Source organism: Lewinella cohaerens DSM 23179 (assembly GCF_000379805.1).
Taxonomy (GTDB): Bacteria; Bacteroidota; Bacteroidia; order Chitinophagales; family Saprospiraceae; genus Lewinella; species Lewinella cohaerens.
This window is the reverse complement of record NZ_KB903532.1, coordinates 230,687-346,029: the sequence shown is the minus strand read 5'-3', so window position 1 is coordinate 346,029 and position 115,343 is coordinate 230,687. Positions and strand designations below refer to the sequence as shown.

Below are 115,343 nucleotides of genomic sequence, written 5' to 3'. Positions count from 1 at the left end.
TGATGGCCAAAGGCGACCATTTCGCAACAGGACGAAGCATAATTAGGTTATTTAGCGGCGCTTGCTGGTGAATGCTTGGTGATCGTTTCAGGCAGCAGTGTCATGGAAGACAACAGTATATCGTGGGGATAAGCCTTTAGTGCTTCCTCGGTATGTGTACCATTGGTAACCGCCAGGTTGAGGCCCACGCCAGCAGCAGCACCCGCTTGTAAGTCTGCCGGCGTATCGCCGATTTTCACCACCCGTTTGGGATCAGTAATGCCAAAGGTTTCCATGGCGTACAAAATCATTGCAGGATGCGGACGACCAGTGCCGGTCTCATCAGGTGTCAGCGAGAAATCGATGATCGCATCGGTGCTTATAGCCCTAAAATTTTCGTCTAGTTCCGTATTCCAGCCTAGGCGATCAAGGATGATATTAGCCACCTTGCGGTAAAACCCGGTGGTAAGGACAATCTTAATGTTTCGCTCCCTTAGCCAAGCAAAGGTTGCGAGTGCCCCCTCTGTGGGTACGACTTCCGCCGTTTGGTAATGCGTCTCTAAAACGTGCCGAAAGTGATCGTAGGTGGTGGTTACTTTTTCCTGGTAAGCGGTGGTGGTCGCATCCATTTTTTCGGCCCACAAGGTTTGGACAACTTCCAACTTAGGGAGGCCCTGCATGGCTTTGATCTGGTCTTTATCAGCATCTAGGCCAGTCTCTACAGCTGCTTGGTAAAAACAATGTTCTACTTCAGATTGGTCGCGTACGGTCGTTCCCGCCATATCGAAAACGACCATCTCAATTTCATTTGTCAACATGTGATTAAAAGATTATTTATTATTGGATAGGTTATTTATTAATCCGTTGTTTTATCATACAAATAGAGCACCAGCATTTTTGCAGTTTCCTTTCCTTCGTTGCGGGGCACGTGAAGTCGACGGCCATCATAGAGCAGGGCATCTCCTTTTTTCAAAGGAATAATTTCCTCTTCGATCTGGTACTGTAATTCTCCTTGGAGCACAAATTTGAATTCCCAGGCGTCCGTACTTACCATGGCGCGTTTGGCACCAGGCTCAATATCTAACATCACCGCCTCTAGGGTGAAATCACTGAAACTTCGTTCCACCATTCGCTCATAGCGAAACCCCACAGCCTCTTCTTCTTTCTCTATTTTTTGGCGCTCTGCTGCCGTACGGTGAATGTATTTCTGTGGAGCTTCGAACGACAGGCCTTGAAAAAAAACTTCCGGCAACAAATTCAGCGCCTTGATGAGATTCAAGAGCACCGGTAAAGAAGGTACCGTACGGCCATTTTCAATCTTAGACAGGAGGCTTTTACTTACTCCTGCTTGCTCCGCTAACCCAGCAACAGTCATTTCCTGTTCCTTGCGTAATTGGCGAATTCGGTGGCCTATATCTGACAGTAAATGTTCACTCATTGTTATAATATCTTGGTTACAAATGTAAAAGCATAGTTGATAAATAATCAACAATAGATAAGCAAATAATTCCTTTTACAAAAACTTAAACATCAATTAACGCAACAAAAACAGCACCTCTTTTACATTGTCATTAATTTCACCGCCGGAAAGAAAAGTTTCTTATTTGTAAACACATTTCTTCTAAATGTCAACATCACATTACGACCTCGCCGTTATTGGAGGCGGTATAATAGGTACTGCTCATGCCTATCACGCTGCTAAAGCCAATCAGAAAGTAGCCCTCTTCGAGCGCAACGATCGTCCTGTAGGAGCAACCATTCGCAACTTTGGAATGGTATGGCCCATCGGGCAAGCTCCCAACCGTCTGGAACGGGCCTTGCGCAGCCGCCGACATTGGCTAGACCTCGCTGAAAAGAGTAAATTTTGGGCACCAGCAGCAGGGTCTTTACATCTCGCTTACCAGCAAGACGAGATGGAGGTACTCACGGAATTTACAGACTTGGCTGGTGCACAAGGCTACCAAATTGAAATACTTTCGCCAGAAAAAACAACCGCCTACAGTCCTGGAGTAAAAACGGAAGGCCTACTAGGCGCAATGTACAGTGATACAGAAGTCAACGTCGACCCTCGACAGGCCATCACCCAAATCCACGCTTACCTAGCCGAACAACTTGGCGTAGACCTCTACTACCGGCACACCATAAAGGAAATCAACTACCCGAAACTACAAACTGCCAAAAAATCATGGACGGCTGATCGCATCATCGTTGCCGGAGGAGATGACCTTTCTACTCTCTATCCAGAACTTCTGGCTCAAGCACCATTGCAACGTTGCAAACTTCAGATGATGCGAACAGCTCCACAGCCCAACAATTGGCAACTAGGCGCAAATTTAGCTGCCGGACTAACGCTCCAACACTATGCTGCTTTTGCTCAATGCAAACACCTACCGGCACTTAAAGCACGGATTGCCAACGAACTGCCTGCTTACAATCAGTATGGTATTCATGTAATGGTATCACAAACAGCCTTGGGGGAGCTCACCATTGGTGATAGCCATGAATACGATTACACCCCTAACCCTTTCGACAAACAAGAGATCAATCAACTCATCCTCGATTACCTCCACCGTTTTGCCAAAGCACCCGATCTACATATTGCCGAATACTGGCACGGTGTTTATGCCAAAATGATGAATGGCGCAACCGAGCTGATCCTCCACCCCGAACCAGGTGTCACCATTGTAACGGGCCTTGGTGGAGCGGGCATGACCCTTTCCTTCGGGCTTGCTGAAGAAGTTATTCTTGAAGAAAAACGCCTAACAGGCGCTTAACTTACCTTTCTACGTTTTGCCGAAAGGCAGCTTAAAACCAGTATTCATGAAATCTTCCACTCTACTCCTTCTTTACCTTTGCTACCTCAGTACCAGCTTTGCGCAATCTACCGCCGACCATGCCCATCAGCGGGCCATTCATTTTCCGGATGTACCAGGCTATCTGACCATCGTTTCCGACTTCCACCAGCACACCGTATTTTCAGATGGTAGCGTATGGCCTGACATCCGCATCCAGGAAGCACTCCGCGATAGTGTCGACGTTATTTCTTTAACAGAACACCTTGAATACCAACCTCACAGCGAAGACCTCCCTCACCCTGATCGCAATCGGGCTTACGAACTAGCAGAGCAATATGCGCGACCTTATAATTTACTGGTTATTCCCGGTGCCGAGATCACTCGCAAGATGCCGCCGGGGCATACCAACGCCATTTTTATCGAAGATGCCAATAAACTCTTGATCGAAGATTCCCTTGAGGTCTTTATCGAAGCCAACCGCCAGGGGGCATTTGTCTTTTCCAACCACCCCAATTGGATTGCTCAACGAAGAGACGGCGTAGCTTTTCTCAATGATTTTCACCGCTATTTGATTGACCAAAAACTACTCCATGGAATAGAAGTCGTAAACGATCTCACCTTTAGCGACGAAGCATTGCAGATCGCTATCGATCATGGCCTGACCATCATGGGCACTTCAGACATTCACGGACTAGTAGACTGGCAATACGAAATTCCCCACGGAGGCCACCGCCCTGTCACTTTGATCTTTGCCCCGGAACGCACCCCGGAAGCACTGAAAGAGGCCTTGTTTGCCGGTCGAACTGTGGTTTGGTTCAGGAATACTCTCATTGGTTATCGTGAACATCTTCTACCCTTAATCAATAGTAGCCTTCGTGTTTCTAAAGCCGCTTATCAGGGAATCTCCTCGGTGCTGGATGTCACTATTTACAACGACAGTGATGTGGAATACCTGCTGGCTACCCAGGACTTCTACAACTTTCACGACAATGCCGGCCTCATCACCCTGCACCCCAATACTACTACGACCTTTTCTGTAAAAACCCTGGAGCAACTCAAACAACTAGAGCTCCATTTTGAAGTGATGAATGCCATAACTGCTCCCAGAGTACATCCGTCTATAACCATTCCGGTAACGGTAGACTAACTTCCCCTCATTTAATCAGCATCCGGTCATGACTATCGAAGAAAAAAGAGACCTTATTCTAGAGCTGTTTCAACAACATGGTGAAGCTGCTTATGGTGAACAAATCACGCAAAATTCACACGCTATCCAAGCTGGATTAATCGCACAAGCGCAAGGATTGGATGAGGAACTTATTTTGGCGGCATTTTTGCACGACATCGGACACCTGCTAACGGCTACCGAGGAGCAAAAAAATCGGAGCATGGGTGACTTTGGTGCCGAAGCCCACGACCGAATCGGGGAGGAATTCCTTCGTCAACTAGGCTTCCGTGAGCGGCTGCTGACGACTATCCGAAATCACGTAGATGCCAAACGCTACCTCTGCTTCGCGGATACTGCTTATTACGATACCCTTTCCGAAGCCAGCAAAGAAACCCTTCGCTATCAGGGTGGCCCGATGCAAATACGGGAAGCAAAAGACTTTGAAGCCTCTCCTTTTTTTGCGGATTCAATTGTTCTTCGGAAAATTGATGAACAAGCCAAGGACACCACTTTTACGATCAAGCCAGCAGACTGGGACTATCTGGCGACACTCTTGCTTGACGCTAAACGCTATCAATAAAGGCCAAGCTACAGGTACCACTAATTGGTAACACATACCAATAAAAAAGTTTCTTATTTGTCAACATAAGAAGCCTCTATAGGTCATGCAACTATTTGAAAATCAGAAGTTAACTGTTTTTACACTGACCTAAGGATTTCTTAACTCATACTTAATTGTAAACTTTTGCAGGAGCCTTAGTTTGTTAGCAACTTTGCTAAATCTTAATCGAAAGACTAGGAAACAAAAAAGAGCCTGGGTGACGGCCATCACCCAAAGCTCTCCACATTTTTACATGCTTAAACCACTAAATTATGAAACTTGCTCTACATGTGCAAGCGTGTCACTTCTATTCCCGGAAGTGGCAGCCACTCGCCTTTTTTGTTTTTTTTAGCCTATTTTCAGTTGCCCTTATCGGGCAGACTACCGTTAGCGGAACGGTACTGGAAGAAGGCACTGAAACTCCTTTAATCGGTGTCAACATCATCGTCAAAGGAGCTCCTACAGGAACCATTACAGACTTTGACGGAAAGTATGAAATAGAAGTACCAGCAGAAGACGCAGTACTTCTTTTTTCTTTCGTGGGTTATGCTACTCAGGAAATTGCCGTTAATGGTCAGAAAGAAATCAATCTAAGCCTTAGTGAAGGTATTGGCTTGGACGAGGTGACCGTTACTGCACTGGGTATTGCCCGAGAAGAAAAGTCACTCGGTTACGCCGTACAAGAAGTTAATGGAGAAGACATTAGCGCAGCCAATGGGGCCAACCTCGTGAGCACCTTGTCAGGTCGTGCAGCAGGAGTACAAGTTGTGACCAACGGAACCGGTGCCGGACAATCGGCCAGTGTAGTAATCCGTGGTTATTCCTCTTTGGGTGGAGACAACCAACCGCTTTTTGTGGTAGACGGTACCCCGATTAACAATACAACTGACACCAGAACCAACACCAGTGGTATTGCCTCCAATATGAACATTGACTATGGTAATGGTGCAGGTGAAATCAACCCTGATGATATTGAGTCAATTTCTGTATTAAAGGGAGCAAACGCCACTGCACTTTATGGCTCACGTGCAGCTAACGGAGCTATTATTATCACCACTAAATCTGGTAAAAATCGTAAAGGAATAGGTGTTTCTGTTAATTCAAAAACCACCTTCGAAACCATGCTTGCCGGCCCGGAATACCAACGTGTATACGGCCAGGGTAAAAACTTCGACTTCGCATTTGTTGACGGTTACGGCAACGGTACTTTTGATGGTGTAGACGAAAGCTGGGGCCCACGCCTAGATGGAACCCTTCGTCCACAGCACGACTCGCCTACGGCAAATGGCCTACGCGGTGGAGACGTTCATGGACTCGACTTCGTATTGGGTGCCAGTGGCCTTGACCTTGACCGTCGCGGTGCAATCACCCCTACACCTTTCACCGATCCAGGTGACCCAGTAGAGAATTTCTTGGAAACAGGCCATACAACGATCAACAATTTCTCGTTTTTCGGCTCTAATGATCGCGGCAACTTCCGTGTATCTTACACCAACCTGGATAACAAAGGAATGCTTCCTAATACGGACTTGCGCCGTAATACTGTATCCTTCTCGGCGGATTACAACTTGTCGGATCGCTTGACGGTTTCCGCCAATACTAACTACATCCGTACAGACAGTGACAACCGTGCAGTAAACGGTTATGGTACTGAATCCGTAATGTACCTCTTCATTTGGTGGGGACAGCAAGTAGACGTAAACGGCCTACGCGATTACTGGCAGGACGGCCTTGAAGGCTTTCAGCAGTATAACTACAACTACAATTACCACGACANCCCTTACTTCACCATGTATGAAAATACCAATGGTGTAGCCAAGGATCGACTAATTGGTAACATTTCTGCGAAGTACAAAATCACTGACGATCTGAATTTTATGGTTCGTGGCGGTCGTGACTTTTTCTCTGAGTACCGCTTTATCAAGCGTGCTTATTCTACGCAGCGTTTCCCGAACGGGCAATACCGTGAAGACAAGATCAACTTCAACGAGACCAACATCGACTTCTTGCTGAACTACAGCAAAAGCTTAAACGAAGATTGGGACATCAGCCTCAATGCTGGTGGCAACCGGATGGTCCAGCGCAATCATTTTAGCGCAATTGCCGCTAACGCGCTTTTGATCCCTGGTGTATACTCGCTATCTAACGCAGACGGCCCACTCATCCAGGCGATTGATCGCCCTGAGCGTCAGATCAACTCGCTTTACGCTTTCGGCCAAGTGGGTTGGAGAAACCGTCTTTACCTTGATGTTACTGGTCGTAATGACTGGTCGTCTACGCTCCCACAAAGCAACAACTCTTACTTCTACCCATCTGTATCGCTGAGCGCAGTGATCAGTGAGATGTTGGACCTGCCTTCAGCAAGTGCTTTGTCTTTTGCCAAGCTGCGTCTTGGTTGGGCGCAAGTAGGTAGCGACACCGATCCTTACCGCCTGAATGACTTTTTTGTATTCAGTGACACCCCTTGGGGCAGCAATGCTATTGCTTCGCCAACGAACGTATTGCCTCCTACTGACCTGAAGCCAGAGCAGCAGACCTCTTACGAAGTCGGTGCTGACGTCCGCTTCTTCCGTAGCCGCTTGGGTGTTGATGTTACTTACTACAACAGTATTTCTGAAAACCAGATTTTGGCTATCGAATTGCCTGCTTCTTCGGGTAAAACTTCTCGCGTCATTAACGCTGGTAAGATCGAAAACCGAGGAATTGAAGTATTGATCAGCGCTACTCCAGTAAAGTCTAAAAACGGCCTTAACTGGAACACCTTCTTTAACTTTTCACGTAACACCAACGAAGTATTGGAACTCCCTAACGGCGTTGACCAGTACGTATACGGCGGTAACGGCATTACACTTATTGCTGAAAAAGGAGGCTCTTTAGGCGACATGTGGGGCACCGGCCTCAAGACGGTAGATGACCCTAATAGCCCATTCTTCGGCGAAGTGATCTTCAACAACGGCTTGGTACAACAAGACAATACGCTACGCAAAGTAGGCAATTTCAACCCAGATTTCAACCTAGGGTGGTCGAATGAATTTTCTTACAAAGGATTTTCACTCAACTTCCTCTTTGACTGGCGCCAGGGTGGCGAGCTACTTTCTCGTACACGCCTGATCGCTGCAACTTCTGGTAATGTTGTTGAGACCCTATGGGGACGTGATGCTGAGTTTGGTGGTGCTCATGATGGCATTTATGATTCAGGCCTTACCTACATCGACGAGTCTACTGGTGAAACCCGTACAGATGGTATCATTGGACAAGGCGTAAGAGCAGTTACTGATGACAACGGCAACGTAAGCTACGTAGCTAATGACGTAATCGTTCCTGCTAACGCTTACCACAACAACCGCTACCGTCGTGACAATGATACGGAAGGTATCTACGATGCTACCTTCATCAAGTTACGCCAGGCCAGCCTAAGCTATAGCCTACCCACCAGCTTGCTGGACAACACCTTCATTCGCAAAGCAAAGATTTCTTTGATTGGCAATAACATTTGGCTGTGGGCTAAAGATTACAATCATGGTGACCCTGAGCTATTGTCTTTTGGAGGTGGTAGTTATGTGCCTGGTGTTGAAAATGCTACAGTGCCTTCTACTCGTAGTCTTGGCTTCTCTTTAGACATCGAATTCTAAACTTCTTTCGCTTTTCACATCCTGCTGGTCAGTCAGTATTAACGCTATTGCCCAGCAGGATGTACAAAATACAACATCATGAAAAATACGTTTTTCATTCTATTTGCTGCCTTGCTGTTTTTATTTACAGCCTGTGACAGCTTTGAAGTAAGCAACGTTAATCCAGACGTAGCCTCTTCTATCAACAACAACCCGGAACTATTATTAACAGGCGTACAACGTGACGCTGTTAATAGAATGGTAGGTGCTGCCTGGAGTGAAGGTAACCTAATGGCCCAGTACGGTGCCCGTATCGTTTTCACTTCTTTTGATCTTTTCGACTGGGGTGACCAGTCTGGTGAATGGGATCGCCTTTACCTTTCTGTACGTGACGCTAAAGCTTTGGAACAGATTGCTATAGAAAGCAACCTTCCTAGTTATGAAGCAGTATCATTGATTATGCAATCGTGGATGTGTCACATCCTTACTGATATGTGGGGAGATATTCCTTACACTGAAGCTACCCGTGCTTTCGACGAGGAGGCGATTTACACGCCAGCTTACGACAGCCAGGAAGAAGTTTACAATGGCCTACTAGCAACTTTGGAGGAAGCCAATACACTTCTTAGTGCAGACAACCTTCCTGCTATCAAAGGTGACATCGTTTTTGATGGAGACCTTGAGAAGTGGCGAAAATTTGCGAATGCATTACACCTGCGTGTAGCTCTTCGCTTGAGCAATGTAGACGAAAACCAGAGCCGCACAGAGATCAGCAAGATCTATACGGATTCTGAAAAGTACCCCGTTATGACTTCTAACGAGGATAATGCTGTACTCGAGTACTTAGGAGCCTACCCTAACGCCCACCCTATCTCTGAGGAAGCGCGTTACCGAGTAGGTTCTTTTAACGAATACCGGATTTCTGAGACCTTGGAAGGTGTATTGAGAGATTACGATGACCCTCGCTTGGAGTTCTTTGCCGACCCTACAGCCAACTCTGTAACCCTTGGCACACCAGAAATTTCCGGGATGCAGAACGGTATCGTTGACGGTCCTGCTTACGAATATAAAGGAGGCGATGCATTTTTATCAAAATTCAGTATCGACTTCTTTCACTTCCAAGCCAATGCTAACCAAGGCCGCTTGATGACCTTCTCTGAAGTAGCGTTCATCTTTGCTGAGGCTGCTCAACGCGGCTGGATCAGTGCTGATGCACAAGGCTTTTACGACCAGGGTGTAAGTAGTAATTTCGAATACTGGAACGTAACGATGCCAAGCGACTACCTAACCAACTTAGGTGCTTACGATGACCAACTAGAGACCATTGCTAAGCAAAAATATGTTGCTCTATTTTATATCGACTACCAAGGATTTATCGAATTTAAGCGTACTGGCTTCCCTACGACCATCCAGCCGGGGCCAGATGCTTTCTACAATGAATACCCTAGTCGTTTTGAATATCCTTCTAAGGAGCAAGCACTGAATGCTGCTAGCTACCAAGCGGCTATTAGTAACCAGGGAGCTGACGAAATCACTACCCCGGTTTGGTGGGAGAACAACTAAGAGCAAGTATGTAGTTTGAAATAATCAAAACAAAACAATTACCATGTGGTCGGAGACAATGTCTTCGGCCACTTTTTTATCGTATCAAAGTAATATCTCCACTCAAAAAGAAGCGCTCGCCGTCCTGTCCTTCCAGTTCGGCCTGCCAGACGAAAACTCCTGCCCCTAAAGAGCGTCCATTTGCTGTTCCATCCCAGCCTATTAAAGCTTGATTACTAAGAATACCCACTTGTTCGTACTGCATCCCTCCCCAGCGATCAAAGATTTGTAGGCGGCGAATTTTATAATCCTGCGGGCTTTGTAAGTAAAAATAATCATTGATTCCGTCCCTGTTAGGGCTGAAAATATTCGGTGCATAAACCTGCGGCCCAAGAATCTTCACCTGAGCATCGGCCATTGCTATACAGCCATTGGCATTTTCTACCAACAATTTATAGTGGCTATCAACCAACGGCCTACTTAAAGGCATTTCACAGGTGATACAACTCAACGTAGAAACAGGAGCTTCATGCCAAAGGTAAAGCTGAATAGGAACCAAGCTATTTATCGTTGGTGTCCAGGTAATTTCTTCGCCGCGCTCGATCGTACGATCATTTCCAATCGTTACACTTAGGTCATCTTGAACGATCACAATGGCAGCATTGACTTCAGCACAAGGCGTCTGCACCGTCACAGCGTAAGTACCTGGTTGGGTTACAATAATATCAGGGCCGGTTACTCCTGTACTCCATTGATAAAAAGAGGCATTGTCAATACCGGTGCTGAGTAAGAGCGTATCTTCAAAACACAAGTAAGGGTTGATTTTGGCAAAATCAATAGCTAGCTCTTTGATTTCAAAAGCCGTCGGATCATCATTAGCTGGTGTTTCCGGATCATCAGAAAAAACAAGGGTCGTACTTATCGCATTATCAATAATCACATTATCCAGGTAAGCATAATTGAAGACAAGTTGGGGAGCAGCTGTTTCCAGAATGGCGAGATCTAACATAAAAGAATAGGCCCCCAATGGCAAACGTATATTCTCAATAGCGAGGATATTACTACCTACCCCGCTGACAACATTCCCCGCAAAGGGTAAAGCACCTATAGATTGAATTAACGTCCCTTCCGGAAAGGTATCTCGAAAACTCAAGCCCTCTTGCTCGCGATCCGTTCGATTGAGCAGGGTGAATTCAAATTCCAAGCGCGTACAGGGATAAGCTTGCCGGTTGGATACTCGATTGAGCACCTCTACTTTAAAAGGACAGGAACAGGCATCCTGGTTGCGTTCAAACCCTAATTCATCAAAAAGAACGGCACTGCCATCAACCGTATTAAAGTGATAAAGGTTTCGGTTGGTAAAAACGTCCAGCGCAGCACCTATACCAAATAGTTCTCCGTAGGCATTAAAAAACAACGAGGGCATATTGCCTTGGATTTCCGGGACAACAGGATAACTAGTATTATCAACCAGGCCGTTGGCCAAATCAATGGTAATAAGCCGGCCTTCACTGTGCTCGAAGCCAAAAAGAAGATCCAATGTTGGATGAAAAGCTATATCGGCACAATACAAGGCCGCTGTCGGGTTGTTTTTAGCCAAAGGAATAATGGTCATCGGATAATCAGGCCGTGAAAGATCAATCAGCGCCAGAAGATTATCATTGTTTTCGGGCCTGAACCCAAGGAGCACTAAGTAGCGCTCATCGGGAGAAACATCGCCGGAAACAAAGAGCATATCAGCAGGCAAATCCAATGCTCGCAAACTCTCCAACTGAAAATCAGCATCAATACGGCAAAGCACATAAGGATCGCCCAGCAACACCCCGTAAATAAGGTTGTCGGCAGGTCGATAGGCGATACCGTTAATTCGGGAGCCACCAAAAAAATGGCGATCCGTAAAAGTGCTTGTTCCCGCCACTAGATCAATCGTGATCTCTTGAAACGTAGAACCACCCTGCTCCTCAACGACCCGATACATCCGTCCGTCGCAGGTAAAGGGCGTCTGTGCAGGTAGTGAAGCAGCAAACAATAATAAAAAGTAAAAAAATGGTCGTAATAGCATTGTGATCAGGCCTAAGTTCTATTTGGGGGTTTATCCAAATATAACCTGAATCCAACACTATTACTGTTCTTTACCCGACTTATACCTTCAATACAATTTAGTGACTCAATTGCCCAGGATGGAAAGGTACTTTTCCTAAAACGGGATCGACTAAACCAGCCCGTAGCATTTGCGAACCGCTTCCTTCGAAATATTCAATTCTCAGCTTGTGCTTCCCTGCGGCTAAAATCGTGGTTCCATAGCGATAAAAGGCGCCGTGATTACCGTCATTGTTTACGACCAATTGATCATCAATGTACAATTTCGAGCCGTCATCTGAACGAGTAAAAAAGGTATAGGTTGTCCCTTCTGGCAAATCAACATAACCATTGAGTACCAAGGCGAAGTGATCTTTACGAGGAGAAGCATTCTCTTCATTCACCGAAGACATAACACCAGAACGAATAGGCGACAGTTCAGAAAAATCTGGTAAATAATCCCAGGCTCCTTCGTAGTAATCGTAGTTCAGCCCTGGTGCTATTTTTCTAACCTTTACTGCCGGCCAAGGTGTCATCTGCTGAAACGTCCGTTCTACAACCCGGCTAGCGTGGCCACCCATAGTATAAGCACGAACCTTTAGCGTAAGACTATTTTCTATTTTCAACGGGCTTGTGTAAACTGTTGATTGTAGGCTTGGTTCACTGCCATCTGTCGTGTAAACAATTTTGTGATCCGGCTGCAAAGCTTCCAGCCCCACGGTGGTATTTTCCTCAAAAATGAGACGATCTATCGTAAAATGAGGAGCAGGCGGTTGTTGCATCATTCCTACGCCTTGGCCTTCCTCCTTTTTTGTCATCTGAAAAGTATCAAAAAGACGACCTTTTTCGTCGATTGCTTTAAAAATCAACGTTCCCTCATGGATAGCAAAAGTGCAGTAATGGTGCTGTACCTGTAGCTCTTGGGTAAACCAGGAACGCACAGGATCAAAATCTTCGAGCCCTCCACCAGCTCCTCCGGAATTGATATAAACCACGCCATTTTCCTGATTGACCGCATTCTTGAGGATCGGCCAGGTACGCTCATAGAGGTGGGTGTGCCCAAAAAGACAAAAATCTACCCCATAAGCTTCGTAAAGAGGCACCAAATTTCGAGACTGTGTTTGGAAAGTAGACGCACCGATAGAAGTATCTCCATGATCATTCTCTTCAGAAGAATAGGGCGGGTGGTGATGTACTACAAATTTCCACTTTGCATCAGATTGTGCCAATTCCCATTCCAACCAATCATACTGTTCTGATCCTTCAAAAACATCCCGGTTGGTATCAATCATAAAAAACTGTGCATTGCCATAGCGGAAAGTGTAATAGTATTCCGGCGCAGGATTGACCATATAGTCGTAATACAATTGAGCATCTTGTTCGTGGTTACCCAAAACAGTATACATTGGAAAACGACTCATGATAATATGCCCGTTTGGAAAGAAATGCTCTGTCCAGTCCGTTTTTTTGGTACCAATATCCACCAAATCACCAGCATGAAGGATAAAATGGGGGCGATCTTCCCATACGCGTTGAGCAACTTCACCCCAAGCTTGGGGCGTCTTGGTATTAAACTGTGAATCACCAATCAAGGCAAAAAAGAAGGCAGCATCCTCATCAACCGCCGTATTAAAGGTATATACCGGACTAACAATTTCTTGTCCCGCCAGCGTGATTGTTCTGACCCGATACAAGTACTTCGTTCCTAACGCTAAACCTTGCAAAGCGACCTCATGTAAAAAGCGCGTTCCTTCCAAACTTACTTTTTGTGACAGGTTCGGTTCTTTTGCATTTTCTAATGCCTTTCCATATTCCACTACCGAGGTAGCTTCTGCCGTTGTTTCCCATAAAACATTGATGCTTGTTTGAGTAGCAAACTGCAAATAGGGCTTTACCAAAAAGGAATCTTGTTGGGCTTGCAAAGTGCAACAAAAAATTACGGAAAGTGCAAGAAAGACAAATAGGCAACGCATAAGTAAGATGGTTTGGTTTTTCGCTAAATTTCCCAAAAGTACCACACCGCCCTAAAGACAAAGTAAACAAAAAATGAAGCTTGTGTAAAGCATCGATAAGTTTGTATTAAATCTCTTCACGTATTCATTTGTCAAAGTTTTAACTTTTATTTTCAGCCAATGAACTACCTCCTAAAATCATGCGATTAGTTGTTTTCCTTACCCTATTTATCATTGGCGCGAGTTGCGAAAAGGAACGCCAACCTTTTGAGGTCTATACACCAGCCGTTTTTCTTTCAGAAAGCCAAAAAGCAGTACTCCAAAAATGGCAAGGAGAACAGCCACCTATAGCCGAACCGTTAATAACATGGCAGTTTTCACTTGGTCAGCTACCAGAATATTTTCTTGCTACAGCTAAGGATTTTCCTAGCCAGGATAGCCTTGTAAACCTCCCCCATCGCATCAGCTACCCCAATCGCTCAATGTGGTATAAAACCCGCATCTTGCTTGACTCTGCAATACTCCTCGTTGTGAATGCCGATGATGGTGCTCAGGTATTTTACCAAGGCGTACAAGTCCCACAATCTCTTCCCAATGCCTTTACCCTCTCAGCAACTAGCGACTCTACTGACCTCATCATCCGGGTACTCAATAATGCACTCGAAGGTGGATTACGAAAAGCGGAATTATTCCCATTAAACGAAGGGCTTACTTATTTTGGACACAAAGATTATGCTGCGCCAGATGCCAGCTATCCGCTATTCAACAACGCGGCAAAACCAATGCTCTTGGCGAAGCCCTATCTTCAAGAACAAGTCCCCGGAGAATATCTTCTAAAGGTTGTTTCCACCTCTTCTGCCCCTCCCTCACTTGTTTTTGGGCTCCATAGGGAAGCTCTAGACAACCGTCTCACGGTAGATACACAAACAGGCCGGATATTCAACTTTCAACTTAAGAGCCTTCTTCCTGCAACGACTTACTATTATCAATTCCGACAAGGAAATTTCCAGAGTGTGATATACCAGTTACAAACAGCTCCACAAAAAGAAACTTTCTCCTTTACCGCTTGGGGGGATAGCCAAGGCGGGTGGCCAATTTTTAAACAACTAACCCAAAGCATGCAAACCACAGCTGCTGATTTCAGTATTGGCCTGGGAGACCTCGTTGCCGATGGTTCACAACATATACAATGGCTGAATTTCCTCCATGCCCTACACCCTGTTGCTGAGCAACACCCCGTATTCCCCGTCATTGGCAACCACGATTATGACGGGCAATACGACGACTTACGCCCCGTGCTGTATCAACAGTATATCCGAGAGGATACTTACTTTTCCTGGGCTTATAAAAACTGTTATTTCATAGCACTTGATCCCAACGAGAGCTTCCCACTGGGAATCAATGGCAAACAGCTGCGTTGGCTGGAAGAGCAACTTACATCTCCTGCATGGCAAGCTGCCGATTGGCGATTCTTACTACTTCATCAACCGCCTTACTCACAAGGGTGGCCAGGCTATCACGGTGATGAATTCATAAGGGACTTGATCGAAGAAAAGGCTGCTACTGCTAAAATCGACTTTGTACTTTCCGGCCATAGCCATTGTTATGAGCGTTTATCGAAAAATTTCGATAAACAAACTACCCACTTCCTCATCATGGGTGGTGCAGGAGGAGGGCTAGAACCTCCTCAATCTTCCGATTACCCGCAGATGGACACCATCATCAAAGCACATCACTACGGCCTTTTCGAGATAGATGGACAAAAGATAAACTTCCAGGCAATCGGCCTGAATAACAACATCTTAGACGAACACATTTTTATAAAAAACTAATTCGCCTGAATCAGCCACACCCCACCTACAATTAGGCTGATACCGAGGATACGCCACCAATTGATTTCCTGAACAGGAACCCCCAACCAACCGTAGTGGTCCATCACCAGCGAGAAAGCCATCTGTCCTGCGACGGTGAGCCCAAGGGTTACAGCCACACCTAAACGCGGCGTTAAAATAATCAGTGATGCAACGTAGAAAGCACCTAGTAGCCCCCCGACCCAAATCGACCAGTGCTCGGATTGGGTATTTTGAATCTGGGCAAAATCTACCCGCCCAACAATAAGATATAGGAATAATCCAGCCATACCCACAATGAAGGAGAGGAAAGTACCATAAAGGGGGTCTCCAACGGATTTGCCCAGCTTGGTATTAATGGCGGCTTGTATGGGTAAAACTACACCGGCAAGTACAGCCAGAACAATAAACAGTGCTGCTTTCATGAAGGCAAAGATAGCAAACACCTAATAGGAAGAGCCTCTAGGATTAGTCTTCTTCATTTTATAACTTCGTTGCTTTTTCAGCCCATGTAGTTTGCAAATAACTTCCCCATGATGACCATTCATTTCCGCATACAGCTATCCCTATTTGCCCTTGTATTTAGCTCGCTCCTCTTTGGTCAAAACTTCTCGAATGGCTTTCCTTTTGCATTGCCTGTCGATGACAATACCTCTTCTGTATTTCTACCGGCATTCCCTGCCAGCCCTATAACAGAAGCGAAAAGAGTAGTACCTGAGGGTAGGCAATTCGTGCGCCAAGGTGAAGCCATCCGTTTTTGGGGTGTCAATATCACGTCTTCAGCTTGTTTCCCTACCCATACCGAGGCAGAAACCATCGCTCGACGCCTTAGAAAGATGGGGATCAACCTTGTCCGTTTTCATCACCTTGACAACCCCGCATGGGCAGGTAATGAGGGTACAATCTTCCTCAATAGCCAAGACAATACCCTCCAAATTGACCCTGTAAGCATGGATCGCCTCAACTATTTCATTTCTCGCCTCAAACAAGAAGGCGTCTATGTCAATTTAAACCTCCATGTTACGCGTACTTTTCGGTTAAACGACGGTGTCCCCCTCGCTGATTCAATCGCTGACTTTGGTAAAGTAGTCACGCTATACGACCCTCAGCTACAAGCTCTACAAAAAGAATATGCTAATGAATTACTGGCCCAAGTCAACCCCTACACTGGAATAACACTTGCACTAGATCCTGTCGTAGTAATGGTAGAGATGAACAACGAAAATAGCATCTACGGCTGGTGGAAAAGCAACGCCTTGCGCCCTTTTAACCAAGGAGGCCGACTGACGGTCTATCATCATGAAATGCTCAATGACCGTTGGCATACCTTCTTAGGACAAGAATATGCCGATGATGAAAGCCTAGCAGCCAGTTGGAACAACGGAACCATCCCCGCTGGCACCGAGGAAAACCTCACCAACCCCGACCTCGAAGAGGGACTATTACAAGCCCCTTGGTTATTGGAAACCCATGACATTGCACAAGCTAATATTACTCTCGACAATACCAATCCTCAATCAGGTAATCAATGTGTTGCTTTACAGGTTACACAGGCGACGGGAACAGAATGGCATATACAGTTCAAGCAAAACGACCTCAACTTCCAACGCGACTCTACCTATGAATTGCGGTTTTGGGCACGGACTGACACCGAACGGGATTTTTCCATTTCCTTCCTTCGTGATGATGCCCCCTATACCTGGTACAGTGGTCGAACATTTACGGCCAACACTCAGTGGCAGGAATTCCGCTTACTGTTTACAGCTTCTGAAAGTACTACCGCTGGCCGACTCAGTATCAGCCCACTTGGTGGCAATGGCACCTATTGGTTTGATAACTTCTCATTATCTAATCCAGCGGTGGATGGCCTGCTACCAGGCGAAAGCCTCAATACCGCCAGCATCAAACGTATCCCTTGGAGCCAACGCCTAAGTTACACCCCTGCCAGGGTAGCTGACCTAAGCCGCTTTTACGTAGCTCTTCAAGCGGAGCACTTCCGTGAAATGAAAGAATACCTCACGGATCAGTTGCTTGTGAGTGCTGCTATTACCGGCACCAATGCGCTAGTTGGTCCTGCCGATGTGGTACATCAATTGGATCTCGACTATTTGGATGATCATAGCTACTGGGATCATCCTCACTTTCCTAATACTGCCTGGGATAGCTACGACTGGCTCATTAACAACCAACCGCAGGTGCTAGACCCTAACTTTGAAGCCATCACCCATGCTTTTTCTGGACTGGCACGCACCGATCAACCTTTCACACTTTCCGAATACAACCACGGTGCTCCTAATCGCTACCGCGTTGAGATGCCCCATAGCATATTGGCCTATGCTGCCTTTCAGGGGGCAGATGGCATCATGTTTTATACTTACGCCGGAGAGCGCAATCAAGACAACGATCTTGTTAATAATTTCTTTGACTTGCACCGTGACCATTCCATAATGGCCCAATTTCCAGGGGTCGCGATGGCTTACCGACGAGGGTACCTTCAGGAAGCACAACAACCCTTAATGGCCAATTACAAAGAAGAAGATATCCATAGGTTTCCTATCGTAGACAATCAAGGCCGCTGGGGGCGTTATACACCTTATGACAAAAGGTTAATTTTGACAACAGGCGTACAGACGGGTAGTTACGACGCTCCACAAACCAGTAATTTTACGGAGTGGCCTTCTCCTCCAGAAGAGGTATTTACAACATTCAATGGAGAAACAACGCTGAACACTACTGAAGGGCTATTAACCACCAATACCGATAAATTTTGTAGTNTTACAGGTTTCTTTTCTACCGCCACAGATATGACATTGGATGCCTTGACCATAAATTCTGGCAATGACTTTGGGACTTTGCAATGGATCAGTCTTGATGATCAACCACTACCTGAAGCTAAAAAATCTTTAATCACCTTAACTGCTGCCCAGCAAAACACAAACATGACTTGGAATGGCACCAATACCATTCACAACAATTGGGGTAACGCACCGACGGAACAAAAACCACTACAGGTGGCAATAGAGATGGCATTAAATGCCGATTATATAAAACTTTACCCTTTAGATGTTTATGCCACACCTACGGACTCTATCCTAGTATTACCAAATAGTCAAGGCCATTTTCCTATTCTCTTAGATCAATACCAATACGAAACCCTATGGTTTGGCATTAATACTTTTATTGGCCCAGTCAGCACTCTTGAAAGCGACCAGCCAACTCCATTTCACTTCTACCCTAATCCGGTATTAAGTGGACAACCTGTGCAAATTACAGGACCAGAAAAAAGCACTATACTGCTTTTCAACATCTTAGGGCAGTTGGTTAATCAACAAGAAATCAATACCCCTTTTTATCGCTTAGATACCACTGGCTTAACAGCTGGCACTTACCAATTAGTGTTCCTAAACGAAAATAGGCAACGACTAAATAATACCCTATTGATCATCAAATAACTTCGGGAATTTAAAACGATATTACAAAGGCTTGTCAAATAGCTAAGCCTACCGATATTGTGTTCCGAGCATAAATCCACGACGGCCACAAGCTCCTTTGGCAACGCCGCCCACACCAAAAGAGAGCTCCAAGCCAAAGCTGATGCGATAAGGAACAGTATTCCCTTGGTCGGCAAGGTTGCTATCAATCGAAGGGTAACCATTTGTCATGCCTTGTGGCGTTACAAAATCAGTCAGGCCATACTCTACACGTAGACCAGCTTTGAATACCATTGCCTCTGATCCAGAAAGGAAAGCCCCAAGGCCCAAGACACCTGAGATGTAACTGTCTTCATATTTCCCTTCTACGGACACAGGTTTGATGCCCGAAGTTTGGGTGAGTTCTGTTATAGAAGTATACTTGGCACCACCTTCTATATACACACCTGATTGGGGGTAAAAGCGATAAAGGCCATAGTAATCGTACACTTCCCACTCTAGATTGTTACGAAAAGATTCGTCTGTACTCGGGCGATAAGTAATATTTTGAAAAAATGTTGCTCTCATTATTTCAAAATTTAACCCGTGATGATCTCCAATGTTTAGCCCGACAGTACCTCCGTAGCTATAGGCTAAATTAAGACTATAGTCATGTTGATTATCACTGGCTAAAGTAGAGTTGTAGTAGCCAGCTGGGCCAAAACTCGCCTTAGGGCCCAGTTCCAACCATATTTGTGCAGAAGCGATGGTCGTAAAAAACAGAAAAAGGAAAGTGGGAAGAATAGCTTTTCTCATAATGCTGATTAATCGTTACAATTAAGGTGTGTAATTATAGCAGTAAGATACGGTAAAGCCGCAAAATGTTACCCTCATTAACGTTTTTAGAAAAAAAAGGTCAAAAGTCTTTCATCTTCTGATGAATAATATTACCTTTGCCAACCGAAAAAATAAAAGCATAGACTAAAATTCGCAATTAAGCGTATGGCACATCATAAATCAGCTAAGAAACGTATCCGTCAAGACGCAAAGAAGCGTTTGGAAAATCGTTACTACAAAAAATCTGCACGTTCAGCAATTTCCAAGCTACGTGAGATGGAAGATTCAACCGAAGCAAGCACCTTCCTCCCCAAGGTTGTGAGCATGATCGACCGTCTGGCAAAACGTAACACTTGGCATGCGAACAAAGCATCCAACCTGAAAAGCAGCTTAACAAAGCATGTTAATAGCCTGGGCTAAGCCTTAGGCATTCAGTGCTTTTCTTTTTAGGCATGCCTTGCATCTTTTTTAAAAGGTGCAAGGCATTTTTTTATTACCTTTACGAACGAACGTTCATTCGTAAAGACAGCACTCGATTTATTTTTTGCGCAATACAATTGTATGACTAGATTCTATCCGCTTACCGTCAAAGACATTCGCCGCGAAACCGTTGATTGTGTTTCTGTAGCATTTACTGTCCCTGAGTCTTTAGCAGAGACCTTTGCTTTTAAGCAAGGGCAGTACATCACGCTCCGTGCGCAATTGGCGGGAGAAGAAGTACGTCGCTCTTACTCTATTTGTGTAAGTCCTTTAGACAACGAGTTGCGAGTAGCGGTTAAGGAAGTCCCTGGTGGTCGATTTTCTACTTTTGCTAACCAGCAACTACAAGTTGGAGATGTTTTAGAAGTAATGCCTCCCGAAGGGCGCTTTTTTACGCCCCTGCACTCCGAGCAAACTAAACACTACGCTGCCTTCGCCGCTGGTAGTGGTATCACACCGGTTTTTTCCATCATGAAAACCATTCTGGAAACAGAGCCCAATAGTCGCTTCACCCTTTTTTACGGCAACCAACGCACGGAGACCATCATTTTCCGCGAAGCCATCGAAGCACTTAAAAACATATACCTCCAGCGCCTTAGCGTTTATTACCTACTAAGCAAAGAACATACGGGCAGCGACCTCTTCAGTGGACGTATTGATCGTGATCGTTGCCGGACCTTCACCGAGAAGCTTATTCCTGTTGGTGATGTCGACGAGTTTTTCTTGTGTGGGCCTGAAGAAATGACGCTTGGTGTTCGAGATGAATTGCGTGAGCAAGGCGTCGCCCGAGAAAACATCCACTTGGAGTTATTCGGCACCAACACCGGCAAGCGTAAGAAAAAAGAACGAACTGCTGTCAGCGGTGAATACGCTGTCGAAGTAAGTATCCAGCTGGATGGCAATGCCTTTACTTTTGTTATGAATGATCAGAATGAGAGTGTCCTGGATGCAGCACTCCGCAATGGCGCCGACCTGCCCTTTGCCTGCAAAGGCGGAGTATGTTGTACCTGTCGAGCCAAAGTAGAAGAAGGAAAAGTAGAGATGGATGTCAATTACGCCCTTGAACCCGACGAAGTCGCCGCTGGATTTATCCTCACCTGTCAGTCACACCCTACCACTGATAAAGTCGTCGTTAATTTTGACGCCTGATAAAATTCCTTACCTTTCCTATCTAATCTTCACTTCTGCGACCCTATGGCGACCATTGAGACATCAAAGAAACAACGTATCATGGAAGCAGCCGCTAAGCTGTTTCGCGATAGAGGCTACTCCGCTACATCAATGCGCGACTTGGCCAAGGCTGTCCATTTACAAGCTTCCAGCCTCTATAGCCATATCAACAGCAAGCAAGAAATCCTAAAAGATATTTGCTTCCAAAATGCACATCGCTTCCTGGCAGGCATTGAACAAATAGAGCAAACAGGGCAACCACCACGTGAACAAATCCGCCAGTTAATCTTTCTTCACCTCAACGTAGCTACCAGCGACGCCACCTCTATTACTGCCTTCAACGACGAGTGGCGCCACCTTGAAGAGCCCGACCTCGGGCAGTTTATCAAATTACGTAAACGTTACGAAAATCGCTTTCTGGCCATCATTCAACAAGGTATTACCGAAGGTACTTTCAAAGAAATAGATCCAACGATTAGCATGTACACCATTCTATCTTCTTTGCGCTGGGTCTATGATTGGTACCAAGCCGGAAAAACTACCTCCATCCAAGATGTCGGTGATCAGATTACACTGATTGTTCTTGCGGGGATAGAGAAGTAGGGGTGTTCGTTTCATTCACGGAAGTGTTCTTCCGCTGCGCGGCTTCACGGAGGTGCTCGCGGTTTTTGTTTCCGCTATAGAGGTTAGTTCACCTTTTTACTGTTCCAGAAAACCACGAACGAAGTGAGTACAACCGCAATCCCGATTTATCGGGTGAGCACAACCACTCATCCCGAAACTTCGGGATGAGTCCCAACGCGAGCGCAGCGACCACCTCATCACAAAGATATTTCCACTGTAGCGCGCGATAATCCATTTATGTAAAGCGATTTTGTTAATTTTGCAGCCGGTAAATAACTATTCAACAACCAACGTATGGCTCTGGACCAGGTAGACATTGAAGAATACGAATGGCACGACGGTGAGCTTCAACCACGAGAAGACAAGGAGATGTCTTTTATGGATCATCTCGAAGAGCTACGCTGGCACATTATTCGGTCTTTAATAGCCATCTTAGCAGGTGGCATTGTGCTTTTTATTTTCCACGATTGGTACTTCAATAAAGTTATTCTTGGCCCTGCTTCCAATGATTTTGCTTCTTACAAATGGTTTTGCGACCTCTCTCACAAGATTGGTGCGGGAGAGGCCCTTTGTATGACGCTACCTGATTTCAAAATCCAGGCGGTTGCATTTGCCGAACAGTTTATTACTACCATCAAACTGTGTTTTATTGGCGGTTTTGTCATTTCCTTCCCTTTTGTTTTTTACGAAATTTGGAAGTTTGTTGCGCCTGGTTTGTACCCCACGGAGAGATCAGCAACCAAAGGAGTGGTCTTCATTTGTTCCCTGCTTTTCCTGATGGGCGTACTATTTGGCTTCTTCATTGTTGCTCCCTTTGCGGTCAACTTTCTTATGGGCTTTACCGCCTCTGATGCCGTGGCCAATAACCCTACGCTTAGCTCTTTTGTACTTTATATGGTCATGTTTACACTGCCGGCTGGTCTCATTTTCGAGTTACCCATCGTCGTGTATTTTCTGGCCAAAATGGGCATCGTGACTCCAGCGGGCATGCGCAAATACCGCCGTCATTCTGTGATTGGAATACTGTTATTGTCAGCGATCCTTACGCCACCCGATGTAATTACGCAGTTTCTCATTGGCATTCCGCTTTACATCCTTTATGAAATCAGTATTTTAGTTGCCACACGTATGGCCAAAAAGTACGAACAAGAACTCCAGTAGTTAACACCAGATATGCAAAGAATTAGCACCAACGCGACCATCTTCTTCAAGTTTTTTATCCCCGTTTTCTGGCTCGTATTTTTCGGGGCATTTCTTGCTGCCGTATTTGCCTACGGTGCCGAAATGGCGAGTGGTTTTGCTAGTACGGGCTTCCGTATTGGGGCCGTATTGTTCTACTTCAGTGGCTTGGCACTGTTTTACTTCACCCTTTTCCCGCTCAAGCGCGTCGAAGCCGATAATGACTTCCTCTACGTCACCAATTATTTCAAGACCTTTCGCTACCCCTGGCACAATATTGAAAGTATCTCTGATAGCACTTTTCTCTTCTTTACCATTGCCCGTGTCGAACTAAAAGAGAAAGGGAACTTTGGAAAAAAAATGTCTTTCATGGCCAGTCGGCGCCTTTACCAGGATTTCTGGAAAGAACACTCCGAACTAGCTGGTTTGCGCAAAGTATAATTAGGAGAAAAATACAAGAGCGCGAGGTGCTTTTTAAAAAAAGCATCATGAAAAACGTTCGTAAGGAGGGCGGGGTTTTCGTCAAATGACTGACTAAGAGATTGTTTGGGCGAACCCCAATGAGGTGTTTTTACTATAAAAACCTGAACAAGCTCTTAAACCTGAAACTATTGACTGTCCTTGTACAATTTTGGAATTATCCAGTTGTAACGAACTGCTAATACCCTTAGCACAACGACCATTGTACTGGTTAGCACATAGGCCCAGTTGGAAGGTAAGGCGGTTTTCTGTAAAAGAAGATAGGTTATGCCGCCAAGGATACTTAGCGATGCGTAAACCTCTTTGTGGAAAATGAGCGGGACCTCATTGGAAAGAATATCCCGAATAACGCCACCAAAGGACGCACTCAGGGTGCCTAAGAGGATGCATATGACGGGATGTAAACCTGCTGCTACACCTATTTCTACGCCAATAATGGTGAATAAACCCAGTCCGATAGCATCAAAAAGGAACATGGTTCGGCGAACGTAGATCAGGTATTTTCTGAAGAGGATCGCAATAAGTGCTCCGGTGATAATAAGATAAGCATAATTGATATCCTGCATCCAGCCCACTGGGGTACGGCCAATAAGGACATCCCTAAGGCTACCGCCACCTACAGCAGTGACTGCTGCTAAGATGAGTACTCCGAAGGGATCGAAGCGATGGCGCATCCCTGCCAGTGCTCCAGAGATAGCAAAAACACAGGTGCCGATATAGTCAAGTAGAAGGATGATCGTCATTCTGTCTATCTCATCTTCGGCCTTCTGCGCTTACCTTTGCCGCCTGACATGCCGTGGCCAGCGCGTCCTTGGCGCATAGCTGCTTTCATTTGGCCACTCTGGTTGATCGCCTGCTCTAATTGACGGAATTGATCCTTGAGTGGGCCTTCAGAAATTTTCAGTCCTTTTGCTTTCTTGTAGTGTATTTTAGCTTCCTGGAATCGTTGCTTGCTTAGCGCTATTTGTGCCAACTGGATTTGCAACATGGCCCGCTCGTTGTCCGAAGGAACTTCAACAGCTTCAGCCATTTTGAGGTAACGCTCTCCCTCGTTTACATCTTTCCGTGCAATGGCGATAGAACCTTTGAGCATATAGAAATAGGCCTTGTTGGTAGAATAGAGCCACTTGGGGTTAGGGGTAAGGTTGAGCATTTTTTCGGCCTTGTCAAAATCAGAGTCTTGCAATGCCTGAGCAGCTGGCCCTACAGTACCCAAAAAGATAAGTCCTAATAATAGGATGACCCCCGTAAGTACGAAGAAGAAGCCGTACCAGAAACCAAAGGCAGCCCAGAGGGCAATACCACCAACAATACCCAATACAATAAGGGCAATGCGGATATAAGGAGGAATGATGAACATAGCGTACTATTTAATTTGCCGCAAAAATAACTAAAAAACTATGAGATTTACCCTTGCTGAACATATTCGTGTTGGGTATAGTTTTTCAAATACCAAAAAAACGAGGCGAGCAGTTGGATAACTACTCGCCTCGGGCTCAAATGGTAATTTGGGGTATTAATATCGTTTCGTCAGTTTTCTATTGGAGGACAATGTCCTTTTCCTCAACCATCTTGCGGATGTTGATCAAGGCGTAGCGCATCCGCCCAAGGGCTGTATTGATGCTAACGCGGGTGAGCTGTGCAATTTCTTTGAAGCTCATATCTGCATAATGACGGAGGATAACCACTTCGCGTTGCTCTGGTGGCAACTGATCTACCAGGTGGCGAACCTTCTGGTGTGTTTGGCTGCGGATGATATCCTGCTCAGCATTCAAATCGTTGGACTTGAGCACATCAAAGATGTCAAATGTTTCCGTTGGAGATAGTTGTGGACGACGCTTATTGCGGCGGAAGTGATCTACACACATATTGTAAGCAATGCGCATGGCCCACTGCAAGAACTTGCCTTCGTGGTTGTATTTACCCTTGCGCAGCGTATCAATGATCTTTATGAAGACCTCCTGAAAAATATCCTCAGCTAAAGATTGCTCTTTGACGAAGAGATAGATCGAGGTATAAATCTTTTGTTGGTGACGATTGAGCAGTTCTTCGAAGGCTCTTTCATTTCCATCTAGGTAACAAGCAATGAGTTGCTGGTCGTTTAATGCTGTAACTTGCATGACGTAACGATTTAGCTTTAAAAAAGGGATTACAACAATTTTACATTGTTGCTAAACGTTAAGTGTAGAAGTTACGAGCTATAGAAGATAGATTAAGTGAAAGATTGAAACTGCTCCGTTAGTGAAGCTGGGTCAAATATAAGCGCATCTTATGTAAAGAACCAAGGATCGCGTGTTTTTTTTTATGGCCTTAACGCTTTTTTAACGTCTCTCTACCTAATATTAAGCGGCTATTTTGTTGTTTTTGTAGTCGTTTCTTTTCCCTTCCAGGTCCCATACTTATTGATAATTTGGTTGATTTTTGATACGCTGCGAGATGAGAATAAATTTCAGTATTTTTTTCCTGATCTCTCCGGTGATTATTCAGTAATCTACGTGTCAATGCGATAATCCTTTGAACGCTGAGGGGTTCAGAGGACAGCAGTGACGATCATTGTAGGTCATTCGGAAAGCATAAAGAAGGAAGGATTAAATGCTATTTACCCTTTAATCATGGTATGGTTAGTTTTCCGTAAATGAAATTTCCCAAGAGGCTCTACTATTATTCTTTGCCTGTATGCGCATTTTGTCTACCTTTGCAACGTCAAAAAACAACCTGCCTCAAATATGAATTTGCACGAATACCAAGGGAAAGAAATTCTAACCAAATATAATGTACCTATTCAGCGCGGCAAAGTAGCGGAAACTGTAGAAAAAGCAGTAGAAGCTTTCCATGAGCTACGTGAAGAAACGGGTAGTGATATCTCTATCATTAAAGCCCAAATCCACGCTGGTGGCCGGGGTAAAGGTGGTGGTGTGAAACTCGCTAAGAACCTGGAGGGTGTGAAAGAACATGCCGGCAATATTCTGGGCATGATGTTGAAAACGCCACAGACTCCTGGAGGATTGAATGGTCCAGGTAAGCTGGTTCGCAAAGTATTGGTAGCAGAAGATGCTTATGCACCTGATTTCGATGCCTGTCGTGAATTCTATGTTTCCATATTGATGGATCGTGGCCGCAAGTGCAACGTTATTGTCTACAGTACCGAAGGCGGTATGGATATCGAAGAAGTTGCAGAGAACACCCCTGATAAGGTGTTGAAAGAATATATTGATCCCGAGCTGGGACTGCAAGGTTTTCAGGCCCGCAAAGTGGCTTTCAACCTAGGCATGAGCGGACAGGGTTTCAAAAACATGGTGAAATTTATCAGCAACCTGTACAAAGCTTTTGTAGGGTCTGATGCAAGCATGATCGAAATCAATCCTTGTATGTACAATCCTGGTGATGAGCGAGTGATTGCGGTAGATTGTAAGTTCACCTTGGACGAAAACGCTTTGTATCGCCACAAAGACTTGGCCGAATACCGCGACGTACACGAAGAAGATCCTACCGAAGTAGAAGCGAAAGCTTTTGGTCTAAACTATGTACAGTTGGATGGCAACGTAGGTTGTATGGTCAACGGTGCCGGACTAGCTATGGCTACCATGGATATTATCAAGTTGAGTGGTGGCGAACCTGCTAACTTCCTTGACGTTGGTGGTACTGCTGATGCCAAGCGCGTAGAGAATGCCTTCCGTATCATCTTACGTGATGATCGCGTAAAAGCAATCCTGATCAATATCTTCGGTGGTATTGTTCGTTGCGATCGTGTGGCGCAAGGAGTCGTTGATGCCTATAAGAACATCGGAGACATCAAAGTGCCGATCATCGTTCGCTTACAGGGTACCAATGCTGAAATTGCTAAAGAAATTATCGATAAGAGTGGACTTAATGTGCGCTCGGCTATTGCTTTGCAGGACGCTGCCGATGCAGTGAAAGCTGTAATGGGGTAAGTCTGAAGCAGATAAAAAGCTTATAAAAGGTCAAGACGGTTAACGTCTTGGCCTTTTGTTTTTTTACTGCCTTTCGCAACTTAAGTCTTATCTTGGTTTAAATTTTTAAACCTGAATATGCGTAGCTCACTCTACTATACGTTCCTCCTCGTTTTGTTGATCGCTTTTAGCTGTGAAAAGGAAAATGTCCTTGACTGCCCTGGTCAGGGGGACCGGGCAATAGATGTGATAACTGGCCCTAATTTAGGGATTCAGACAGTTGCTTATTTGACGAATGAATATGGTGGCTTACGCGATGTACAAGATGTGAGTACTTATCCTTTGTTTTTAAATTGGCTAGGTGGTTGTCAAGAGGAGTATACTGTTAATTTATTGAAAAGGAGTTATTTCCTCTTCCCAGGAGGCCCTGCTTACGAGCGTTTTTCCTTGTTCTCTTACTTTGGAGTCAGTTATGGGGAGGCCGTAAACCTGGATATAGAAATGCCCAATGAAAGTAATCCTACTATTGCAACTGAGTCTTTTATACTTACTATTTCAGAGGTTCCTTCTGTTGAGGAGGTTGTCATTTTACCTTCGATGTCTTTTTCATCGTCATCTGACCTTGGCGAGCAGACGTTAAGTATCAATTTCTCGGAGTCTGGGATCAACGAAAATCAACCTTGGCGTTATGTAGGGTTGCGACTTGCTGGATCTTCCGAGCTGGTCGCTGTTTGTATAAATATGCTGGAAGGTCAAAACAGAACCATCAATTTTAGTGAGTTTGATCAAGTGCTTACAGCGCAAGAAGTTTCATTTTCTGGAGAAGAAGTAAGATTTGCCGAAGTTAAAATTGTACTAGATATTGCCGAAGAAAAAATGGTAAAGCTAGGAGTACAGACCCTTGACGAACAAAAAATAAGCACGTGGATGCCCACCGATTCTGAAGGAGTAATGTTGGAGTTTTATGGTCCATATTCAAACTCGAAATCATGGAGAAAACAGGCGTATTATGAGGAGTTACCTACGGAGGTCTCACTTCAGCCTGATATGATAGCATCCATTGAAATAGACTATGGTTTTGTTAATGTTCAGTTGAATAAATCTGGTTATGTACATTTTTCAAAACCAACCTTCCCTATTGGCGTAACAGATATTGAACGTTCTCTGAAAGGGCTTGTACCTGCGGGGAAGTCCCGTGTACGCATACCAAAAGTTGCTGATGAGTTTGTAGAGGAATTTCCAGAAGCAGCATCTTTAGATAGTATCTGGGAGGTAAGAGGTTTTGAAGCGACACTTTACCATTACCCTGCAGTCCAGTCGCTAGATCAATACAAAAGGTTAACGGAACTTTCTTGGCTGGATCGCCAGCAGTACCAATGGTATAGAATGGAGGTTGAATGAATTTCTATATCGGTAGAAACGTGACTTGGATCTGATCAAAATTACCTTTTTTTGAGGTAAAGTCATTAAAGCTTATTTGCAATGCGTATTTTCTTTCTCTCAATGATTTTTTGCGTGATATTCTTTACTTGTGAAGAAGAAGAACAGGTAGTAATAGAGGATTGTAATGCTATTTACGGTATTGATATAACTTTCGCCGTTATTTTAGACCCAGTGATCTGGCTCAATGATGCAGCAGATAACGTTATCTTTCAGGATGGAGAAACAGGTGTAAGAGGAACAACTTATTTCCTTAATACGATAGCCTGTGAGGAAGAATATACCCTGAGTATTGCTGGTAGAGATCGGGTTGAACTTCTTGAAGAAGGCGAAACAAATCGGATTGTAACACGGCAAATAGCACAAGTCGGACAAGGCAGTGGGATACGATTAGCTGCTATTCAGGAGGTTTTTCTGACTTCAGTGGTCCCCATTTCTCCTTCAGACTTGGTTGTGTTTAGGAATTCGCCGGAGGTTGATTCTGTTATCTTTATGGGGCTGGCGGGCGAACGAGATGTAACAGGCCCACGGCCACCTGTGAGTTATTCTTATGAAGAGGAGGAGCAGGAGTTAAGGGTTTATTTCAATGGGTTTGCATCAGATAATACCAAGGGGTTGTTAGCGGTTAGGTTAGCGGCTAGCGGAGCTTGGGTAGGCCAGGAGGTTGACTTCTTATCTAGAGCAACTTTTGGGCCATTTGTTGGCTTTGAACCTCTGGAATATAAAACCTTGACTTTGAATATACCGGCAGGTGTTGAGGCACATCAGTTCCGTGTAAGCTGGTTGAACGATAATATATCGATCTCTGCTGCAGTATTAGGGGATTTCGAAAATACTTCTTCGGTGAGCTTGCTTGTACCTAGCGATGGAAATGGTTTTTTGATACGTACTATCGTTCCCGGCGAAGCGACCTACTTGAACCAACAGTATTTTGAGCAATGGCCTACTGAAGTGAATGTGACGCCTCGTTATTTTCTTGAAGAAGCCCGATTAAGTTACCCCAAGGTATCGATCTACTCGAATGATGGTGATGTCGTTTTTTTAGAGAATGATTATGTTTCTCCAGGAAATAATGGAAGGTATTGGAAAAGACAATATGTTGCTCCACTTGATCCTAATTTTACAGCAGTTCAAATGCCAATGGCTGGAAGCTCTTTGTTTTTAGGTAGTTATAGCTTGGGGTGGAGTTACATTGATTATGAAAATAGCTTTGAAGAACAAGTGAATGTTAGTATTTATGATTACCCACTGCTGTCAGGTGGCTACCAGGGGTTTCTGCGTGATGCTTTTCGTATTTCCAATAGCCAGGAAGGATGGTTGAGGACGCAGGTGTATGAGGCGGTTAGCCAGCAGATAATAGATTAAGCTTTTGTTCGCAAAATTTCGAGACAAGTTCTTAATCGTCATAGAGGGATTTAATTTTATCTTTGGTAGCTAACCAACTACAAAACAAACGACCATGACTTTCTCCGAATACCGCCAATACGATGCGCTGGGCCTTGCGGAACTTGTGCGAAGCGGGCAAATTACGGCTACTGAATTATTGAATATAGCGATCACTCGCGCGGAGGAGGTAAACCCGCAACTCAACGCGATCAATCACCCCCTTTTCGACCATGCGCGGGAACAACTCGCTAACCACCCACCTACGGCAACACAACTGTTTGGTGGTGTACCTTTTCTCATCAAGGATTTGGGTTTGGCGCTAAAGGGGACTCCCTTGCGGATAGGCTCTCGTTCGACAGAAGGGATGGTGTCGGAGGTGGATAGTCATTTGGTACAGTTGTTTCAAAAAGCAGGCTTGTTGATTTTGGGTAAAACCAATACCCCGGAATTTGGCTTGACACCCTTCACGGAGCCCGAAGCCTTTGGGGCTACACGAAATCCCTGGCATACCGATTACACCTCTGGAGGTAGTTCAGGGGGGAGTGCAGCAGCAATAGCAGCAGGTATAGTGCCGATAGCTACGGCAAGTGATGGCGGTGGGTCTATCCGGATGCCAGCTTCGTGCTGTGGATTGTTTGGCATTAAACCCTCAAGAGGTAGATTGAGCCTGGGGCCTGGCGCTGGCGAGAGCTGGAATGGCGCTGTGGTAGAAGGTTGTAACAGCCGGAGTGTGAGAGACAGTGCTGCCTTCTTGGATGCCTTCTCCCAGCCAGGGGTTGGAGAGCTACATTATGCACCCAAACCGGCAGTGTCCTATACCGATTTATTGGCCACTAAGTCCGATAAGTTGCGAATTGGCTTTTCTACGGAGCACCCTCTGGGATTACCAGTAGACAAAGATTGCAAGCAAGCTGTAGAGGAAACGGCCCATTTGTTGGCCGATATGGGCCACGAAGTGGAAGCTATCCCCTTGCCTTATCAACGGGAAGACCTGACCAAGACCTTCCTGCACCTGATAATGGGGGAAGTAAGTGCAGAACTTAAGAGAATAAGCAAGACACGAGGTAGCAAGGTCGGCAGAAGCGAGGTGGAAGCCAATACTTATGCTTTGAGTTTGTTGGGGGACGCTATTTCTGCTGGCGATTACGCTTATTATCGGAGTCTTTGGAATGGCTTGGCTCGCAGGCAGGGGAATTTTCATCAAACCTACCATTGTTTATTGACACCAACTGTAGCTACAGCCCCCTTTCCAGTAGGTAGTTTACAGTCGAGCCCGGCAGAGAAACTATTGGTAAATGTCCTTACACGTTTGCGTCTCGGAAGCTTGATGAAGGCCAATATTGAACCATTGGCGGAAAAAATATTTGCTTTTATGCCTTATACGCCTATTGCGAATATGACAGGGCAGCCCGCTATGTCGATGCCGCTGCACTGGAATGCGAAGGGGCTGCCTGTTGGGGTAATGTTTACGGCAGGTATTTATCGAGAGGATATCCTCTTCAAACTGGCTGCTCAACTGGAGAAAGCCAAGCCGTGGATGGAGCGGGTGGCAGAGGTGTAGGATCGAATTTTAGACAGCTTTGGATAACAAAAAAACTACATCTCCTTTCTATATTGATCCAGCAACTCTCTTTCTTTAGCCGTAAGGCTATCAATGCCCTGATGTTTAATTTTATCAAGCAGGTAATCTAGGCTTACTTTATTATTAGAGCGAGGGAATTTTGGCTTACGAGAAACGTTAAGCCCTTCTCCCCAGTAGTTGTCAATCAACAATATGGCGGGATTACGGACAATGAGTACAAGGAAAATCGTGGCAGGTACAAGGATGAGTAAGATCAACCACCAGCTGGTTTGTAAAATAGAAGGCTTCATGATGATGGTGAGCAAGACGCCAACAATAGCGCCTCCAAGGTGAGCATCGTGACCGATGTTGTCAGATTGAGATTTTATGCCAAAAATGGAGATTACGACGAAACAAAGTCCAAACACCCAGGTGCTGATTTCAAAAGGGAGTAAAATAAGAGAGATTTTGACCTCAGGAAAGAGGACGACGGATGCGAAAATGACACCGCTGATAGCCCCTGAAGCGCCTACGGCCTTATAATCGGGATGATTACGGTGGAGGTAGAGTGCCAAGAGATTCCCGCCTAGTAGTGCACCCACATATATCAAAAGGTATTTCGGGACTCCCAGTACAAACTCCAATGACCAACTAAAAGAAAGCAAGGCTACCATATTGAAGCCAAAGTGCATCCAGTTGGCATGTAGGAATCCTGATGAAAAAAGCCGGTCGTACTGCCTATCGATCAAAATAGGATCGGTATGGAACAGATGGCGTTCGAAATACTGCCGATCAAGGAAGCCTTTGTAGGTCGCCAAGCCAGTAAATAGTAAGATGATGGTGCCAATTACACTGGACATAGGCGTGGATTAATTAATGATTATTTCCCCAACGTAAGTCTGTTCTCCACTCCGTAAACGGTAAGCATAGACGCCAGCGGGAAGTTGATTGATCAGTATTTCTCGTTGCCATTCTTCTCCCGACGTAGCGGGGAAGGTGATTTGTCGAAGGCGTTGCCCCAAAAGGCTAAAGAGCTCAAGTTCGACGGTTGCTGAAGAAGCTTCCTGAAGGTAGAAAGATAGCTGATGATCGGCGGGATTTGGGAAAACTCGCCAAGCTTTAGGGGCCGGATAACTGAAAGGAACGAGGTTTGAATAGGTGAAAGCACCGTCGGTAGTGGTGACTTTAACACGGTAGATATTGGCACCACGGAGAGGGCTTTCGTCGATGTATTGATAGTGCTGTAGATCAGTATGGTTACCAGTTGTAGGTATCGTTGCTAATACTTCATAAGAGAAATAGTCATTGCCACGCTGGAGCTCCATACTGGTGATGTTGTCTTCGAATTGGGTACTCCATTGCAGTGGGATACTGGATTCCTGCACTTCACCTGTAAGGTTGACCCATTCGACGTAGGGATCACCGCAGTAGGGGTAAATTCGTTGAGAAACTGTTGTGGATAATCCTCCGGGGTCGGTGACGGTTAACTCGATGCGGTAGAAATAAATTTCCTGTTCACAGCCTAAGGGGCTGATGAGAAAGTGACTCTCACGGTCGAAGATGACGGGGTCGGGGTGGAAGTGGTCATTGTGATGAAGGAATGTTCGCCATTGATACATCAGTGTTTCATCAGCATGTTCGGCATCGGTCACGTTGGCGGCTAGCCGAAGAAGAGAGGTGAAATCAAGGGGGTATTGGTCACCGTCGTTGAAGGAGGATATCTCTACTTGGGGAGGCGTATTGTTGAGCGAGACTATTCGCTCTGCCGCATTGCTGGCTCCTTCCTCATCCGTGACGGTGAGCCGGACAGTGTAGCTAGTGGGGGCGTTGCTGGTACTTGTAAAGGTATGACTGGGTTCGGGGAGTGTACTCGTTTCGCCATCGCCAAATTCCCAAAGGTAGGTGAGTGTGGTATTGTTGGGGTCAAAGGAGCTGCTGGCCGTAAACTGTACTGCTAGCGGCCCGGGCCCAAAGTACTTATCTGCATTGATGACGGCTACGGGGGCAGGGTTGCCACCGTAAGTGATTTTATGAACTTCCCCGGCAAGATTGGTGTAGTACAACGATCCGTTGGCTAAATTTTGGGCAAGGTAAATAATGTCTTGGCTGTACTCATGGAAGAGATCGACGGCGCTGAGTTCGTTGTTGTCATCGATGGTAAGGGTACGAATCCATCCGCTGAAATCGACGTGGAAGTATTTGCCACGGTAGGCTTCGGGGAATTGATCACCTTGATAGACAATGCCCGCCAAGCTAGAGTAGCCGTCAAACATCTCGCCGGTGACAGGGCTATCGTCATCGACAAGATAAATACTGCTGGGGTCTCCGGTATCGGTCCAGCCGGGTACAGCCGTTCGGGTAGGAGGGTTCCAGCGGGAGTTGCTCCAGGTAATGAGCGGTTGCTGGGCATAGGTGGGGAATGCTTCTTGTGGAATGGGCTGGGTAGCATCACAAGGGTTACCCGGTACATAGGGGCCACTTTCTAACGGGCGAGCAAGCAAGTCGCGAAAGTTGAAGAAAGGCTGGTCACAATTGCTTAGCGGGTTTGGAGCTAAGGGGTTGATGGGAGCCTCTATGATCCAGTATTTCCAGGCGAGGGCATTGCCTTCCATGATTGGCCAGCCAAAATTTTGGCCACCATGCTCAATGACATTGAGTTCTTCCCAGCCGCCATTGCCGACGTCTCCGAGAAAGATAGTTCCGGGATTACCCTGGTCGGGGTAATGACTGCCGGTATTGGGTTTTAGCATCATGCGGAAAGGGTTACGAAAGCCCATTGCCCAGGTACGCGACTGTGCAGAACGTGGAGCCTCGGGATCGTAAAAGGGATTGGAGGCTAGGCCGTCGCCGGTGTTGGGATCAATGCGGAGTACTTTGCCATTGAGGGTGCCGAGGTATTGTGATTTATACGACCCGAGGTCTTGGTCGGGGGTAATGATTCCCCATTCGATAGCTTGGGGGGCATACTCGTCGCCGGGTTCATTGCCAATGCCAATATGGAGTCCTCCTGTGGTTTCGCCTGCCGAGAAGAGTAGGGTGCCATCTAGCCCTTGAATGAGGGTGCCTGCGCCGTGGAATTCGTAAAGGATAGGTACGCCGGTACTGATATCCTCTCCGAGGAGGATTTTTTCAGAACCCGGAACGACGGTTGTAAAGTTGGTTGCCTGATCAGCTTGATAGCGAACTATCCGCGCGAAGCTAGGCTTGTAGGTGACGGTGGTGTCTGGGTGGTATTCGGGAGTGCCGTAGTGCCAGTAGTGATGAAGGTCGACGACGTAATAGAGGTAGAAGTAGCCATTGGTAGTGAAATCATTGTCGAGGCAGAAGCCATTTAGGCCGTGGTCTTTCCAGCTGGCCACTTTTTCGCTAATGTCGATTAATGGCTCGGGAAGCAGTTGCTCTGAGGTGTCCATGACGTATACTTGGCCTGCTTTTTCCCATAGGTAGCCCTGGCCGTTTTGGTCGAAGGTGATGCCAAGGGGGAGTTCAAGGCCATCTATGATTTTGGTATCGTAAAAGTCGTCGGGGAGTTGACTCCAGAGTGGTGTGCAAAAACAGAGGAAGCTGAAAGTAGCGATTAAGAAAAATCGGAAATTGGGGAGATGCACTGTGGACATGATAGCGAGAAATTAGTCGTTTGTGCAAAAATAAGGCATTGTGGTGAGAATAGCGGTAGAGTGCGATTATACGTTTGGAGCTGACGGTTGCGAAGCGAATAGCTGAGCTCGGGGGGCGGAGCCCGCAAGGACCAGCGGTGGTAGCCTGGCAGCGAAGCGCTGGGCGGACGACGCGGCACCAAGCCCCAAAGGGCGATGGTGGGGCCCAAAATAAGATCTAATAACTAGCTGCCGAAACGTGAAGCGGTGCTTTTTTGATTTGCCTTGCTTTTGCCTTTTTCGATGGCGTTGGGGTCGTAATGAACATGCATGTTGATGTACAGGGCGCGAGCCAGGCGGAAAATATAAACAAAGAAGATGCCTAAAACGGCCAATAGGGCAGTGAAGCTGGCGGTGGTACTCCACTTAAGGACCCAGTGTAAAAACAAGACGAAACCGATGGAGAAAAAGGCTGTGAAAATGTAGGACAAGAACATGGCACCGTAGTAATAGCCGGGCTCGGGGAAGAAATCTTCGTAGCATTTGTCGCAGCGCTCTTTCATTTCGAAAGGTTCTTTGAAACTGAGGCTCCCGGTAGGGAACATGTCACTCTCGTGGCACTTTGGACATTTGATGTTGAAGATGCTGTAAGCTTTGTTGCCTTTGCGAAAAATACCCATGTTGCGCTTCGATTTTGTTCGAAATGCAAAGATGGGAAAAATAGAGATATTAGTGAGTGATAATGATCACATATGTATTGCGCAAACATGAGTCATCCCAAATTTTGATTGTCATCAAAATCCGTGCTGACCAACCGCAAAACCTATAGTTAAAGAAAAAAACCCACGATTTCTATTAGTGAAATCATGGGGTTTTCTACAAAAGTCAGATAAATCAATCATTTCAGCTATTTAATGACTCATGTTGTGCTGTTCTTTATTTTAAGCTAAAAAAGCCAGCCTACTCAAGTAAGAGTAGACTGGGGGTACGTAAATTACTGAACTTAAATTTTACAAGAGGGAAATGCCTATCTGTTCAGTAAAATCGTTTTCAAACGGGGGAGAGGGCGTTTTTAAAGTTTAATTACCCGTTGGATATGAGGCGTTTTTCCATCATCATAACGTAGAATATAGGTGCCAGTAGGCCAGTTGTTCATATCTACCGTCAAGCGTAAGTCTTGGGTGTTTACCTGATGCCATACCTTGCCGTTGATGTCCATGATTTGCAGATTTCCACCTTTGGAGGGAAGCTCAATGGTGAGGCGATCAGCGACGGGGTTGGGGTAGGCGGCAGGGGAAGAAACGGTAGAGGACTGCTTAGTCATTGTAACCGTTGAATGCTCACCGGGGGTGGCCGTTGATGTTGGCTGAGCCACAAGGTGTTGACCAGTCGGGATATGTATTGAATAGTCGACACAATTTTCAAAATCTGTAATAACGTCCATGCCCCAGCCTACCTCGACCATGTTAGTACTAGCATTAAGTATATCGTTTACCCTACAGACAAAATACCATTGGTTTGGATTGTTTGGATTATTGATAAAAATAGAATTGCTTTGTTGATCGACTGCAATTCGATGCATATAATATTGTAAAATGGCAATGGATAAATTACCTGGCATTGAGGGGGAATTGTTTTCAAAAACCACTACTTCAAAAAAATCATTAAGAAACATAGAAGGGGCATTTCCAGTAATCTTAATTTTGAGTAGAATACCTCTTCCGGAGAGGAGTGGCACAAGGGGATCGTAGTTTACGGAAGCCTGAAAGCTTTTACCAGATGCAGTAACGCCGCCTTCACATTCTTCCTCAATTCTTAGATCATCAACTATAATAACTAAACCATTCCTGGTGTAAGCTTTGGGTTTTTCCTGTGTTTCGGGCCCGTAAGTATCTAAGGTGCAACCAGATTGACTACCGATTTCATAAAATGTATCGGGAGATAAGTCATTGAAGGTGTAGGAAGTCTCCTCTGTCTGGATTTGCTGTATGAGTTCCTGACTTCCATACAAATAGAGGTTGAGTTGATAAGCAACTGCTCCATCAATGGGTTCCCATTCTACAGATATGGATGTTTCAGTGGTTTCAATAATGTTTATTGTAGGGCTGGGAAGCATACAGTCTTGCCCAAAGGAGCTGGTTAGAAAGCTCATTATAAAAATAGTCAGTAAGAGTACTTTTGTGGGGACGTAATTCATAGTTCAGTTTATTTAAATTAAGTATGTTTACTTGTCTGGAAGCAAAGATGAGAAAGGTGTGAAGAAAAAAAAACTACACTTTTTTCCGATTTTCTGTAATGACCCCTAAAGTATGATTAATCAGAAGCTAATTGAAGTCTTACAATGCTTAGACGAAGCGCATTTGCAAAAGTTATTATTGTTCTTGCAATCACCCTATTTTAACAATGCTTATAATGCAGAGCAGATCGTTGACTTGTACGAATATTTAAGTACACCAGAACAATTGTTGAGACTTGAATTGATCGAAAAGAAGGTGCTTCATGAGCGATATTTTCCTCAGCATAGCTATCAACCCAAACAAAAAAATCCGATTGATGCGCTGACTTCTGACTTATTCAGACTAGTCAAAGAGTTTATCCATGTAGAAATGGCAAGGGAGGATAATTACGAGTCGAAACACCATTTATATCTAGCAAGATTTTACCTGCAAAATAACTTGCCCGACCGTTTTCAGCAAACAATCAATCAATTTAGTAAATACCAAGCAGCAAGGAAGGATATTGGGCCTTGGTATTATTTAGATAATTTTTTGGTAGAGTTAGAGGTAGCACTCTTCAGGAGTATTTTCAATACGTATACCAATGATATCAACCTAGTCTCTACCCATAAAAGTTTGGACCAATACTATAGAGTATCCAAGTTAAGTTTGACTACAGCTTTGAAACATCAAAAAACATTAGGATTAATTGATGATGCCGGAGTTTTGGAAGAAACAGATTGCTTGCTGAAGTCTTTTAATAGCATTGATGCGAAAACGGAGCCTCTTAACCGATTCTACAACATCATTATAGAATGGTTAGATAATCCCCCCGACCTCGAAGACGTAAGAAAGTATGAAGCGGAGGTTTTGGCTATTCGCGATCAGATTGAAGACCATACGTTAAGGAACTTAATGGCATTTCATCGTAATTTTTATTTCCAAGCCTTTCGGAAAGCACCTAATTCATCAACTTTGGCCGTAGAGCTTATTGATATTCATAAAAGACACTTGAAAGAGGGCTTTTTTGAGGTGTACGGAAAGATATTACCTGTTTCTCTTAATGCGATCATTGCTGTTGCTTTAAGAACAGGAGATATTGCTTTCGCAAAACAAGTATTAGTCGATTATCCTCCAGGAAAAATAACAGGGACTAATTATGCAGAAGAAGCACACAGCCTATGTGAAGCTGAGGTGTTATTTAAAAACAAGGAATACGATCTAGCCCTTGAAAAGTTGGTGTACCGAAACTTTGAGAACATCAACTATAGTATTCTAGTAGATACCTTGATGGTGAGAATTTATTACATTATTGATAATGAGTTAATTTACAATAGAATTAGAGCTTTAGAGCAAAAAATAAGGAGGTCCAAAGTTTCTATTACCCGACAAGCGTCTTTTTTGAATTTTTTAAAAATATTAAACCAAATACTGAAGTACCAACACGATAAATCTTCTGGTAAGTGGTTGAAAATAAAGACGAAACTGGAAAAAATGGAGATAGTAGCCTATCGAACTTGGCTCCAACAAATCATCAGCGAATAAAAATAGCCTCACCAAAAAATGGCAAGGCTGCACTAGATTATCAAAACAAGTAATAAACAAATTATTCTAATTTTACTGTTTAATCACAGGTTTACTTAGCAGCTCTTTGCCGTCCAAAAGCCGTATTAGGTATGTACTGGAATAGGAGCTTCCCGTTGAAGTGATCGACACCCATACTTAGGCCAATATCAGTGGTGAGGCATTCGGGGTTATCGCAATTTTCCTGAGCACTAGCCCAGAAGAATGCACTGCTAAATAGGAGCAATAAGATTGCTTTTGTTACAGCTTTCATAGTGATTAAGAATTAGGTTAATAAAATTCAGCCACATTAGAGGTTGCACTTAAAGCACGAGTAAAAACATTTTGATCAAAAGCCCCCTGCAACGGATGCTACAGAGGGCTATTCATCCAAAAAACATTTATTTGTTAAGGACGAGTGTCGAAAGGTGGGTCGTACCACGCTCCGAAAGGAGGCGTACGAAGTAGGTGCCGCTACTATGCTTGCTGAGATCTAGGGAGAGGGAAGTATTCTGACTTTCGTCGATTTCTTCCTGCCACACCACTTGCCCGAGAATATTCACGACCTCCAAGTTGGCCAGTGTGCCTGTTTCTTTGGCTGGTATTTCAATGTTGACGATGCCTTTGCTGGGGTTGGGATATACACTGGTTGAAGCAGAAGCTTTTTTGGTACGTTCCTGGGTGGAGTGCGTGTCACCTTGCTGGCCTTGTAGCCACTGTCCTGGGGCATTGGGGTCATCACCGCCACCACCGCCAGGGTTGCCATCACCGCCTACACAAATGGGTAAGCAAACGATATTGGAAGCGGTACCTGTGTCATTGTCGAGGTAAGAGATGTCAACCTCTTCACAGAAGACCTTGGCACGGAAGCAGAACTCAAAATTCTCATTCAGCATACAGGGCACTAATTGTTGCGTGATCCAACTTGGTACTTGGTAGCTGTTGAACTGGTCGGCAGGCCCCATTTCCATCGGCAGCCAATAGGAAGCACCTGAACAGTCATTGAACAAAAATTCGTAACTGACAAAACTATTGTGTGGGTTGGTCAAGTTCAAGTTGAAAGGATCGCCAGGGCTAATACTGGTGCTGGTCGTCGTAAGTTCACCTGCGTCGTCGGGAGAAAGGGTAACGCTCAGATAGTAAAAGTAAGGGCAGACGCTTTGCTGATCTACCAAGAGTAAGGTGTAGTTTCCGCTCTCGGTAAAAGAGAAACAAGGGTTGGGCCCTGGCTCGAGTTGATCGATCAAGTCACCCTGCTCGTTATAGATGCGCATGGCGATAAAGTCGCTCAGGTTTAAAAAACAAATCGTTTGCTGATCACAGTTGCTTTCCGCAACTTCGTAAACCAAGTCTGCCAAATTAACAGAAGGTTCGTAAGTCAGGGCGAATTGCTCTAGTGTATTACAGTGGTTAAGTGCGACGATGAACGGCTGATTTTTAGCAGTGACGTCAATGAGGAAAGAGGGATTTGGGTTCGCGGATGGTGACCAAGTGTAAGTATGGGAAAAGGTGCGGCTATTTGATCCTATCGCATTGACAATCCCATGTTCATTCTGGCCATCGCCCCAATCAACCGTGATAAAGATACCCATGAAAAATCCGGAAAAATCCGTGTTTACCGTTGGGGTAATTTCAATAGTACGGCTGTATTCGTCGCGCACAGGATCGTAGCTGCATGTTGTTTCCGTGATGGTAAAGTCTGGAACTTTAGTACCAAACACTTCAACGGATGCCGTAAGGCAAACTGGCCCCCCAGTGCAAGGCGTAGCGATGATTTGCCCACTTACGTTATCCCTTACGTTTACTTTAAATTGTAGCACGCCCGTTTCATTACAGGTGTAATTAAGAGAAGGCAGTGTGGTGGAGATAGGAGTAGGGGTAAGGATGGTAACGTTATTACAATCCGTTGTTAGTGTAGCTGGATCGAAAAAACACTTTTCTACGGTCCATTCATAAGTTACGTTTTGCCAATCGACACATTCAAAAAGCATGATGTCAGCAACATTGCCCAGGCAGAGTTGGTCAGGACCGTTATTAGCGGTTCTGGTGATGTCGCATTCCTGTGCGTTTAGGGTACTGAAAAGAGAGAGGAAGAGAAAGAGCACTGAGAAGATAGTCCTTGGAGTATGGATCTTGATTGAATAGTTCATTTTGAGAAGTATTGTACCCTCATCACGAGGATGAGGGCCTGTTTTTAGAAAAAAAGAGAATTAAACAGCTGAATTGTCCAGCAGAAGAGGAGCACAGTGCAGAGAGGCAGCTGTAAAGCAGATCAGCGTATTTGTAGTACATGTTAGCTTTCCCAGAAAGTCATCGTTGAGTTCATTGAGTGCACAACCTACACATGACCCAAAGGAGCTTGAGGATGCTCTGCAAGTAGGTTTGTATATACCGCCCACACTGCCTGGATCAACGGAGGTAACAGTGATTTCGCCAAGGTGTTCCAGGGTAGTGAAATCAATGGCTACAACGGTAGAGTTTTGCTCGTCGATTGGGAATTCCTCTACCATTAATGGGTACAGTCTTCCATCTCGAGGGTATAATGCTAAATTGATGATACGACCTTCAAGGTGGTAGAAGTCAATAGAATAAAAGACTTCGTCGGTATCAGTGAAAACCTGGTAATACTGGGCTGGAGAGAGCATGTTTTCTGCTAAAAAGTTTTGGTATATTTCGGATTCTGCTAAACCATCGATTTCAGCAAAGGAAATTTCTACAATATCAGTAGGACGGGGGTACTGAGCAAGCTCGTCAGAACGGAACTCTACGTTTTCATTCAACAGAACGGGGGCGTTGTCTTCTTGTTGAGGTTGGCAACTAAAACCAGTACCAATAATTAAAAGAAAGAGAAAGAGATACAGTGAATTTTGCATGATAAATAGTGATTTGAATGAATAATTGAACAGCTTATCTGTGTTCTTTTGACATTACAAATCTCTACCATCTTGGGCGCTGATAAAATCTCAGTATTTGGATGTTTTAAAGTCGATTTTTAAGGAGTGTTGTTGCTTTTGAAAGAGTCTATGTTTTATAATCTATTGATTTTAAGTTATTTGTGTGTTTTGTTTTTCCTATGGATTTTCCTTGTTTTCCTTGGGGCCTAGTGTTTTGCAGAGGGGAAAGATGAAATAACCGCTGTTTTTTGCTGTTTTTATTAAAAAACAATCATCTCTGCTCGTCTTGAACAAGAAAAGTGCTATCCAGCTCCTTCTACTGCAAATTCATCCCGATTCAAATCATCAGGTAGGAGGGCATAAACTCAATGTTCACTTTTGTGTTTCTTTAGCTTAAATGCTCATAACCATGAAACGATTTTACCAACGTACGCTACTCTTTAGCGCTTTTCTCCTTTTAGGTACCCTCTTAATGGCGCAGCCACCCTGGGGTGGGGGAGGTGGTAAAAAAGGCCCAACCATCAAAGGCCGGATTACAGGCACCTTGGTGGATACCCTCAGTGGGCAGCCGGTAGAGTTTGCTACCCTGGTACTCATTCAATCTTCTGATGGAAAGCAACTGGATGGCGGGATTACTGAAGCAGACGGCAGTTTCAAAATCATTGAAGTAGAAAATGGTGCTTACGAATTGAACATCAGTTTTATGGGCTATGAAAGCCGTGTGGTAAAAGGCGTGGAAACAACGCTGGAGAAACCCGACCTCGATTTGGGAACTGTTTACCTTATTCCTACAGGTGTTAATCTCGACGAAATTGTAGTCACCGAACAGGCCGCACTGGTAGAGAACAGGATTGATAAACTGGTCTACAATGCCGATAAAGATGCTACCACTACCGGTGGCGATGCTGCCGATGTGCTACGAAACGTACCTTTATTATCTGTAGACTTGGATGGTAATGTAAGCTTGCGAGGATCTTCCAATATTCAGATTTTGATCAATGGCCGACCTTCTACCATGTTTGCCGCCAACCCCGCGGATGCCCTCAAAACGATTCCGGCCAATCAAATCAAGACGGTAGAGGTCATTACCACTCCTTCGGCAAAATACGATGGGGAAGGCAGTTCAGGGATCATCAACATTATTACTAAAAAACGAAACGCAGAAGGCTTTACGGGGTCTGCCAATACTTCTATTGGTACGCGCCAAAACAACGGTGGCCTCAACCTGAATTGGGTACGCGGCCGTTTTGGGCTTAATGGTGGAGCCAACAGCTTCTGGTCGTGGCGACGGGAAGGTAATATTGAATTCTTACGGGAAGAATATGATGGTGACTTAACGACTTCTGTCTTTGAGCAAAAAGGGCCTAATAGCAGCCAGGTGTTGGGCTTTAACGGTAATTTTGGCGCCTTTTATGATTTCAACGCCTATAATAGTATCAACTCCTCCATCCGTTTCAATGGTTTTAACAACTGGAGAGATGGTACGCTTAACGGGCTAATTTCGCCAACAGGCGCTACAGAATCTACCACTTTTGCAAGAGCCAACGATAACCAGGGTTTCCGTAACGGCTTCGACTGGACTACCGACTATAAGCGTACTTTCCCCGATTCTGAACGCGAGTTTTCCGTAGCTTTTCAAATGAGTTCTACGGCCAGCGATCAGGAAAATATTACAGACCAGACTGGTACCTCTGACGTTTACGAAGAAGACATTCGCAACTTCAATAATGGCCTCAACCAGGAATATACGATGCAGGCCGATTACGTCCATCCTTTTGGCGAAAAGCTAAAGTTGGAAACGGGTGTCAAGAGTGTTATTCGCCGTATTGATAGTGATTACGAAACCCTGACGCGCGCTACCAATGGAGATCCATTTACGCAAGTCAGCCAGTTGACAGACAATTTCCTTTACGATCAAGATGTCTATGCTGGTTATGTTTCGTTCAATATCAAAATTGGTAAAAGCATAGGGCTTATCGCTGGTGCCCGCTACGAGCGTACAACCATTGGCGGAGCATACCAAGAACTGGAGGTAGAACCATTCACGCAGGAATACGACAACCTGCTACCCAGCTTTATTCTGAGCAAGCAATTCGAAAATTTTAGCAACCTGAAAGTTAGCTACTCGCAGCGTATTCAGCGCCCCAGCTTGTTTTATATCAACCCTTTTACGCAGCTTAACGACCCTAATAATGTCGTTTTTGGTAACCCAACCCTTGATCCGGAAGTTGTTGAGCAGTACGAGCTTAGTTATGGTACTTTCGTGAAGGGCGTTTCTGTAAATGCATCGGTTTATTACCGTAAAACGACGGATGTTATCGAGAGCTTTGTACAAGTTGAGCCCTCTTCGGAAGTTTCCAATACCAGTTACCTTAATATAGGAGTAAACAACAGTGTGGGCGTCAATATCTTCACGTCGATCAACGTCAAGAAGGTGGGAACCTTCCGGTTGGGCTTCAATATCTACACCTATAATGCGGAATCTACCATCGACTCGATTGATTTGAGCCGCGATGCGATTGTTTGGAGTACCAATGCAGGTGCCAATATTAACCTACCTCGCGACTGGAAATTTGACCTCTTTGGCTTTGCGCGTTCTCCCAACCAGACGCTACAAGGACAGAACCCTAGCTTCTGGATATACGGTATGGGCTTGCGCAAAGAATTCAACAAGCGCTTCAGCCTGGGCGTGCGTGCCATTGAGCCATTCAACAGGAACAAAAGCTTCCCTTCTGAAATTCGTGGAGAGAACTTTTACCAGCGCTCCGATTTTAGCATTCCTTTCCGTTCGGTTGGGGTGAGTTTGAGCTATAATTTCGGGCAATTGGATTTCGAGGGCAACGGCCGCAGTCGTCGTTCTAAAATTAATAACGACGACCAGAAGGGGGGAGGTAGTGATAACTTTTAGACTATTCTCTGCTTTTCGGCATTCGCCGAAGGTCGTAGAGGGATAGCTGACCCCTTAGGTCTACTATCCCTCTACTTTCTACCCAAAGGGCGCGAAGCAGCCCGCGTCTTTCTACGGTATTTAGCAAGGCCGGAGTTTAGCCTACTCCAAATCCCCCCTCCGTGCTGCTTTCTGCAATTTTTTATTCGCATAAATAGCAATTTCTACCCGTCGATTTTGCTGGCGGCCCGAAGCGCTGTCATTGTCAGCAAGGGGTAAGCTTTCGCCGAATCCCTGGACGGTAAATCGGGGAGCCGCCACGCCTTGGCCGGTAAGGTGATTGCGGACGGCCTTAGCGCGATTTTCGGAGAGTTCCATGTTCAGTTCGTCAGAACCTGTACTGTCGGTATGGCCCTGGACAAGGATATCCGTGTCTTCGTATTTGTTGAGGGTGGTTGATAATTCATTAAGATTGGCCTTGGTCGTCGAGCGGAGGGAAAACTTACCTACGTCGAATAGTAAGCCAGAGTCGAAGGTGATGAGGATCCCTTCTCCAACTCGTTCTACTTTTGCTCCTTCGAGGTCGCGCTGAATCTCGGCGGCCTGTTTGTCCATGTAGCGACCAATAATGGCGCCGGTAGCCCCTCCAACGGTAGCTCCAATAAGAATGCCTGCTGCTGTATTACCGGAACGCTCTCCGATGACACCACCAATAATTCCTCCGGCACCTGCACCAATGGCACCGCCTTTAGTCGTGCGACTGGCCTGGCAAGCACTGCCGAAAAAGATGACGAGGAAAGTCAGGAAAATTAAAAAAGCTGATTTCGTTTTCATAAGTGTAGATTTTATACTGAAACCTGATTTTTAGTACTCGTGTTCAATAGTTGCTGGACAGCCGTAATAGCCGCTGCTGCTCTTGCCTCCCCTTGGCCTTTGACGGTGAGATAAGGAGTGCCCAGTTGTTGTAAAATGCGCTGATACTCTTCGAAGTGTTGTGTTCGGTCTGCTTGCTGGGGCGCTTCCCGCAGCGGGTCGGGTTCCCATGCTAAATCTGGTGTGCACAGGAAGGTAAGTGGGTATTGATACTTGCGTAAACTGGCCTCAATGAAGGGGTCTACTCTACCGAATTTCACTTTACTCCATACGTAGATGACCTCTGGGCCAGTATCGCAGAAAAGCAAAGGGCTTTGATGATGCTGGTGTTGTAGACGGAGTTGCCCATTGAGGATTTTAAGGAGGTCTTCTTCTTCATAATCCTGCTCCAGCGCATTGAGGTAGGTACGTGCAAACTCAGGCACCCAGGGACTTTGGAACCTGCGAGCAAGGGTTTGTGCCAATTGTGTCTTACCGCTGGATTCCGGTCCGGTGATCAGTATTTTTAGCATGAAAAGAAGTTTAGCTGGCGTTTCTGAAAAATGATGAAAGTCCAGTTTAGAAAGAACTCAACCTTAGGATAAAAATAGTGTTTCGTAGTTATATCATTGAGGAAAAAAAGATATGCAAGACCTTGAACCTTTCTTTCGCTGGCGTGATGAATACAGTGCTGCCAATGACGAACGCTCTCCCTTTTACGGTAGAACTTATAGTGAATTTGAATTCACCGACACCATTTATAATTACTATATCCACCCGCAGTGGGATAATATCGGTTCGTCAACGCTGTATTTAAAGGTTCTGTTTGCCGATTATCATCAACATTTTGCCATCATTGAATTGATCGGCGAATGGAACGATGCCGTACACAATGATATCATGTTTCTCAAACGAGAGCTCATTGACGAAATGATTCCAGCGGGTATTTACCATTACATCTTGATCGGAGAGAATATCCTCAACTATCACGGCGATGATGATAGCTATTACGAAGAATGGAAGGATGACCTAGAGGAATACAATGGCTGGGTTGTGCTACTGAACATGCAAGATCATGTGCTGGATGAAATGCGTGAAACCCAACTAGACAATTACCTCCATTTCGGAGAACTCTTCAACGATATCAACTGGCGCCCTCATAAACCCCGCCGTATTTTTGCTGCCATCGAAGGCGTGCTGTCGCAAGAGGAAAAGCGTTTGTATTAATAATAAGGTGTAAAAGTTGGGTGAGTGTAAGGGGGTAAAGGTCCAGATTGGACCATCAACCATCTAACCATCAACCATCTAACCCTTAATAAAACAACGTAAACCCAAAGCGACCATTGATCAGGTTGTTTCTAAAAATAGCTTGTAAGTTGAGGTCGTAAGCCAGCATCAGCTCAAAGGTAGGGTTGCTGCCTCCACTATTCATACCGACACCAATGTAGGCATTCATACCATTGTAGGTGATTTTTTCACCATTACCAATTGGAACTTGGACATTCTCGTACATCAGTTCGACTTGGGCAAAGTATTGCCGGTACACTTGCCCTCTGATAAATGCTCCAATACCAGTATCTACGATATTAACTTTCTCGAAGACATTCCCAAAATCATCTCTAAAGCGATAGTGGTTGTAAAGGATACTTGCCCTTGGGCCAATACTTACTTGAGGGATAATTCGATAACCGTACATGGGGGCAAGCCCAAGCGTGTAATTGATAAGTCTAGTACTAGCACCAAAGCCTAAGGCTGTGTGAGCTCCTACCCACCAACGCTGGCCTTGGGGTTCTCCCCTTTGGGCTTGAACTGCAAGCGTGCAGCAGAGTACTATCGCGATCAGAAGTGAAAAACGTTTCATATTATCAGGTAATTTTGCTTTCAGAAGGAGCAATACAGTAATAAATTGAGCACTAACTTAGGGACTTATCACTAATTGAGCGTACAATAGCCGACAAAATAAGTTATTTGTAACATCCATTACCTTCCCGCGTATAGGTAATCAGAAAAAAAAATGAAAGGATATTATATTTGCATGCCCACGCCAAGAATCCACTTGAAGACTGTTTGAATCCGTGCTTTACCGCCTCACCTTATCAACCCGGATTAATTAATTGCCTAAAGAACATCTTCTAGGTCGAAAACACAACTACTTTTCATGATGAAGTTAGCAGCTTTTTTCCCGCTATGGCTATGCCTATTGACGGGCACGCTCTTTGCTCAAACAACGGTGGATTTATTGCCTTTGCCGCAGGCAGATGCACCGATTCTTTCGGAACAATTTAAAGACTATCAAACAGTGTCGCTGGATTACCAGGCGCTCTACGAAATGTATCTGATGTCTGCCAATGACGTAAAATTTTCGTTGAGGGCGGCTGGAAGGCAACCACTCAAATTTAGCCTTACGGGCTATGATCTACGTTCGGCTGGTTATGAACTTCAAACAATGGTCGATGGTCGTATGAGAGGCGAGGCACCTACGCGCACCGCAACTTTCCGGGGTACCGTTGGTGAAACCAACCCTCAGGAAGCACTCTTTACATTTGACGAAAACTACGTACTGGGGCGCTGGGAAGAGAATGGTGACGTCTATTATGTAGAGCCCTTATGGCGCTTTGTTCCAGATGCAGATCCTAGTCATTACCTGGTGTACCAAGAACAGGATGCTATTATCCCGGAGGAGTACTGTGCTACGCACATTCCTGCACAGGTAGAAAGATTACAAGACAGATCTTCTGGCCCTAGTAGAATAGCAGGAGAATGTTTGTTGGTAGAAATAGCATTGGCTTCGGATTTTGAGCTGTACCAGGATTTTGGGAGCAACGAAACCAGCGTGGAGAACTTTATGCTCAATAGCTTGGCAAACGTCCAAACCAATTATGACGATGAGTTTGCGGATGAAATCCAGTTTGAGGTAGTTACCACCTTCATTGCTACTTGTAGCGCTACCAGTTGTGACCCTTGGACCAATAATACAAATGCAGGAACCCTACTGGACGACTTTACCGATTGGGGTAATGGTGGTGGTTTTGGTGTAACCTTCGATGTTGCCACTTTATGGACAGGCAGAAACTTCAATGGTGGTACTATTGGGGTTGCTTGGTTGAGTGGTGTCTGTAACAACTTACGCTACAATACTTGTGAGAACTTTAGCAGTAATGCCAGCCTAATTAGGGTTGTGTGGGCACACGAACTTGGGCATAACTTCAGTTCAGGTCACGATGCCGGAGGTAGCGGCTTTATTATGGCTCCTTCTGTAAATAATACCAATACTTGGTCTCCTGCGTCGATCAATACGATTAACAATTTTGTATCTAACGCCAATTGTTTGGGTGATTGTGAATCTTCCCTGGATCCTCCGCTTGCGTTTATCGAAGTGTCTCGTGACGAAGCGTGTACAGAAAGTTACGTAGGTTTCTTTGACGAATCTGAAGGTGTTGTATTGACCCGCACCTGGGACTTTCCTGGTGGGACACCAAGTTTTTCAACCGACCCTCATCCTGTTGTCTACTATGACGAGCCTGGAACTTATCAGGCTTTCTTAAGCGTAGAAAACAACGTAGGTGATGACTTTACCTCTTTTACTATTGAGGTAGGTTTGGATGAAGAGTACCGCAAAGTCATTCACTTTGAAAACTTTGAAGACGGCTTTGGTGGCTGGGGTGTTGAAAATCCGGACAATGATGAGACTTGGGAAATCACAGGTGTAGATGGTAACTTTGGTGACAATGCTGCCTTTGTTAATAACTTTGATTACGATGCAGATGGTGAAACGGATGGGCTTATGAGCCCCGGGTTCAATCTGTCTGCTGAAGGTGACGTAAGGCTTTCTTTGGAATATGCTTACGCTCGCTTCAATAACAACTTACGTGACCAGTTGCGTATCTATGTTTCTACAGATGGTGGCGAAACCTTCCCGGATTTACTCTTTGAAGGTGACGAAACTGGCGGTGGAAACTTTGCAACCGCAGGCGACAGTAATAATGCCTTTACTCCTGAGGATGAATTCGAATGGTGTACCAACAGCCCGGGATGTATAGACCTGGATCTTTCCGCATACGACGGGCAGAGTGATGTTGTGATAATGATTGAGAATGTCAACGGTTTTGGTAACAATATGTATGTTGACAACATCTCTTTGACGTCCTTTTGTGGAGCACTGGACCCTCCTGTGGCTGACTTTGAACTGAACCCAACTATTGGTTGTGCACCGTTACTGGTGTCTTTCGATGATCTATCAACGGGTGTTGTAGAATTCTGGGACTGGTCTTTTCCAGGTGGCGATCCTAGTTTTAGTAATGATCAGTTTCCTTTCACTGAGTATAACACGCCTGGTGTTTACGATGTTAGCCTAACGGTAGAAAATAACGTAGGTACTGATACGCATACCGAAATCGGAGCGGTGACGGTATTAGGTTTACCTACACCTGGCTTTACTTTTGTACAGGTGTCTGGCTATGATTACCAATTCACAAATACCTCTTCCTCTGATGTTGAGGATTTTGCCTGGGATTTTGACGATGGTTCCTTCTCTCAACAGGAGAATCCAGCGCACACCTTCCCTGGTCCTGGTAGCTATGAGGTAGAATTGGAAGTGTTTAACGAATGTGGTAGTGATCTCATCATTCAAACAGTCGTTGTAGAGCCAGGCCTGGTTGCTGACTTTACCAGTGATGTAACCAGCGGTTGTGCTGACCTTACGGTGCAGTTTACCGATTTATCTGAAGGTGAGCCCGAGGCTTGGTCGTGGGAGTTTCCCGGCGGCCTTCCTGCCACTTCTAGTGACCCCAACCCTGAGGTGATATATTCTACACCCGGTGTTTACGATGTAATATTGACGGTAGAGGCTGATGGTTTATTTGAAACCATTACACTCTCCAACTACATTACCGTTCTGGGGCTACCCAACGTAAGCTTTACAGCTACATTGGCACCTGGTGAAGCCACACCTGTTATTGTAAACAATACTACCAATGCAGACAGCTACACCTGGACTTTCGGTAATGGGGAAACTTCAACAGAGGAAAACCCTACTGTTACTTACACCGAGCCAGGAACTTATATTATCACATTAAGTGCGCTTAACGAATGTGGCCAGGTAGAAGCAACTCAAACAGTAGAAGTTATCTTTCCTGTAGATCCTTCTTTTGCCAGTACAGCTGCGACGGGGTGTGCGCCATTAAGCGTAGACTTTACTGCACAACCTCAAGAAGATGGCCTGGTTTATGAATGGGATTTCCCAGGTGGCGATCCTGCTACCTCAGCAGATCCTAACCCTACTGTAAACTATCTTTCGGCTGGGGTATACGATGTAATCCTGACGATCACCAATGCGGCTGGTTCTGCATCGGTAACAGAAACGGGATACGTTGTTGTTAACGAAGGCCCTACGGCAGGTTTCACCGCAACGGCTACACCTGGTAGTCTTACTGTAGACTTGGTCGACATGAGCAGTAATGCAACCAGTGTAAGCTGGGACTTTGGCAATGGTGACAGCACGACTGACACGCCATCTTCTTATACTTATGATCAAGAAGGTACTTATACCATTACCCAAACGGTAGAAAACGAGTGTGGTACAGATGTAGCTACCCAAACCGTAACCTTGGTGTTGCCAGTATCTCCGGTGATTACCTCTTCTGTGACGAGTGGCTGTGCCCCGTTGACAGTCAGCTTTACAGCTAGCCCTCAGGCGGATGGGTATACCTATGAGTGGAGCTTCCCTGGTGGAGCACCGATGATGACAGATACACCTGAAGCCACAGTGATTTACAATAGCCCCGGCACTTATTCTGTTTCCCTGACGATCACCAATGCTGCCGGAGCCAGTACGGTTACCGAAACAGATTTGATCGTAGTAGGAGAAGGCCCCACTGCTGATTTCTCCTTTACGAATACGCTGGGAAGTGCTGTTGTGAACTTTACGGACAATAGCTCTTTAGCTGATGATCTACAGTGGTTTTTTGGAGACGGAATGATGTCTGTTGAAACGAACCCTGAGTATACTTACGCTGCTGAAGGCAGCTATGAAGTGGCACTGGTCGCGAGCAACGAATGTGGTACCGATACCAGCCGGCAAACCATCGACATTATTTTTGTTCCTGAACCTACGATTTCGGCTTCCGTAAGCAGTGGTTGTGCGCCGCTGACGGTTACTTACACTGCTCAGCCCCAGGGTGCAGGCTATACCTACCTTTGGGATATTCCTGGAGGAGTGCCTGCCGCCAGTACAGACCCTGTCATTACGGTGGTTTATAACGAACCGGGTAATTACACGGCAAGTGTAAGTGTTACCAACGCAGCAGGAACCGGCACTACACAGACGACCAACTCTGTAATGGTACTGCCAGAGCCGATGGTGACCTTCAACATTGACTACGTGTTAGGCGACTACTCCGCTACCTTTACCAGTACCAGCCAGGGAGTTGATAACCTGATCTGGAACTTTGGTGATGGCAATATGGATGAAGGAGCCGTGGTTACGCATACGTATGCCGCCGCAGGAAACTACGAGGTAAGCTTGACGGGAACTGGCCCTTGTGGTTCAGAAACGATCACGCAGACCATTATGATTGTTGTAGCACCTACAGGTGGGTTTACGAGTACAGGGCAAAGCGGTTGTGCACCATTTACAACTTCATTTGCTGCCAATGACCAAGATGGTACCTATACTTATGCCTGGACCTTTATTGGTGGTTCCCCTGAATTTAGTGATGAAGCCAACCCAACGGTGACGTATAATGCAGCCGGTACTTATTCGGTAAGCTTGGTAGTTATGAATGCAGCAGGCACAGCTAGTGAAAACCTGGAAGAGTACATTGTAGTAGGTGAGGCTCCATCAGCTGACTTTACACTGGATTCAACCTTGGGTAGCCTTACTATTGGTGCTACTGGGCCTGCAGATGCAGGAATTACCAATTGGGCTTGGGACTTTGGTGATGACACCCAAGGCAGTGGCATGAGTGTCATGCATACCTACGAAACTTCAGGTACTTACACCGTACAGCTTACAACTACGAATGAATGTGGTAGTACAACGACAGAACAAACCGTAACCGTACTCACAGCACCAACAGCAGCCTTTACTGCTAGTAGCCTAAACACTTGTGTAAATGAGCTGATCACCCTTACGGCTGATGAGCAAGGGCCTGGTTACACTTACAGCTGGACCATCGATGGTGGTATGCCAGCTATGAGTACCGATGCCACAGTGGTGACTTCCTTTGTTGTAGCAGGTACCTATCAGGTAAGCTTGAGTGTGACGAATGCCGCAGGAACTACCACTACGGAGCAGACGGTGACGGTGACAGGCCTGCCTACGTCTTCTTTCACTTATACCTTGAATGGTTTAACGGCTACCTTCGATAATTTGAGTACAAACGCTATCGCTTATACCTGGTTATTCCCTGGTGGCACGACGAGCAATGAGGAATTCCCCATGTTTACTTTCCCTGGGGTAGGTACCTATATCGTTCAATTAAGTGTTGACGGTGAATGTGGTACCGTACAATCAGAAATGAGTATCGTTGTAGAAGGCGCTATTCCTGATATTGACTTTACATTGGAAAACAATGCAGGATGTGCTCCATTAACAGTTTCCTTCTTTAGTACGACGGAAAATGCAGATGAACTCTTGTGGAGCTTCCCTGGAGGTACCCCAGCGACTTCAACGGAAGTAAACCCTGTTGTTTCTTATCCGGTGGCTGGCAGCTACAATGTTACTTTATCAGCTACCAATGCTTTTGGTACCAATTCGGTAACTATGCAGGATGCTGTAACGGTTAACCCTGCGACTACTGCCGGGTTTGATTATACCCTTGATGGAACAACGGCTACCTTTAATAATACCTCTACCGGAGAAACAGGTATCGTTTGGACGTTCTCTGACGAATCTACGTCAACGATGGATAATCCAACCTTTACCTTCCCAGGTAATGGTACTTACGAGGTGAGCTTGTTCGCAACTGGCTTATGTAATGACGAAGAGACCACTCAGACAATCGTTATTGATGGACCGCTTCCAGAAGTAGTGTTCAGCACTAATACGGATGAAGGTTGTGCACCACTGATGGTTACCTTTACGGATGATTCGGAAAATACGCCGACCAGTTGGTCTTGGTCGCTTCCTGGTGCGACACCTGCTACAGGTGATGAGGCAGAAGTGACGGTTACTTATGAAACAGCTGGCACCTACGGGGTAAGCTTGGAAGTAAGTAATATTTACGGCACCGCTATGGTTGAGGTGATGGACTTAATCACTGTACTAGCAGCACCTGAGTCACCGGAGTTTACAATCGTTACAGACGACGAGATGACCTACAACTTTACGGTTGACTCTCCTGTTGCCGGGTTGACTTACTCTTGGACTTTTGGCGATGGTGAGGCTGCTATGGGCGAGAATGTGGAGTATACCTATCTGGAAAACGGACCATTTGAAGTGACCTTGGTTGCTATCAATGACTGTGGTTCAGCTACCGCAGCAAAGACGGTTAACCCGATTATTTCAAGCGTTGATACTCCAGCATGGGCGTTCGACCTGACTTTGTCACCTAACCCCACCAGCGATCAGTTGTACCTACGGGCAACCAACTGGCCTACTCAGGGGGCGTTGTCGTTCCGATTGATAAATGCATTAGGGCAGCACCTAGGACAGGAAGTTCGCGATGTAAATGTGGGTAACTGGCAGCAGCAACTGGATATGAGTAAGCTTCCAAGTGGAACTTACTGGATTCAGATCAGCTGGGCCAATGAAGTATGGTCACAAAAAGTGATCAAACTTTAGGAAACGTTTGAAAAAGGTGTCATCCCGAATTTTGGCTTAGGCCAAAAAACAGGATGACCAAACTTTAAGCATGGTTTAATTTATATTTGGTAATCCCAGGTTTTGATGACAATCAGAATCTGGGATTACTCATTTTAGCCCCTGGTTGCTAAATAAAAAAACGGATTACCTTTGTTTCCTTAACCATCACTGAATAGATGACTCGTTTAAGTGTAAATATAAATAAGGTGGCGACTCTGCGTAATTCTCGTGGAGGTAATTTGCCCAACCTGATACAGGTAGCCAAAGATTGTGAAGCATTCGGTGCTGAGGGAATTACGGTACATCCGCGCCCGGATGAGCGCCATATCCGCTACAGCGATGTTCCTTTGTTGAAAAACATCGTTACGACCGAATACAATATTGAAGGTTATCCCAATCGTCCTTTTCTAGATTTGGTTTTGGCCAACCGGCCTGATCAATGTACGTTGGTTCCTGATGGACCAGGAGTACTTACTTCGGATCAAGGGTGGGATACGATAGGGCAGGCAGCCTTTCTGAAAGAGGTTGTGGCAGAACTGCAAGCTGCTAATATCCGGGTGTCCTTATTTGTTGATGCAGAAGAACGCTTTATTGAAGGAGCTAAGGACGTTGGTGCCGAACGTATTGAATTTTATACCGGGCATTATGCTAAACAGTTTTTAAATGATCCGGAGAAAGCGGTTGCACCCCATGCCCGTTGTGGGGCCTTGGCCAACCAGATTGGTTTGGGAATTAACGCCGGGCACGATCTTAATTTAGAGAACCTCTCCTATTACCGGAAAAACGTGCCGGAATTGCTAGAAGTGTCGATTGGGCACGCTCTGATAAGTGATGCTTTATACTTTGGTTTACAGAATGTTATCCAAATGTACCTGCGTCAATTAAAGTAGGGTGGTGAGATTTATTTTGGCGATAAGCAGCGTTTGCAAAGAAATATGCGTTGTTAAGAGTGTGTTAAAGTCGAAAATATTTCTCACCTTAGCCCCGCCAATAGAAAAACAGTTTTGCGTTTTATGACTTTTTAGTTTAGCATTAGCAAAAAAACAAAGTTCCCTACTGCTCAATATGGGAACTTACCCCTCCAAGAAACCAAATTGAAGAAATCACCGATGCCTTTGGGATCGGTTAAAGAAGTACATCTGTCATGTGGACAGGTGTTGTTTAGACTAGTATTACTTATTTAAAACGCCATTAGTATGAAAAAACTCTCACTAGTATTATCGCTAGTGCTGTTTGCCGTGAGCTTTGCAATAGCTCAGCGGACAGTATCGGGTACCATTACCGATGACGGCGGCGAGCCGTTAATTGGTGCGAGTATCCTCGTAAAAGGCACTTCTTCCGGTACAGTAACCGATATCGACGGTTCTTATTCCTTAGAAGTTCCTGACGGATCTACCACATTGGTAGTTAGTTACACGGGATTTGAGACCCGTGAAGTAGCAGTAGGTGCCAGCAATTTGCTGGATATTACCATGAGTGAAGGGGTAGCCCTTGACGAAGTGGTAGTAACTGGTTTGGGTATTCGACGGGACAAGAAAGCCCTCGGATATGCGGTAACCACACTTGGTAATGATCAACTCGAGCTTCGACCAGAGGCGGATGTTGCGCGTGTATTACGCGGTAAGGTACCAGGTGTAGATATCTCTCAAACTTCCGGTCTTGCCGGTTCTGGTACTAACGTAATTATCCGTGGTTATTCCTCTATCACTGGTTCAAATCAGCCATTGTTCGTTGTTGACGGAGTTCCTTTTAACTCTGATACGAACAATGACCGTGGTTTTGACGAAGGTGGTTCTTCGGCTTCCAGCCGTTTCTTGGACATTGACCCCAACAACATTGCAGAAGTTTCTGTACTGAAAGGTCTTTCTGCTACCGTACTATACGGTGAAGCGGGCCGTAACGGGGTTATCCTGGTTACCACTAAGAATGGTAATATCGGAGACTTGAACAAGAAGTTTGAAGTAACGGTTGACCAGTCGTTCTTTGCGAATGACATTGCCTCTTTGCCTGATGATCAGGACAGCTGGGGTAATGGTTTCCACAACTTTGCTTCTGCTGCCTTCTCTAACTGGGGTGCAAATTTCAATGAGCGTACCGCTAATGACGGTGTTGCTGCTGACGGAACGATAGCACACCCTTATGACCGTGCCGCTTTGAACGGTGTTTTACCTCAGTACGCAGGTGCACGGTACAACTACCAGGCATATGACAACCTACAGAACTTCTTCCAGACAGGATTGATTGCGAGCACTTCGGTGAACATCGCTAATCGTTTGTCAGAAGGAACTTCTTTAAACTTCAGCTACGGTTACCGTTCTGAGGAAGGTTTCATTCCGCTGAGTACATTTGACAAGCATAACCTTGGCTTGGGTATCAATACTAAACTAGCAAATGGTTTAGAATTGGTAAGTACGTTTAACTACGTTACTTCTGAGCGCCAGGCACCTCCTACGGGGGTAAGTTTTTCTTCGAACCCTACTGGTGCTTCTTTGTTCTCCAACATTTTCTACACACCTCGTTCTGTTGACTTAACAGGCTTGGAGTACGAAAACCCTCAGGATTTCTCGAGCATTGGCTACCGTGGTGGTAACGATATTCAGAACCCTTATTGGACATTGAATAACTCTTCTGACAACGAGCGCGTTAATCGCTTCTTCGGTACGATTGCACTGAAGTACAAGTTAACAGATTGGTTGTCTGCTATGTACCGCGTTGGTTATGATGGCTTTACGCAAACACAGCGTTACTCGATCAACAAGGGGGGTACTCAGGAGGCTTTAGGTCTTTTGGAGACTTCAGAGCGTAACAATACGATTATTGACCACAACTTGAACCTTCAGTACAATGCTCGCATTAGCGATGACTTGACGCTGGATGGTGTTGTAGGGGTGAATGTTCGTCGTGATACGCGTTTGCAAACCTTTGCAAACAGTTCTCAACAGTTTGTTTATAATCTGTTGACCCACGATAACTTCATCAACCACCTCAACGAGTCAGACTCTCGTGCTGAGAACTTGATCGGTGCTTATGCTACTGCTTCTTTAGGTTTCAAGAACTTCTTGTACTTGAATGTACAGGCGCGTAATGACTATACGTCTACGCTTGAGAAGGAGAACCGTTCTATTCTGTATCCATCTGTTTCTGCATCTTTCATTGCTACAGAAGCATTTGCTGGTTTGCAGAACAACACTACTTTGAATTACTTGAAGCTTCGTTTAGGTTACGGTACTTCTGCCGGTTATCCTAACCCTTACCAGACGCGTAACATCCTGGGTGTTTCTACACGTGACTTTGTCACCAATGGTGGTACAGTTGTAAACACCAATACAGTAGACAACCGTTTTGGTAACCCTGATCTTAAGCCAGAATTACACTCAGAATTAGAGTTTGGTGTGGAGGCACGCTTGTTTAATAACCGTTTCGGTATTGATTTATCGTTGTATAACAAGGAGTCTACGGACTTGATCATCGATTTGGATCTTGATCCATCTACTGGTTACGAAAATACGACTATCAATGCGGCTGCAATTACCAATAAAGGTATTGAGTTAGGCCTTGACCTAGCGGTTGTTCAGACGAGTAACCTTCGTGTTGCTTTGAATGCGAATTACACTAGAAACGTTTCTAATGTAGATGAGCTTGCTGAAGGTATCGATCAGTTGGTTTTCGCCGGCTACTCTAACTTAGGTAACTTCGCTATCGTTGATCAGCCTTACGGTGTGATCCAGGGAGAGGTTATTGCTCGTGATGAAAACGGAAATCGTATTGTTCAGAGCAATGGTACTTACCTTACTGCGCCAGATTTGGGTATCCTCGGTGATCCTAACCCTGCTTACGTTTTGAACTATGGCCTTAATGTTAACTTCAAGGGAATTGCTTTGAATGCATTGATGACCTATTCTGATGGTGGTATTATTTACTCTACCCTGCCTTCTACCCTGATGGCTCGTGGTATTCTTGCAGAAACGGACTTTGATCGGTACGTGCCTGTAGTTGCCCCTGGTGTTAAAGAAGATGGTACGCCTAATGATATTCAGATTACTTCTACCCAGCACTACTGGCAGAACGGTGGTGTATTCCAGGATGAGATGCGCGTTTACGATGCTTCTTACCTGAAATTACGTGAAGTTTCTATCTCTTACAGCCTACCTGGTAACTTGATTGATAATTCACCATTTGGTACGGTGACCATGACGCTGTCTGGTCAGAACCTGTGGTTCAAAGCACTTGGTTTCCCTGCGGGAGCAAACTTTGACCCTGAAGTACTTTCATTGGGTGTAGGTAACGGCCGTGGCTTTGAGCTTATGAACGTTCCTACTTCTCGTCAAATTGGTGGTAGCGTACGCGTCACCTTCTAAACAACCAAAAGTGAATAACAATATGAAAAATATTTTAAAATATAGTTTTCTTGCATTGGTAGCCCTCGCAATCGTGGGATGTCAAAGCTTGGAGCTTGATGAGTTGTTGGATAACCCCAACTCTGTTTCGCCAGAAAAGGCGGAATTGGATCTGGTGTTCAATGCCGTAATGCTGGACTTCAAAGACTTCGTTGACGAAGTAAGTGATGAAACCATGCCTTATGTACGGATGGCAGCGATGGCCGATGGTTATTTTTATAATAACCAGGATGGTCCTACCAGCTTCGATTTTATGTGGGAAACTGCTTATTTCGATTTGCTACCGGATCTTAACCTAATCATTGACAATGCTACCGAGCGTGATCTTACGACCTACGCTGGTATTGCAAAGACGATGAAGGCTTATATTCTCTTCACATTGGTAGATTTGTACGGAGATATTCCTTACAGCGAAGCTTTTCAGGGGGTAGTAGTACCTAGCCCGAAGGCGGATACCGATGCGGCGGTTTACGGTGATGCGGCGGATTTGTTGACTTCTGCACTTGCAGATTTTTCTAATCCTAAGGGTTCACTTGGTGGTGATCTTTACTATGATGGTGAAGGAGCATCTTGGGCAACTTTAGCCAACACACTTCTTATTCGTTACCACGTAATGACTCGCCAAGCGGGAGGAAGTGGTGCTGCTATTGATGCTATCCTTGGAGGTGGCGATATTATCGATGAGGTCGGTGAAGATTTCCAGTTCCAATATGGCACCAATCGTGCTGCTCCAGATTCTCGTCACCCTTATTATACTGATGGTTACGAAAATGGTGGCCCAAGCTGGTACATGAGTAACTACATGATGTGGCAAATGTTTGGTGTAAAGGACAACGAGGACCCACGTCTACGTTACTACTTCCGCCGCCAGGATGGATTTGAGGACAATGAAAACCAGTTTACCCTGGATTGTACTACAGCTCCTTACCCTACGCACTGGGAAGACGGTTATCCTTGGTGTACTGCATCAGGTGACTTTGGTGACCCTGATGGTATTCGCGGAGGATACTGGGGCCGTAGCCACGGTAATGCAGACGGTATTCCGCCTGATGATTTGAAGCGTACCGCTTGGGGCTTATACCCTGCTGGTGGTGCATTTGATGATCTGCCAATGATCATTGTAGACGAAGATACCGGTGATGACACTTGGCAAGTATCTAACGGTGGCACCGATGGTGCACGTGGTGCTGGTATTCAGCCTATCTTCTTATCTAGCTGGACGCACTTCCTTTTAGCAGAAGCAGCTTTAACCATGGGGGTTAATGCCGATGCTCGCGCATTGTTGGAGACAGGGCTACGTCAGTCTATTAGTAAAGTAATGAACTTCAATACTACTGTAGTAGATGCAACGCTTGTACCTACTGACGAGGCAGTTGATGCTTACGTAGCTGAAGTACTTGACTTGTATGATGCTGCTGCTGATGACGAAGAGCGCTTGGATCTCATTATGAATGAGTACCGCTTGGCTTGTCACGGTATGGGCTTGGAGCCATTTAATAGCTACCGTCGTACAGGATATCCTTCTTTGATGGAGCCTACTCGGGAGTCTACTTCTACTAGTTTCTTCCCACGTACCTTCTGGTACCCTGCAGTATACGTTAACTTCAATGCTACCGCTTCTCAGCGTCAGGATTTGAGTGGCCGTGTATTCTGGGATACGAAGCCTGGTGATTTACGTTAATTTTGTCTAACCGATTCCGGTGGTTTTCTGTACAACAGAGAATCACCGGATTTGAAAATAATTTTGCGATGAAAAAACTTTTTTATTCGCTTTTCACCCTTTCCATCTTGCTGGCATTTACTGCCTGTGAAGAAAAGGAGCGTGCCTTTCCCGAATATAATGACTTAGAGCACGGAGCTTATGCTCGCCAGTTGACTAAGGACGGGAATTTCTTTTTAACTGATGTTGATAACTCAGCCATTGATATCTCAGTAGAATTCTACGATGAGAACGACGGTAAGGACGTAGCTTCTTACTCTTGGGTGGTAGAGTACATCGACAAAGCTAATGGCGGTGCTACTAGCGTTGCTCCTGTTAATATCTTGACGATTGATGCTGGAGCTTTCAGCACCAATCCTGATACAGGGCTTCCTTTCACCAGCTTCGGCTTTACTTTGCCAGACGTACTTTCTACCTTGGGGCTTACGGCTGCTGATGTAGATGGTGGTAGCACTTTCCGCTTCAATGCAACGCTAACCCTGAATGACGGACGTACTTTTACGGCTGCCAACACAGGGTCTAACGTTATTTCTTCTGCACCATTTAGAGGTTTGTTCAGCTTTGATGCTGACTTGCTTTGTACTTCTGATCTAGAAGGCATTTACGAAGCGACGACTGTTGGCTGGTGTGGAGATACGGGACCAACGATTATGTCTCAGTGGATTTCTGTAGGCCCTGGTGTTTACCAGATTGTAGACCCTGCTGATCCTACCAACGTCGATGCTGAAGACTTCTCTTTTGGTGCTTACGATGCTTGTTACGGGCCAGGTTCTACCCTCCCTGGAGGTGACCTACGTATCAAGGATGCTTGTAATATCATAGCTCCTACTGGCGTTAGCCGTTGGGGTGAGGTTTACACGTTCGAAAGTGTAACTACTAGCGGTTCTACTTTGACAATCGTTTGGACCAATGATTATGCCGAAGGTGGTACGACTACACTCGTTCGTACGGATGGTACTGACTGGCCTCCATTGACTAACTAAGATGATTAAATAATTTACCTCGCGTAAATTTATTAATCGCTTTATATTATTAAGCCACCTGGACAACGAAAGTTATCCAGGTGGCTTTTGTATTTTAGCTGCACTTAAAAAATCAGGTATGCGAAAATGCTTTTCTAAAAACGCTTTGTGGAAAATATTTGCAGTTCTAATAATCGTGACGCCTTCTGTCAGTTTTGCACAAAACACAGTTGGGTTATTAACCTATAATTCGGAATCACCCATTGAAGATTACCTGCTTATCTACCCTGAACAGCAGTCTACTACATTCCTGTTGGATGCTTGCGGGCAAATTGTGCATCGTTGGGAGGACGGTGATTTTGGGGCACGACCTGGTGCTGTAGCTTACCTTTTACCTGATGGACGCTTGCTGCGGGCCAAACGTTTTGCACCACTTTTTGAGGGGCCTACCTTTGGCTCAGGTGGCGCGGGCGGTGTCGTTGAATTAGTAAGCTGGGACAATGAAGTATTGTGGACTTATGTCGTTGCGGATAGTCAAGAACGGCAACACCACGATGTGCATTACCTGCCCAATGGGCACATATTGATACTGGCCTATGACTTTATTGAACGTGAGGAAATCATTGCCAATGGCTTTGATACGCTTTCGTATCCACAGGAAAGTATTTGGTCGGAAAAAATTATAGAGGTAGATCCGTTGACGGATAGCATTCACTGGGAATGGAGAGCTTGGGATCACTTGGTTCAGGATTTTGATGATACTGCTGAGAATTTCGGAGAGATTAGTGCTCACCCTGAACGTATTAACCTTAATTATCAAGAATTTTCTGAAGGTAGAGATGATTGGATCCATGCCAATGCGATTGACTACAACGAGGAGCTGGACCAAATCATGATTAGTGCTCGGAATTTCAATGAAATATGGATCATTGACCATAGCACCACCACCAGTGAAGCTGCAACAACCAGTGGCGGTAACAGTAATCGTGGAGGCGACTTGTTGTGGAGATGGGGTTCGCCACATGCTTACCAGCAGGGAACATTAGAAGATGAAAAATTATTTTCGCAGCATGATGCCCAGTGGATTGACGATTTTGTAGCGGAGCATTACGAGCATTATGGTGCCATTGCCGTCTTTAATAATTTTGTCAATTTTTCTGTGGAAGAGGGTTTGTCCAGAGGGCAGATTATTACACCCGTTTGGGAAGAAAGCACCCAGTCTTATTCCCAGGGAAGTGGTAGTTTTTTACCTGAAGCGTTCAGTGCGGCTTTTGTCCATCCAGATACTGCCAAAACCTTTTCTACCAATGCATCTAGCATCCAGATATTGGGTGATGGGCACGTTGTGATTTGTGTTGCTCGTCAAGGGCGTATTTTTGAGCTTGATGAAGAAGGGGAACTTGTTTGGGAGTACCTTACTCCTCTGCGTTTTGGGCAAAATTTCCCCCAAGGAGGAGATTTGAATATAGGGGATAATTTTACATTCCAGGCAGAAAAATACCCCGCCGATTATACGGCCTTTGTGGGCAAAGATTTAAGCCCGCAAGGCTATTTAGAACTTGATCCAAATGAGGATTTTTGTAGCGTAGTAGCTATTGATGAATTGAGCGAAGAGCAATCGTCGTTAACGGTTTTTCCAAACCCTTCTACAGGCCAATTTTCGGTCAACGTAAATACAGCAACAATTGGTGAAACGCTGACGGTAAGGGACATGCGAGGTGTTGTAGTTTTAGAGCAATCATTACAAGCTAATCGTGTCGTATTAGACATGCATAGCTACCCTGCGGGTATGTATTTATTACAAGTCTCGGGAAAAGAGGAAGTACAGAAATTAATTATAAAGTAAAACGGGCTTTAGCCCGTTCGTAAAGTAACAAAGTGTGTAGGATAAACCCCAGGCTACATTGTAAAACGGGCTTTAGCCCGTAATAAAAACCAAGAAAAATGCCTTCTCCGAAAAAGATATACTACAAAAGAAACCTACCTCATTACCAACCACCTGGCGGCACGTTCTTTGTTACTTTCAGACTGAAAAATTCAGCGCCTATGGTAACGTTGAGAAATCAGAAACGCAGCCAGGAAGAAGAAATCATTGCTAAGAGAGACCTCTCTCAAGAGGAAAGGGATGAGTATCATTTACAGCATGTTTTTGCTAATGATGAATTGCTTGATAAAATAAAAAGTGGACCTTTTTTCTTGCAAGAAAAAGCTATTGCTCAATTGGTAATAGAAAGGATCGAAGAATATGATACACAGCTATACGATTTGTTGAGTTATTGTATAATGCCTAATCATGTTCATCTCTTGATTGATACCCAAATACAGTTGGCTGATGATGGTAGTGTCCCCGGAGATTATGTCCAATTACAAGACATAATGCGACTGATTAAGGGTGGGACAGCTATAGCAGCAAATCGTTTATTGAATAGGAGTGGGCCATTTTGGGAAAGTGAAAGTTATGATCATTGGGTAAGAAACGAGGATAGCCTTTTTCGTATTATAGCTTATATTATGGAAAATCCCTGCAAAGCAAATTTCGTAAAGAGGTGGCAAGACTGGCCTTATTCTTATGCCAAAGGCTACATGTAAAACGGGCTTTAGCTTGTTTGTAGAGTAACTAAGTGTTGTAGGATATACGCCCAGGATAAATCCCAGGCTACATTGTAAAACGGGCTTTAGCCCGTTCGTAAAGTAGCCATGCGTTGTAGGATATACACCCGGGATAAATCCCAGGCTACATTGTAAAACGGGCTTCAGCCCGTTCGTACGGCTTATCCTTTATACCACGCTACCACTTGCGTTGCTTGTTTTTCTGACCCAAGTAGCAAATAATAAATACCAGCAGGCAACTGGTGAATATCAATAGGAGAAGTACCACCAGGGGCGGTCTTTCCACGATAAACCAGTTGGCCCGCACTATTTATAATGCGAAACTGCGTAGGAGAGGCTAATTCCTGAACAATAAAGAGCTCTTCTTGNGCAGGATTCGGATAGACTTTTAGTAATGGATTGTCAGTAGGGGCGGAGGTGCTAACCAAAAGAGCATCAAGACCTGTATCCGGATCTGGTAGGATGTCTCCTCCGGTGCTTCCTCCCTCCTGTAGGTGGAATTGCTCACCCGCAGGGAGGTTGTAGTAGCGATCAGTATGTCCGCTGGGCCAAGTGACAATTAAAGAATCTACCGCTTGGGCATCACCTAGGCCAAAGATACTGGTGCCTGAGTTTTGTCCTAGAAAACCGTTTCCGCATTGCGTATAAAGTTGTTGGTATTTATCATTGGCGTAACATTCCAAGCGGGTGCCGATGCCATTACGATTGCTGATTACCCCCTGCAAGCTTACTTTCATCCAATGGTGCTCCAGCGGTGGGCTAGACCAAAGTTGAGCGTAAAAAGGATAGAGGTTGATGACCATAATGTCGGGGTAGCCATCCTGGTTGTAGTCGCCAATGGCATTGTTGTACGATTGGGTTGTATCACCGATAAAACCGAGGTCGGGCTCGCTAAAAGTACCGTCATCTTCATTTTGATAAAAAGCCGCCGAAGTTACATCACTACCTGCCACGGAACCGCTCACATAGAGGTCGAGGTCGCAATCGTTATCTGCATCCAGAAAGACGGCGCCCCAGGAATCCTGATAAAATCCAACACCAGAAGCAGCTGCTACCTCTGAAAAAGTATACTGCCCATCTTCATTAGGACCATTGTTATGCAGTAGGTTGTTGCCGTTAACGATATTGGTAACATAGATGTCTATCAGCGTGTCGTTGTTGTAGTCGCCGATGGTTACAGACATGGCATCAATGGCGATATCTGCACCAGCTGCAGCGCCTGTGTTGAGAAAAGTACCGTCGCCTTGGTTTTCTAACAAGGTGTTTTTATTGCCCATTCTGTCGTGGGCAGTATAGATGTCGGGCCATCCATCCTGGTTGTAGTCCAGAAAACCAGAGCAAAAGGGCCGCCCGCCTGTATCAGCAGTTTGAGTGCTTTCTGTAACGTTGGTGAAGGTTTGGTCTCCATTATTGCGGAAAAAAAGATGCTCATCATCAGCTCCGTTATTACGCACACTAAAGTACAGGTCAACCCAGCCATCACGATCATAATCACCAAAGCAGGCGCCAAAAGTTTGGGTGTTGAACGTAGGTAAGCCAGCGGCAAGCGTGATATCTATCATCTGAAGGTCGCCGGTGTTTTCATACAAACGATTTAAACCATAGTAGGTAGCGAGAAACAAATCCTGATCACCATCATTGTCAAAATCTACCCAGAGGAGTTGCTTTACTTCGTCCTCATTATCTACCAGTGGTGATAAGAGCATGAAATGCCCACCCATATTTTGGTAAAACTGTACGGGGTCTCCCTGCGCATTTGCCAAGCTGATATCATCGAGCCCATCTTGATTAAAGTCGTAGAAGCTGACTCCACCCCCAAGAAGACTTGACAAGTACCTATGGTTGATTCCACATTGTCCTGCCCTATCCGAGAAGTTTAGCTGAGCCTCTACCGAAGTTCCTGCCAGGAGTATTCCGACCAGTAATAAAAAATTCTTCATTGCTTGAGCGTTCATCTATCGATCATACTAGTATTCAAAAATACGATCATTTTTCATTCCGCTGATACTTCACTTCGCCATTTACAATGGTCGTGAGTACTTTGGTTTCCATGATTTCAGCTTCGCTGCAACTTAGGAGGTTATTGCTTAACACGACAATATCCGCCAGTTTTCCAGGGCTAAGGCTTCCTTTGTCGTTTTCTTCAAACGCGGCATAAGCATTGGCCATGGTGTAGGAATAAATGCCTTCCTCTCTGGTCATGGCTTGCTCCGGGAAGAATTCCATGCCGGAATCGGGGCGCTTGCGGGTAACGGTAGCATAATAGCTGGCCAAGGGGTCTACATCCTCTACGGGCACATCGGTGCCATTGGTTACTATAGCACCAGCGTCCAGTAAGCTTCGCCAGGGGTAGGCTCCGGTGCGGGCACGTTCTGTGCCCAAGCGCTTCTCTACAAACGGCGCATCTGAAGTACAGTGAATGGCCTGCATAGACGCAATAACGCCCAGTTCTGCAAATCGCGGAATATCTTCTACTGCCAAATGCTGACTGTGTTCAATTCGCCAACGATAATCCTGTTCGCCGTTTTCAGCAAAGCGTTTTTCAAAGAGGTTAAGCACCTCTTGATTGGCACGGTCGCCAATAGCGTGTACACATAGTTGCATTTTTTTGTCAATGGCCAAGCCTGCAATACTGTCGACGGTCTCCAGTAGGGTCGTGTTTTGCCCAATAAAGTCGGGTTTGTCATCATAAGGCTCCAGCAGCCAGGCTCCGAAGGCACCCAAGGCACCATCTACTTCGGATTTTATGGCCCGACAAGTAAAGAAGTGATCACCAGCATCTACTACTGGAAATTGGTTGCCTAAGCCAGCAGCCAATTTATTATAAGATAGTCGAGCCATCACCCAAAGGCGTAAATCAAGCTCTCCGGCTTCGGCCAGTTTTTGGTAGTCTTCAATTTCTTGAAAAGAAGAACCTGCATCCTGGAAAGAGGTAACTCCTTTAGCCAAACATTCTTTTTGTGCTAGTTCAATGCCTTCTTGCCATTCGCCTACCAAAGCTTGTGGCGAAAGGCCATCGCGATAAGCAGCATAGGCTTCGTTGATGAGGCTCATCGCCCGTTCTTCGAAGACACCGATGGGTTGGCCTTGGTTATCTTTGAGGATGTGCCCGCCCCTGGGGTCAGGCGTTTCTGCGGTGACACCCGCTAGTTTCATGGCGGCTTCGTTCGCAAAAAGAGAGTGGCCGCTGGCATGGCGTAGTACGACGGGGTGGTCTTTGGTAAGTACGCTGAGGGTATGATGAGAAGGGTAGCCGTGTTGTGCCAGCTCAGGGGCTGTTGTCCATTTTTCCTGGTGCCATCCTCTGCCCGTAATCCATTCGCCATCAGGTGTTTCTGCGGCTTTTTCGGCGACCATCTGCACGATTTCATCCCAGCTTTTTGCTTGTAGGAAGTTGAGATTCATCAGTCCGTAGCCGAGGCCAGAAAAGTGACCATGCCCTTCAATAAATCCAGGCATCACAAATTTTCCGTCAAGATCCATGACCTCTGTAGCTTCTGAGCGGTATTCCTCTATAGTGGCCTCGTCGCCAATGGCTAATATGCGCCCGTCTTTGATTGCCAGCGCCGTAGCAGTGGGTTGGTCAGGGTCAACGGTATAAATGTCAGCGTTGGTGAGGATCAAATCTGCGGCGACTTGTTCCTGTTTACAAGCAGTTACGAATAGTAAAAGACTTGCAAAGAGGAAAAGTAGGCGATGATTGGTAAGCAGCATGTTGTATTGTTTTTCCAGCAGAAGCTCAAAGATTGAACTTTAGAGAACTTCCCTAACTTAGCGATTAGATTATTCGACAAAATACGAAAACCTTATGTCCAGTATCCATATCCGTAGAGGAAATACCGCAGACTTAGCTGCGGTTCACAATTTAGTACGGGAATTAGCTATTTATGAGAAAGCAGAAGACGCATTGACAGCGACTGTAGAAGATTACAAACGCGATTTTGATGCGGGTGTATTTGAATGTATAGTTGCCGAAGACAAAGGCCAAGTTATAGGTGTGTGCTTGTATTATCTGACCTATTCAACCTGGAAAGGACGGATGCTTTACCTGGAAGATTTTGTGGTAAATGAATCCTATCGGCGCACAGGGCTGGGGCAACGATTATTTGATGCACTGAAGATTCGAGCAGTAGAGATGGAGTGCCGGTTGATGAAGTGGCAGGTGCTAGACTGGAATGAACCAGCAGTTCGATTTTATGAAAAGAACCATGCCATTATTGAGAAAGAGTGGTGGAATGGTAAGCTGTTTTTATAAGGAGTTTGCCAAAAATGGTCTACACCTTTTGTAGAGGTTGTTAATTTCCTTATCTCTAAACAAATAAATAAAAATATTATTTGATTTATTTAAATAAGTGAATATCTTTATTGCGTAAAATAATGATATTCGACCACTTACGGTGTTTTTGCTACCGGTTCTGTGATTAGCGAGGTGGTGCAGATCATTGGAAAATACAGTATTTAATTTTCTATTCTCTTGTGGTTTTACCTATTTGAAGGGGTACACATGAATTAGAAATCAAGATTTATAGTGTTTCATAGTGTAGGGGGTGGCCGCTAAGGTTACCTCCTTTTTTTTGCCCTTAGTATTGCGCAGAAAATAAAGTGCGATTTTTCTCAAGTTTTTCAAATAGCTAAAACGCTTAAAATGAAGCGCTTATTTAACTATTGTGAAAAACAAAATCGCTTTTTATTTTCGTGCTGTTCCTTAGAGTTCTCTTACAAGTAAAGATTCTGCCAGACCAAAGAGTATATCCTTTTTTTCTTTAGGAGCATTTACCTGTTCAAGGTGTTCGTAAGCGCGTTTTTGGTAATCATTACGTAGGTTTCGAAGGAATTCTGGGATGCCTAACTCTATAAAGATATTGGTGACGGTAGTTACTTTTTCTTGCTCATTACTTGTTTGCTGGGCGTACAGGTGTAATAGCCGTTCTCGTACTTCTGGAGTGGCGAGTTCTAATGCTTTAATAATGAGGCAGGTTTTTTTGTTTTGCACAATATCTCCACCTACTCGTTTTCCTACTTTTTGTGGATCACCAAAAGTGTCGAGGAAGTCATCTTGTATTTGAAAGGCAATTCCTGTGAGTCGACCAAATTCACTCAGGTGCTTTTGATCTTCGGGATTTGCGCCTGCTGCTATAGCTCCCATTTTTAGGCTCCCTGCAAGCAATGCGGCAGTTTTCATTTCAATCATTTGGAGGTATTCCTCAAGGCGGACATCATCTCTTTGTTCAAAATCAATGTCATACTGCTGGCCTTCACACACTTGGATAGCAACCTCGGAAAGGGTTTGGTATAGCTGGCCGATGGCTTGCTGGCGGGGGCTATGCCGCAGGTAGTCATAAGCGAAAATAAGCATGACATCGCCGGAAAGTATTCCGCTGTTGAGGCCATATTTACTGTGAACAGTAGGTTGGCCACGGCGCAAGGGCGCTTCGTCCATAATATCATCATGAACAAGACTGAAATTATGAAAAACCTCCACGCTTAATGCTACAGGAAGTGCCTTTTCGACATCTTCTTCAAAAAGGTAGCATGCCAGTAAAGCCATGACTGGCCGCATTCTTTTACCTCCTATGTTCATGATGTAATTGAAGGGCTCGTAGAGGGCCTTAGGTTCTTTGTCTATGTGATTGTCGAGTAAGTATTGATTGAAAAGCTGTTGGAGGGTGTTGATATTTTGCATGGAAGTCTTCTTGATAAATTGGCGGTAATTTACCCGTTATTATAAGCAACATTTTGCAACTTTTCAGGGTATAAGTCAATCGTCAGGTAATTATTCGATAAAAAGAGAATCCGAACTGCTTTAGTGCTGTTCTTTGCCCGTAGAAAGCGTTTTTTTACACTAGCTAAACGAACTATTAATGATGGAATGGAGAAATTGTTTGTCCTCTGTACAGAAAAAAAATAAAAACTATACGCTCGATTATACTAAACTGGGGCGGATAGTCCTATTTTTGTAATAATTTTAGGCTCTTAAGAGCATGTTTAGTTAGGGTCATTTATTGATACCTGAACAATAATCAACACATGAATAAAAAATCACGGCGTTACTGTATTCTTTTGATTGAAGACAATCCGGGGGATGTACGTCTTACCAAGGAAGCGTTTCGAGAGACAGGTGCAGATATTGACTTGCAGGTGGTTATGGACGGTGTTGAGGCTGTAGCTTATCTGCAGCAAGAGCGTGAATACGCAGAGAAGCCAATACCTGACTTAATACTGTTGGACTTGAATCTTCCTAAATGGGGGGGGGAAGCAAGTGCTTGAAAGAATTAAGAAGGATGAACGGTTTTTACGTATACCTGTTGTTGTTTTGACCACTTCTAATGCGTCAGCAGATGTATTGGCCAGTTATGATTTACATGCGAATTGTTTTATCAATAAACCAGTAGATTTTGATAACTTTTTTCAGATTATCAACTACATTCAGCAGTTTTGGTTAGAAACAGCTACTTTACCAGGTAGTGTTTCCTAGATTGATTTATAGTCTGTAAACCCGTCCCCATATTTACTAATGATAATTTTTTTCTATGGCGGGGTCATTAAAAGAAATGTTGAGAATACTTGTAATTGAAGATACCAAGGAGGATACGGAAATGATCCGTGTTTACTTGGCGGAAGCAAAAAACAAGTACCAATTGCGATGCGCAGAGTCGTTATCGGAAGGTTTTTATATTATTGATGAGCATCCAGTAGACTTGGTGCTACTAGACCTTAATTTACCTGACAGTAATGGTTTCAATACGCTAAGGCGTTATTTGGATAAAGCATCCCATGTGCCTGTTGTTGTGATGACAGGCGTCACTGATCAACGCAAGGGAACAGAGTCGGTTAGGGCTGGTGCTCAGGATTTTTTGGTCAAGGGTGAATTCGAATCCCGGCAGCTGGTTAAAGCTATCCGTTATTCGTTGGAGCGGTTTCGTTTGCATGCTGATGCGGAAGAAAGAGCAACAAAAGCCTCGGATGAGAAGAGCCGTTTAGAAGCATTGCAAAAGATGGCTTCTTTAGGGGATTGGGAAATGGATATTGTAAGTAATACAATGACTTGGTCAGAGGAGCTGTTTCAAATCTTTCAGCTTACGCCTCACAGCTTATCTCCTTCGCTGTCGGATTATCTACGCTATGTTCACCGTGATGATAGAGATCAGGTAGAAGCGTTTTTTGAAAAAGCCGTCCGTTATGAAGAGTACGGGCCTTTGGAACATCGAATTCTGATCGATAACCGGATCATTAAAATCCTTAGCCTCAGAACCCGTATAAGGTTTGACGAAAAGACAAATAAGGTATTGCTTTTAGGGAGTGTTCAGGATATTACTCCTTCGGAAAGTGCAGGAGTACCAGATGCTTCGAAAACGCCAGAGCCGGAAGCGGCTAAGCCCAATCCTTATTATTCCAGAGAGCTTTTTAATCAGATCAGCTTTAATATTCGTACGCCTTTGAGCACCGTGGTGCATCTGTTTTATCTATTGGAGCAAACCAACCTTAATAAGCAGCAATCGAAGTTGGTGCAGGATTTAAAAACTACGATTAATGACCTGAGTTTTACGTTGAGTAACTTGGTGAATTTATCGATTTTGTCGAACGATAATCTTCCGCTCACTCTTGAGCACTTCCGTATACTGGATATTCTGGAATCGATCCAACGAGTGATGTCTTTTAAAGGACAGCAACACAATAGGGAAGTAGATATTTATATCGACCCCCGCTTGTTAGTTACCGTCAAAGGTGATTCTAACAAGCTGGCCCAACTGTTTTTCTGTCTTATTGAATTAGCATTTGCTTACAGCGTTTTCGAATCATTTGTTAAGTTGCGTTGTACGCTAGATGATGATGAAGAAAATGGCCGCGTCTTGCATGTACAGATGGAGTATACTGGCGAGTTGCCTATCTGGCCAGATACTGAAACAGAAGCCACTGCAGAAGAAATTCTTTCCTTGTTGCAACCGTCATCAGTCGATGATGGAAGAGATCAATTGCTGGCGGTCGTCTTTCTTCGCTTGTGTGAGCAACTTAAAGTAGGGCAGCAAGTAAGTAGCCAAAAGGGAGAAGTGACCATTGACTTAACGATTCCTTTGCAGGTTAGTAACCAGCAATCAGCGAATATTCCGAAAGCCCCTCAAAAAGACATCCAGATACTTTTAGTCGAAGATCATCCGATGCAGCAAATTGCGACCAAACAAATCCTAACCACTTGGTCGGATAAGGTATCAGTGGTTGTAGCTGATGATGGAAAAGCAGCTTTGGCCCAAGCCAAGGATATGGCCTTTAGTATCATTCTGATGGATTTGCAAATGCCAGTGATGGACGGTTGGGAAGCCACCACGCAGCTCCGCCAATTTTCCACTGTACCCGTTATTGCGCTTTCTGCCAGCAATAGCAAACAGGAAGAAGATCGCTGCTATCAAGTAGGGTTTAATGACTATATCGCAAAGCCATTTCAGCCAGAAGAACTTTATCACCGCATTATGCTGCTGATTCATGAGGATAATACAAATAGTGTAGATTAAGCTGAACTTTCTGCAAAAAAAGCTGAAACTCTAGCTAATTACAGCGACGACAAAACCAAGGTAGACTTGCTTTTGTTGGAGAAGGATACGCGAAGATCAAGAATATGTACGATTTGGTTATTATTGGCGGTGGCCCTACGGGGCTCAATGTCGCATTAGCTGCTGAAAAAGCAGGTATCGAATATTTGGTACTGGAAAAAGGGGTGTTGGTAAATTCTATCTACCATTTTCCGGTTAATATGACCTTTTTCTCTACGTCTCAGAAATTGGAAATTGGAGAAACGCCTTTTATATCCCATACTGATAAACCTACCCGGAAAGAGGCGCTCGAATATTATCGCAGATTGCAACAAGCTTACGAACTAAAGGTGAAGCTTTACGAACCTGTTACTCGTATGGAAAGGGTAGGGGAGGAGGAAGCTTACGAAATTACGACGAGTAAGGCCGTCTACCAAGCGGCACATGTAGTCGTTGCTACAGGCTTTTATGACACCCCCCGCATGCTCAATGTCCCCGGAGAGGACTTACCGAAAGTGAAACATTACTATGATGATGTGCATCCTTACGTGGGGCAGCGTGTGTTGGTTGTAGGAGCTGCCAATTCTGCTTGTGATGTCGCTTTGGAAACCTATCAAAAGGGGGCAACGGTAACCATGGCCATCCGGCAGCACGAATTGTACCCTAAAGTAAAGTACTGGATCAAACCCAATGTTGAAAATCGTATTACAGAGGGAAGTATCAAGGCGCACTTTAATACAGAAGTAAAAGCTATTTATCCTGACCGTGTAGACCTTGAAGGGCCTGATGGCGTGTTTACAATCCCCAATGACTTTGTGTTGGCAATGACGGGATATGAGCCCAATTATGCCCTTTTAGCGGCTTTAGGCTTACCCATCTCTGAAGATGCTGCTGCAATGCCGCTGCACAATGAAGAAACGTTGGAGACTCCTTTACCAGGTGTTTACCTTGCAGGTGTGGTTTGCGCGGGAAGAAGAACGAGTAAGCTGTTTATCGAGAATACGCGCGATCATGGAGATATTATTATCCAGCAAATTCTGGCTAGGAAAGGAACTTCTGCTAAATAAATTTTCTTATAGGAATAGCAGTATTTCAAAGAAGAATGTATATTTGCCTCCCATCAAACCAATTGTCAAGAAAGTATTGATGATTTGATGGAACACCTGGGGGATTAGCTCAGCTGGCTAGAGCGCTTGCATGGCATGCAAGAGGTCACCGGTTCGACTCCGGTATTCTCCACCAAGCCGATCATGAAAATGGTCGGCTTTTTTATTTGCAATAGCCCTCTCTAAAATGCTTCACCACGTTTATATTCTCTATTCCCCAAGTAAAGATCGCTATTACACTGGTTACAGTAGTAATGTGAATGATCGGTTAGAACGACATAATGGTGGGCGTTCTAAAAGCACTCGATCTGGCCAGTTTTTTTTAGTTTAGAAGCTTTCTGCGGAATAGGAAAAAACCGCTTATTAAGATGTTTCAGCATTAGATAGTGAGTAGAATTTCTATCAATAGATCATTGCTGATAACCATTTTTTAGCGCAAACTTGATCAATGCGGCCGTATTACTACAATCCGTTTTTTCACGCAAGTTTTTCAAATGAAAATCTACCGTTTTGATAGAGATGAAAAGGCGCTCGGCTATTTCTCTACGGTTGCCCTGGCCGATGATTTCTAGCACTTCTATTTCTCTTTGGGAAAAATTATTAGTCTGCTGAGCTTGGCGGCGACTGTTATTGGTCGTTTTAGCTGCTCTCAAGTGACTCAGAATTGCTTTTGAGACATAATCGGAATAGTATTGCCCATCTTCATGTACGGTTTTGATGGCAGAGATAACCACTTCCGATTCTTCGTCTTTTAGCAAGTAACCGTGTACGCCTTTTTCCATCAAAAACACCATCAATGATTCATCATAGTGCATGGTTAGGATCAGGACTTTGATTAAAGGGTATTGCTGCTGGATAACTTGGAACGTTTCAAAACCATCCAATTCGGGCATGGTGTAATCCAGGAGGATAACATCAGGTTGTAGTGTAGGCAATTTATCTAATAAATCCCTTCCATTGACAGCTTCTCCGATGATGTCAATTTCGGGGTCTTTGGCCAGAATCATGCTCAAACCTTCCCGAAAGAGATTTTGATCATCGGTGATGATAATTTTGATTGGTTTATTCATAATGAGGGGGGCTTAGAGCTGTGGTGTTTTCAGATCAAGTGTAAATTTCACGGTCACACCTTCTGCCGGAGCAGTGTCATATTTCCATTTGGCATCCAAAAAAGCAATTCTGCTTTCAATACCCTTGAGGCCCAAGCCACTGCTTGCTTTATGGGTACGGTCGGGGTTCATGTGAAAACCCTGGCCGTTTTCGGAAAATTGCACTGCTAAACTTGTTTCTGAAAAACTAAAATGAAGCTTAACATGAGTTGCCTTAGAGTGTTTGAGTGTATTATTGGTCAGTTCTTGAATGATCCTAAAGACGGCTTTCTCCCGGTTTTGGTCAAACCGTTGTTCGGTATTGGCCTGAAAGTCAACGTCAATGGCTTTTACTTCAGCCAGTTTATTGCACAAGCCTTTGCTGGCCGCCACTAGTCCCACTCGTTCAAGACTTTGAGGAAGTAGGTTATTGGTCACTGTCCTGATTTCCAGAATATTTTCGGTGATAGCATTCAGCGCACGTTCCTTCATTAAAGAGAATTCTTCGGAGGGCATATCGAGTTGCAGGCGCTGGACATAGAGTTTGATGGCCGATAGGACACCGCCAACACCATCGTGTAGGTCTACGGCATAACGTTTTCTTTCTTCTTCCTGAGCCAGGATACCTGCGGTTAAAAGGCTTTTCTGGTATTCTATTTCGATTTTGTTCACTTTTTCTTGTTCATTTAATAATCGTTTTTGATAAACGATAAAAAAAACGATTAAGAAAACCGTCAGTAAGATCATACCGGCGACGCCAAAAAATAATTGAAAGGGTAAGTTGCTTATTTCTCCGGTTGAACCCATAGTGCTACGCTGTAAAATAGATAGAGTAAAATAGTAAAAAATGCGTGGACGCCCCAATAGGTAAACCAAAGATCGTCGTAAGGCAGGAGGTCGGTACTAAATAAGAAGATGAAGAAGCCCGCTGCATAATACAGCAGAGCACCACAACTGATCCAGAAGATGGGTTGTTGTTCCAGGCGTTTGATTTTCATCTCTTTCAGTGTAAACCAAAAATAGCGCATCACGTAGCACATTACGATAAAGGCCTCTACAGAGCGTGCCAGTACATTGAAAGTGTTCAATTGCTCAATGAAAATACTATGCAGAAGTGCAGCACAAGAAAATACGATGATACTCCACTTGACAAAAGCACGCGGGAGGTAGGTTTGAAAAATGAGCGTCATCATGATAAAGTCAAATACCGTGTAAAAGTGTAGCAGGAAGAGGTTGTTGACTTGATATACTTGCGCTAAAGTATGGGCTGCAATACCTACCGTGGTTGCCCCTAAAACTAATACTCCTAACTGTCGATGTGTCTTTACACCACTATTCCACTGGAATAAGGCAATGATACTGGGGAGAATGCAAATAAAGGTTGCTATCTGCCCCAACTGTAATGTGAGTTCAGCTGACATACATCCTAGGGTGTAAGTTTAGGAGGAGAAAATTTCTAAACAAGCTCTAATCTTTACCGCATAATTTGGGGCAAGGCACTGCGAATTCAAATAATGGGGGATTGTTTGGGTCAATGGTGATGGGGCTAACAAACCGCTTTGGATTATCAATATGTATGATTGTACGAAGGGGGATGGAATCTGGTTCATTAAATACACCTAAATGGAGGTACATTATGTCGGTGGTGTCTTCGCTTAGGGCCTTGATAATTGGTTTAGTGTCTCCGAGGAAAGTGTAAAATTTTACGCGGCCAGTATCGGAGGGAATCGCATTTTCATAGAACGTGTTGTAAACGGCCTCCTGAGAAAGCGTATCCCAGTGGGTAATGAATTCCAGGGCTTCAACGGAAGGTACAGCTTTGCCAATTGTATCTGATGAATTGTTATTAAGCTTCTTGAGGTAAGGAATGATATTGATATCAACATAATTCATTGGAAAGGCGGTGCTGCTCTCAAGGGCATCTTTCTGGGTGTTTACCAAATAAAGGATCGGCCTAAAAGTGGGTTCGTTATTTGCAGTGGAATCCAAAGTAGCTAGCGGATCTAAGGACATATATACCCTAAAAAGGATGGAATCCTCAGCAGCTTTACTTAACTGTAAAATAGTATCCACATCAGAGCGATTGATCTGAAAACTAAGCACTCTTGGGCTGTCCGGATGAATAGAAAAGTAAGTGATAATATCATTCGAGTCAGCAGTTAACCAGAGTGCATTGGGTTGGCAGATTTCTTCTTTCAAAAAACAATCTTCGTAGATAGGCGATTGGGTAGCCTGCTTATCTGGAGCAGTACAAGAATAAAATAACAAACTACCAAGGCCTACGAGTATTCCAAATAGTAACAAGGTTTGTAAAAGATTAAATAGGGAAGAGGACAAGGGTTTCATTATATGGGTTTTATTTGAAATTGAATATTTCTAAAAGTAAGTATTATCCCGAATAAATAGGCAGCGGGGATTCCTTTTTAGTACATTTCCTAGTAAAACTAGGGACTATCCTAGGTTGTGATTAGACCGTCTTCTGTAGGATGCTAGGGTGGTTTCTAAGTATTTGAAAACCAGGGTGAAATAACTATGCTTCTCCCTTGGGCAGGTTGATCTTTATGTCATTCTAAAGAGGCTCTTCTTTAACACCGAAGAAGAGAAATAACCCATGTACAATGACAGTTTACCAAAAAATCCAGCAGTCGCGAATTCCACTTTATCAGAAAATGTGGATATCTGAAGTATACCAGTACGTTTTGGAAAAAGTAACCGACACCAATTTATCAGTAAGTGATATGGCTTACGATTTTTCGCTGAGCGAACGCCAATTGCAAAGGCACATCCGGTCCAGAATCGGTTTGTCACCAATTGAATTTATCCGAGCAGTAAAATTAGAGCAGGCCAAAGTACTACTGGAAAACGGGCAGTGCCAAACGGTGCAGGAAACGGCCTATGCAGTAGGCTTCAATCGGTCGGATTATTTCTCTGGGTTATTTAAAAACCGCTTTGGTAAGAAGCCTATTGCTTATTTGAAGTTCGCTAACAATAGCTCAATGGCCGATTTGTGAGGTTTGTTGTCCGATTAGGCGGATATGTAGTCGGGTATGTGAGCCTCACAGGGCGGCATCTTTGTGAAAGAAGCACTTATAATAATCATTTAATATTTCTCAATCATTAAAAACTGCTATTATGGCAAATGACACTAAAATTAGCGCAAGCACTGTTTCCTTAAGAAATTGTGGAGAATTTAGAGCTAAATTCCGGGCAATATGGGAAGAAGAGAGAGCAGGGACGGAATGGACCAAGTTTTTTGGATCTTCAGGGGATGAAGGTCAAATAAGAACACTTGACCTTAAAAAATTTGGAATTCCTGAAGGTACTGATGTCGCTATTCAAGTACATGTAGAGGGGGGAGGGCATGATTCTTCCAATTCGTTCACTTATAACAGTAGTGGAGGCGGAGCCTATTTCCTGGTAAGTGGCCTTACTATTAGCTGGAAACCTATTATTGGACCTCGTGACAAAGATAATGGTTGTGGCTAAAAACGATTGATGATGGTAGCGCCTGGGCATTTTTTATGTAAAAAGCCTAGGCGTACTCCATTTTAGGTCAGCTTAAGATTATTATTAGATTGACCTTTTTCAAATAGCAGGTAAAACCTTGTGTTCTGTTAGCAGTATTCCCGTAATTTAGCCCGAAACACATAGAAATGAATAAACTAATCGGACTAATCCTACTACTCGCAGGCATCGCTGCTGGCGTCTACGGTTTTCAACTCTATCAAGATGCTACTGCGGATATCAGTATCCTGGGGCTGGACATTTCGGCCAGTGATAAGGAGGCTACCCAGCAAGCTTACATCTTTTTTGGGTTAGGAGTGGTCGGCGTGATCGCTGGATTGATCTTTTGGAAGAAGACTGATTAACACTTTTAATCAAGTGCTTTTACAGATTTGGATATGCTGAAAAAGAAGGTACTTCCGTGGTGAAGTTTTGATTCTACCCAGATTTTTCCTCCGTGTAGGTCTACAATTTTGTGGCAATGCGCCAGCCCTATGCCTGTACCTTCATATTTTTCGATGCCATGTAGCCGCTGAAATAGAGAGAATATCTGTTCCTTATACACGGGGTCGATTCCGATACCTTGGTCAGTGACAGTAAACTGCCAATGACTCTTTTTGTCTTTTACGCCTAAATGAATAATGGGAGATTGATCTGCTTTCCGGAACTTGAGGGCATTAGATATAAGGTTTTGGAACAACAATCTGAGCTCCGTTTCATAGCCCATGATTTTGGGCATAGGGTTAATAGAAATATTAGCTTGGGTCTGGTTGATTTGTGCAGACAAATCATCGAGAATGTTTTGAATCAAATCACTAATGTCCACCTGAGAAAGTTGACGGTTGGTGCCGATTCGGGAGTATTCCAATAAGCCCTTGATGAGTTGGCTCATCCGAGCGGATGCATCAACGATAAACTTGAGGTACTCATGGCCCCGTTCATCAAATTTATCTTGATAGCCACGTTTGAGCAAGCCAACAAAACTGATTACAGTTCGCAGGGGTTCCTGCAGGTCGTGAGATGCCACGTAGGCAAACTGCTCCAGTTCTTTGTTGCGGGCTTCTAATTGACGAGATCGAATTCGTTCTTGTTCAGCTTCCTTTTCTTGGGTAATATCCCAGTTTGTGCCGATAATTCGGACGACCTGCCCTTGGTCATCACGTTGTATACTACCAACAGCTTTGATATTGCGAATGACTCCATCGTCTCGTTGAATCCGGAATTCAGTATTGACCAATGCTTTTTCCCCTATTGAGCGCCAACGGATCATTTCCCGGAAAATAGCTACATCATCAGGGTATACATAGCCTTGCCAACTTTCTATTTGGACAGAAAACTGATCGCAGGAAATGTCGTAAATTTCTAACATGGTCTCGTCCCAAATCAGAGTGTCATCCTGTACATTCCAATCCCAAATTCCAATTTTGGCAGCACGCGTAGAAACTTGGAACCGATTTGTTAATTCTGAAAGGGCTTGCTGCGTTTGAGACAATTTAGCCTGCGTGAGCTTTCTTTCTGTGATATCCGTAGCTTGTAATAAAATATATTTTACCTCCCCCTTTTCGTTACGAATAGCGGTATACGCAACATCTGCCCAGCGCATCTGCCCGTCAATAGTCATAAAGGCATCTTCGGCGAGTAAGGTCTCCTTTATTTGCCCCGCTTTTAGTACTTGGTCTTTGATGATGGTTTGCCATTCAGGGAGTTCTGCCAAGGCAGGAGTTTCCCAAATATAGGCCCCGATATAATCTTCGTAGCGCGATCCGGTAATCTGAAGTGGTAAATCATTAACTTCAATAACACGCCCAGTTGGTGAGAGGAGCACCATGATTTGGAACTGCTGGTTAAATACCGTACGAAATCGTTCTTCTCGATCTATTAAAGTTTTTTCGGCTTCTTTACGTTGGGTTATATCACGATTGACTCCAATAGCCCCTGTTACGTCTCCGTATTCATTTTTTAGTGCGGTAATGGAAGCTAATACATATAGCTCTTCCCCTGATTTTTTTGTCTGGACAACCTCCCCGTTCCAGGCACCTTCTGTTACGAAAATAGCAGCAACTTTTTCCCGATCCGCTCTAAGATACTGCGTCGGTATTATTGTTCTCAGAGGTTGGCCAAGTGCTTCTGATTCTGTCCACCCGTACATTTTTTCGGCGGCTTTATTCCAGGAAATAATGCCATACTTTTCGTCTGTTGTAATGACTGCGTCAGATACGTTATCAAGAAGAGTGGCTTGGTTTTTTAATCGTTCATTGGATAATACACGTTCTGTAATATCTTGCATCGTTCCAATGACCCGTTGAGCTTCACCGGTTTGGGAGCGCATAATTACTCCGGAAGAAAGTATGTGGACGATATCACCATTTCTAATTATCCGGAATTTGATTTCGGAAGTGTTCGTATTATTTTCTTGGTTCAGTGCCTTTTGATATTTTTTAAAAATTTGCGCTTTATCATCCGGATGAATACACTGGAAGAAAAAAGTGTTTCGATCAATTGGATCTGAGGGAGGCAGGTCAAATAAATCGTGCATACCCGTATCCCAGTGTGTTTTGTTTTCTTTAATATTCCATTCATAGCAACCTAGCCCTACGGCTTTGAGTGCAAGTCTAAGGCGCTTTTCACTTTCGATAAGTGCTGTTTCTATTCTCTTTTTTTCAGTTAAATCAATGATGCTGGCACGCACTATGGGCCGGTTATAAGGAGGGAACCGAATTAAGCGAACCTCACAAGGAATTTCTCGCCCATCGCGGTCAATATGAATCCACTCAAAGGCGGGGTTGCCGCCGTTTAGGGCCAGTTGAATATACGCTTCGGCTTTATCCGCTACTGATACTCCTTGATAAAGCTTAAGGCTGATATCTGTAGGGCCTAATTGAAGCAATTCTTCTCGGGAGAATTTAAGTAGAGAACAGGCCGCTTTATTGGCCTCGATAAATCGACCCAATTCAACATCAAAGATGACGACCACCTCTTGGGCATTATCAATCAAGACGCGATAGCGCTCTTCATCTAAATTTTCTGCTGGTAATTTATTCCCCATTGATCAGGTTTAATGGCCGCAACTAGCCGGGCCCTTAGGCCATCAATGGCGAGAAATAAATGTAAATAAGCAGTACAATAACACATACTACAATGCCTACTTGGTTAACGTATTTCCAAGGTGTAATATCAACCTGGTTAGTGTACTGCAGTTGGAAGTTCTCCGTTCTTGGATAAAAACGACCAATGAGCAACATGATCAGGATGTTAAGCACAAATAAAATGGCCATAACGTGTAGAAAATGCGGGTAGGCTCCAGCTTCCACATAAGCCAATTCTTTTCCTGTTATCCCCGCTGCTTCGGCACTTTCAACCGCCTTTTGTACCAATTGAGGCTTGAGAATAAACTGACTAATCGAATACAAAATTACACCAGATAGAATAGCAATTTTTGCCGCAATTGCAGGCACTTTTTTGGTTAAATACCCAACTATAATAATGGTAAGAATAGGGATGCTATAACAACCGTTCACTTCTTGCAAATAGCCAAACAAGCCGTCTGGAGCATTATCAATTAGTGGTGCGATAAACATGGCTAGAATGGCCAATAAAACGCCAAACATTTTTCCTGCTTTTACCACTTGTTGCTCGGTAGCATCTTTTTTAAAGTATTCTTTATAAATATCAAGTCCGAAAAGAGTGACAGAGCTATTCAGGGCGCTGTTGAATGAACTCAAAATGGCACCAAATAATACAGCAGCAAAGAAACCTACAAGCGTAGCTGGTAATACTTCACTTACTAACCTCGGGTAAGCCTCATCAGGTTTTGCTAGCGTATCTCCAAAAATATGAAAAGCAATAATGCCGGGAATAACCAAAATGAGCGGCCCTAGAATCTTTATAAAACTAGCTAAAATCAAACCTTTTTGCCCTTCCTTTAGGTTCTTGGCAGCTAGCGCACGCTGAATAATTGCCTGGTTGGTACCCCAATAAAAGACCTGAACCAGCATCATTCCGGTGAATATTGTTGCAAAAGGAACAGAAGCAGCAGCATCTCCAATGGAATTGAATTTATCTGGATTACTACTCATTATTTCTGAAAAACCAGCAGATATACTTCCGTCACCAACATAGGCCAAACCAAAAAACGGGATCATAATTCCACCAATTAAAAGCCCTATCGCATTCACCGTATCTGAGACGGCAACTGCTTTTAATCCTCCAAAAACGGCATAAATAGAACCAATAATCCCAATGCCCCAAACGCAGGCCCATATCGATTGGATTCTTGAAATCCCTAAAACATCAGGCAAGTCAAACATAGAGCTGAAGGCTACGGCTCCAGAATACAAAACGATGGGTAACAAAACCACTACATAACCAGAAAGGAATAAGGCCGAAGCGATGGTCTTTGTCGTTTTGTCGTAACGATTGGCTAAAAACTGCGGAATGGTTGTAAGGCCACCTTTCAAATATCGAGGAAGCAAGAAAACCGCAGTTACGACCATTGCAATGGCGGCCAAGGTTTCCCAAGCCATTACCAAGAGGCCTTCGGTATAAGCCTGTCCGTTCAGGCCAATAATTTGTTCCGTCGATAAATTAGTTAATAGCAAAGAGCCCGCAATAACGACTGCCGTTAGGCTCCTTCCACCAAGAAAATATCCATCGGCAGAGGATTCATTTGTTTTCCGGGTCGAGTAATAGGCAATTACCCCAACCAAAATTGTAAAACCTAAAAAGGTTATAAGTTGCATTGTGTATTAAGTTTTGTCAATTGTAAGTTTGCTAAAGGGAAAAACAAAAGTAGCTCTGATTTTGAAGTTTTTCTTTCATTTGTTAAACAATATCAAACTATGTGCCCGAAATCTTGTCTATTTCTTTTGGTTTTTAGCGAAATTATATTGTTCAATTGGGTGTTTTGAACATCTTTTTCAGGTGCAAATACGCACTTTGTCTAGTCGCCTATTCAAACAACTTTTGATCCTCTTCAGAGAGAGAATTTCCAATGAATCCTAAATATTCGTATTCAGGTCAAGGGGTGTTTTCAAACAAGGTAGAGAGAAAAGAAATACCATCTATTGCTTTTGGCTGGCCTTATGCAGTAAGTGAAGCCAGTGCCGGCACCAGTTTCCTGGTTAAAAGCCGGCAGGGTTGTTGCAGAATTGATTTTCCGGAAAAGCCTGATAATTGTAAAAAAAAGGAGACTTTGTGCTTCGTACTTAACTAAGTTAATGCTAAGGTGTTCACACTGAGAATACCGAATTGACAACGCATTTCGAATATAATTATGATCTTATCTACTCCGCTTGGTCGTCTTCGCCTTGTTGCTATAGCCGAAGGGATCAGTTACCTTTTATTTGCCCTTACAATGCCACTGAAATACTTTATGGAGACTCCTGGTCCCAACAAAGTGGTAGGCATGGCACATGGTTTTCTTTTTCTACTTTACATAGCATTGGTATTGCAGTGCGCTTATCTTTTCAAGTGGTCTTGGAAAATAACAGGCCTGGCATTACTGGCTTCTATCATTCCTGGTGGCACCTTTTATGCACACGCAAAGTGGTTTAGAGAACCGGCGATTTAACTACATGTAATTGTTTTTTATTTGTACGTAGGATATTTTTTGTGTATTTTTTTGAAAAAATACTTACCTTACCATTCTCCTTAGTGAACTGACAAGCACTAAGCACATCATAGGTATCTACCCCTCAGTTTGTCTTGAGGGCATTCATCGGTTTTTCTTGCGTATTGTTTGGCTGTTGCCGGTTTGGCAGCAGAAGTAGACGCACGCCCATCATGGTCGTTTGGCCAGGGGGCGGTTTTGGCGGTCCGGCCACTGGGAGGGCCCGCCACTTGGGGCTGCTATACCCACACTTCTCACACCATCCATCAATGTCGTTCAGGTTATGCGTCTTTGGGGCCATGCCTTCGTTCCTTGGCACCAGGCTATCCACAGCTCTGCTCCATAGGGTCGGGTTTTAAACCCGACCCTATGGAGCAGAGCTGTTACTATCCTTTGTCCTGCTCCTCCGTCCGCCGGGCTTCATGCTACGCATTGCGCGCTGATACGATCCTTATTGGTGTGTAGATTGTTTTTTGCGAACTCCCTTAAAGAGGGGGGGCATGAGTTTATTTGAACCTCCTGGTTGATCCACAAAATATTAGCTGAACACTGGTTTTCTATTTTCCTGAAAAAAACTTTCCTGCAAAAACATCCAGTTCCTCCTCCTGTCTCGTAGGTAGTAGTGAATGTGCGACAATAAAGCACGTACACTATTTTCAAACCAAATGATTTCAATCAAGATGATGACTAAATTCAAAATCACCCTGCTCACTTTGGCCTCCATGGCAGTGGGTTTCATTTTATTTCTTTCAGCAGACCATATTGATGCACCTAAGGTGACCGATTCTGCTCAGGACATTGCGGATTATTTTGCTTTCCAAAACCCTAACAACAACGACAACCTCGTTTTTGCCGCTACGGTACAAGGCTTGTTGTCTCCAGGCGCAACGGCTGATGCCGCGTTTGACGAAAACACCCTCATTGAGTTCAATATCGATAATGACGGTGACAATATTGAAGACCTAGTGATTCAGGCGATTCCCCGCGACGGTAAGATGATTGTGTTTGGCCCTGTAGCTCCTTCTATGAAAGGAACAGAAAGTTCCATCATGTCGGCTGCCAATCGCGTAGAAGCAGAGATTACCCTTTATGGGGAATCAGCAAAAACGGCTACGAATAATGGTGTAACCGTGTTTGCCGGCCCTCGTGATGATCCATTTTTCTTCGACCTGGGTGCGTATTCTGCCATTCTCGGCGGTACAGCCACCGGTTTTAGCAATCCTGGTACCGACACCTTTGCAGGAACAAACGTACTATCTGTGGTAATCGAAGTACCGAAGTCTCAGTTGGGTAGTGCTACCACACTCAACACTTGGGTAGAAACCAAACTGAAGCGCTAATCAGAGAGGAATATTAGAAAAGGTGTAGCCTACTAAGCGTAGGTAATGTGCAACCTTTCGAAAACTCCTAGGAGATTGCAACAACTTCGAATAACGCAGTGAGATCACCGCAGGTAATCAAAATAAAAACTCTGCGCCTCTGCGTCTCTGCGTGAAATATACTTTATCAGTATACTTTCAATCTTTTTAAGACTATTAAAATTAACAACAATGACATTTTCCAATAAATTTTTCGCAACGCTCACTATGCTGTTGCTCTGTGTATTCGCTTTTTCTTCGTGTGATGATGACGAGATGATGGACAGCGACTTTGACTTTACTGGCGTATACGACCAGGCCGACCAAAAAGGCCGCCCCGCCATCAATACCGTATTTGTAGGCGAAAGCCGTAAAGACGAATTCAACGAAACGACTCCAAGTACGATGGGAGCAGCTTTTGCTTCCGCTTTTGAGTCTCGCTTGCTAGCCTTAAACGCTGGCTATACCACCAATGCACTCGGATTAGATGCAACGACGTTCACTTCTGTTCTGGCAACGGACGTATTGTCGGTAGCAACAGATAAGCCAACCACCTTCTTCGATGGTACAAATGTACTGACAGGCCGCACCTTGGCTGACGATGTAATCGATGTAGAATTGTTACTGATCTTCGGTGGACCTGATGGTTCTGCTAATCCTGGCCTGACTTCTGATAATGTTGATGCCAATGATAAGGCATTCTCTAATAGCTTTCCTTACTTGGCAAGCCCTTGGTAAGGAAGAGCGCTTAAACAAAAGCGCACTTTGTTTTCTGCGCAAACAGCGCTTTTAACCCAAACAGTTTTTGATCTTTTGCTCCTGCTTGGTAAGGAACCGCACAAAAATGACTCAACTTATTTTTGCGCAATATTAAGACTACCAAAGCAGGAGCGAAAGACCCTTTCCTCCACTTCAAGTTACCTACGATGCTAACCTTACTCCTAGCCCTGAGCCTCAAGGGCATACTATCTTTTTTCTCTTCTTCAAGTGATGCACCATTGGTGCAGGCTGCTGAAATCAATAACCTTTACCAGCCTACTTATCGCACAGCCTATTACGATCAGGAAATTGCATTCTGGTCCACAAAATTAGAGGACAGTCCCGAACAGCTTACTTTCGCACTCCAATTAGCGAATGCCTACGAAGCTCGCTTCAGTGCTTTTGCATTCATTAATGATCTAAAGGAAGCCGAAGATTTGCTGACCAATGGTTTGGCCGCTGCTACCCTCCAAAGAACTACTTTTTTGCGCGCATTGGCACGAAATTACATTAGCCAACACCGATTCCAGGAAGCGCTTATCCTGGCAGAAGAAGCCATGAGTCGCAGCGACAACCAGCTGGCCAGTACTTACCTTTTATTTGATGTAATGATGGAGCTGGGCCAGTATGAGGAAGCCGAAATGTTGCTGCAAAAAATGTATACTAAAGGTGGTTTTGCCTATCTCATTCGCAAAGCAAAATGGGAAGATTATAAAGGAAACCTTGCTTTTGCGATCGCTCGCCTGGAAGAGGCCAAAGATGCGCTTGACCCATTAAACGATAAAACCCAAGCCATTTGGCTGTACTCTAACCTTGCCGACTTTTACGGGCACCAGGGAGCAGTCGAAAAAGCTTACGAACATTACCGGATGACCCTGGCCCTTGACCCTGGTAACTGGTACGCTTACAAAGGCTTGGCTTGGATGGCTTACGCTCATGACAATAACCCCAGTATGGCGCGAGAAATGATTCACCAGATCATGCGCCATAATGATAGCCCGGATTTACACCTACTACTCGCAGAAGTCTTCACACACGAAGGCAACCAAGCCTGTGCTACTGACGAAAAGGAAACCTTTCGCTTGACGACAGCTACTCCTTCCTACGGGCACATGTACCGAATTCCAACCTGTGAAATGGAATTGGAGAAATTCCGGAAACAAAATGCGCTTGCTTTGGCCCTGGCAGAAGTGAGAGAACGCCCCACCCCGGAAACTTATGATCTATTGGCCTATGCCTACTTCCACAACGGCTCCGTAACCGCCGCACAAGAAGTAGCCATGCAGCATGTTTGGCAAAAAACATTCGAACCGGTAGCCATGATGCACTTGCGGGAAATTTTCCCTTACAATGAAGAAATACAAGCTTTTACGAAAGAAGAGTTGGCTGGCGCAGCCTTTGAAATCGGGCCAGTAGCCTTCGCTGAAATTCAGTTCTAATATTTTTTCAAAGAAAAGAACCCCAAAAACATCCACTTACAACCGCCTTCTCGTAAGTAATTACATATCGCCTGAANAAACACTTTCCAAGTCTTAGAGCTTGTCGGGAAATTTTGCGAACTATTTTTCAAGGATTTACGGTTCTGGCTAAGGGATTAAAATTGAATTTAGCGGGCTAAATGAAATTTTTATACCGACGCCAGGTTCGAAAATCCTTGAAAAGGAGGAAGCACTAATAATGTTTATTAGTTGGACTTTAGGTTGCATTTCGTTTCAAATTAAATTTCCCGACAAGCTCTTATCCCACGGACATTGTTTGACATTTTCCAAGAAACACCGGGACGCTATTAACTCCCAAAGTTCGAATCTGCCAGCCCCAAAGGGCTAGGATGAAATTAAGTTGACATAAGATGATGAGTCATTGTGAGACTGATCAAGGCGAAGGTTCAGAAGCTACGCCAAAGCGTAGTGACTGGTTCTTCAACGAAGAGTAGCCTCGCAAGGGGCGTCAGATTGTGCCAAGTTAATATTGTCGTAGCCCTTATATCCCTTCATCTGTAACGATGAAGGGCTGGCAACTCTTTGATCAAGAAATTAAATTTTAATCTAAACCAATTATGTTATGAGAACCAAATTAGGCACTTTTTTAGGTGCACTCATTATGATGCTGTGGGGAATACAACCGGTCTTGGCCTCCAGCCACCGAGAAGCACCACTCATCGCCAATGACCCGCTGGCGGACAATACGGACCTCTACGCTTTTCGTAGTCCCGATGATCCGAATACTATCACGATCATTGCCAATTACATTCCAGCCGAATTGCCCTATGGCGGCCCCAATTACTATACTTTTGGAGAGAATGTTCGTTATGAAATTCATATTGATAACGATGCATCCATTCCTGGTGATGAAATTGTTTACCGCTTTACTTTCCAACGGACCAACGAAGATCCTACTACTTTCTTCAATATCCGCCTGGGGGCACAAAACCTCAAAACGACTTACACGCTTGAGCGAAGTATGGATGGAGGTGATTCTTTCCAAACCATCGTTTCCAACGGTGTCGTACCGCCCAATTACATCGGCCCGCGTAGTATTGAAAGTGGTGTAGGTTTGAATACCACCTACGCTCAGTTGATGGAAGACGCTATCACGGATAGCAGCACAGGCGAAACGGTTTTTGCCGGTCCTGTTGATGATCCTTTTTATGTGGATTTAGGTGGCATTTTCGACTTGGGTAACTCTCCTCGTCAGAATGGTGAAAACCGCGATGGATTGGCACGTTACAATGTTCACACCTTAGCACTGAAAATTCCAATTAGCTTTTTGCTAAAAGCTGGTGCATCAGCTACGCCCGCTAATATTTTGGACGGCGATTATGTGATCGGTGTTTGGGCATCAGCCAGCCGCCAGGCGGTGCGTACCCTCAATTTCGATGGTACTTCTGAGACCTCTGGCGATTGGATCCAGGTTTCTCGTCTAGGAATGCCCCTTACCAACGAAGTAGTAATTCCTATCGGAATGAAAGATTACTGGAATGGCCTAACCCCTTACGACGAACTTACTGATACCGCTTTAGACGGATTTTTCTACAACCCTGAACTGTCGCTCTATATGAACGATGATCAGTTTGGTGGTGCTGTACCTGCTTTTTCTGCTTTACGGATTCAGCGTAATTCCCTACAAGGCTTTGATTTTGGCAATGGCCAAGATGGTCTGTACGCACTCAAAGGCAGCGATGCTGTAGCTGGTACTGCATTGGATGATGCCATCTTTGGCACGCTTTTACTGCCTGGCCCTGGCTTGCCACGTTCGGTAGACCTTTGGCCTATCTTCCATACCGGAGCACCCAACTTTCCTCCTTACCAATTGGCTACCGGCAAAAACGGTAATCCTCTTGCAGCGGGCAAGCCTTTTATCAACAACTTCTTGCCCAATGGTGGAGATNTGTTGCGCCTAAATATGGCCGTACCTGTCACCGACCGTGACGATCCTGCTTTCAGTTCACTAGGACTGGTACAAGCAGCTGTTCTTGGATTGACCGACCCTACTTACGCTGGCACTGCCGATCTTGAGTTTATCCCCAATATGGATGGCTTCCCCAATGGACGCCGCTTGCAGGATGATGTTACACGTATCGAATTGCAAGCCGTGAGTGGTATCGTACTAGCAGCCATTGGCTTATGGTATGACGATTACACTGCTGGTGGTGCCAACCCAGTAACCCAAGACTTGGTAGATGTACTGACTTACAGCACTGGCGTTGAGCAGAACGATAAGCCGTTTAGTAATACTTTCCCTTACATCGCTGCCCCTTGGGCGGGAACAGAGGTCGAGTAAATACCAACAATTACAATAACTATAGTCTTCCGAGGAACAGCACGAAAATAAAAAGCGATTTTGTTTTTCACAATAGTTGAATAAACGATTCATTTTAAGTGTTTTAACTATTTGAAAAACTAAAGAAAAATCGCACTTTATTTTCTGCGCAATACAAAGGGAGACTATTCAACTATAAAATAATAATTATGTTTCTCAATAAATTTACTCAGCTGGCCTGGGTGTTCTGCCTGCTCTTAGTGTGGGGTAGTAGCTCTAGCCTGCAGGCTTCGTCACATCGCGAAGCGCCAATGATTGCCGACGATCCATTAGCGGATAACGTCGATTTGTACGCTTTTCGTAGCCCTGCCAACCGTAATAGCATTGTTTTTGTGGCTACTTACGTACCTATGCAGTTACCTCAGGGTGGTCCAAATTACTACCAATTTGGCGAAAATATTCGCTACGAAATACACATCGATAACGATCCCAGTACTACTGGCGACGATATTATCTATCGCTTTACCTTTTACAAGGAAAATGAAGACCCGAGCACGTTTTTCAATATTCGCTTAGGCCAACAAAACCTACGTACTCGCTACAATCTGGAACGTAGCCGCAACGGCGGAGCATCCTTTGTGACCATCCTGCGTGGTGGCCCGGTTCCTCCACCAAATATTGGCGCGCGTTCTATCGAGTCAGCTGTAGGTATGAACTCTACTTATGAACGTCAGGTGAAATTGGCTCGCAGGAATACAATCACTGGCGAGCGTGTTTTTGCTGGCCCAATGGATGATCCTTTCTTTGTAGACTTGGCAGGTATTTTTGACCTTGGTGATGCACCACGGCAGAATGGCCAAGCGCTGGACGGATTGGCTTGTATGAATACCAGCGCCATTGTAATGGAAATTCCTATTCGCTATCTCGTACCACGGGGTACTTCTGGCCCTACCAGCATTCTTGACCCTAACTACGTGATCGGTGTTTGGGCATCAGCCAGCCGTCGTTCTATCCGCACGCTTACAGCTGGTGGCGAGGAGCACAGCGGTGAGTGGGTACAGGTTTCTCGCCTGGGTATGCCACTGACCAACGAAGCTGTGATCCCTGTAGGAATGAAAGATTACTGGAACAGCATCACGCCTTACCAGGAATTACAGGACACGCTGTTGGATCAGTACTTCTACAACCCTGAATTGGGCTTGTACATGGACGATGATCTGTTTGGTGGTGCGGTACCTGGTTTTGCACCATTGCGCATTCAACGCAATTCTTTAGGAGCCTTTGACTTTGGTAACGGACAAGATGGACTCTTCCCGCTGAAAGGTAGTGATGCCGTAGCCGGTACTGCCCTTGATGATGCTATTTTTGGTACCCTCTTGTTGCCTGGCCCTGGCAAACCACGTTCGGTAGACCTTTGGCCCATCTTCCATACAGGTGTGCCTAACTTTCCGCCGTATCAATTAGCTACCGGCAAGGATGGTAATCCACTAGCGGCAGGTAAGCCTTTTATCAATAACTTTTTACCAACAGGTGGTGATATGTTACGCCTGAATATGGCCGTGCCTGCTACCCCTCGTGATGATCCAAACTTTAGCTCTTTAGGCTTGGTACAAGCTGCCGTTCTGGGACTTACCGATCCTACTTACGCTAGCACTGCCGACCTACAGTTTATCCCCAATATGGATGGTTTCCCCAACGGACGCCGCCTGGAGGATGATGTAACACGCATCGAATTACAAGCTGTTTCAGGAGTCGTATTGGCTGCTGTAGGACTGTGGTACGATGATTACATCCCTGGCGAAAGTGCCAGCCCGGTAACCAATGACCTCTTGGGTGTACTGACTTATACTACTGGTGTAGAAGCGAATGATAAGCCGTTCAATAAGAGCTTCCCTTATCTGGCTTTACCCTTTGCGGGTGATGATCCTTGTGCAGGTGAAGTAGCGGATAACACTATGCAATTGAGTATTGCTCCCCTGAGCCAAACCCCACAGTTGGATCTACAGCCTACGGTAGTGCGCCAAGCGGGTAATTACCCAAATCCATTCCGTACAAACACCACTATCCAGTTGGATTTGGCGACACCAAGCCAGTTGACCATGGATGTGATGGATGTTTCCGGTCATACCATTGAACGTTGGAGTGATGGTGCCTCTGAAGGTATCTACCAGCGCGAATGGGATGCAAGTGCCTATCCTGCCGGATTGTACTACCTACGGGTAGCTAACGAACGCGGTGAAGTACTGCAAGTCATCAAAATGGTTAAGTCCAGATAAAAGACCCGATCTAGTATCCTGTTGATAAAAAGACAGGTTACTAGATTGTTTTTTGGACAATAGTCACGCTGACTCTTCATCAGGGTCGCTCCCGAAGAGTCAGCATTTTAAAAACAAAAACAAAAACAGCACAAAAATAAATGAGTCTTCGTTTTTACAATAGTTGGTTTAGCGCTTCATTTTAAGCGTTCCAGCTAATGGAAAAACCTCAAAGAAGGCTCTATTTATTTTTTGCGCAATAATATAACGTCATGAAATTCAATCTAATAACACTTCTTCTTTTAACTTTACTTACGTGGTCTTGCCAAAATGAGACTAACTTACAACAAGCCTCCTCTACCCAAGATATAGACCTGCCCAAGCTCCTTGATCGGCATGCAGATTTGCGCCAGGGAACGGAGTGGGATCAGATTCAACGCCTCTACGTAACCCAGCAACAAGCCTTGCGCAAAGACCCTCAGGATGCAGAAGCTTACCTGAAGCTCGCCCAAATTTTCATCAATGAAGCCCGCATCACTGGTGAACACGGCCATTACTATCCTGGGGCACTGGAAGTCATTAAGAAGGGTTTAGCGCAACCACTGGTGAATGCTGACTTACGTTTTCAAATGCTTTCTACACGCGCTTCGGTAGAATTGTCTCAGCATGATTTTACCAATGCGCTTGCCACGGCAGAAGAAGCCGTAAAACTCAACCCCTACAATGCCCAAATCTACGGAGCGCTCGTTGATGCCAATGTAGAGTTGGGTAATTACACCCAAGCAGTAGCTATGGCAGATAAAATGGTGAGCATTCGACCAGACCTGCGTTCTTATTCTCGGGTATCTTATCTTCGTGAAATACACGGCGATGTTGATGGTGCTATCGAAGCCATGAAGATGGCCGTGACTGCTGGTTTTCCAGGACAGGAAGCCACCTGCTGGGCGCGGCTTACACTGGGCGAACTTTACGAAACGTACGGTTATCCAGCTGAAGCAAAAGAACAGTATACATTGGCGCTTGCCGAAAGGGAAGATTACCCTTTTGCAATGGCCAAATTAGCTACACTGAAAACGGAAGAAGGTGATCTGGCTGCTGCAGAGGAAGAATTGTTGGCTGCCGCCGCAATTATTCCGGAAATAGGCTTTTACACGGACCTTGCAAGCATTTATAAGCAACAAGGTGACCAGGAAAAGCTAGAAGCTGCGCTTACCGAAATTCAGGTAATGCTACAAGATGATGTGAATAGTGGTCACCGAATGGATATGGAATATGCTTTTATTTATCTTGAATTGTACGAAAGTCCTGAACAAGCCTTAGTTTACGCCACCCAAGAATACGAACGCCGGCCTGAAAACATCGATGTTAACCGTTTGTTAGCCAGAATTTACACCAGTATGGGTAATAAGGAATTGGCAGACCAACATTTAGTGAAAGCTGGTGTTACAAATTCGAAACACCCAGAGCTTTTAGCTTTGGCAGATTAGGAACAGGGACTATCTAGTTTATGAATATTACTATAATTATTCCAACTTATAATGAGGCTGCTCAGATCGAGCGCCTCATTCATCATCTACGCAAGTATACACATGCGCAGATTCTCATTGCCAATTCACCTAATACAACGGACAATACTGCTGAATTGGCGCTTGCTGCAGGAGCCGAAGTACTGAGCTGCCCAAGAGCAGGTCGCGCGCCGCAGATGAACTATGCGGCTGGGCAAACTACGGCTGATATTCTCTATTTTATTCATGCGGATACACTGCCGCCAGCCAGTTTTATGGACGATATAGCGCAAGCCCTGGAGCAAGGTAATGACCTGGGATATTTTAGCTACCAATTTGAATCCAAAAAAACGTTACTGAAATTTAATAGCTTTTTTACCCGCTATGATGGCCTGTTTGCCGGTGGGGGAGATCAAACCCTTTTTATCCACCGGGCAGCATTCGAGCAATTAGGTGGATTCCATGATGAGCTTCGCCTGATGGAAGATTTTGACCTTGTGAAAAGAGCCAGACGGGCAGGTTTAAAGCATTGCCTGATCCCTAAAGATGCTCTCGTTTCCGCACGGAAATATGACAATAATTCGTGGATGCGGGTGAATTTGGTAAATCTTTGGGTATTTTTGCTTTTTCATTGTGGTGTTTCTTCCGACCGGCTTTGTCAGACTTATCGCAAGTTACTTCAAACGGATTGAGGAATGACCACTTGGTTATTGGCAACATCAATACTAAGTGACAGAATATCTTGTGCCTTTGGCATTTCTGTCGAAATATTAAGCATCCCTCATGGGCAAAGAGAAAATTATTTACGGTATCCAGCAGGTAGGGATCGGAGTGCATGACGCAGAAGAGGCATTTCGCTGGTACGGTCAAGTTCTGAAAGCAGATTTACTGGTCTTTGATGATAAAAAAGTAGCAACTCACATGGCTCGGTACATGGGAGGAGAACCTCATCAAAAGCGAGCATTGTTAGCGATGCAGGCCAATGGTGGCAGCGGTTACGAAATTTGGCAATACGAAGATCGTACGCCTACTGGGCCCCCTGCACCTGTTCAATTAGGAGACCTGGGCATCAATTACATTACCGTCAAATCTCACGATCTGGCCGCTGCTCGCTCCAGGATGGAACAAGCAGAAGTGCCCTTTCGAGGAGACCTTTCAGCTAGCCTTGCAAAGGATAGCTTTATGATTCAGGACCCCTACGGTAACCTCATCGAGATCAAAGCTGCCGATGATTGGTTTAGTAAATCCGATGGGCCTCTAGGCGGAATTTGTGGTGTAGCCATTGGTGTTACAGATATTGATCGCTCACTGCGCTTGTATTCAGATATTCTCGGTTACGAACAAGTTCTTGAAGATGTCGTTATCGGCAAACCCGGTGAGAAGCACTATTTTCGTAAAGTACAACTCGGGATGCCCAAGGTGCCACAAGGAGGCTTTAGCCAATGGATCGGAAGTAGCGAACTCACCTTGATCCAATGCCTGGAGCGTGAGCCCGTCAAGATATTCGAAAATCGTTATTGGGGCGACCTGGGCTACATTCACGTTTGTTTTGATACCAAGCACATTGGAGCATTGATCGACGAATGCGCCGAAAAAGGCTATCCTTTCCAAGTAAAAAGCGAAGAAACCTTTGAAATGGGCGATACCAACGGCCGCTGGGGCTACCTGGAAGACGATGATGGCACCCTTATTGAATTCGTAGAAGCCCAAAAGGTCCCCTTGCTCAAATCACTCAACCTCAGTATCGATCTCCAAAAGCGAGATCCGCATCGCCCACTTCCACGCTGGCTCATCAAAGCTTTGCGCCTAAAGCGTGTGAAATTTTAGGAGGTAAGCGTTTTGTTTTTTTCGGGCCACGGCCCGCCCATGTACCCCGCTGGCGGGGTCGGCTCGCAGAGTCGGGGGTGGATTTCCCGCTGGCGGGGGTATTCATCCGTTTAGTAATCATAAACTTTTCCTCCACCAAATAAGGACACAGAACTCCGGTTTGTGCAGGTATTGTTGCACGTTCAACGACCAAACCAAGCATAGAAAATCACACTAGCTATAGAGCGGTATCGAAGCAATTCATTACCGCTCTACTATTTCTCGGGGGCACTTTGAAAAATAAAGACTTTAAATTTATTTGGATTGTAGATAAATGACAGTATATTGGTTGACCAATTTTTTGGTTAACCAATTTATCTATCTAAAACGAAATCCCAAAAGGGGTTTTGTATAGCACACTAAGCGCTATTTGGATAGCCAAAGGCCAACCAATTGAAATTTAAAGAATTCAAAAAGCTTAAAGTGAAATACACATTTATTCTTTTGGCAATAGCCACCTGTTTTTGGGGATGCGAGGCATCCAATTCGGAGGGAAGTTCTTCAAAGGTGAATAATAGCCTTGAACTGGAAGAGGCCATCGCGAACGCCCAGCCAGGGGATGACATCGTCATGGCCAATGGCAGCTGGGAAGATGTTCAAATCAGGTTCACGGGCATGGGTACTTCCGACCAACCAATTACGCTGCGTGCGGAGACGCCCGGCGAGGTAATCATTGAAGGGGAATCAGATTTAAAACTAGCAGGAGAATTCTTGGTGGTAGAAGGTTTGCATTTTAAAAACGGACACAGCCCTTCCTCAGCAGTGATTGAGTTTCAAACAGACAAAGAAAATTTTGCATTCAACTGTCGGGTAACGAATTGTGTTATCGAAGACTTTAATCAACTCCAAAGAAACAAGACCGATCTTTGGGTACGATTCCGTGGCCGTCATAATCAATTGGATCATTGCTATCTAGCCGGTAAGTCCAATCGTGGGCCGACCATTAGAGTCGACCTTGCTGGGGTTGAAAGCATTAAGAATTACCATCAAATCACAGATAATTATTTTGGCCCCAGACCTCCTAAGGGCGGTCCTAGTGCCGAGACAATTCAGATTGGCAATAGCTATACCTCTATGTCGCCGAGCTATACTTTAGTAGCGAACAATCTTTTTGATCGCTGCGATGGTGAGGTGGAGATTATTTCAAGCAAGTCCAATTTCAATGAATTTAGAAACAACGTTTTCTACAAGAGTGAAGGATCATTAGTGACCCGGCACGGTAACTATTGCCTGGTAGATGGAAATTACTTCATCGGTGATGAAAATTCAGAAAACATTGGCGGTATTCGCCTCATAGGTACTGGCCACTGGGTTACGAATAACTATTTCTATAAGTTAAAAGGACAGGCTTTCAGAAGCCCGCTGGCGGTGATGAATGGTATCCCAAAATCTCCACTAAACCGGTACATACAAGTAACCGATGTGGTGGTTGCGTATAATTCATGGATCAACTGTAGCTCTCCTTTACAGTTTGGTGTGGGGTCTAATGTAGATCAAAAAGACGTATTGCCCGCTTCTGAAATACGGTCAGAACGGCCAATAAGAACCACCGTTGCCAACAACCTTATTTATAACGAAACTGCTGATAGTCAACCTGTGGTAGCGCACGATGAATTAGATGGGATTAACTTCCAAAGTAACGTCATCAATAACCAAGGCGGTGATTTTAAAGGCGTAGACGGACTGGAAAGCAAGCCTTTTGAAGTAACGAAATTGAGCGAGTATGTTTTTGCTCCAGCAGCAGAATTATCTGAGGTAGAATTATTCTCCGGCTTTGAATTCGAAACCATAGCGAAAGATTTATTTGGAACCTCAAGAGCTGACCAAAACGCAGTAGGAGCTGTTAGTAGCACGACTGCCCAGGCGCCTGATATTTTAAATAAGAGTCAGTACGGCCCTGATTGGTACGTGCAAGGAGGCACTTCTCGGGAAAGTGTTACCCATGCGGTCACGCCTTCTGCCAATGACTTGTCGGATAAGTTGGCTGCTGCCGAAGCTGGTGACGTTATCGAACTTGCTCCAGGTACTTACGAGCTTGTTGCTTCGCTAATCATTAATAAGGCCATCCAAATCAAATCCAAAGATGCGGACAACAGAGCAACTATCGTGTATTCAGGCCCAGCAGCTACACCTGCATTTGAAATGAACCCCAAAGGACAGTTGACCCTGGACAATGTCATCTTGAACGGCAAGGGAGAACAATATGCTTTTGCATCGTTGAAGGAAAACATGTCTAGCTTGTATAACCTAAGCGTCGATAACTGTGAGATCAGCGGGTTTGATTACGTGTTGAAAGCTTACAAGTATTCCTTCTCGCGATACATTGCCTTCACAAATACTACGCTGAAAGATTGCAATAATGGTATTGAGCTATCGGAAGAAATCGAAGACAAGGGAGAATACAATGCCGAAAATATCAAAATCGACAACTGCCGGTTTGAAGGAATTGACCAAAATGTCTTGGATTATTACCGCGGTGGCTACGATGAATCTACTGTAGGCGGTAACCTGGTAGTGACCAACAGTGAATTTACCAACTGCGGAGCCAAAGAGCCCAACGGTGTTTTACTCAATACTTACGGTATCATTAATGTCGCGATTACGGGGAATACATTCTTGAACAATCGGGTAAAATTGGTAGCACTCTTGTGGGGCGCTAAAAACAATACCCATGCTGATAATACAATCACGAATTCGGGAGAAATCAGGACAGAGGAAAACTTGAAACTGAATCTTCTCTATTAAATATGAAAGTAAAAAAACCTTCGTAATTACCTTTTGGTGATCTCAATGGTGAAGCGGTGAATGCCTACGCCTTGCGCCACTTGGCACGGCAGCACAAAATGGTTGATATAATGTTATCAAGCAATAAATNAGAGCCAGCATAAGCCCCAATTCCGAGAGTCGGAGGGACTCACTTTAGATTATTGACAAGCCACCTACTTCCATCTACGGAAGCAGGTGGCTTTGCTTTTTAGTATACTACAGGAGTGTCTATGTATGACCTGAAGGATTAAGGCTTGTTTGGAAAGAGAAAACATAATGTTAAGACCATGAAAAAAAACAGCTGTTTATACTAAGCTGCGCTTATGAAACGATTTAGTTCGGAATGTTCTTCTAACCAAATCTTTCCTTTTATGATGAAGCAATCGGTAAATGCCTGTAAACTCCGCTTATTTCCTCTCTTACTTTTGGCAATGTTGTTTTTTACCGCTTGTGAACCCGATGAAATTTTTATTGATGAACCTTCTCCAGTCGAAACAGAAGTGAACAATGATGCGCCAGCTGCTTTTCAGCAAATGCTGGACGATATCAATGCACTACGCGCAGAGGGTTGTCGCTGTGGTAACCAGAATATGCCTGCAGTAGGCCCGATGCAATGGAATAGCCAATTGGCTGTTGCTGCGAATAATCATAGTGCTGATATGGCGAGCGTGGGACAACTCAATCACACCGGTTCCGATGGTAGCAATGCCGGAATCCGCCTCGAAGATGTTGGTTATAATTGGCAACAATATGGCGAAAATATCGCTAGTGGCTTTACCTCCTCCAGCGCAGTCTTGCAAGCTTGGATCAACAGCCCCGGCCATTGCCGCAACCTCATGGGCGCTAATTTTACCGAAATGGGCGCTGCTCGTAAAGACAATTACTGGACGCAGGTTTTTGCGCGCCCGCGCTAGTAGAGATAATGTTGATGCTTTATACTTATTGGCAAAGTCAAGAATAACCGATAAGTGAATACTATTCTATGTCTTTGACACATCGAAAACCAGTATGATTAAAACCAGAATCTTCGCTGGATTTCATTCGCCGTGCAACCCTATACCCACTACAATAACTATCGTTACAAAGAAAAGACCCTCCCCGCATACTTCGTTTCGGCATGTTGGGTTCTTGTGGGTCAAAGGATTGATCAGGGCCAGTAGGGTTAGCTTTTAGTTCTTTGGCCTTGCCGATTTGATAAGCCTGATAGTGGTATTTGTCACTGGTCCACTCCCATACGTTGCCAGCCATCTCGTAGAGGCCATAACCATTCGCCGGGAATGATTTTACGGGAGCAGCACTGAAAAATCCATCCGCTTCTGTATTTTCATAAGGAAAAGCACCTTGCCAAAAGTTGGCAACGTTAATTGCTTCTTCTATGGGCGTATCGCCCCAAGGATATTTGGGATCTTCGAGCCCTCCCATTGCGGCCCATTCCCACTCGGCCTCGGTAGGTAGGCGCTTATCTGCCCATTCAGCATAGGCCACAGCATCTTCCCAAGAAATGTGTACAACAGGATAATTCATACGGTCAATAATGTTACTGTTGGGCCCTTCGGGATGTTGCCAATTGGCACCAATTGTCCACTGCCACCACTGTGCTACGTTTTGCAGATTTACAGCCCCTTCTGTAGGTCGGAAAACCAGCGAACCAGCGGCTAGTATTGTATCATCAGGTTTTGGAGTGCCAGGAGGAAGATTCTTGGCCATTTCTGTCCAGTCAATATCGCGCTCTGCAACAGTTTGGTAATTGGTAGCTGCTACGAAGTTGGCAAACTCCTTATTGGTCACTTCCGTCTCATCAAGCCAGAAGGCATCAATTTTCACTATTCTTCGTGGTAGCTCATCGCGATCAGCTTGGGCAGACTTTCCTCCCATCATGAATTCTCCAGCCGGAATAATCACCATACCCTCCGGTGGTGAAGTGGTGATATCTGTCTGTGGAGAATGTTCCTGTTGACAATTCGAGAGGAACAAAATACTAATAAGTAAAAAGAGCCCCCTTTGAATTTTAGTGTGAAGTAGTGATTGTGTGTTTTCCATATTGCTAAATTAAGACGAAAATTCTACGACAAAAGAGAAGGGGCGTTTTTTTAACCACTAAAACGTCAGATGCAACCCAACACTGTCCCCTGTAAAACTCAAGCCTTCCAGTAATTTAGGAATATTCTTGTTGTGTTTGGCATGTAAAAGGTAGGTCGCCAAATCAAAGGCAAAGAGGAAGCTGCCTTGTAAGATGATACTGCGTCCAAAACCCTTGAGTCGCTCTGGATTGTCTGCGGTATTTTTGCTCTTTTCAATCAGGTAGGCACCTCCGAGTATGTAGCCTACATCAAGGCCCGTATTGAAAAGAAGTATTTTCTGAATCTTATGCTGTTCTGATATGGTGGCGGCCAAGTCAAAGCTTCCGGGGGCAGCTTTCATACTACTCCAGTAGCCCAGGCCGGCGATGGCCAGATTGATGGCTCCCCAACCCATATTCATCTCGTGGAAATACCGGTCTACGCCTTCACTTTTTCCTCTCAGTGCCAATCCCGACCCTACATTACCAACCGCCCAGGCACCCAGCACCAACATGGCCGTTTGTTGCTTTTTTAGTCGTTGCTGGTTGAAATCTGTCAGCATCAGGGATTGTCCCCAGGTGAGCGTTGCCAAAAAAAGCAGGGATACAGAGAATACGTACTTCATCTTTTTATTACTGAAATCTTAATTTCCATAAATTGTTTAGGATGCCAAGTGATTTGTGTTAAAATGGCGTTAATAGCCTAGTCCAACATAAGCAAAAGCAAAAGTCATGACCTAGCTTTGGTGGCCTTGCAGGGAACGGAAGCATTCTTCTTTGGCGCTCTTAAATATTTAATCATACAACAGAAGCATCGTTCTTTAGCTCTTTTAAACACTTAATCAAAACACGCGACTCATGAAAGCATTAACTTTTACATTCTTCCTCCTTTTTGGCGCCCTCTTGCTCCAAGCCCAATCCTACGATATCAGCCAATACCAAGCCCGCTACGAGCGCCGTCCTTTTTTAGAAATCAATCCCAGCCTAAATTATTCTGGAACATTCAGTGATTTAGATGATTTTGTCAATCACGGTGGTGGTGGTAACTTAATCATCGATTGGCGGGAGCAATCCAGCCTCGATAATCGCATCCGTAATATTAGTGTTTCTGGCCAGGCTCAGTTTTTTCGCCAAGAGTTTAAAGATCATGACCGAGTAGATATTTCACAGAAAGGAGCCAGTTTATTCGCCAGCATCGAGCAATACAATTATACCACGGAGAAGAAATTCTGGGGCTTCCGAGGAGGTTTGTTGATGAATGCACAGGATCGGGATGATTTTCAGCTCAACTCCAACCGCTTCACTGATATTTCACTAGAACCAGGGCTGTTTTTCGGAACCGGCCGGATTGAATTTGCAGAAGATGCCCTGTTGGCCAACTGGATGATGGATGATCTTCTGGAGCAACAAGTAATCGGTGCTACCACCTCCGAACAAAGAGAATCGCTAGCAAAACGGATTACGTCCATCATCGGCAACCGAACTTTCGATTTTCGTCGCCGCCGTATCTACGAATTGCAGCAACTACAGCAGCTGTTTACCGAAGAGAATATAGCCATTGATAATGAATTTATGCTCTTCGCAGTACTCAATGACAACTGGGCATTCGCCAACCGTGCAAGCCTGCCCAGAGGCAAACGCTGGCAGTTTGGGGTAGATGCTGGAGGGCTTTACCATTACGAATCTCAGCCGTTTGCAGGAGACGAGTTCACTGTTAGTGGCCGGCCTTACGCCAACTATACTTCGGGCAAGATCATCGGAGACAATGCCTCTAGTATCTGGACGGCAGAGTTGTCTGCTTATTACCAAACTGATCTTGAGGATAGTAATTTCCCATTCGCAGGAGGAGAGCGCTACGGAGGGCAAGCAAGTTTCAGTCATCGCCTGGTGTGGTTGCCTATTTCGCGTACAACGCTCAGTTGGACCAATCAAGTTGCTGGGCAATTGGGGACAAGGACGCCGAACGGTACAGCAGATGGGTTTAAAGAAAACCGTCTTTCTTTTATTTCTAATTTGTCCTGGGACTATTTTGTAACCTACAACTGGAGCTTTGTCCTAAATGTAGGGCTTGCCGGGCAGTTTAATGACCAGGATTTTTTCGATTTCCATACCGTCCGTCCTTCGTTCAACTTTAGTACCCGCTACGCTATTTTTTAAGACTTTCCGGAACTATCTATGAGGCAGCAGGGTTTTCTGTGGAAACTATCTGCTCATGCTGCACCGTACGATCAATTTATACAGGGAGTCTTTCGAGGGCTTACGGCCCGAAGTCTGGTACCTGTCGCTGGTGCTGTTGATCAATAGGGCAGGGGCGATGGTTATTCCTTTTCTCACGATTTATCTTACCTCCAAGCGGGGCTTCACCTTCGAGGATGCGGGTCTGATCATGAGTAGTTTTGGCATTGGTTCCGTATTAGGATCCTACGTTGGCGGCTGGATCACCGATAAATTTGGTTTTTACCGGGTACAGCAATGGACCCTGGTTGGCAGTGGGTTTTTGTTCTGGGTACTGGGCCAGCAAACCACTTTCTGGGGGATGAGTATCGGCATATTTGTCCTCAGCACGGTCATGGACGCTTTTCGTCCTGCCAACCAGGCCGCCCTTGCTTTTTATAGCAATCCCAAAAACCGTGCCCGCGCCTACGGTCTTCTCCGCTTAGCTGTTAACCTCGGCTTTTCTATGGGGCCTGTTCTTGGTGGCTTGCTCATTGCGGGCTTGGGATACCAGTGGTTGTTTATTGTCAACGGTTTTTCTTGCCTGTTCGCAGCTTTGGCTTTTCGCTTGTTGCTTCCTCCTGGGCGTCTCGAAAAAGGAGAAGAAGAACCCGATGAAAATGAAGTACTAGCAGAATCGGCTTACCGCAATATTCCGTTTCTGGTATTCGTATTCTTCCTCATGGTAGGGGCAGTGGCCTTTATGCAATTCTTCAGCAGCCTCCCTGTTTATTTGCAGCAGGAGCTGTGTTACAGAGAGGCCGAAATTGGCATGCTGGTCACCCTCAATGGCTTGATGATCGTTTTTATGGAAATGCCTTTGGTACATAAAGCCGGGCAGCATTTTCGATCCCTGGGCATCATTACCGTAGGCTATCTGTTTCTTGCAGTGGCTTTCTTATTATTACAGGGGGCCGCGTGGTTGCCGATCTTTGCGGTAGGTTTCATGGTATTAATCACCATAGGAGAGATGTTGAGCATGCCCTTCGCGAGTACCTACACCGCCGAGGTCGCCCCGCGCAGTCGGCGCGGACAGTATATGGGCCTGCAAAGTATCGGCTGGGCCGGCGCTTTTATCATAGCCCCCAGCCTGGGCCTCCGTTGGGCGGCTGCTTATGGCTTTTCTTCCCTTTGGTACCTGGCCAGCATCCTGGCTGCTATCTCCGCCATTGGCATCTTTTTTATAGACCGATATATTCGCCGACCATCAAAAAAATCAAAAATCAGACTTTGAATATCTGGTCAAATTCACGAATTTGACCAGTTTGGGGCTGTATAAAAAGTCAAATTCACGAATTTGACCAGTTGACCAGTTGACCAGTTGACCAGTTGACCAGTTGACCTGTTCGGCGGATGTTGTACCCCCGTCGATACACCCTTATAGTACCTCATGTAGTTTAGAAAAAAACTTAGGTGCCTTTGGTGGTTCAATAAAACCTACAACACCCCCTGGGCCTCAATGATCGTTCTCACCTGTGCCTCGGCAAAACGCTCAACGATCTCATCATCCATCAAGAGCAAGGCATCTTCGTAGTTGTCAAAAAACAGGTGCTCTACCAAAATGGCAGGCATGCTGGTGCGAGTGAGCACAAAAAAGCGCGCCTCCTTGTCGTGATCACCATCACTGGTATCTGAGCGGTAGCGAGAGATACGGTCACCAACGGTATCCTTGACATTGTTCCAGTGCAGTTCGGCAACTTTATCTGAGTTCGTTCTACCTGGGCTGGTAAATATCTCAAAGCCCCGCGCACTACCACCGCCAGCATTGGCATGGTTAGAGATATAGAGGCTCTTCTTTACTTTTTTCGCTAACCAGTTGGCCACATCTACCCGATAGTGAAGCGAAATGTCAACGTACTCATGGCTAACGATATAGTAAGGGATAGAAAGGTCACGCAGTTTTCTGGCTACCAGATTGGTAACCGTGCGGTTAAACACACCTTCGTAAAACCAACCATCCTTATGAAACTCCCCTTTGCTGTGCTTGTGTTGCTTGCTGGGGGCGGTAACATAATTGCCGGCAGCATCAAGGGCGCCGTGTCCGGCATCAAGAAAAACAAGAAAATCTTTAACCATGGGTACTGTACTTTGTTGATGAAGTTGCGGGTGTAAGTACCACAAATTACGGTTTTTTGGCGTTCTTTGCGGAAATTTTAAACCACTTCTGCTTCTCAGGAACGGTGCATTAATAAATTGTGTTTCTATGCGTAAGTTATTTTTTTCTTCTGCAAGGCGAAAAATAACAAGCAAAGGAATGTAAATTTATTACTGAACCATTCCTCAAGCAAGGAAATCAAGAATAAAATGAAACAGTTTTTGCTATTACTGGCTGTCACTAGTCTTACTATCATGTCTTGCGGCGAAGATATCGTTAACCAAGCCGAGGTTGATCGCAGTATTATCCTCGATTATATCGAAGCCAATAACTTGAATGCCATTGAAGATCCTTCTGGCCTTTTCTACACTATTGATGTTGCCGGTATGGCTGATAAGCCAACCTTGAGTGATAGCGTACAGGTGAAATACAAGGGCATGCGTACAGATGGCTTCGTATTCGACGGCACGAATGTTGACGGCACCACCCCCGATAAAACCGTCACCTTTCTACTCGATAATTTAATTACTGGTTGGGAAATAGGTATCCCAAAGTACGGCGTTGGTGGCAGTGGCCTGTTGCTCATCCCTTCAGGTCTAGGCTACGGCAGTAATGGCTTTCCGGGCCTACCCGCAAATTCGGTCTTGATCTTCGAAATGGAACTGGTAGATTTCTTCCAGTAGCCATAAACATAAGTCATCCCGAATTTTGATTGTCATCAAAATCCGTGCTGACCAACTGCAAAACCTGTAGTTGAAGACGAAACCCCATGATTTCTATTAGTTAAGTCATGGGGTTTTCTACAAATAGTCAGATAAATCACTCTTTTCAGCTATTATAGTGCCGCTTTCTAAGTGAAGGGATGAGGAAGATTTGTAGGAAGGTGTGTATATTATTTTTTGCGAACTCCCTAAATTCAGGGCGACTCATGTTTGTTTTTGGGGCAGCTGGCCTCGCCTATCGGCTGGCCACCGCGCTATCCGCTCTCATGCAGTGCTGCGCATTGCATACCGCTACTATCGCTGCTGCTGCTCTCCCGATTGAAAATCGGGATGCGCCGTGTTCCGCTGTTCGCTCCACGCCTAATGGGTCTTATTTATTGGTGTTTTGTGTCTGGCATTGGCATCAAAGTCGCAAAGGATTACGACGCTAGAGCCACACTAAACCAACAACCATCAACCACCTAACCATAATCAAATCCTCGAACTCACGATGATCCTCCGATCCTTGTTTTCTTGAGTTAGATGGCGGTAGGGCCGGTCGCCGGGAGGGAGCAGTAGGCAACAATCCCAGCAATTATCCAGCGTATGGAGGCCTTTGCTCAAAACGGCATCATAGAGCAAGTGATCTTTGGGGTTTTCAATCACGTAAGGAAAAAACGCCTGTTTATCTTCTTCCCAACGATAATAGCGTTCCATTAAACGAAGAGGCCCTTCTCCGAGATTGACAAAATGCTGCCCAGGGCCAAAGGTCGCCTTGAAGGTGTCATTCCCATTTTTGTAAACCAGCTGATTGGTAAAACGGCTACTACGGTATACTTGAGCTTCTCCGGATTCAAGCGTTAGTTCTTGGCCATTAAGGCGGTAATTCGCTACGGTTGAATTGCCGTTATAAACCATTACCCTGGTCGTTTTATAACCGGCTAACTGCAAAATGCTAGGGAAAAGAAAGTAGCCAGCAAGGCAGATGAGTACAATTCCAATGATCCATTTTTTCATACAAAAAATATTATGCTGTCGGTAGCCTACTTTTTACGAAGGTATTTAAAATAAGAAGTATCGCTAAAAACAAGGCAGTACGGGCAATGAGATCCCCCCATTTTACATAAAAAGTTATCTCGTCATTCAGTTGTATTTGCCCTCGAATCGCAATAGGTTCGTTGTATTTAGTCGTTTGCGAAATATCTCCTCTTTGGTTGATAAAACCACTGATGCCTGTATTGGCAGACCGCCCGATGCTACGCCGTGTTTCAATGGCGCGTAGGCTGGCAAAATAAAGATGTTGCCGATGCCCGGCGGTATTGTCCCACCAGCCGTCATTGGTCATGATGAAAGCCGCTTGCGCTTTACCATCCCTGATGTATCCGGCAAAGTAGTCGCCAAATACAGATTCATAACAAATAACGGGTGCAACCCTGGCAGCCTCACTCGTGAAGGCAGAACGTTTGTCCTGGGTTCCCAGTCCGGCAGTCGTTCCGCCAAGGGCATCCACCAGTGGCTCCAAAAAGAAAAGGATACGCTTGAACGGGAATTTTTCTGGCCCAGGTACTAACTTTGATTTGCGGTAGGTCTGCACGGCTGCTTCAGGAGCCATAGGAATCTGGGCCGCTAAATTCATCATCTCATATTCAATGACCTGCCCACCTCGGTTGCGAGATCGCATAGCGCCCGTTCTTGGTTCGTCGGGCAGGAAATCATGGTAAGCATTCAGGCCCGTGACCAGTTTTAGGGAAGGGTAAGCACTAAAAGCCTCCAGCAGACGACCCGTACTCCGATTGCTTTTCACATCCAGCTCTTCTACAAAACCATAGCTGGTTTCCGGAAATACGAGGTAGTCTACCTTATCGTCCAGCAGCGGTTTGCTCAAAGCAATAAAACGGGTGATTTGTTCGGCTTCCTCTATACGCTCGAATTTTTCGTAGTGAGGTTCAAAATTGGGTTGTACAAGAACTACGTCTATGGTGTCACCTTGTTCTTGGTAGCTATTGTACATTACGACAGATACTACCATTGGCAGAGCGAGAATGACCATTGGCTTTCCCCATTTCCGCCAAAGCGGGAGCTGCTTTTCGACCTGGGTTTTCTTGCTGATAAGGATATTCAGCAGTAGGATGTTGATGACCCAAATCCAGAGGCTGCCGCCAAATGCACCCGTAAATTCATACCATTGTACCAAGCTGGGATATTCCGCCCAGCCATTACCCAGTGTAAGCCACGGCCAGGTGAGTTCCCAGCTGAGGTGGATGTGCTCAAAAGTGAGCCAATAGGCAATCAAGGAGCCGTAGCCCATTTTGGGAATGTACCGCTGTGTCCACAAAAAAAGAAAGAAAGGAATGCACATCAGCAAGCTGTTGGCCAAATTGGCAAAAAGCCCTGCCGCAAAACTGGTATTCATCACCCAATAGGTCGCAATGATATTCCAAAGCATGAACGTGTGCAGCAAGTAGGGGAGGAGCTCCCGCTTTTTAGCACCTTCTTTTTGTTTCCAGTCTTCTACCAAAAGTAGCAAAGGAACCCAGGCCACCATCAATAAAAAAGGCAAGGGTACAATGTCTGGAAATCCTACCCCCAATAGCACACCACTCAGTGTAGACAAAACCAGCGGGCGACTCGGCAGCTTCGTGCTTTTTCGTAATTTCCACCATTGCCACAGTCCAATTAACCCCAGCCAACCACAAAGCAAAAACCACAATGGGCGATAACCCCACAAGCGTTCGGCCTGCCATAGGCGATGCATATCATAGCCAACTCCTGATGCAATAGCCAGTAATAAAGCGGCCGCCAGGAGTAGACGACGAGCGTGAACAACAGTGAAATTAGGTAAAACAGGCATGTTGTTTGGCATTTGAACGCCGCAAAATTAATGGAATCCTGTTATTATTTGCATTATGAGCGTTACTTAGTAAGAAGTATTCTCTCTGAGAATGGCTACATTTTTATACCTTTGAAAGCTGCCCACTGATAAAGTTGAGGCCAAGCTTTGCAATATCTATCTTCATTATTCTGAAACCGTGCTTATGAAACCAAAACTCAAAACGATACTTCTTATTTTGGTTGGCCTACTCCTAGTCGCTCAGTTTATTCCTATTGATCGTTCTGTTCCTGAAGTTGACCCCAATGCCGATTTCCTTAAGTCTGTAGAGGCACCAACGGCTATCGCTAACCTCATTGAGGGAGCTTGCTACGACTGCCATTCTTACCAATCGGAATATCCTTGGTATGCCAAAATAGCGCCCCTTTCTTTTTGGATACAGGGTCACATCAATGGAGGACGTCAGCATCTGAATTTTTCTGATTGGACGTCCTATCCGGCTAAAAAAGCAGCGCATAAACTGGAAGAATGTTATGAAGAAGTGCAAGAACGGCACATGCCAATGAAATCTTTTACGTGGTTGCACCCCGAAGCTAAATTGTCTGATGAACAAGTGAGCGCTTTGGCGCAATGGTTCCAGCAGCTATATCGGAGCGCAGACCAGTAATGTTGCGTTGATTTCTTTATTCAAGTTAGCGCTTGTTGAGGTTTGTATTTAATCCCAACACGCTGTACCAGTTCTTCTAATTATGCTTGATAGAATTTACGTGGCTGCGACCAGCCAACACGTCGGAAAGACAACCTCTACGCTAGGTATTGTGGCGGCTATTCGTAGCAAAGAACTTAATGTAGGTTATTGCAAACCACTCGGACAGGAGTTTGTAGACTTAGGAGATTTAAAGGTGGACAAGGACGCATTGTTGTTTTCTAAAACAATGAATTTCGACTTGTCAGCCGAATTGCATAGCCCTGTGATTCTTGGACGAGGTGTTACGACTTCGTTTCTCCGCCATCCAGAGAAGTATAATTTTCCGGAACAAGTCCTTCATGCTTCACGGGAATTGCAGAAAATACACGACGTAGTTGTCTACGAAGGTACCGGCCACCCAGGAGTGGGGAGTGTTATTGATCTATCCAATGCGGATGTCGCCAAAATGCTCAATGCTTCCGTTATTATGGTCGTAGAAGGTGGTGTGGGGAATACTATTGATAAACTCAATGCCAACTTGTCTCTTTTTAGAGAAAAGGATGTACCCATTGCCGGTGTGATTATCAATAAGGTTATTCCCGAAAAATCAGATAAAATCAGAGAGCTCGTAGGAGGTAAGCTTGACCGCTGGGGAATCCCATTACTGGGGGTTCTTCCTTATGATAAAACACTGGCAAACCCGATCATGGAGGGTGTCCGTTTGGCTGTCGATGGCGTCGTTATAATGAATGGACATAACCTCGATAACAAAGTCGAGAACATTGCTTCCGGCTCCTTGATCGAGAAGAAAGAATTTGATGACTTACAGAATCTCTTGATGATCGTAAGTCACCGTAGGTTGGAAAGTGCAATTTCGGCATTAAAAGAAATTGACCGTAAACATCCAGACCAGGACCTGAAATTAGCGGGTATTATCGTCAATGGCGAGAATGATTTCATCAGTGAGTTACAACGGGAAGTTCCTTGCCAGGACTACATCATGATGCATGAAATTCCCTTGATCGCAACCCAACTTGATACCTATGGCTCCGCTATTAAGATCAATCGGATGGAGGTGAAAATTAACACCCGTACGCCTTGGAAAGCAAGACGTGCAGTAGAACTAATTCGTAGCCACGTAGACCTGAGTAGCTTGTTTTAATCACAGAAGGGTTTACGTTGATCAGAGAGATCAAGCAATAGGTCGAAGGAGTTATTACCTTTAGGAAGCTTTGTAGACCTTTGCAGGACGAAATAAGCCGAGAGGTGCCATTTCTTAACCAAAAAAATATCAGAAGTAGAGCGTTTGCTTATGATTATGGAAAACACCCGACATCAAAACTGGCTGGGCCAACTACGTAGCGGCGATCGTTCGGCGATGCGGGCGATCTTTGATCAGCAGTACCAACCGGTGTGTCAGGCTATTTTTCGTTTTGTTCAAGACCCTGGGTTGTCGGAAGACTTAGCGCAGGAAGTCTTTGTTCGCTTCTGGGAGAAACGCGAAAGTATTAAAGTAGATTCTAACCTCCCCGCGTATTTGCGGCGGATGGCCGTCAATGAAGCGCTTGCTTACTTGCGTAAGAAAACCCGATACCAAGCAGACGAACTACCTATTCACCTTCCCGGCCAGCAAGCCGCCGCTGCCGATGAACAATTGGCTACCGAAGAACTTTCCCAGCGAATCACCATAGCCATCAATTCCCTTCCTCCTCGTTGTCGGGCCGTCTTCCAACTCAGTCGTTTTGAAGAAAAAACCTACCAGGAAATTGCCGATACCCTCGACATTTCCATCAAGACCGTAGAAAACCAAATGGGTAAGGCCTTACGAATTATGCGCGAAAAACTGGGGGATTATTTGACAGCCCTGTTGTTTTGAGAGAGGAGGCAAATCTCACATTAGATACCACAAGCGTCACCTTTTATCACTACTTTTCCATCTGCACTTACCAACCTGTCCAACCTAAACTGCATACCATTTTCCAGTACCATGAATTCTTCCTTACTGCGGGTATAGAGATTGATTATTCGGGTAACGGTGCTAACTTCTTCTCCTTGCTCATCGCTATAAACGATAGTAACGACCTTTTTGAGCGTAGCAATAGCTTCTAATTCATCGTAATAAGAACAATTGATGGGGATATAATTGGTCATCAGGAGGATAAATTGATTTACCTTCTAAAACCAATTAACCAAAAGAATAGTTGATATGTTGATTTGTTTCGTCCTGTTACCAACCATCAAACCAGCTAACCAGCTAACCATCCAACTATGAGAAAGACCATAGCCCTACTCGGGTCGGGTTGGCTCGGAGAGCCGCTTGCACATCGTTTGCTTCAGTTCGGTTACACCGTGAAAGTGGCGACGACCAATAAGGAAAAAGCTACTCGCTTGCGAAACCTGGGATGGGATACCTATCTTTTGGAACTTTATCCAGACCACATCAGTGGTGAGGTGGAACGTTTCTTCGCTGCCGATCAGCTTGTTCTGACCGTCCCTCCTGGTGGTCGTCGCAATCCAGGTGTTGTGAATACCTATCCCGCTAAAATACAGCAAGCTTTACAAGCAGCTCAAGCTGGCGGCATCCGTCAAGTTCTGTTTACAAGTAGTACGGGGATTTATGGCAACCAGCAAGGAATAGTTACAGAAGATATGTCATTGCAACCTGTTACCGCCTCGGGCAAAGCCCTTGTGGAAGTGGAAAGTCTATTGAAAGCAAGTTATGCCGATCAAGTTACCATTCTTCGTCTGGCAGGCTTGGTAGGAGGTGATCGTCAGCCAGGCCGCTGGTTTGCCGGAAAGGAAGAGGTGCCGGGCGGTGAACAGTTAGTCAACCTTGTCCATCGAGAGGATGTGCTCGGCGCTATGGAACGTGTCCTTGTTGATGCACGCTGGGGCCATATCCTGAATATCTGTGCGGATGAGCATCCCATGAAAGCTGCTTTTTATCCTTTAGCCAGCAAAGCTATCGGACTTGTCGCTCCGACTTTTATTACCAATATGGAGCAACCGCAAGGAAAAATCATCGACAATACACGAGGTAAAGCCGTCTTGGGGTTTGTGTATCGACATCCTAATCCATTGGGTTTTCCGTTTGAGGAGAGGGGCTGAATTAGCCTTAATCGTATGATCGCACTGGTACGATTACCTCCAAGTACCCCGCATCCAAAGTCGGAAATAGAAAGTCGGAGGTGTTCAGCGCACTCCGCACCCCAAAATGCACCCCGCACCCAAAACACCCGCCTAAATCCCTGCTTTTTGCTGCCGTCGTACCGCCAAAATATTCAATACCAACATTACTACGAATAGAAATAGTACAAAGGCCATTCCAAACCGCAATCCTTGCCAATCGCTGAGGAATCCAATCACTGGTGGGCCTACCAAGAAACCGGCATATCCAATGCTGGTAACCATGCTGATGCCTACCCCAGGCGACAAACCAGAAATGTTACCGGCAGTACTATAAGCAATAGGCACAATCGTTGCCAGACCAATACCCACCAGAAAGAATCCCAAAATACCTGTCCAAATAACGGGCCATGCCAGTGCTAAGCTGAGACCTGCAATAGCAACAATAGCACTACTTTGTACTAATCGACTATCGCCCAATCGCTGACGGGCACCATCACCAAGGAGCCGACCTATCATCATCGCAGTAGAGAAGGCCACTAGACCTAGTGGCGACCAGTCGCGGTCTGCCAAACTTACCTTTTCAAGGTAAATGGTGGTCCAGTCTGCCATCGCGCCTTCTCCCAGCATACAGCAAAATGCAATCAGGCCAAGAGAAAGAAGGGCTGGGTGCAATAGGATGTTTTGACTAGGTTGATCTTCTTGCTCTTGGCCAATCTCCCGGAGGTCAGGAATGAGGAAATGTCTTACGCGTGAAGCGATCAGCAAGCTTACGGCCATGACGATCAGCAAGTGAAGGAAGAAGGAAACTTCAAAGTAAGTAAACAAAGCACCACTCCCTGCTCCTAGCATCATCCCAGCACTAAAAATGGCATGAAATGAAGACATTACGGGTTTGCGTAGCTGCTGTTCTACCAAAACCGCCTGGGCGTTCATCGCTACGTCTAGTGAACCGCTCGTTGCACCGATAGCAAAAAGAATGATCCAAAGGGTGTAAATATTAGGCGTTACCGGAATTAAAGGAACGAATAGACAAAAGAGAAACAGCATGACCACTGTAATCCGGTGGCTGCCTGTTTTTACTATGACCTTGCCCGTTAGCGGCATTGCTACTAAAGCACCAATGCTTCCTGCGAGGAGTACCAGCCCCAGCTGGCCATGATCCAGGTTGTAGATTTCCTGTAATCGGGGCAGTCGGGCCACCCAATTGGCATATAAAAAACCATTTACCGCAAAAATTAACGCTACAGCAGCACGGCTTTTTTGTACATTACTCCAGGCCATTTCCGATTTGTCTATTTAAAATTTTGGCAATATTACGCCAAATACCATACAAGCAACAAGCCTTAGATTGACAGATACTAATGCTCATTTGATAGTGTCAACACCCAGAGAGGAAATAATAAAAATCCCGGACCACCTGCTTGAGGCAATCCGGGATTTAAGAACAAGCGGATAGATCGGTCGATTTTTGTAAAACCTAGTCTCTCTATCCTCTAATTACTTTTCAAGAATGGCTTATTTGTTAGTCCATTCAGCAATCGACTTCTCGTTCATGCGAACGTAGTCGTCATTACCGGCTTCTTTAGCCAAGGCCAAAGAGCGCTTAGCAGCAGCGATAGCTTCTTGGGTACGGTTCAGGTCAGCAAGAATCAGAGATTCGCGACGAACCATCCAGAAACCAGGCTTGTCGCCAGCGGTTGCTTTTTGGATATACTCGAGTGCCAATGCATTGTCACCACCATTGTCGTGCAGGTAGCTGGCAGCAGCATAGTAATCGTTGGTAGAAGGGCCAGCCATCGTACGCTTGATATTAGCCATTACCAGTTCGTGAACTTCTACCTCTACAGGTACACTCACCATGGTATTTGCCCACATGAAGTCGATAGTAGCACTATTGCCTATAACATTATTTACGCCAATGGTAAAAGATTCTACCGACATAGCAGTCTTGGCTGTAGGAACCATAAATTTAGCAGCTGCTTCTTTCTCGGTGTAGCTGTTCCAGCTACGACCTTCGTAAGGGTACATCATGAAAGTCCACTCGTCAGCAGTAGGAATCGTCAATACAGCATAGTCACCTGCTTCTACTGCTACACCACCTACTTTAGCGTCTTGGCCTAAGGTGATTTTCGTAGCTCCGTTGGCACCTGTACGCCAGATTTTGCCGAAAGGTACTAATCCGTCAGCGGCGAAGATCGTACGACCTTTCATCGCAGGGCGAGAGTAGTCTACCATAATCTCTGTTAAACCAACAGCTTGGGTGATTTGCGCACCTGGGCTAGCAGCTGGCGTAGAAATTTGAGCAAAAGAGCTCACAGTAAGTACAAGGGCGAAAACATTTAATAACAGTTTTTTCATTCTATTTCGTTTTAATTGGAATTGGATAATTCTACCTTTGGACAATCCAAAGACCTAATTGTTCGCGAAATTAAGGAAATCCTACTGCTTTCATGTAGTTACACTTAATAATGAGGTGTTAAATTAAAGCAGCGAATCAAAATAGTTAAATTAATGACCATAGCAATCATTGCCCACGATGGGAAAAAAGCCGATATGGTAGGTTTTATTAAGGATCATATTCATTTGTTAAAGCAACACAAAATTAACCTCATCGCAACGGGAACTACGGGGTCTCATGTTGAAAATGCAGGGCTGGAAGTAGAACGGATGCAAAGTGGCCCTTACGGGGGGGATGCCCAAATTGCGAGCCGTTTGGTCGAGAAACAAGTGGATATGGTTATTTTCTTTCGCGACCCCCTTGGTAAACATCCGCACGAAGTAGACGTTAATATGCTGATGAGGTTGTGTGATGTTCACAATATTCCATTGGCTACCAATATTGCTGCTGCTACCTTATTTATGAAGAATTTATAAAGCATAAGCTTATGCGGTTATTATTGTTTTTTTCGCTTTTATGCCTGGATGTGCCGTTGGCAGAAGTACACGAATTTCATGTTAGTCGCGCCAGAATCG

At 45.0% G+C, this 115,343-nt stretch carries 90 protein-coding genes, 1 tRNA gene and 1 pseudogene (2 of these 92 running past the window's edge); 55 read left to right on the top strand and 37 right to left on the bottom strand.

Annotation, left to right across the window (positions count from 1 at the left end; genetic code table 11):
• The 3 genes in view from A3EU_RS0103575 to A3EU_RS0103565 are tightly spaced (at most 38 nt apart) and all read right to left on the bottom strand, a layout consistent with a single transcriptional unit that may run on beyond the window.
• A protein-coding gene (locus A3EU_RS0103575) for a DUF5690 family protein (protein WP_020534752.1) crosses the window boundary here: on the bottom strand, positions 1-40 show its start. The gene continues 1,247 nt to the left of window position 1, outside the view; the window shows 40 of its 1,287 coding nt (coding positions 1-40); the start codon lies at positions 38-40; its stop codon lies beyond the left edge, outside the window.
• A gap of 7 nt (positions 41-47) precedes the next feature.
• Positions 48-797: an HAD family hydrolase gene (locus A3EU_RS0103570; RefSeq protein WP_020534751.1), complete on the bottom strand. Its 750-nt coding sequence runs from the start codon at positions 795-797 to the stop codon at positions 48-50.
• Between the two features lie 38 nt (positions 798-835).
• Positions 836-1,417 (bottom strand): helix-turn-helix domain-containing protein, encoded by a 582-nt coding sequence (locus tag A3EU_RS0103565; protein WP_020534750.1) that lies wholly within the window; start codon positions 1,415-1,417, stop codon positions 836-838.
• A 187-nt stretch (positions 1,418-1,604) separates the two neighbouring features.
• On the opposite strand from A3EU_RS0103565, the gene A3EU_RS0103560 reads away from it, so the two are divergent.
• The 5 genes from A3EU_RS0103560 to A3EU_RS0103540 all read left to right on the top strand — a co-directional run bounded on the left by A3EU_RS0103560 (position 1,605) and on the right by A3EU_RS0103540 (position 9,717).
• A complete protein-coding gene (locus tag A3EU_RS0103560; protein WP_020534749.1) occupies positions 1,605-2,753 on the top strand; it encodes a TIGR03364 family FAD-dependent oxidoreductase in 1,149 nt (382 codons plus the stop codon).
• A gap of 46 nt (positions 2,754-2,799) precedes the next feature.
• Complete coding sequence (locus A3EU_RS0103555) at positions 2,800-3,921, top strand: Sb-PDE family phosphodiesterase (protein ID WP_020534748.1); 1,122 nt, start codon at positions 2,800-2,802, stop codon at positions 3,919-3,921.
• A gap of 28 nt (positions 3,922-3,949) precedes the next feature.
• Positions 3,950-4,522: an HD domain-containing protein gene (locus tag A3EU_RS29265; protein WP_020534747.1), complete on the top strand. Its 573-nt coding sequence runs from the start codon at positions 3,950-3,952 to the stop codon at positions 4,520-4,522.
• A 293-nt stretch (positions 4,523-4,815) separates the two neighbouring features.
• Entirely contained in the window at positions 4,816-8,175 is a 3,360-nt protein-coding gene (locus A3EU_RS0103545; RefSeq protein WP_020534746.1) for a SusC/RagA family TonB-linked outer membrane protein, read from the top strand.
• Positions 8,176-8,253: 78 nt separating this feature from the next.
• Positions 8,254-9,717 (top strand): SusD/RagB family nutrient-binding outer membrane lipoprotein, encoded by a 1,464-nt coding sequence (locus tag A3EU_RS0103540; protein ID WP_020534745.1) that lies wholly within the window; start codon positions 8,254-8,256, stop codon positions 9,715-9,717.
• A gap of 76 nt (positions 9,718-9,793) precedes the next feature.
• Here A3EU_RS0103540 and A3EU_RS0103535 read toward each other — a convergent pair whose 3' ends face one another.
• Both A3EU_RS0103535 and A3EU_RS0103530 read right to left on the bottom strand, forming a co-directional pair.
• The gene (locus A3EU_RS0103535) at positions 9,794-11,758 is read right to left on the bottom strand and encodes a T9SS C-terminal target domain-containing protein (protein ID WP_020534744.1); all 1,965 of its coding nucleotides are present in this window, start codon (positions 11,756-11,758) and stop codon (positions 9,794-9,796) included.
• A 97-nt stretch (positions 11,759-11,855) separates the two neighbouring features.
• Positions 11,856-13,748, bottom strand: coding sequence for a PA14 domain-containing protein (locus A3EU_RS0103530; protein WP_020534743.1), 1,893 nt, complete (start codon positions 13,746-13,748; stop codon positions 11,856-11,858).
• Positions 13,749-13,927: 179 nt separating this feature from the next.
• On the opposite strand from A3EU_RS0103530, the gene A3EU_RS0103525 reads away from it, so the two are divergent.
• Positions 13,928-15,559 carry a metallophosphoesterase family protein gene (locus A3EU_RS0103525; protein WP_020534742.1) on the top strand — a complete coding sequence of 544 codons (1,632 nt, stop codon included), beginning with the start codon at positions 13,928-13,930 and terminating at the stop codon, positions 15,557-15,559.
• Here A3EU_RS0103525 and A3EU_RS0103520 read toward each other — a convergent pair.
• Positions 15,556-16,002, bottom strand: a complete 447-nt coding sequence (locus A3EU_RS0103520) for a DMT family transporter (protein ID WP_026211204.1) — start codon at positions 16,000-16,002, stop codon at positions 15,556-15,558. The genes A3EU_RS0103525 and A3EU_RS0103520 overlap by 4 nt on opposite strands.
• A 108-nt stretch (positions 16,003-16,110) precedes the next feature.
• On the opposite strand from A3EU_RS0103520, the gene A3EU_RS0103515 reads away from it, so the two are divergent.
• Positions 16,111-19,029 (top strand): carbohydrate binding domain-containing protein, encoded by a 2,919-nt coding sequence (locus A3EU_RS0103515; protein WP_020534740.1) that lies wholly within the window; start codon positions 16,111-16,113, stop codon positions 19,027-19,029.
• A gap of 48 nt (positions 19,030-19,077) precedes the next feature.
• On the opposite strand, the gene A3EU_RS0103510 is transcribed toward A3EU_RS0103515, so the two are convergent.
• Entirely contained in the window at positions 19,078-19,803 is a 726-nt protein-coding gene (locus tag A3EU_RS0103510) for a hypothetical protein (RefSeq protein ID WP_020534739.1), read from the bottom strand.
• 186 nt (positions 19,804-19,989) lie between these two features.
• On the opposite strand from A3EU_RS0103510, the gene rpsT reads away from it, so the two are divergent.
• The 5 genes from rpsT (at position 19,990) to A3EU_RS0103485 (ending at position 23,718) form a co-directional block, all read left to right on the top strand.
• Positions 19,990-20,244: a 30S ribosomal protein S20 gene (gene rpsT, locus A3EU_RS0103505; RefSeq protein WP_020534738.1), complete on the top strand. Its 255-nt coding sequence runs from the start codon at positions 19,990-19,992 to the stop codon at positions 20,242-20,244.
• 141 nt (positions 20,245-20,385) lie between these two features.
• Complete coding sequence (gene paaE / locus A3EU_RS0103500) at positions 20,386-21,453, top strand: 1,2-phenylacetyl-CoA epoxidase subunit PaaE (RefSeq protein WP_020534737.1); 1,068 nt, start codon at positions 20,386-20,388, stop codon at positions 21,451-21,453.
• A 45-nt stretch (positions 21,454-21,498) separates the two neighbouring features.
• Positions 21,499-22,077 (top strand): TetR/AcrR family transcriptional regulator, encoded by a 579-nt coding sequence (locus A3EU_RS0103495; protein WP_044085405.1) that lies wholly within the window; start codon positions 21,499-21,501, stop codon positions 22,075-22,077.
• Between the two features lie 315 nt (positions 22,078-22,392).
• Complete coding sequence (gene tatC / locus A3EU_RS0103490; protein WP_020534735.1) at positions 22,393-23,259, top strand: twin-arginine translocase subunit TatC; 867 nt, start codon at positions 22,393-22,395, stop codon at positions 23,257-23,259.
• Between the two features lie 12 nt (positions 23,260-23,271).
• Positions 23,272-23,718 carry a hypothetical protein gene (locus tag A3EU_RS0103485; protein WP_020534734.1) on the top strand — a complete coding sequence of 149 codons (447 nt, stop codon included), beginning with the start codon at positions 23,272-23,274 and terminating at the stop codon, positions 23,716-23,718.
• 167 nt (positions 23,719-23,885) lie between these two features.
• Here the strand turns inward: A3EU_RS0103485 and A3EU_RS0103480 are convergent, their stop codons facing one another.
• From A3EU_RS0103480 to A3EU_RS0103470, 3 genes are all read right to left on the bottom strand, one after another.
• Positions 23,886-24,500: a trimeric intracellular cation channel family protein gene (locus tag A3EU_RS0103480; protein WP_020534733.1), complete on the bottom strand. Its 615-nt coding sequence runs from the start codon at positions 24,498-24,500 to the stop codon at positions 23,886-23,888.
• A 5-nt stretch (positions 24,501-24,505) separates the two neighbouring features.
• A complete protein-coding gene (locus A3EU_RS0103475) occupies positions 24,506-25,117 on the bottom strand; it encodes a tetratricopeptide repeat protein (protein WP_020534732.1) in 612 nt (203 codons plus the stop codon).
• A gap of 178 nt (positions 25,118-25,295) precedes the next feature.
• Positions 25,296-25,877, bottom strand: coding sequence for an RNA polymerase sigma factor (locus A3EU_RS0103470; protein WP_020534731.1), 582 nt, complete (start codon positions 25,875-25,877; stop codon positions 25,296-25,298).
• Between the two features lie 606 nt (positions 25,878-26,483).
• On the opposite strand from A3EU_RS0103470, the gene sucC reads away from it, so the two are divergent.
• The 4 genes from sucC to A3EU_RS0103450 all read left to right on the top strand — a co-directional run bounded on the left by sucC (position 26,484) and on the right by A3EU_RS0103450 (position 32,055).
• The gene (gene sucC, locus A3EU_RS0103465; RefSeq protein WP_020534730.1) at positions 26,484-27,689 is read left to right on the top strand and encodes an ADP-forming succinate--CoA ligase subunit beta; all 1,206 of its coding nucleotides are present in this window, start codon (positions 26,484-26,486) and stop codon (positions 27,687-27,689) included.
• A 117-nt stretch (positions 27,690-27,806) separates the two neighbouring features.
• Positions 27,807-29,069 (top strand): hypothetical protein, encoded by a 1,263-nt coding sequence (locus A3EU_RS0103460; RefSeq protein WP_020534729.1) that lies wholly within the window; start codon positions 27,807-27,809, stop codon positions 29,067-29,069.
• Between the two features lie 81 nt (positions 29,070-29,150).
• Entirely contained in the window at positions 29,151-30,473 is a 1,323-nt protein-coding gene (locus tag A3EU_RS0103455; protein ID WP_020534728.1) for a hypothetical protein, read from the top strand.
• A 94-nt stretch (positions 30,474-30,567) separates the two neighbouring features.
• Entirely contained in the window at positions 30,568-32,055 is a 1,488-nt protein-coding gene (locus tag A3EU_RS0103450; RefSeq protein ID WP_020534727.1) for an amidase, read from the top strand.
• Between the two features lie 35 nt (positions 32,056-32,090).
• Here A3EU_RS0103450 and A3EU_RS0103445 read toward each other — a convergent pair whose 3' ends face one another.
• The 4 genes from A3EU_RS0103445 to A3EU_RS0103425 all read right to left on the bottom strand — a co-directional run bounded on the left by A3EU_RS0103445 (position 32,091) and on the right by A3EU_RS0103425 (position 37,848).
• Positions 32,091-32,915, bottom strand: coding sequence for a rhomboid family intramembrane serine protease (locus tag A3EU_RS0103445; RefSeq protein WP_020534726.1), 825 nt, complete (start codon positions 32,913-32,915; stop codon positions 32,091-32,093).
• A 9-nt stretch (positions 32,916-32,924) separates the two neighbouring features.
• Positions 32,925-35,672, bottom strand: a complete 2,748-nt coding sequence (locus A3EU_RS29260; protein WP_020534725.1) for a PQQ-dependent sugar dehydrogenase — start codon at positions 35,670-35,672, stop codon at positions 32,925-32,927.
• A 224-nt stretch (positions 35,673-35,896) separates the two neighbouring features.
• Complete coding sequence (locus tag A3EU_RS0103435; RefSeq protein WP_281169136.1) at positions 35,897-36,256, bottom strand: DUF983 domain-containing protein; 360 nt, start codon at positions 36,254-36,256, stop codon at positions 35,897-35,899.
• A gap of 467 nt (positions 36,257-36,723) precedes the next feature.
• Positions 36,724-37,848, bottom strand: a complete 1,125-nt coding sequence (locus A3EU_RS0103425; RefSeq protein ID WP_020534723.1) for a T9SS type A sorting domain-containing protein — start codon at positions 37,846-37,848, stop codon at positions 36,724-36,726.
• Between the two features lie 112 nt (positions 37,849-37,960).
• Between A3EU_RS0103425 and A3EU_RS0103420 the strand changes: the two genes are divergently transcribed.
• Positions 37,961-39,412, top strand: coding sequence for a hypothetical protein (locus A3EU_RS0103420; protein WP_020534722.1), 1,452 nt, complete (start codon positions 37,961-37,963; stop codon positions 39,410-39,412).
• 91 nt (positions 39,413-39,503) lie between these two features.
• On the opposite strand, the gene A3EU_RS0103415 is transcribed toward A3EU_RS0103420, so the two are convergent.
• From A3EU_RS0103415 to A3EU_RS0103405, 3 genes are all read right to left on the bottom strand, one after another.
• On the bottom strand, positions 39,504-39,704 hold the full coding sequence (locus tag A3EU_RS0103415; RefSeq protein ID WP_020534721.1) for a hypothetical protein: 201 nt from the start codon (positions 39,702-39,704) through the stop codon (positions 39,504-39,506).
• Between the two features lie 127 nt (positions 39,705-39,831).
• Positions 39,832-41,580 carry a T9SS type A sorting domain-containing protein gene (locus A3EU_RS0103410; RefSeq protein WP_020534720.1) on the bottom strand — a complete coding sequence of 583 codons (1,749 nt, stop codon included), beginning with the start codon at positions 41,578-41,580 and terminating at the stop codon, positions 39,832-39,834.
• Positions 41,581-41,640: 60 nt separating this feature from the next.
• Positions 41,641-42,303: a hypothetical protein gene (locus A3EU_RS0103405; protein ID WP_020534719.1), complete on the bottom strand. Its 663-nt coding sequence runs from the start codon at positions 42,301-42,303 to the stop codon at positions 41,641-41,643.
• 430 nt (positions 42,304-42,733) lie between these two features.
• On the opposite strand from A3EU_RS0103405, the gene A3EU_RS0103400 reads away from it, so the two are divergent.
• Positions 42,734-45,232, top strand: coding sequence for a TonB-dependent receptor (locus tag A3EU_RS0103400; RefSeq protein ID WP_020534718.1), 2,499 nt, complete (start codon positions 42,734-42,736; stop codon positions 45,230-45,232).
• Positions 45,233-45,373: 141 nt separating this feature from the next.
• On the opposite strand, the gene A3EU_RS0103395 is transcribed toward A3EU_RS0103400, so the two are convergent.
• Positions 45,374-46,045, bottom strand: coding sequence for a YiaD family glycine zipper/OmpA-like lipoprotein (locus A3EU_RS0103395; protein ID WP_020534717.1), 672 nt, complete (start codon positions 46,043-46,045; stop codon positions 45,374-45,376).
• A gap of 11 nt (positions 46,046-46,056) precedes the next feature.
• Complete coding sequence (locus A3EU_RS0103390) at positions 46,057-46,596, bottom strand: AAA family ATPase (protein ID WP_020534716.1); 540 nt, start codon at positions 46,594-46,596, stop codon at positions 46,057-46,059.
• Between the two features lie 112 nt (positions 46,597-46,708).
• Here A3EU_RS0103390 and A3EU_RS0103385 point away from each other — a divergent pair, with 112 nt between their 5' ends.
• A complete protein-coding gene (locus tag A3EU_RS0103385) occupies positions 46,709-47,290 on the top strand; it encodes a hypothetical protein (RefSeq protein WP_020534715.1) in 582 nt (193 codons plus the stop codon).
• 85 nt (positions 47,291-47,375) lie between these two features.
• Here the strand turns inward: A3EU_RS0103385 and A3EU_RS0103380 are convergent, their stop codons facing one another.
• Complete coding sequence (locus A3EU_RS0103380; protein WP_020534714.1) at positions 47,376-47,924, bottom strand: hypothetical protein; 549 nt, start codon at positions 47,922-47,924, stop codon at positions 47,376-47,378.
• 297 nt (positions 47,925-48,221) lie between these two features.
• Between A3EU_RS0103380 and A3EU_RS0103375 the strand changes: the two genes are divergently transcribed.
• The 7 genes from A3EU_RS0103375 to A3EU_RS0103345 all read left to right on the top strand — a co-directional run bounded on the left by A3EU_RS0103375 (position 48,222) and on the right by A3EU_RS0103345 (position 64,534).
• Positions 48,222-54,845 (top strand): PKD domain-containing protein, encoded by a 6,624-nt coding sequence (locus A3EU_RS0103375; RefSeq protein ID WP_020534713.1) that lies wholly within the window; start codon positions 48,222-48,224, stop codon positions 54,843-54,845.
• A gap of 197 nt (positions 54,846-55,042) precedes the next feature.
• Positions 55,043-55,756: a pyridoxine 5'-phosphate synthase gene (locus A3EU_RS0103370; RefSeq protein ID WP_020534712.1), complete on the top strand. Its 714-nt coding sequence runs from the start codon at positions 55,043-55,045 to the stop codon at positions 55,754-55,756.
• A gap of 306 nt (positions 55,757-56,062) precedes the next feature.
• Complete coding sequence (locus A3EU_RS0103365) at positions 56,063-59,224, top strand: SusC/RagA family TonB-linked outer membrane protein (protein ID WP_020534711.1); 3,162 nt, start codon at positions 56,063-56,065, stop codon at positions 59,222-59,224.
• A gap of 22 nt (positions 59,225-59,246) precedes the next feature.
• Complete coding sequence (locus tag A3EU_RS0103360; protein ID WP_020534710.1) at positions 59,247-60,944, top strand: SusD/RagB family nutrient-binding outer membrane lipoprotein; 1,698 nt, start codon at positions 59,247-59,249, stop codon at positions 60,942-60,944.
• Positions 60,945-61,012: 68 nt separating this feature from the next.
• Positions 61,013-61,966, top strand: a complete 954-nt coding sequence (locus A3EU_RS0103355) for a hypothetical protein (protein WP_020534709.1) — start codon at positions 61,013-61,015, stop codon at positions 61,964-61,966.
• A 118-nt stretch (positions 61,967-62,084) separates the two neighbouring features.
• A complete protein-coding gene (locus A3EU_RS32455) occupies positions 62,085-63,791 on the top strand; it encodes an arylsulfotransferase family protein (protein WP_020534708.1) in 1,707 nt (568 codons plus the stop codon).
• Positions 63,792-63,889: 98 nt separating this feature from the next.
• Positions 63,890-64,534, top strand: coding sequence for a transposase (locus tag A3EU_RS0103345; RefSeq protein ID WP_020534707.1), 645 nt, complete (start codon positions 63,890-63,892; stop codon positions 64,532-64,534).
• Between the two features lie 182 nt (positions 64,535-64,716).
• On the opposite strand, the gene A3EU_RS0103340 is transcribed toward A3EU_RS0103345, so the two are convergent.
• The gene (locus tag A3EU_RS0103340; RefSeq protein ID WP_425412644.1) at positions 64,717-66,261 is read right to left on the bottom strand and encodes an FG-GAP-like repeat-containing protein; all 1,545 of its coding nucleotides are present in this window, start codon (positions 66,259-66,261) and stop codon (positions 64,717-64,719) included.
• 280 nt (positions 66,262-66,541) lie between these two features.
• Positions 66,542-68,269, bottom strand: coding sequence for an amidohydrolase (locus A3EU_RS0103335; RefSeq protein WP_020534705.1), 1,728 nt, complete (start codon positions 68,267-68,269; stop codon positions 66,542-66,544).
• Between the two features lie 94 nt (positions 68,270-68,363).
• Between A3EU_RS0103335 and A3EU_RS0103330 the strand changes: the two genes are divergently transcribed.
• Positions 68,364-68,810: a GNAT family N-acetyltransferase gene (locus A3EU_RS0103330; RefSeq protein ID WP_020534704.1), complete on the top strand. Its 447-nt coding sequence runs from the start codon at positions 68,364-68,366 to the stop codon at positions 68,808-68,810.
• 450 nt (positions 68,811-69,260) lie between these two features.
• Here the strand turns inward: A3EU_RS0103330 and A3EU_RS0103325 are convergent, their stop codons facing one another.
• Positions 69,261-70,238 carry a polyprenyl synthetase family protein gene (locus A3EU_RS0103325; protein WP_020534703.1) on the bottom strand — a complete coding sequence of 326 codons (978 nt, stop codon included), beginning with the start codon at positions 70,236-70,238 and terminating at the stop codon, positions 69,261-69,263.
• A 344-nt stretch (positions 70,239-70,582) separates the two neighbouring features.
• On the opposite strand from A3EU_RS0103325, the pseudogene A3EU_RS35340 reads away from it, so the two are divergent.
• The 5 genes and pseudogenes from A3EU_RS35340 to A3EU_RS35435 all read left to right on the top strand — a co-directional run bounded on the left by A3EU_RS35340 (position 70,583) and on the right by A3EU_RS35435 (position 74,517).
• Positions 70,583-71,030 (top strand): annotated as a pseudogene (locus A3EU_RS35340) (response regulator).
• 76 nt (positions 71,031-71,106) lie between these two features.
• On the top strand, positions 71,107-73,062 hold the full coding sequence (locus tag A3EU_RS0103315) for a response regulator (protein WP_026211202.1): 1,956 nt from the start codon (positions 71,107-71,109) through the stop codon (positions 73,060-73,062).
• A 104-nt stretch (positions 73,063-73,166) separates the two neighbouring features.
• A complete protein-coding gene (locus A3EU_RS0103310; protein WP_020534699.1) occupies positions 73,167-74,147 on the top strand; it encodes a YpdA family putative bacillithiol disulfide reductase in 981 nt (326 codons plus the stop codon).
• Between the two features lie 98 nt (positions 74,148-74,245).
• Positions 74,246-74,322 (top strand) — tRNA-Ala (locus tag A3EU_RS0103305).
• Between the two features lie 51 nt (positions 74,323-74,373).
• Positions 74,374-74,517 carry a GIY-YIG nuclease family protein gene (locus tag A3EU_RS35435; protein WP_083937237.1) on the top strand — a complete coding sequence of 48 codons (144 nt, stop codon included), beginning with the start codon at positions 74,374-74,376 and terminating at the stop codon, positions 74,515-74,517.
• 79 nt (positions 74,518-74,596) lie between these two features.
• On the opposite strand, the gene A3EU_RS0103300 is transcribed toward A3EU_RS35435, so the two are convergent.
• The 4 genes from A3EU_RS0103300 to A3EU_RS0103285 are packed head-to-tail and all read right to left on the bottom strand — an operon-like array spanning position 74,597 to position 77,620.
• Positions 74,597-75,256, bottom strand: coding sequence for a response regulator transcription factor (locus A3EU_RS0103300; RefSeq protein ID WP_020534698.1), 660 nt, complete (start codon positions 75,254-75,256; stop codon positions 74,597-74,599).
• Positions 75,257-75,268: 12 nt separating this feature from the next.
• Complete coding sequence (locus A3EU_RS0103295) at positions 75,269-76,081, bottom strand: sensor histidine kinase (RefSeq protein ID WP_026211200.1); 813 nt, start codon at positions 76,079-76,081, stop codon at positions 75,269-75,271.
• Positions 76,060-76,695: a hypothetical protein gene (locus tag A3EU_RS0103290; RefSeq protein WP_020534696.1), complete on the bottom strand. Its 636-nt coding sequence runs from the start codon at positions 76,693-76,695 to the stop codon at positions 76,060-76,062. The genes A3EU_RS0103295 and A3EU_RS0103290 overlap by 22 nt, the downstream gene beginning before the upstream one ends.
• A 46-nt stretch (positions 76,696-76,741) precedes the next feature.
• Positions 76,742-77,620 carry a hypothetical protein gene (locus A3EU_RS0103285; protein WP_020534695.1) on the bottom strand — a complete coding sequence of 293 codons (879 nt, stop codon included), beginning with the start codon at positions 77,618-77,620 and terminating at the stop codon, positions 76,742-76,744.
• A 272-nt stretch (positions 77,621-77,892) separates the two neighbouring features.
• Here A3EU_RS0103285 and A3EU_RS0103280 point away from each other — a divergent pair, with 272 nt between their 5' ends.
• The 3 genes from A3EU_RS0103280 (at position 77,893) to A3EU_RS0103270 (ending at position 79,143) form a co-directional block, all read left to right on the top strand.
• Positions 77,893-78,285 (top strand): helix-turn-helix domain-containing protein, encoded by a 393-nt coding sequence (locus A3EU_RS0103280; RefSeq protein WP_026211199.1) that lies wholly within the window; start codon positions 77,893-77,895, stop codon positions 78,283-78,285.
• A gap of 121 nt (positions 78,286-78,406) precedes the next feature.
• Complete coding sequence (locus tag A3EU_RS0103275; RefSeq protein WP_020534693.1) at positions 78,407-78,760, top strand: hypothetical protein; 354 nt, start codon at positions 78,407-78,409, stop codon at positions 78,758-78,760.
• A gap of 167 nt (positions 78,761-78,927) precedes the next feature.
• On the top strand, positions 78,928-79,143 hold the full coding sequence (locus tag A3EU_RS0103270) for a DUF3185 family protein (RefSeq protein ID WP_020534692.1): 216 nt from the start codon (positions 78,928-78,930) through the stop codon (positions 79,141-79,143).
• A 5-nt stretch (positions 79,144-79,148) separates the two neighbouring features.
• Here A3EU_RS0103270 and A3EU_RS32450 read toward each other — a convergent pair whose 3' ends face one another.
• Positions 79,149-81,824, bottom strand: coding sequence for a PAS domain S-box protein (locus A3EU_RS32450; protein ID WP_020534691.1), 2,676 nt, complete (start codon positions 81,822-81,824; stop codon positions 79,149-79,151).
• 34 nt (positions 81,825-81,858) lie between these two features.
• Positions 81,859-83,517, bottom strand: a complete 1,659-nt coding sequence (locus tag A3EU_RS0103260; protein WP_020534690.1) for a solute:sodium symporter family transporter — start codon at positions 83,515-83,517, stop codon at positions 81,859-81,861.
• A gap of 533 nt (positions 83,518-84,050) precedes the next feature.
• On the opposite strand from A3EU_RS0103260, the gene A3EU_RS0103250 reads away from it, so the two are divergent.
• The 11 genes from A3EU_RS0103250 to A3EU_RS29235 all read left to right on the top strand — a co-directional run bounded on the left by A3EU_RS0103250 (position 84,051) and on the right by A3EU_RS29235 (position 99,568).
• Positions 84,051-84,347, top strand: a complete 297-nt coding sequence (locus A3EU_RS0103250; RefSeq protein ID WP_020534688.1) for a DUF3817 domain-containing protein — start codon at positions 84,051-84,053, stop codon at positions 84,345-84,347.
• 722 nt (positions 84,348-85,069) lie between these two features.
• Complete coding sequence (locus A3EU_RS0103240; protein ID WP_026211198.1) at positions 85,070-85,726, top strand: DUF4331 family protein; 657 nt, start codon at positions 85,070-85,072, stop codon at positions 85,724-85,726.
• 210 nt (positions 85,727-85,936) lie between these two features.
• Entirely contained in the window at positions 85,937-86,482 is a 546-nt protein-coding gene (locus A3EU_RS0103235; RefSeq protein ID WP_020534684.1) for a DUF4331 family protein, read from the top strand.
• Positions 86,483-86,604: 122 nt separating this feature from the next.
• Positions 86,605-87,942, top strand: a complete 1,338-nt coding sequence (locus A3EU_RS29240) for a tetratricopeptide repeat protein (protein WP_020534683.1) — start codon at positions 86,605-86,607, stop codon at positions 87,940-87,942.
• 661 nt (positions 87,943-88,603) lie between these two features.
• Positions 88,604-90,283: a DUF4331 domain-containing protein gene (locus A3EU_RS0103225; RefSeq protein ID WP_425412643.1), complete on the top strand. Its 1,680-nt coding sequence runs from the start codon at positions 88,604-88,606 to the stop codon at positions 90,281-90,283.
• 188 nt (positions 90,284-90,471) lie between these two features.
• Entirely contained in the window at positions 90,472-92,538 is a 2,067-nt protein-coding gene (locus tag A3EU_RS0103220; RefSeq protein ID WP_020534681.1) for a DUF4331 family protein, read from the top strand.
• A 251-nt stretch (positions 92,539-92,789) separates the two neighbouring features.
• On the top strand, positions 92,790-94,004 hold the full coding sequence (locus tag A3EU_RS0103215; protein WP_020534680.1) for a tetratricopeptide repeat protein: 1,215 nt from the start codon (positions 92,790-92,792) through the stop codon (positions 94,002-94,004).
• Positions 94,005-94,024: 20 nt separating this feature from the next.
• Complete coding sequence (locus A3EU_RS0103210) at positions 94,025-94,714, top strand: TIGR04283 family arsenosugar biosynthesis glycosyltransferase (RefSeq protein WP_020534679.1); 690 nt, start codon at positions 94,025-94,027, stop codon at positions 94,712-94,714.
• 91 nt (positions 94,715-94,805) lie between these two features.
• Positions 94,806-95,849: a VOC family protein gene (locus A3EU_RS0103205; protein WP_020534678.1), complete on the top strand. Its 1,044-nt coding sequence runs from the start codon at positions 94,806-94,808 to the stop codon at positions 95,847-95,849.
• A 462-nt stretch (positions 95,850-96,311) separates the two neighbouring features.
• On the top strand, positions 96,312-98,633 hold the full coding sequence (locus tag A3EU_RS0103200) for a chondroitinase-B domain-containing protein (protein WP_020534677.1): 2,322 nt from the start codon (positions 96,312-96,314) through the stop codon (positions 98,631-98,633).
• 392 nt (positions 98,634-99,025) lie between these two features.
• Positions 99,026-99,568 carry a CAP domain-containing protein gene (locus A3EU_RS29235; protein WP_169433314.1) on the top strand — a complete coding sequence of 181 codons (543 nt, stop codon included), beginning with the start codon at positions 99,026-99,028 and terminating at the stop codon, positions 99,566-99,568.
• 61 nt (positions 99,569-99,629) lie between these two features.
• On the opposite strand, the gene A3EU_RS0103190 is transcribed toward A3EU_RS29235, so the two are convergent.
• Positions 99,630-100,694, bottom strand: a complete 1,065-nt coding sequence (locus A3EU_RS0103190) for a formylglycine-generating enzyme family protein (RefSeq protein WP_020534675.1) — start codon at positions 100,692-100,694, stop codon at positions 99,630-99,632.
• A 57-nt stretch (positions 100,695-100,751) separates the two neighbouring features.
• Positions 100,752-101,339, bottom strand: a complete 588-nt coding sequence (locus tag A3EU_RS0103185; RefSeq protein ID WP_020534674.1) for a DUF6992 family protein — start codon at positions 101,337-101,339, stop codon at positions 100,752-100,754.
• A 232-nt stretch (positions 101,340-101,571) separates the two neighbouring features.
• On the opposite strand from A3EU_RS0103185, the gene A3EU_RS0103180 reads away from it, so the two are divergent.
• Entirely contained in the window at positions 101,572-102,870 is a 1,299-nt protein-coding gene (locus tag A3EU_RS0103180; protein ID WP_020534673.1) for a hypothetical protein, read from the top strand.
• Between the two features lie 55 nt (positions 102,871-102,925).
• Positions 102,926-104,161, top strand: a complete 1,236-nt coding sequence (locus tag A3EU_RS0103175; protein ID WP_020534672.1) for an MFS transporter — start codon at positions 102,926-102,928, stop codon at positions 104,159-104,161.
• A gap of 203 nt (positions 104,162-104,364) precedes the next feature.
• Here the strand turns inward: A3EU_RS0103175 and A3EU_RS0103170 are convergent, their stop codons facing one another.
• On the bottom strand, positions 104,365-105,003 hold the full coding sequence (locus tag A3EU_RS0103170) for an N-acetylmuramoyl-L-alanine amidase (RefSeq protein ID WP_156825630.1): 639 nt from the start codon (positions 105,001-105,003) through the stop codon (positions 104,365-104,367).
• A 228-nt stretch (positions 105,004-105,231) separates the two neighbouring features.
• On the opposite strand from A3EU_RS0103170, the gene A3EU_RS0103165 reads away from it, so the two are divergent.
• Entirely contained in the window at positions 105,232-105,705 is a 474-nt protein-coding gene (locus tag A3EU_RS0103165) for an FKBP-type peptidyl-prolyl cis-trans isomerase (RefSeq protein WP_020534670.1), read from the top strand.
• A gap of 510 nt (positions 105,706-106,215) precedes the next feature.
• Here the strand turns inward: A3EU_RS0103165 and A3EU_RS0103160 are convergent.
• Together A3EU_RS0103160 and lnt are read right to left on the bottom strand one after the other, a co-directional pair.
• Entirely contained in the window at positions 106,216-106,740 is a 525-nt protein-coding gene (locus A3EU_RS0103160) for a hypothetical protein (RefSeq protein WP_020534669.1), read from the bottom strand.
• Positions 106,741-106,750: 10 nt separating this feature from the next.
• Positions 106,751-108,574 carry an apolipoprotein N-acyltransferase gene (gene lnt, locus A3EU_RS0103155; RefSeq protein ID WP_052331279.1) on the bottom strand — a complete coding sequence of 608 codons (1,824 nt, stop codon included), beginning with the start codon at positions 108,572-108,574 and terminating at the stop codon, positions 106,751-106,753.
• A gap of 184 nt (positions 108,575-108,758) precedes the next feature.
• On the opposite strand from lnt, the gene A3EU_RS0103150 reads away from it, so the two are divergent.
• From A3EU_RS0103150 to A3EU_RS0103140, 3 genes are all read left to right on the top strand, one after another.
• Complete coding sequence (locus tag A3EU_RS0103150; RefSeq protein WP_020534667.1) at positions 108,759-109,220, top strand: heme-binding domain-containing protein; 462 nt, start codon at positions 108,759-108,761, stop codon at positions 109,218-109,220.
• Between the two features lie 82 nt (positions 109,221-109,302).
• Entirely contained in the window at positions 109,303-110,403 is a 1,101-nt protein-coding gene (locus tag A3EU_RS0103145; RefSeq protein ID WP_020534666.1) for an AAA family ATPase, read from the top strand.
• 150 nt (positions 110,404-110,553) lie between these two features.
• Positions 110,554-111,117, top strand: coding sequence for an RNA polymerase sigma-70 factor (locus A3EU_RS0103140; protein WP_020534665.1), 564 nt, complete (start codon positions 110,554-110,556; stop codon positions 111,115-111,117).
• A 20-nt stretch (positions 111,118-111,137) separates the two neighbouring features.
• Here A3EU_RS0103140 and A3EU_RS0103135 read toward each other — a convergent pair whose 3' ends face one another.
• Positions 111,138-111,392 carry a hypothetical protein gene (locus tag A3EU_RS0103135; protein ID WP_020534664.1) on the bottom strand — a complete coding sequence of 85 codons (255 nt, stop codon included), beginning with the start codon at positions 111,390-111,392 and terminating at the stop codon, positions 111,138-111,140.
• Between the two features lie 117 nt (positions 111,393-111,509).
• Between A3EU_RS0103135 and A3EU_RS0103130 the strand changes: the two genes are divergently transcribed.
• Positions 111,510-112,349 carry an NAD-dependent epimerase/dehydratase family protein gene (locus tag A3EU_RS0103130; RefSeq protein ID WP_020534663.1) on the top strand — a complete coding sequence of 280 codons (840 nt, stop codon included), beginning with the start codon at positions 111,510-111,512 and terminating at the stop codon, positions 112,347-112,349.
• A 132-nt stretch (positions 112,350-112,481) separates the two neighbouring features.
• On the opposite strand, the gene A3EU_RS29230 is transcribed toward A3EU_RS0103130, so the two are convergent.
• Positions 112,482-113,651 (bottom strand): MFS transporter, encoded by a 1,170-nt coding sequence (locus A3EU_RS29230; protein WP_020534662.1) that lies wholly within the window; start codon positions 113,649-113,651, stop codon positions 112,482-112,484.
• 234 nt (positions 113,652-113,885) lie between these two features.
• Positions 113,886-114,728, bottom strand: coding sequence for a DUF2911 domain-containing protein (locus A3EU_RS0103120; RefSeq protein ID WP_020534661.1), 843 nt, complete (start codon positions 114,726-114,728; stop codon positions 113,886-113,888).
• A 153-nt stretch (positions 114,729-114,881) separates the two neighbouring features.
• On the opposite strand from A3EU_RS0103120, the gene A3EU_RS0103115 reads away from it, so the two are divergent.
• Both A3EU_RS0103115 and A3EU_RS0103110 read left to right on the top strand, forming a co-directional pair.
• Entirely contained in the window at positions 114,882-115,244 is a 363-nt protein-coding gene (locus A3EU_RS0103115; RefSeq protein ID WP_020534660.1) for a methylglyoxal synthase, read from the top strand.
• Positions 115,245-115,255: 11 nt separating this feature from the next.
• Positions 115,256-115,343, top strand: partial view of a DUF6702 family protein gene (locus A3EU_RS0103110; protein ID WP_020534659.1) — the start only. Its footprint extends 416 nt past the window's final position; 88 of the gene's 504 nt are visible here — the first part of the coding sequence; its start codon is at positions 115,256-115,258; its stop codon lies off the right edge, out of view.

Bases quoted from the DNA above. Each gene is read 5' to 3' on its own strand.
- A3EU_RS0103410 (WP_020534720.1), bottom strand. From the start codon at position 41,580: ATGAACTATTCAATCAAGATCCATACTCCAAGGACTATCTTCTCAGTG.
- A3EU_RS0103395 (WP_020534717.1), bottom strand. From the start codon at position 46,045: ATGAAAACGAAATCAGCTTTTTTAATTTTCCTGACTTTCCTCGTCATC.
- A3EU_RS0103485 (WP_020534734.1), top strand. From the start codon at position 23,272: ATGCAAAGAATTAGCACCAACGCGACCATCTTCTTCAAGTTTTTTATC.
- A3EU_RS29265 (WP_020534747.1), top strand. From the start codon at position 3,950: ATGACTATCGAAGAAAAAAGAGACCTTATTCTAGAGCTGTTTCAACAA.
- A3EU_RS0103140 (WP_020534665.1), top strand. From the start codon at position 110,554: ATGATTATGGAAAACACCCGACATCAAAACTGGCTGGGCCAACTACGT.
- A3EU_RS32455 (WP_020534708.1), top strand. From the start codon at position 62,085: ATGCGAAAATGCTTTTCTAAAAACGCTTTGTGGAAAATATTTGCAGTT.
- A3EU_RS0103365 (WP_020534711.1), top strand. From the start codon at position 56,063: ATGAAAAAACTCTCACTAGTATTATCGCTAGTGCTGTTTGCCGTGAGC.
- A3EU_RS0103235 (WP_020534684.1), top strand. From the start codon at position 85,937: ATGACATTTTCCAATAAATTTTTCGCAACGCTCACTATGCTGTTGCTC.
- A3EU_RS0103535 (WP_020534744.1), bottom strand. From the start codon at position 11,758: ATGCTATTACGACCATTTTTTTACTTTTTATTATTGTTTGCTGCTTCA.
- A3EU_RS32450 (WP_020534691.1), bottom strand. From the start codon at position 81,824: ATGGGGAATAAATTACCAGCAGAAAATTTAGATGAAGAGCGCTATCGC.
- A3EU_RS0103400 (WP_020534718.1), top strand. From the start codon at position 42,734: ATGAAACGATTTTACCAACGTACGCTACTCTTTAGCGCTTTTCTCCTT.
- A3EU_RS0103120 (WP_020534661.1), bottom strand. From the start codon at position 114,728: ATGAAAAAACTGTTATTAAATGTTTTCGCCCTTGTACTTACTGTGAGC.
- A3EU_RS0103385 (WP_020534715.1), top strand. From the start codon at position 46,709: ATGCAAGACCTTGAACCTTTCTTTCGCTGGCGTGATGAATACAGTGCT.
- A3EU_RS0103555 (WP_020534748.1), top strand. From the start codon at position 2,800: ATGAAATCTTCCACTCTACTCCTTCTTTACCTTTGCTACCTCAGTACC.
- A3EU_RS0103145 (WP_020534666.1), top strand. From the start codon at position 109,303: ATGCTTGATAGAATTTACGTGGCTGCGACCAGCCAACACGTCGGAAAG.
- A3EU_RS0103435 (WP_281169136.1), bottom strand. From the start codon at position 36,256: ATGTTCCCTACCGGGAGCCTCAGTTTCAAAGAACCTTTCGAAATGAAA.
- A3EU_RS0103310 (WP_020534699.1), top strand. From the start codon at position 73,167: ATGTACGATTTGGTTATTATTGGCGGTGGCCCTACGGGGCTCAATGTC.
- A3EU_RS0103380 (WP_020534714.1), bottom strand. From the start codon at position 47,924: ATGAAACGTTTTTCACTTCTGATCGCGATAGTACTCTGCTGCACGCTT.
- A3EU_RS0103455 (WP_020534728.1), top strand. From the start codon at position 29,151: ATGCGTATTTTCTTTCTCTCAATGATTTTTTGCGTGATATTCTTTACT.
- A3EU_RS0103185 (WP_020534674.1), bottom strand. From the start codon at position 101,339: ATGAAGTACGTATTCTCTGTATCCCTGCTTTTTTTGGCAACGCTCACC.
- A3EU_RS0103335 (WP_020534705.1), bottom strand. From the start codon at position 68,269: ATGCTGCTTACCAATCATCGCCTACTTTTCCTCTTTGCAAGTCTTTTA.
- rpsT (WP_020534738.1), top strand. From the start codon at position 19,990: ATGGCACATCATAAATCAGCTAAGAAACGTATCCGTCAAGACGCAAAG.
- A3EU_RS0103470 (WP_020534731.1), bottom strand. From the start codon at position 25,877: ATGCAAGTTACAGCATTAAACGACCAGCAACTCATTGCTTGTTACCTA.
- A3EU_RS0103325 (WP_020534703.1), bottom strand. From the start codon at position 70,238: ATGCAAAATATCAACACCCTCCAACAGCTTTTCAATCAATACTTACTC.
- A3EU_RS0103520 (WP_026211204.1), bottom strand. From the start codon at position 16,002: ATGAAAGCAGCACTGTTTATTGTTCTGGCTGTACTTGCCGGTGTAGTT.
- A3EU_RS0103415 (WP_020534721.1), bottom strand. From the start codon at position 39,704: ATGAAAGCTGTAACAAAAGCAATCTTATTGCTCCTATTTAGCAGTGCA.
- tatC (WP_020534735.1), top strand. From the start codon at position 22,393: ATGGCTCTGGACCAGGTAGACATTGAAGAATACGAATGGCACGACGGT.
- A3EU_RS0103330 (WP_020534704.1), top strand. From the start codon at position 68,364: ATGTCCAGTATCCATATCCGTAGAGGAAATACCGCAGACTTAGCTGCG.
- A3EU_RS0103450 (WP_020534727.1), top strand. From the start codon at position 30,568: ATGACTTTCTCCGAATACCGCCAATACGATGCGCTGGGCCTTGCGGAA.
- A3EU_RS0103565 (WP_020534750.1), bottom strand. From the start codon at position 1,417: ATGAGTGAACATTTACTGTCAGATATAGGCCACCGAATTCGCCAATTA.
- A3EU_RS0103130 (WP_020534663.1), top strand. From the start codon at position 111,510: ATGAGAAAGACCATAGCCCTACTCGGGTCGGGTTGGCTCGGAGAGCCG.
- sucC (WP_020534730.1), top strand. From the start codon at position 26,484: ATGAATTTGCACGAATACCAAGGGAAAGAAATTCTAACCAAATATAAT.
- A3EU_RS0103260 (WP_020534690.1), bottom strand. From the start codon at position 83,517: ATGCAACTTATAACCTTTTTAGGTTTTACAATTTTGGTTGGGGTAATT.
- A3EU_RS0103525 (WP_020534742.1), top strand. From the start codon at position 13,928: ATGCGATTAGTTGTTTTCCTTACCCTATTTATCATTGGCGCGAGTTGC.
- A3EU_RS0103280 (WP_026211199.1), top strand. From the start codon at position 77,893: ATGACAGTTTACCAAAAAATCCAGCAGTCGCGAATTCCACTTTATCAG.
- A3EU_RS0103150 (WP_020534667.1), top strand. From the start codon at position 108,759: ATGAAACCAAAACTCAAAACGATACTTCTTATTTTGGTTGGCCTACTC.
- A3EU_RS0103375 (WP_020534713.1), top strand. From the start codon at position 48,222: ATGATGAAGTTAGCAGCTTTTTTCCCGCTATGGCTATGCCTATTGACG.
- A3EU_RS0103165 (WP_020534670.1), top strand. From the start codon at position 105,232: ATGAAACAGTTTTTGCTATTACTGGCTGTCACTAGTCTTACTATCATG.
- A3EU_RS0103290 (WP_020534696.1), bottom strand. From the start codon at position 76,695: ATGTCAGCTGAACTCACATTACAGTTGGGGCAGATAGCAACCTTTATT.
- A3EU_RS0103300 (WP_020534698.1), bottom strand. From the start codon at position 75,256: ATGAATAAACCAATCAAAATTATCATCACCGATGATCAAAATCTCTTT.
- A3EU_RS0103180 (WP_020534673.1), top strand. From the start codon at position 101,572: ATGAAAGCATTAACTTTTACATTCTTCCTCCTTTTTGGCGCCCTCTTG.
- A3EU_RS0103215 (WP_020534680.1), top strand. From the start codon at position 92,790: ATGAAATTCAATCTAATAACACTTCTTCTTTTAACTTTACTTACGTGG.
- A3EU_RS29230 (WP_020534662.1), bottom strand. From the start codon at position 113,651: ATGGCCTGGAGTAATGTACAAAAAAGCCGTGCTGCTGTAGCGTTAATT.
- A3EU_RS0103205 (WP_020534678.1), top strand. From the start codon at position 94,806: ATGGGCAAAGAGAAAATTATTTACGGTATCCAGCAGGTAGGGATCGGA.
- A3EU_RS0103220 (WP_020534681.1), top strand. From the start codon at position 90,472: ATGTTTCTCAATAAATTTACTCAGCTGGCCTGGGTGTTCTGCCTGCTC.
- A3EU_RS0103530 (WP_020534743.1), bottom strand. From the start codon at position 13,748: ATGCGTTGCCTATTTGTCTTTCTTGCACTTTCCGTAATTTTTTGTTGC.
- A3EU_RS0103285 (WP_020534695.1), bottom strand. From the start codon at position 77,620: ATGAAACCCTTGTCCTCTTCCCTATTTAATCTTTTACAAACCTTGTTA.
- A3EU_RS0103275 (WP_020534693.1), top strand. From the start codon at position 78,407: ATGGCAAATGACACTAAAATTAGCGCAAGCACTGTTTCCTTAAGAAAT.
- A3EU_RS0103360 (WP_020534710.1), top strand. From the start codon at position 59,247: ATGAAAAATATTTTAAAATATAGTTTTCTTGCATTGGTAGCCCTCGCA.
- A3EU_RS0103475 (WP_020534732.1), bottom strand. From the start codon at position 25,117: ATGTTCATCATTCCTCCTTATATCCGCATTGCCCTTATTGTATTGGGT.
- paaE (WP_020534737.1), top strand. From the start codon at position 20,386: ATGACTAGATTCTATCCGCTTACCGTCAAAGACATTCGCCGCGAAACC.
- A3EU_RS0103445 (WP_020534726.1), bottom strand. From the start codon at position 32,915: ATGTCCAGTGTAATTGGCACCATCATCTTACTATTTACTGGCTTGGCG.
- A3EU_RS0103560 (WP_020534749.1), top strand. From the start codon at position 1,605: ATGTCAACATCACATTACGACCTCGCCGTTATTGGAGGCGGTATAATA.
- A3EU_RS0103510 (WP_020534739.1), bottom strand. From the start codon at position 19,803: ATGAGAAAAGCTATTCTTCCCACTTTCCTTTTTCTGTTTTTTACGACC.
- A3EU_RS0103190 (WP_020534675.1), bottom strand. From the start codon at position 100,694: ATGGAAAACACACAATCACTACTTCACACTAAAATTCAAAGGGGGCTC.
- A3EU_RS0103370 (WP_020534712.1), top strand. From the start codon at position 55,043: ATGACTCGTTTAAGTGTAAATATAAATAAGGTGGCGACTCTGCGTAAT.
- A3EU_RS0103295 (WP_026211200.1), bottom strand. From the start codon at position 76,081: ATGGGTTCAACCGGAGAAATAAGCAACTTACCCTTTCAATTATTTTTT.
- A3EU_RS0103495 (WP_044085405.1), top strand. From the start codon at position 21,499: ATGGCGACCATTGAGACATCAAAGAAACAACGTATCATGGAAGCAGCC.
- A3EU_RS0103240 (WP_026211198.1), top strand. From the start codon at position 85,070: ATGACTAAATTCAAAATCACCCTGCTCACTTTGGCCTCCATGGCAGTG.
- A3EU_RS0103250 (WP_020534688.1), top strand. From the start codon at position 84,051: ATGATCTTATCTACTCCGCTTGGTCGTCTTCGCCTTGTTGCTATAGCC.
- A3EU_RS0103480 (WP_020534733.1), bottom strand. From the start codon at position 24,500: ATGACGATCATCCTTCTACTTGACTATATCGGCACCTGTGTTTTTGCT.
- A3EU_RS0103420 (WP_020534722.1), top strand. From the start codon at position 37,961: ATGATTAATCAGAAGCTAATTGAAGTCTTACAATGCTTAGACGAAGCG.
- A3EU_RS29260 (WP_020534725.1), bottom strand. From the start codon at position 35,672: ATGTCCACAGTGCATCTCCCCAATTTCCGATTTTTCTTAATCGCTACT.
- A3EU_RS0103135 (WP_020534664.1), bottom strand. From the start codon at position 111,392: ATGACCAATTATATCCCCATCAATTGTTCTTATTACGATGAATTAGAA.
- A3EU_RS0103175 (WP_020534672.1), top strand. From the start codon at position 102,926: ATGCTGCACCGTACGATCAATTTATACAGGGAGTCTTTCGAGGGCTTA.
- A3EU_RS0103115 (WP_020534660.1), top strand. From the start codon at position 114,882: ATGACCATAGCAATCATTGCCCACGATGGGAAAAAAGCCGATATGGTA.
- A3EU_RS0103460 (WP_020534729.1), top strand. From the start codon at position 27,807: ATGCGTAGCTCACTCTACTATACGTTCCTCCTCGTTTTGTTGATCGCT.
- A3EU_RS0103315 (WP_026211202.1), top strand. From the start codon at position 71,107: ATGTTGAGAATACTTGTAATTGAAGATACCAAGGAGGATACGGAAATG.
- A3EU_RS0103160 (WP_020534669.1), bottom strand. From the start codon at position 106,740: ATGAAAAAATGGATCATTGGAATTGTACTCATCTGCCTTGCTGGCTAC.
- A3EU_RS0103355 (WP_020534709.1), top strand. From the start codon at position 61,013: ATGAAAAAACTTTTTTATTCGCTTTTCACCCTTTCCATCTTGCTGGCA.
- A3EU_RS0103540 (WP_020534745.1), top strand. From the start codon at position 8,254: ATGAAAAATACGTTTTTCATTCTATTTGCTGCCTTGCTGTTTTTATTT.
- A3EU_RS29235 (WP_169433314.1), top strand. From the start codon at position 99,026: ATGATGAAGCAATCGGTAAATGCCTGTAAACTCCGCTTATTTCCTCTC.
- A3EU_RS0103390 (WP_020534716.1), bottom strand. From the start codon at position 46,596: ATGCTAAAAATACTGATCACCGGACCGGAATCCAGCGGTAAGACACAA.
- A3EU_RS0103170 (WP_156825630.1), bottom strand. From the start codon at position 105,003: ATGGTTAAAGATTTTCTTGTTTTTCTTGATGCCGGACACGGCGCCCTT.
- A3EU_RS35435 (WP_083937237.1), top strand. From the start codon at position 74,374: ATGCTTCACCACGTTTATATTCTCTATTCCCCAAGTAAAGATCGCTAT.
- A3EU_RS0103210 (WP_020534679.1), top strand. From the start codon at position 94,025: ATGAATATTACTATAATTATTCCAACTTATAATGAGGCTGCTCAGATC.
- A3EU_RS0103425 (WP_020534723.1), bottom strand. From the start codon at position 37,848: ATGAATTACGTCCCCACAAAAGTACTCTTACTGACTATTTTTATAATG.
- A3EU_RS0103405 (WP_020534719.1), bottom strand. From the start codon at position 42,303: ATGCAAAATTCACTGTATCTCTTTCTCTTTCTTTTAATTATTGGTACT.
- A3EU_RS0103345 (WP_020534707.1), top strand. From the start codon at position 63,890: ATGCCTTCTCCGAAAAAGATATACTACAAAAGAAACCTACCTCATTAC.
- lnt (WP_052331279.1), bottom strand. From the start codon at position 108,574: ATGCCTGTTTTACCTAATTTCACTGTTGTTCACGCTCGTCGTCTACTC.
- A3EU_RS0103570 (WP_020534751.1), bottom strand. From the start codon at position 797: ATGTTGACAAATGAAATTGAGATGGTCGTTTTCGATATGGCGGGAACG.
- A3EU_RS0103270 (WP_020534692.1), top strand. From the start codon at position 78,928: ATGAATAAACTAATCGGACTAATCCTACTACTCGCAGGCATCGCTGCT.